The following is an 84,425-nucleotide window of genomic DNA, read 5'->3' as shown; positions in this document are numbered from 1 at the left end:
CACAGCCGGCACGACGTCAACGCCGACCAAGGCCGACGAAGACTGGTGGGGCTCGTTCCAGGCCTTCTTCAGGCCGGAGGAGGACCGGCACGGCTACGGCGAGGGCCTGCACCGCGGCGGCACGATGCTGAGCGCAGCGGTCGACGACGGGCACGTCCACGCCGCCGCCGATATCCTGGAGGAGCACGGTTCGGTCGATCGCGACGAGCGCGAGGCCGCCTGGCGCAAGGAAGGCTGGGACGGTCGTGCGACCGGTTCCACCACCGGCACCGCGCCGGTTGCCGCCGCAGCGCTCGGCGAGGGTGCGATGTCTTCCGACCACGCCGCCACGATCCGCGACACCGGCCTGCACGCCGCCGGATCGTCCGAGGCCGTCGCCGCCGGCGGTACAGCCACCGGGACCGACTACATTCCCGTGGTCGAGGAGCGCCTCAACGTCGGCAAGCGCATGGTCGATGCCGGCCGGGTCCGGGTTCGGTCCTACGCCGTCGAGAAGGACGTCAGCGAGAACGTCACCCTCCACGACGAGACCGTGAGCGTCGACCGTCGCGTCGTCGACCGCGCCGTCACCCCGGGCGACATGGCGCTGTTCAAGGACAAGGTCATCGAGGCGACCGAGATGCGCGAGCAGGCGGTCGTGTCGAAGGACGCCCGCGTCGTCGGCGAGGTCGGCATCCGCAAGGATGCGGCCCAGCGGGTGGAGACCGTGACCGACAAGGTCCGCCACACCGAGGTCGAGGTCGAGGACGGTCGCGGGACGGTCACCCGTACCGGCACCACCGGCACCACCACGGAAACCGCCCCGCGCAAGCCGCTCTGAGGCGATCACGTCCGGGACCGGTTCGAGCCGGTCCCGGCTCCGTACGATTCCATGTCCACCTTTCGCGAAAGCCCCGTCGCCGTGATCAAGCTTCGCCACCTCGTCGTACTCGCAGCCCTCGCAATGTCATGCGTCCCGCTCGGCGCGCAGGCACGGGACGAGACCGGCTCCAGGGCATCGCTGAAGCCGTTCTGCTCGGCCGACTACGTCCGTCTCTGCGACGGCCTCGACCTGAACGGACCCGAGGTCATCGCCTGCTTCCGCAGGAACGCCCGGGAGGTCTCGCCCAGATGCCGGGCTGCCATCGCGGAGCATGCCGAGACAACATCCGAACGGTCGGCCGCCTCGCGATAGCAGCTGGCTACCGCTTTCGCCCGCCACCGATCCCATCCCGAAGGAAACATCATGAAGATCCTCACCACCCTGACCGTCGCGACGGCGATGACGCTTCTTGGCGTTGGCCTCGCCTCGGCGAAGCCATGTGCGGTTGGAACGACCACGAACAGCACCGGCCAGAAGGGCTCAGCCGACGCCTCCTCGAAGGTCGACGGCGACACGACCGCGAAGGTCTCGCCGGGCGCCAAAGCCGAATCCCCCGGCACGGTCGGCGCGATGAACAACGTCGGCTCGAATGCGACGCCCTCCGCCAACGAGGCTAAGCCGCCCGAGGGCAAGGTGGTCAAGCCCGGCGACGACGATTGCTGATCGCCCCAACGACCGCTCATATCGGAACGGAGACATCCAATGAGTGACGGCTTTCCCTCGATGACGGCGCTGCTCGGCCTGTTGGCCGTGGCGGGCTTTCAGAACCGGGATAAGATCCAGGAGATGCTCGGCGGAGCCGGTCACGGTGGTCCCGCGACCGCAGGAGCGCCCGCCGGACAGGGTGGTCTCGGCGGCCTCCTCGGTAATCTCGGAGGCGCCCTCGGGGGTGCCGGTGCCGGTGGCCTGCTGAGCGGCGGCCTTGGCCAGCTCGTCGACCGCTTCCGCGAGAACGGCCACGGCGAGGCGGCCGACTCCTGGGTGAACCACGGGCCGAACGCCGAGATGAGGCCCGATCACCTGAGATCGGCCATCGGTCCCGACGTCCTCGATACGCTGTCGCGGCAGACCGGCCTGTCGCACGACGACCTTCTGTCCAGACTCTCGCGCGAGCTGCCCTCAGCGGTGGACCGTTACACCCCCGACGGCAGGCTGCCGTCCTCCGTCGCGGGCATGGCGGGTTGAGGAACCACCCGGTCGATCCCGCAAGTATCGAAGTCACGGAACCGACCGGTCACCACGTTCGCATTGGGGCACGTAAATCCCCGTCTCGGGAGGGACAGATGTTCGGAAGCGCACACGCCAAGGCCGCCGAACACCACGAGGCGGCGGCGAAGTCACACCGGAAGGCCGCTCGGCACCTCGACGACGGCAACGAGGAGAAGGCCGCCGAGCACGCCTCGAAGGCCGACGACCGGGCGAAGAAGGCAAACCAGAGCTCGATTAAGGCGAGACCCAAGAAGGCCCCCTCGAAGAAGTAGTCAACCTCATGGTGTCGGCTTAAAGCGCGCTCGACGCGGGCCGGCTCGACCTCGAACCGAACGGAGATTGATCATGGACGAGAACCGCATCACCGGCGCCGCCAAGGAACTCGGCGGCAAGGTCCAAGGTGCCGTCGGCGACGTCACCGGCGACCGCGAGACCCAGGCCAAGGGTACGGCCAACGAGGTCAAGGGCGCCGCCGAGAACCTCGTCGGCCAGGCCAAGGACGCCGTGCGCGACGTTGCCGGGCAGGCGAACGACCTCGCCGACAAGGCGATCAACAGGGGCCGGGATGCATTTCCCGAGACCGAGCGTGCCTACCGCCAGGGTGGCGATGCCGTCGCGCAGTATGCCAAGGAGTCTCCGCTGATGTTGGCGGCCATGGCCGGAGCCATCGGATACCTGCTCGCCATGGTGATCCACGGCCGTCGCTGAACGGTCGCCGTCCGGGGCCAGGCTTACGATGGGCGTTGTCACCGACCGGGGACGAGACGATGGGGACCCTCCGATGCCCCCCCCTGCGAACGCTGATCCATGACGGGTCGAACGACGACCGCTGGTACCTATGCTACGGTGACGACCCAACCGACGTGTACGTCTTCCACGAGCCGAACGGGCCATCCGGCGGCAGGCCGTCCCGCATCGAGCTCGCGGCCTTCCTCGCGGCCGCGAACGGATCCCCAGAGCACCGCGCCCTCCTCGGTATGATCGGTTCCCTTGTGGGGACTGATCGTGCCGATCTCGCATCCAGCACTCCCACCCCCGAGCCGGGGGCCGACGGTGCCGAACCGACCCCTGGCGAGGCTGCCTCGTCGATCTGATCCGTTCCCTCCAACGCCCGCGAGACCGTCATGGCCATCGACTACCGTTCCGAACTCCGCAGGCCCCTGCCGTTCAGCCTCGCCGTCGTGGCGGCGGTCCTCCTGGTCTGGCTCGTCGTCGCCTCCATCGCCGGGGGGCGGCAGAGGACGGCGCGGGACCACCGCATCCAGGAGCTGGAGACGCGGCAGGTTACGCTGCAATCGGACCTCGATCAGCAAAGGGCGGCCGCGGGTACCCTCGACGGGCTCAAGGCGAGGATCGCATCGGCCCAGCAGCAGGAGCGGGACATCACCCAGGCCGGGGAACAGGCCAGGGCGAGAGCTGCAAGCCTGGCGACGGAACAGCAGGCGGCCGAGCGCAGGGCCGGCGAGGCCAAGTCCACCGCCGAGGCCGAGGCCGCCAAGCTCACCGGGCTGCAGGCTCAGGTCAGCCAGGCGGAGCAGAAGCTCGCGCCGATGAAGGAGGCCACCACCGCGGCCGAGCAGGCCGCGACCGCCAGGACCAAGGAACTCGCCGACGTCGGCCGCCGGCTGGAGGAGACGCGCCAGCAGGAGGCGAAGCTTCGGGCCGACATCGCCGCCATGTCCCAGGAGGCGACCGCCAAGACCGCCGACCTCGCCAAGGCCGAGGAGAGCCAGCAGAAGGCACGCGAAGGCTCGGCCGCCGCGCAGAAGGATCTCGCCGAGGCTCGCACCGCCACCGAGCAGGTGACGAGGCAGAAGGCCGAGCTGGAGCAGGCCATCGCCGGCCTGACCGCCAACCGCGAAAAGCTGACGAGCGACGTCTCCCAGGCTAGCCAACAGGTACAGCAGGCCAAGGACGGGTTGGCGGCCACCCGGAAGGACCTGGCGACGGCGCAGTCCGAGAGGGACCGGGTCATCTCCGAGCGTGGCCAGGCCGAGCAGGCGCTCCAGAAGCTGACCGCCGACCGCGAGGGTGCGACCTCGGCGTTGGAGGCGCTGCAGAAGCGGCAGGCCGACGCCCAGGCTCAGTTGGCGACCCTCACCGAGACGCTGGCCAACCGAAACAAGGAGATGGCCGCCCTTGAGGACCGCCTCGGGACGACGCGGCAGGAGCTCGCAGCAGCCCAGGCCAAGCTCGCCGAGGCGCGTCAGCAGCTCTCGGACCAACCGCCGGCCATGACGGTGCATCCCAACCCGGCTCAGAAATAGGCGCCGACCGCCTTGCCGAGGACGGAATGAGGTGGCCCAGGTGCGGCCGCACCTGGGGGCTTTCCCTGATGGCATCAGGATTTCGGGATGCGGCTCGGGGTGTCAGGACGATCAGTCGTGCGCGGCGCGCAACGCACAGGATGCGGCAGGCTTCGGGCGGGGGAGCATGGCCATCCCGAGCGTCGGTTCGGCGTGGGGTCGCCTGATTGGCCGAGCGACCTGACGCCGCGTCGATATGGGGCGTGACACCTGGCCCCCTGTCAGCAACCGAGTCGTCAGTCGCAGGTTCTATCCAGGTCGGCGGGATCGACGATTGCATTCGTCCCGGATGGAGGGCCACCGCGTTCCCGTGGCCCCGGGAAATAGGGGTGCGGTGTCGTTGCGTGACGAGATTGGGCTGGGCGACATCGACCTGAGGCTGTTGAAGGCCGCCGTGGAGGCCACCGGCGAGGCCATCCTGATCACCTCCGCGGAGCTCGATGAGCCTGGGCCGCGCATCGAGTACGCGAACGGTGCCTTCCTGCGCCTCACCGGCTACCGATTGGAAGAGGTCATCGGCCGGAGCCCTCGTTTCCTGCAGGGGCCGAAGACCGAACGCGCCGAACTCGAACGTGCCCGGACATCGCTTGCGGCGGGCGAGGCATTCCACGGCGAGGCGCTGAACTACCGCAAGGATGGCTCGACCTACATGGTCGAATGGCTGATCACACCGGTCCGGGAGGCCGATGGCAGCATCACCCACTGGGTCTCGGCCCAACGAGACGTCACCGACCGCCGCGCCTTCGAGGACCGGCAGGCGATGATGGTCCGCGAGCTCCACCATCGCGTGAAGAACACGCTCGCGACAGTCCAAGCCGTCCTCAACGCGACCATGCGCTCGGCCGTCTCGCTGCCCGAATTCGGACGGGCCTTCACCGGCCGCATCGTCTCGCTCGCCCGGACCCATGCGCTCATAACCGAGGACCAGGCGCAGGTCGCCTCCTTCGAGGGCCTGCTGAGGGCTGAGCTCGATCCATACAACGAGGATCACCGCATCACGCTTCGGGGACCGGACCTGAGGCTTCCCTCCGAAGTCGCCGTACCGGTCGGCATGGCATTGCATGAGCTGACCTCCAACGCGCTCCGGCACGGGGCCCTGGCGCATCCCGGCGGCCGGCTCACGGTGACCTGGACGGTTGAGGATCGGACGAACACCGGATGGCTGGCCTGGGTCTGGAACGAGCACGACGGGCCACCGCCGGCCCTGCCGACCCGGGAGGGTTTCGGCATGCGCTTGATCAACAGGATCCTCGCCGCGCAGACGGGTGCCGAGGTGGATGTGGCGGCGGATGCCGACGGCCTTCGGATCAGCATCGGGATACCGCTCGTGCGCCGCTAATGGTCTTTCGTGCGGTCGTGGAGCTCTTCGGCGTAGGTCGGAGGAAGGGCGGGCATCTTGGTCATGAGCCCCCCGATGCGGGGTTGTCGGCGGAACGCGCCATGGTCGGGTCCGCCCTTGTGGATGGACGCGTGAATGTGATTTCCTGCCACGTCGGAATCCTCGGCAATCGGTGCGATTCAAGCCGCTTGAACCTCTTCTTTCCATGGATCGCCCAACGATGAGCGAGGGGGAGCTCGAACGCCTGCGTGCCCTCCACCGCTACAGGTTGCTGGACACGCCGCGAGAGCAGGGCTTCGACGAGATCGCCGAGGCGGCGGCCGAGCTCTGCGAAACGCCCATCGCGGTCGTGAACCTCGTCGGGGACGGGCGGCAGTTCTTCAAGGCCGAGGTCGGCCTGGGCGTGCGCGAGATGCCGCTGGAGAGCTCCTTTTGCCGGCAGGTACTCCTGCAGAGCGATTTCCTCTGCGTCCCTGACGCAAGCCGCGATCCGCGGTTCGAGGGCAACCCGCTCGTCGCCGGGGACCCCGGGCTGCGCTTCTATGCAGGCGCCCTGCTGAAGACATCCGACGGACATCCCATTGGCACGGTCTGCGTGCTCGACACCAAGCCTCACGAACTCTCCGAGCGGCAGCGCAAGGGGCTGCTCCGCCTCGCCCGCCAGGCCATGGACCAGATGGAGTTGCGCCTGTCCCTGCGGGAGCAGGCCGAGCAGCGCCTGCTGCACGAGCGCATCCTCGACAGCGCCACCGACTACGCCATCGTCGCGACCGACGCCGAGGGGAACGTCACCCGTTGGAATGCCGGTGCCGAGCGCATCCTTGGCTGGAGCGAGGCCGAGATGCTGGGCCGACCGGTCGCGGTGTTCTTCACGCCGGAGGACCGTGACATCGACCGGCCAAGGATCGAGATGGCGATTGCCCTCAGGGACGGCAGCGCCCCCGACGAGCGCCGGCACATCCGAAAGGATGGCAGCCGCTTCTGGGCCAGCGGCAGGATGATGCCGCTGACGTCCGACCAGGGGGCGGTCGTCGGCTTCGTCAAGATCCTGCGCGACCAGACCGGGCAGCGCGAGGCGGGCGCCGCCCTGGAGGCGAGCGAACTTCGCTATCGCTCCCTCGTCGAGGTGAGCCCGCAGGTGGTCTGGTTCGGCGACGCCGACGGCAACGTCACCTACTGCAACGCCTACTGGTACGACTACACCGGCCTGCCCGGCGGCGAGGTCGGCGAGGCCAGTTGGATGGCCGCCATCCACCCCGACCACCGGGAGGCGACGCGTCGGACGTGGCTCGCCGCGGCGCGATCCGAGGGACCCTACGAGGTCGAGTTCCCGCTGCGCCGGGCCGACGGCGAGTACCGTTGGTTCCTGTCCCGGGCCCGGCCCGTGCGGGACGCGGCAGGGACGCTGCGCAGCTGGATCGGCACCTCGCTCGACATCCACGAGCGCAAGGTGGCCGAGGAGCGCTTCCAGGCCCTGACCGAGCTCTCGCCGGCCATGGTCTGGTTCGGCAACCCCGACGGCAGCCTGAGCTACCTCAACGACCGCTGGTACGCCTACACCGGCCAGACCCCGGAGCAGGCGCTGCCGCTGGGCTGGGGCGATGTCATCCATCCCGACGACCTGCCTGGGCTCCTTCAGGCCTGGGAGACGGCTCGCGCGCGGGAGGCGGTCTACGACACGGAAGCCCGACTGCGGGGTGCGGACGGCGCCTATCGCTGGTTCCTGATCCGGGCCGAGCCCCGGCGCGACGGCGCGGGGACGGTCGTCGGCTGGCTCGGCAGCAACAGCGACATCCACGACCGCCGGCAGGCGGAGGAAGGCCTGCGCCGGGCGCGCGAGCAGTTGCGCCTCGCCGTCGAGGCCACCGGCACGGGCATCTTCGACTACGACCTCGTCTCGGACGTCCTGGAATGGGATGCCCGGACGCGGACCCTGTTCGGCCTCCCGCCGGACGCACCGGTGAGCTACGACGTCTTCCTCGCAGGGCTTCACCCGGAGGACCGCGCCTGGGTCGACGAGGCGGTGCGCGTCGCGCTCGACCCGACCGGAAGCGGCGCCTACGACATCGCCTACCGCACCATAGGCCTCGGGGACGGCGTCGAGCGTTGGGTCGCCGCCATGGGACAGGCCATCGTCGAGGGGGGACGGACCGTCCGCTTCATCGGCACGACCCGCGACGTCACCGAGAGCCGGCGGGCCGAGGCGGCATTGCGCGAGGCCGAGGAGCGCTACCGGTTGGCCGCCCGCGCGACCAACGACGCGATCTGGGACTGGGACTTCGCCACAAACCACGTGCTTTGGAACGATGCGCTCCACCACGCCCATGGCCATTCCCCCGACGCCGTCGAGCCGACCGGCGACTGGTGGATCGCCCACATCCATCCCGAGGACCGGACCCGCATCGACGCCTCGATCCACGCGGTCATCGACGGCACCGGTACCGCGTGGAGCGACGAGTACCGGTTCCTGCGTGCGGACGGGACCTACACCGACATCCTCGATCGGGGCTACGTCATCCGCGACGGGAACGGCCATGCCTCGCGCATGATCGGCGCCATGTTCGACATATCCGAGCGCAAGCGGGCGGAGGAGCACCAGCGCCTGCTCACGGGCGAGCTCCAGCACCGGGTCAAGAACACCCTCGCCCTCGTCCAGGCCATCGCCAGCCAGACGCTGCGCGGCGCGTCGAGCGTGGACGAGATGCGGGAATCGTTCTCCTCGCGCCTGGTCTCGCTGGGACGGGCGCACGACATCCTGACCGCCTCCAGTTGGACGGAGGCGCCGATAGCCGACGTGGTCGACGGGGCCCTGGCGGTGCATCGCGCCGGGACCGGCAGTCGCATCCGCGCGAGCGGGCCGGATGTGAACCTTGCCGCCAAGCCAGCCCTCGCACTGGCGCTGGCGCTGCACGAGCTCGCCACCAACGCGGCCAAGTACGGGGCGCTGTCGAACGAGGTCGGCACGGTCGACCTGCGCTGGCACGTGGTGCACGAGGGCGACGCGCCGCGCTTCCGCATGAACTGGTCCGAGCAGGGCGGCCCGCCGATCCTGGCGCAGCCCTCGCGAAGGGGCTTCGGGTCCCGTCTCATCGAGCGCAGCTTCGCGGCGGAGGTCGGCGGCGAGGTCCGGCTCACGTATGCCCCGACCGGCCTCGTATGCAGCCTTGAGGCGTCGCTCGCGTCCATGCAGGAGGCGGGCGACGCGGCGGCGGCCTGAGCGCTTGAGCCTCGTTGCCGGTCGGACGCCGGCGTCGATGGCCAAGCCGCGTTGTTCGCCGCCGGTTCCGGAGACCTCGCCAAAGGTGGCGTGAACGACAAGGACGAGGTCGAAGGATTCCATGGCGGCTATCGCCGATGGACCGGGGCCGCGATCCACCGAGGGACGACCGTGATAGGGACGACGAGGCCGTGCCGGTCACGCCTCGGGGTCGCAGGGTCATGTCAGGCTTTGACAGTCGACCCCGGCGATGACATCCCTGTGCATGGCCAAGGCCCCGACCTCGCTCAACGTCTCGCTGACCCCGGAACTCGCCGCGTTCATCGCGGTGCGCGTCGCCTCGGGTCGATACCTCAGCGCGAGCGAGGTCGTTCGGGCCGGCCTGCGTCTGCTGGAGCGCGACGAGGCCGGTTGGGCGAGCCTCGCGAACGGCATCCCACGCCCACAGGCACAGGTGACACATGGGTCGCGAGAGCACGGTGGCTGAACTCGCCGCCGCATCCTCCGTGCCGTCGCGCGTGATCGCGCTGGCGGAGGACGTGGCGACCCGCATCGCGGCCCCGATGGCCGAGACGACGGACAGGGATGCCGTCTGGCCGGGCGAAAGCCTCTGCGCACTCGGCGGCGCGGGGCTCCTCGGGCTTCATGTCCCGCGGCGCCTCGGCGGCCTCGGCGAGGGGCTGTCCTCGCTGGCCCGCGTCACGGAGATCCTCGGCCACGCCTGCAGCTCGACGGCGATGTGCTTCGGCATGCACTGCGTCGCGACCGCGGTCATCGCCGCGAAGGCGACGCCGGCCCAGGAGGAAGGCTACCTCCGTCCCATCGCGGCCGGCCGGCACGTCACCTCGCTGGCCCTGAGCGAGCCCGGCAGCGGGGCGCACTTCTTCCTGCCGCGGTCGACCTTCCGGCGAGACGCGGACGGCTTCGTCGTCGACGGGAAGAAGAGCTTCATCACCAGCGGCGCCTACGCCGATTCCTACGTGGTCTCGACGGTGGCCCCGGGCGCCGAGCACGATCCCGGCACCTTCACCTGCCTGCTCGTCGACAAGGGCTCGGCCGGCCTCGCCTGGGATCCGCCCTGGGCCGGCATCGGCATGCGCGGCAACCATTCGTCAGGGGCGCTGTTCGACGGCGTGCGCGTGCCGACGGAGAACCTTCTCGGCGCCGAGGGCGACCAGATCTGGTACGTGTTCGAGGTGGTCGCGCCCTACTTCCTGGTGGCCATGGCCGGGACCTACCTCGGGGTCGCCCAGGCCGCCTTCGACCTCGCGGTGGAGCACCTGCGGCAGCACCGCTACGAGCACACCTCCGAGCGCCTGGTCGAGAACGCAGCCCTGACCGAGCGGATCGCCGAGATGTGGACGGTGATCGAGCGCTCGCGCCAGCTTCTGGGCCACGCCGCACGGCTCGGCGACGCGGGCTCGCCCGACGCCTCGAAGGCGCTGTTCGCCGCCAAGGTCGACATCGCCGACACCGCGGTCTCCGTCACCAACACGGCGATGACGTTGCTCGGCGGTCGCGGCTACCGCGAGAACGGCAAGCTCGCCCGCCTCATGCGCGACGCCCAGGCCGCGCACGTGATGTCGCCGACCACCCACCTCCTCAAGGCCTGGCTCGGCCGCTCCGTGCTCGGCCTGCCCCTGCTCTGAGCCATGGCGGCCATGCAGGTGCTGGTTCTCGTCGGGCATGGCCCGGACGTCCCGTCGTGGCCACAGGCCGACGCCGTCGGCTGGTCCATGCTCGACCTGACCGTATCGATCTCGGCGGACGCGCCCTCGGCCGTCGAGGGCGACGCGGACATCCTGGTGATCGCGCCGACCGTCGCTGACCCCCTCGCGCGCGCGCACCTTCCGCCAACGCCGGCCGTCCGGCCAGATCCTGTTCGTGGTGCCGGACGAGCGCCTCGACCGGATGCGACGCCTGCTGCCGTTCTCCCCCGAGATCTCCGAGGCCTGGGTGCTCGGCGAGGACGTCGCCGTCCCCGAGCTCGAACGCCTGCTGCGGGATGCGGCCGCGGCGGTCGCGAGCCGGCGCGCGGTGAAGGGCCTGTACGGACGGATCAACGCCCACTTCGGAAAGGCCGTCCCGGCGGCGGATGCGACGGAGGAGCGCCGCACCCGCCACCTGGCGCTCGCCGACCGGTACCTTGCGGCCATCCTCGCCAACGCCCCGGACGCGCTCGTCGCGGTCGCCCTGGACGGCGCGGTGGTGAGCTGGAACGAGGCGGCCGCCCGGCTGTTCGGGGTGTCCTGGGACGCGGTGTCCGGACGCGCCTTCTGTGACCTGTTCCTGCCCCACGACCGAGCGGGCGCCGTGGCGCTTCTGAGCCAGGCCGGCATGGGCGAGAGCATCCGCTCGCGGGAGTTGCGCATCGCGGAGCGGGACGGCCGCGCCCTGACGCTCGAACTATCGGCGGGACCGGTCCTCGGCGGCGGCGGCTCCATCGAGGGGGTGACCCTGGTCGCGCGCGACGTCACCGCCCGCAAGCGCGACGAGGAATCCTTGCGCCTCCTCAACGAGGACCTAGAAGGCCGCATCGCGCGGGCCGTGGCCGAACGCGAGGTCACCGCCGCCGCCCTGCGGCAAGCCCAGAAGATGGAGGCCGTCGGGCAGTTGACCGGGGGCGTGGCCCACGACTTCAACAACCTGCTCACCGTGATCAAGAGCAGCGTCGAGATGCTGGCCCGGGACGATCTCGCGGACGAGCGCCGGAAACGCTACGTCGCGGCCATCTCCGACACCGTCGACCGCGCCGCCAAGCTCACCGGGCAATTGCTGGCCTTCGCGCGCCGGCAGCCGCTCAAGCCGGAGGAATTCGATGCCGCCGAACGCCTCAGGACGGTGACGGAGATGATGGCCACCATCGTCGGCGTCCGGATCTCCATCGATACGGACGTGTCCTGCGAGGACTGCTTCGTCCATGCCGACGCGAGCCAGTTCGAGACCGCGCTCGTCAACATGGCGGTGAACGCGCGCGATGCCATGGATGGCGAGGGCACGCTCACCCTTCGGTTGCGCGACGTCCGGGGCATCCCGCCGATCCGGGGACATGCGCCGGCCGCGGGGGACTTCGTCGCGGTCTCCGTGTCGGATACCGGAACCGGCATCCCGACGGAAAAGCTCGACCAGATCTTCGAACCGTTCTTCACGACGAAGGACGTCGGCAAGGGCACCGGGCTCGGCCTCAGCCAGGTGTTCGGCTTCGCCAAGCAGTCCGGAGGCGACATCGCCGTCGAGAGCGTACCCGGCGAGGGCACGACGTTCACGCTCTACCTGCCGCGCATCGCGTCCCCGGCGGTATCGACCTGCCCCCGGGAGACCTTGGCGACGCCGGGCCTGCCGGGTGGGTCGAAACGTATCCTGATGGTCGAGGACAACCTTGAGGTCGGTCGGTTCGCGACGCAGATCCTCGCGGACCTCGGGCACGCGGTGACCTGGGCCGTCAACGCCGCCGAGGCCCTGTCGCTCCTCGCGGAGGACAGCGCACGGTTCGACATCGTGTTCTCGGACGTGGTCATGCCCGGAATGAACGGGATCGAGCTCGGCCTTGCGATACGCAGGGGCTATCCGGGCCTCCCGGTCGTGCTGGCCAGCGGGTATAGCCACGTGCTGGCCGAGGAAGGCCGTCACGGCTTCGAGCTCGTCCAGAAGCCCTACGCCACCGGTGACATCTCCCGCGTGCTCGGGCGCATGGCCCGGTCCCGGCCCTCGGTGTCAAACGCCTGAGCCCTCGGACCGCCTCGTGCGGAAAAGACCGGGTGATGAGGTTGCCGAAGTGCCGGAAACGAGCCGGGAAGCGGCAAAAGCCGTCTTATGACGATTCCGAAAAACACAATCCCGGTATCCTTGGATCACCGCACGTAGCCCGGCCTTCGACAGGCTACGCAGGACCAGGTCATGACCCATGGTGTCGACCGGGGGCCGACCTCGAACGTGGTCCCGCTGCGGGCCGGCGGCGTCCCGTCATCCGAAGCGACGGACGCCAGGTATCGCCTCGATCTTCCAGCGGGCGAGGCCGAGGACAATCCCTACGATCCATGGAACGCCTGGAACCTCGGCCGCGAGCTCATCTGCGCGAGCCAGGACTGTGTCGAGGTGATCGATCAACTCGGACACCTGCGTCTTCGGAACCCGATGGCGCGCCGCATTCTCGGCGATGGCGACCTGGCCGATGCCGACCACGAGCCATGGTCGATGTCCTGGCCCCCGGCCATTCGGGAGACGGTCTCCGACGCACTGGCCGTGGCGGCCACGGTGGGCACGGCGCGCTTCGACGGATGCCGCCCCGCGGCCCAGGGCGGGACCGTGTACTGGGACGTCGTCCTGTCCCGGATCGTCAACGTCGACGGTCGGCTCGTGGGCGTGATGGCGGTCTCGCGGGACATGACCCAGTTGCGGCGGATCGAGGACGGCCACGACCTGCGCAGCCGCGAGTTGAGCCATCGCCTCAAGAACATGTTCGCCCTGGTCAACGGGCTCGTCACCCTCTCAGCCCGCAACCTTCCCGCCGTGCAATCCTATGCCGGGACCCTGCGCGACCGCTTCACCGCGATGAGCCGGGCCCTCGAATATCTCCAGGTCCCGCAGGTGGACGAGCGCTCGTCCCGTCCGCAACAGACCCTCCAGGGCCTGCTGGGCGCGCTGCTCCGGCCCTACGACGAGGCGGGCGGCGCCGAGCGGCGGTTCGTCCACGGCGCGATGGACGACGTCTTGGTCGGCGATGGATCGGTGACCGGCCTCGCCCTCGTCATCCACGAGCTGGCCACGAACGCGATCAAGCACGGTGCCCTCGCCGGTGACGGCGGCACCGTCACCGTCGATTGCCGACGCGTCGGCGCGGACATGCGCATCGCCTGGACCGAACGCGGCGGTCCCCGCATCGGGAACCCGCCCAGCAGCGAGGGCTTCGGATCGAAGCTTACCGAGCGAACCGTCCGTGGGCAGCTGTCCGGGAGCATCACGCACCACTGGGATGAGGCGGGGCTCAGGGTCGTCATCGGCCTCCCGTGGGCGAGCCTGGCGTCCTGAGCGCGGGCGCGGGCGAAAAGGCGCAAGACCCGCGTCGCCCGCCCCGGGAACCGGGTCCGCGCAGGGCGGGCGAGACGGACACCGTCGCATCGCCACTGGCGGATGGACCGTGGCGGAAACACGGGACCCGTCGCCGGTTGTCGGATCATATCGAGTGGCCGTCATGCGACGGAGTGCGTGCCCCCCGGTCGGAGCGGAATACCCTGCCTGGCTGATGGGGCCCATCGGATACCCTGGCCGATATCGAGAGGCGAGCGGGAACGATTGTCGCCTACGCCGGCGCAACCGAAACGGCCGAGCCAACTTAAGCATGACACCCCGCGACGTTGACGGTGGATGTTTGGAAACCGCTTTCGCCTATTTTCGACCGCTCCACCGGTTCTCGGTCGGCATCGGATGCCCGACTGAGTCGAGGCAAGACCGTTTCCAACGCGCATACTCGTGGAGTCCCGCCTTGGTGAGGGACATGTAAAGGGACTTGGGGTGCTGGACGGGTCACGTGCGACGCTGATGCCTGAGCCATCGAAGCCCGCGGATGGCTTCCTGCGCGGCGGCGGCGACATGGGTGCGCTGATGCGTGCGCTCGATTGGACCCATTCACCGCTCGGCGAGCCTGCCTCCTGGGGGCCTTCCCTCCGGATGAGCGTGAACCTGATGCTGGGTTCCGCCTTTCCGATGTTCCTGGCTTGGGGGCCGGACCTCGGGTTCCTGTACAACGACGCCTACGTCGAGATCCTCGGGACCAGGCACCCCGATGCCATGGGCCGCCCGTTCCGGGCCGTCTGGTCCGAGATCTGGAGCGACATCGAGCCGCTCGTCCGGAAAGCCCTGCAGGGGCAAGCCACCTTCCTTGAGGACCTACCGCTCGTCATGACCCGCAAGGGATATGACGAGGATGTCTGGTTCACCTTCTCCTACTCCCCGATCCACGAGGACGACGGCACCATCGCGGGCATGTTCTGCGCCTGCACGGAAACGACGCGCCAGGTCCAGGCGCGGCGCAGGCAGGCGTTCCGGGTCATTCTCGACGACGCCTTGCGCCCTCTGAGCCATCCGGCCGACATCAAGGCCGCCGCCTGCGCGACGCTCGGCCCCTACCTCGGCGTCGACTGCGTCGGGTACGCGGAGGCGGACGCGACGGGGGAGCGGACCTTCATCGAGCGCGATTGGACGGGCCCCGGCTTCGCCGGCGCCGCGGGCCACCACGTCCTCGACGCGTACGGCCCCGCCGTGGGCGCCGAGCTACGAGCCGGACGTACGGTGCGCATCCCGGACATCGATGCGGACCCCCTTACGCCCCCGGACGCGGCCGGCGCCTACGCCGCCATCGGGACGCGGGCCTTCCTGAACACGCCGCTCGTCAAGGACGGGAGGCTGGTCGCCCTGCTCTACGCCTTGAGCGGCAAGACCCGCAGATGGACGGAGGAAGAGGTCGGGATCCTTGGGGATGCGGCCGAACGCACCTGGGCGGCGGTGGAGCGGTCCCGGTCCGAGGACGCCCTCCGGGAGGAACGGCGGACGCTGGAGACCCTGAACCGGATCGGGACGGTGCTGGCCGCCGAGCTCGATCTCGGACGGGTGGTGCAGATGGTCACCGACGCCGGCGTCGACCTCACCGGCGCACAGTTCGGGGCGTTCTTCTACAACGTCCTCGACCCGAAGGGCGAAAGCTACATGCTTTACACGCTCTCGGGCGTCGACCGTTCCGAATTCGACAAGTTCCCGATGCCCCGCAACACCTCGGTCTTCGCACCGACCTTCGGCGGCGAGGGCGTGGTGCGATCCGACGACATCCTCACGGACGGTCGCTACGGCAGGAACACCCCGCACAAGGGCATGCCGAAGGGCCATCTGCCCGTGCGCAGCTACCTGGCGGTCCCGGTCGCGTCACGCTCGGGAGAAGTACTCGGCGGCCTCTTCTTCGGGCATCCCGAGACGGCACGGTTCCAGCCGCGCCACGAGACCCTCATGGTGGCCGTCGCCGCGCAGGCCGCCATCGCCATCGACAACGCGCGGCTGTTCGAGCGGGCGCAGCACGACCTGGCCGAACGACAGGCGGCGGAGGCTCGCCTGAAGGAATTGAACGGGAGCCTTGAGCAGCGCATCGCGCAGGCCACGGCCGAGCGGGCGGCGGTCGAGGATGCGCTCCGTCACTCCCAGAAGATGGAAGCCGTCGGCCAATTGACGGGGGGTGTCGCGCACGACTTCAACAACCTGCTCACGGTCATCAAGTCGTCGACCGACCTGCTGAAGCGGCCGAACCTCGCCGAGGACCGTCGCATGCGCTACGTCGGGGCGATCTCAGATACCGTGGATCGCGCCGCCAAGCTCACGTCGCAACTCCTCGCCTTCGCGCGACGGCAATCCCTCAAACCCGAGGTGTTCGATGCCTGCGAGAGCGTGCGGGCCATCGGCGGCATGATGGGAACCCTGACCGGCTCCCGGGTCAGGATCGTCACCCAACTTCCCGACGATCCCTGCTTCCTGAACGCCGATCCGAGCCAGTTCGACACGGCGTTGGTGAACATGGCCGTCAACGCCCGGGACGCGATGGACGGCGAGGGCCAACTCACCATCACCGTCCAGGCCGTCGATCAGATGCCGGCCGTGCGGGCCCACGCCGCCGTCCCGGGGGCGTTCGTGGCTGTGTCGATCACCGATACCGGCAGCGGCATCCCCGAGGACCGGCTCACGCAGATCTTCGAACCGTTCTTCACCACCAAGGGCGTCGGACAGGGAACGGGTCTTGGACTGTCGCAAGTGTTCGGGTTCGCCAAGCAGTCCGGGGGCGAAGTCACGGTGGCGACCAAGCTGGGCAAGGGAAGCACCTTCACGCTGTACCTGCCGCGCATGACCGGGGCCGTACGCCCCGTCGACGGCAGCGAGCCCGAACCCCTCATGGACGGACATGGTACCTGCGTGCTGGTGGTCGAGGACAATGCCGAGGTCGGGACGTTCGCGACCCAGACCCTGGCCGAACTCGGCTACGTCACCGTCTGGGCCGCCAACGCCGAGGAGGCGCTGGCCGAGCTCGCCAAGGACGCGGAACGCTTCGACGTGGTGTTCTCGGACGTGGTGATGCCCGGCATGAACGGCATCGACCTCGCACACCACATCCGCGAGACCCACCACGACCTCCCGGTGCTTCTCGCCTCCGGCTACAGCCACGTCCTGGCCCAGAACGGCACCTATGGATTCGAACTCCTGCACAAGCCGTACTCGGTCGAGCAGCTCTCTCGCCTCCTGAGGAAGGTGGCCACTTGGCAACGGCGCAAACGCATCATGGGCCGGTAACGCCTCGACGGTCTCCCGGCTTGTCGACGTCGGAGAGCCCTACCTCGAATCCGCGACGCCTCGATCATCGAACGGCTGCAAGTCGTCGTCCCGTCGATGGCGGCCCAGGTTCGGCCGGAAGACGCGACCGGCGTCGAGCGTTTGCCGGCCGCCCGTCCTACCAGGCAGCCGGTCCCAGGCCCAACCCTAAGCTTTCGTGACCAACCTCTCCTTTCGAGACGTCCGCATCGGCCGGGTAGATCAACCGATGCCATGCGAGGCGGCTTCCAGGAGGATGGAGCCTCGCCGACGTCCATGTCCTTTCCGGCATAGCGGCGACAATCAAGGTACCGCCGTCATCTCCTTGATGCGGGCAGCCAGTGCGTCCATCGGGAAGGGCTTGGTCAGAACCCGCATCCCCGGGGCGAGATGCCCATGTCCGACCGCGGCGTTCTCGGCGTACCCCGTGATGAAAAGCACCTTGAGATCCGGCCGGCTCGCCCGGGCGGCGTCGGCCATCTGCCTGCCGTTCATCCCGCCGGGCAGCCCAACATCCGTCACCAGCAGATCGATGCGCACGTCCGACATCAGCACCTTCAGGCCCGATGCGCTATCCGACGCCTCGATGGCGCCGTAGCCCATGTCCTCCAGGATCTCGGTCACCAGCATGCGCACGGTCGGTTCGTCGTCGACGATCAGCACCGTCTCGCCCCGTTCGGCGCGCGGATATTCGACGGCCGCGGTTGCGGCGGCGTCGACCTCGGCGTCTCCCTGGTGGCGCGGCAGGTAGAGGCACACGGTGGTGCCTTGGTCGATCTCGGAATAGATCCGGACCTGTCCTCCCGATTGACGCACGAAGCCGTGGATCATGGACAGGCCGAGGCCGGTGCCCTGTCCGGTCGGCTTGGTGGTGAAGAACGGCTCGAACGCCTTTTCGATCACCTCGCGCCGCATGCCGCTGCCGGTATCGGTGACGCAGAGCGAGAGGTACTGACCCGGCGCCAAATCACGTTCAGCGGCGGCGCGCTCGTCCATCCACTTGTTGGCGGTCTCGATGGTGATGCGGCCGCCATCCGGCATCGCGTCGCGGGCGTTGATGCATAGGTTGAGCAGCGCGTTCTCAAGCTGCGGCGGGTCGACCAGGGCCGGCCACAGGCCGGCCGTGCCGACCACCTCGATGGCGACGGACGGGCCGACCGTGCGCCGGACGAGATCCTCCATCCCGCCGACCAGTCGGTTCACGTCGGTCGGCTTGGGATCGAGGGTCTGCCGGCGCGAGAAGGCCAGGAGCCGGTGCGTCAGGGCGGCCGCGCGCCTGGCCGCGCCCTGGGCGGCGTTGATGTAGCGGTCGAGTTCCGTGAGCCGCCCCTGGCCCATCCGGGTCTGCATGAGTTCCAGGCTACCGGAGGTGCCGGCGAGCAGGTTGTTGAAATCGTGCGCGAGGCCTCCGGTCAGTTGCCCGACGGCCTCCATCTTCTGCGATTGCCGCAGGGCCTCCTCGATCTTCAGGCGCTCTGTGATTCCATCGGCGACGCGGGCTTCCAGCGTCGCGTTGAGGTCACGCAGGTCGGCGCTCGCCCGGTCGGCGGCCCTGCGCGCCTCCAGGATCTCGCTCTCATAGCGACGCCGTTTCGAGGCGTTGAACACCGTGATCCGGATGAACCGGACCTGGCCTTTCTCGTCCATGCGCGCGACGGCGTTGGCCAGCACCGGCAGGACGCCACCATCGGCGCGGCGCAGGTCGAAGGCGACCTCGTCGAAGTGCCCCTGCATCCGCAGCAAAGGCGCGAATTGGGTCTCGTAGAAGATCTTGCCGGGAACGGTCAGCAGGTCGAGGACGCGGCGGCCCACTAGGTACTCGGCGCCGTATCCGATCCAGGTCGAGAACGTACGGTTGACCCGGGTGATGCGGCCGCTCGATCCGATCGACAGATACCCGCAGGGCGCGTTCTCGAACAGGTCCTCCAGATCGTCGGTTTCGGGCAAGGCACCGGGGAGGCTCATCGAATGAAGGCTTCGATGGCCGCGACCGTCGCGTCCGGGGCGCTGAGGTTCGGGCAGTGACCCTCCGCATCGATCACGACCAACTCGCTTCCGGGAAGGGTTCGATGCAGGTATTCGCCCACGGCACGGGGTGCGATCACGTCCTCGCGGCACTGGAGGATCAGGCAGCGCGCCTCGATGCCGTCGAGGTCGCCACGGCTGTCGGTGAGGAAGGTGGTCCGGGCGAACGCCTTGGCGATCCCGGGGTCGGTACGGCAGAAGCTGTTGGCGAGTTCCTCGGCCAACTCCGGTCGGTCGGGGTTGGCCATGATCACCGGGGCCATCGTCTGCGACCAACCCATCGGGTTGCTGTCGAGGAAGTCCAGCAGCTCGTGGATCTCCTCCCGCTTGAAGCCGCCGACGTAATCGCCGTCGTCGATGTAGCAGGGCGACGGCGCCACCAGGACGAGGTCCGAAAAGAGTTCCGGGGCCGACTTCGACGCGAGCACGCCGACCATGGCGCTCACCGAGTGGCCGACGAACACGCCACCGGAGATATCGAGTTCGCGTCCGATCTCGACCAGGTCGGAGGCGTAGCCGTCGAGGGAAGCGTACTTGGCGGGGTCGTAGGCCGAGAGGTCCGATCCGCCGGCGCCGACATGGTCGAACAGGACGGTGCGGAACCGGTCCCGGAAGGCCGGCTCGACGAGGCGTCACATGTTCTGGTCGCAGCCGTAGCCATGGGCGAACACCATCGCGCGCGCGCCGACCCCCAGGCCGCGGGTCTGGACATTATTCCTTCCGAGAACCGACATCTTGACCTTGATCCATGATGGCACCGGTCGGGTGACGCTGCGGGAAGGAAATCCTCGGCAACGGAGCCTGCACGGATTGAGACCCAAAAAGTTTCGTGACCCGGAATCGAACGTATCGTCGAGGCAGACCCGAGGCTCGGGAAAGAAGTTTGTCAACGATGCGCCTGCGGCTGCGCTCTGCGGAAATCAGGCATCGACCGGTGTTCCCGGTCGCGCCTACTCCGCGGCCGCGCTGCGATGCCGGCGTTTCGAGGCCGCCCGACGCAGGATGCGGGACAAGGCCTCGACCGAGTAGGGCTTCCGAAGGAGCTCGAAGCCGTGGTCGCTTTCCTGGGCAAGGACGTGGCTGTAGCCGCTGGTCAGCACCAGCGGCAAGTCGGGATGCAGTCGCCGGATCTCCCGCCCGAGGTCGACGCCGTTCATGCCAGGCATGACAACGTCCGACAGCACCACGTCGTAGGCGTGCGGCTTCCCGGCGAGCGCCGCCAGGGCCTCGCTGGCGTTCGCAACCCAATGGGTACCGTAGCCGATCTCGCCCAGCGTCTGGGTGGCGAAGGCGCCGACGTCGAGGTTGTCCTCGACCACCAGCACGCAGGTCCCGTGCCCGTCGACGAGGGGCGTCGCTTCGACGACCGCCCCCTCGGACGTCACGCTTCCCGACGCCCGGGGCAGGTAGAGGGTGAAGGTCGTCCCGCGTCCGGGCTCGCTCTCCACGAGCACCTCGCCGCCGGATTGCTTGGCAAAGCCGAAGACCTGGCTCAGGCCGAGCCCGGTGCCCTGTCCGACCGCCTTCGTCGTGAAGAAGGGCTCGAAGATCCGGCCGATGTCGCCGGGGGCGATGCCCGAACCGGTGTCGGACACTGACACGGCGACGAAGTCCCCCGTCTCCGACGGATGGGAGCGGATCGCCGGCATACCCGATTCCTCACGGGCCGTGATGGTCAGCCGGCCTTCCCCGTCCATGGCGTCGCGCGCGTTGACCACCATGTTCACCAACGCCGTGTCGAACTGGCTCGGGTCGGCGTCCACGAGGCAGACGCCCTCCGGCATCACGACCTCGACCACGATGCGCGATCCGGTCAGCGTGCCCACCATGTCGCCGATGGCCGCCAGGGACCGGCCGGCGTCGAACACCTCGGGCTTGAGCGACTGCCGCCGCGAGAAGGCGAGCAACTGCCCCGTCAGCCTGGCGGCCCGGTCCGTCGTGTCCGAGATCGCCCCGACGTAGCGGAGCCGGCGCTCCTCCGACAGGTCCGGACGCTTCAGCAGGTCGCTCGACGACTTGATCACGGTCAGCAGGTTGTTGAAGTCATGTGCCACGCCCCCGGTCAGCTGGCCGATGGCCTCCATTTTCTGCGACTGGCGCAGGGCCTCCTCCGCACCGGCGAGCAGGGCGGCCTGCTCCTTCTCGGCCGTGACGTCCCGGACGACGCTGTAGATCAGGCCGTCGCGGGCCACGGCGTTCCAGGACAGCCAGCGGTAGTCGCCATCCTTGCGCCGGTACCGGTTCTCGAAGCCGGTGACGGCCTCGCCCCGCATCAGGCCGCCCATCGCGAGGTTGGTGCCCTCCCGGTCGTCGGGATGCACGAGCTCGATGAAGGCGACCGCCGTCAGTTCCTCGTCGGACCAGCCGAGCGTCTCCGTCCAGGCGGGGTTGAGGTTGACGAAGCGTCCGTCGAGGCCGGCGACGCAGAGCATGTCGCGCGAAAACCGCCAGACCTGGTCGAGGTCGCGGGTCCGGGCCTCGACGCTCCGTTCCAGGCTGCGGTTGGCGTCCAGCAGCAGGCGCTCGACCTGCTTGCGGTCGGTGACGTCGAGGACGAACACGTAGAAGCCGTCGGCCGTCCCGTCCGCCGCCCGCCTGGGGATGTAGCGGATGTCGGCGACCCGGTGCCGGCCGTCCGGGAACGTCCAATCCAGCTCGATCCGCGTCGGCTCGCCCGCGAGCACCGCCTCGAAGGCCGGACGCCGGGCCTCGAAGGCGGCGGCGTCGATGACGTCGCGCACGTTGCGCCCGATAACGCCCTCCGGGGCGACCGAGAACCACTCCTCGAAGGCGCGGTTCGCGAACCGGTAGACGAGGTTGGGGTCGATCCGGGCGACGAGCACGGGCAGCGCGTCCGTGACGAGGCGGAGCTCTTCCTCGCTCGCCCGCAGGTTCCGCTCACCGAGCATACGCTGCGTGCTCTCGTTGGTGACGCAGAACATGCCGCGGACCGCGCCGGTCTCGTCGCACAGCGGCGCGTACGAGAACGACCACCACGTCGACTCCTCCACGCCGAAGCGCGTCATCGTCAGGGGCATGTCGGCGAACCGGCTGGCCTCGCCGGCCAGCGCCTTCTCGACGAGGGGACGTATGTCCTGCCAGACGTCGGGCCAGATCTCCGGCATGGCCATGCCGAGCGCCCGCGGGTGGCGTAGGCCGAGCATCGGCCGGTAGCCGTCGTTGTACAGGAACGTGAGTTCGGGTCCCCAGACGAGGAACATGTTCTCGGGGGAGTTCAGGATCAGGTTCACCGCGACCTTGAGCGCGGTCGGCCAGCCGGCCGAGGGCCCGAGCGGGGTCAGTCGCCAATCATGGGCGCGCATCAGGGCGGCCATCTCGCCCTTTCCAGGAGGGAACGCGTTCGCGCCCGGCGCCTCGGGTCCGTGATCGGCCGTTTTCAATATGCGTTCCGGGGTCTGGCGGCGGGGGCGGGAGGATACAACGTGAACAGCCCCATGTGGACCTGGGCCGATGCGTCGCACCCAGCCTCCGGTGCCGGACGGAGCCCAGGGACCATTCGACCCGCGGGGGTCCCAGGCTTTGCCGTTCACGGTCGGTTCGGATAGGTTGCGCGCTCGTGGCAAGGTGGGCCGCGGGCCTTCGATCCTCGCTTCCCCAAGCCGCGCGACAGCGCGATCCGGAAAACCCTGAGAGCATGGAAGCAGACGAAGCCTGGCGCCTGACCGACCGCCTGCAGGCCGAGCATGGCAAGGGCGACCCGTTCGCCGCCGCCATCCGCGCGACCCGCATGGCGATGGTCATCACCGACCCCCGCCTCCCGGACAATCCCATCGTCTTCGTCAACGACGCGTTCCTGCGCATGACGGGGTACGACCGCACCGAGGTCATGGGGGTCAACTGCCGGTTCCTGCAGGGACCCGGCACCGACCGCGGCGATGTCCTGAGCATCCGCGAGGCCATCGAAGGACGGCGCGACATCGCCGTGGACCTGCTGAACTATCGCAAGGACGGCACGACCTTCTGGAACGCGCTCTACATGAGCCCGGTCGTCAACGAGGCCGGCGAGCTCCTGTACTTCTTCGCCTCGCAGCTCGACGTCACCGACCGCATCGACGCGGACCTTCGCATCCGCACCGAGAAGGCCGATGTCGAGCGCCAGGTCGCGGAGCGGACGCGGGAGCTCATGCAGGCGCTTGAGGCCCGGACCCTGCTCGGCCACGAGGTCGACCATCGGGTCAAGAACAACCTCCAGGTCATCGCCTCGCTCCTCGGCATGGAGGCGCGGGCCATGGAGGACCCGAGGGCGAGGCTGGCGCTGCGGACCATGCAGGAGCGGGTCGAGGCGCTCGGCACCGTGCACAAGCAACTCTACCAGACGGCCGACGCCACCCGCTTCGACGTGGCGGAATGCGCCAGGGCCATCGCCACGGACCTGGTGCAGGCGAGCGGGCGCGCCGACATCCACCTGAGCCTCGACACCGAGGCGGCGCTGTTCCCCGCCGCGAAGGCCCAACCGGTGGCGCTGATGCTGAACGAGGTCGTCCGGGAGGTGCTCCGGCCCGCCATCGCCGCGGAGGGCGAGGGAAGCCTCGGCCTGGTCACGCGCCCCGATGGCCGGGACGTGCGGGTCGAGGTGATGTACGACGGCACGGGAAGCGCCGAGGCGCCTTCGGGGTCCGGCCTGGTCGGGCGCCTGATCAAGAGCCTGTCGCGGCAGCTCGACGCCGATGTCGAGTGGCTGCCGATGGGGCGCGGCACCCGCGTTACCATCCGGTTGCCGCATGGACCGGCCGCGGAGGCGGCCTCGGCATGACCCCACCCCTGCGCATTATCGTCGTCGAGGACGAGACCCTCATCCTGATGCAGATCGAGATGCTCCTTGAGGAAGCCGGGCACGAGGTGGTCGGCACGGCCGTGACCCGGGACGAGGCCATCGCCCTCGCCGTCGAGACCCGGCCCGACATCGCCTTTGTCGACCTGCGCCTGAAGGACGGTTCCTCCGGACTGGAAGCCGCCCGGGGCATGCGCGGCGTCGCCGGCCTGACGGTGGTGTTCATGACGGCGAACGCGCGCGAGCTGCCGGACGACCTCGACGGCGCGGCCGCGGTCATTCCCAAGCCGTTCTCGGAGAGCGTGTTCGGGGCGGCGCTGCCGTTCCTTGAGGAATGCCTGAGGCGGCCACCGCCGGGATCACCCCCGCCGCAAGGCGTGCGGCTTGCTCCGTGGTACATCGAGCGTCACGGCCTCGTCCTCCCGGCAGGCGGCGCATGAGCGGGGACGCACCATCGAGGGTCGGCGCCCGGCCACCCGCGGGAATCGTCCGCATCGACGACGCCGGCATCGTGATCGAGGCCGATCCCGCCGCTGCGGATCTCCTTGGGCAATCCACCGTGACTTTGGCGGGGCGACGGCTGTTCGAGGACCTCGTGCCCGGCGCCGACGTCCCGCGCGGGCGGGGGCGGTTCCTGGCTGGCGTGCGCCGCGGCCACGTCGACGTCCGCGGGCGCTTCGGCCTCGACCGCGATACGGGGCCAATGTGCCTGGACCTGCACGTGGCTTCGATGGGGCAGTCGAACGGCTACCGGGTCGACATGGTCGCGGTCGCATCCGTCCCGGCCCACGCCGCCGCCGAGGTCGTCGTCGAACGCCGCGAGCGTGCGGAGCCGGTCGACGTCACCGCGTGCGAACGCGAGCCGATCCACATCCCCGGTTCGGTCCAGCCGGATGCAGTCCTCCTCGTCGCGGACCCCGGCGACCTGCGCATCGTCGCGCACTCGGCGAACGTCGGGGACGCCTTCCCGCATCGGAGCGCCACGCTCGTCGGCGGGACGCTGGATGGCATCCTCCCCTCCGGGTTCGTCGCGCGCGTCCGTCAGGCCCACGCGGCAAACGGCCTGGCCGAAGGGCGGACCGTTTGCGGGACGCTGTGCCTGGACTCGGCCGAGGGGGCCGCGTTCCTCGCGGTCGCGCATGCGCACGCCGACCGTGTCCTCGTCGAGCTGGAGGCCGTCCCGGACCGGCCGGGTGACTTCGGTCCGGCCCACCCGTACGACGCCGGCGTCTCCGTGGCGCGGCTGCGGGCCGCCCGCACCGTCGCCGAGGTCGCCGAGGCGACCGCGAACGAGGTCCGTGCGGTCACCGGTTTCGAGTGCGTCCTCGTCTATCGCTTCGACGCCGACTGGAACGGCGAGGCCATCGCGGAGGACAAGGTCGCGGATTGGTCCCGCTCCCTGCTCGGGCTGCACTTCCCGGCCTCCGACATCCCCGCCCAGGCCCGCGCCCTCTACCTGCGGTCGCGGAGCCGGTTCGTCACCGACCGCGACGCCGAGCCGGTTTCGCTCATCGGCGATGCGGACCTGGCCGGGCAGCCCATCGACCTCACCTTCGCCAAGCATCGCTCGCTCTCGCCGATCCACCTGGAGTACCAGCGCAACCTCGGCGTCAACGGCTCGATGTCGGCCTCCATCATCGTGGACGGCGCTCTCTGGGGACTGCTGATCGGACATCACCGGCGACCGCACTACGTGCCGCCGGAAGGGCGCACCGCGGCCGGCCTGCTGGCCGAGGCGTTGGCCATGCGGGTGCAGGAGATCGAGGGACGCCGCCTCTGGGAGGCCCAGCAGGCCCATCTCGCCGCCGAGGGACGCCTCGTGCGTCAGTTGACCCGGTCCGACGACTACGTCGCCGCGCTGACGACGGGGGAGACGACGATGCTCGACCTGTTCGAGGCCGGCGGGGCGGCCGTGGTCTCGGACGGGACGGTCGCCATCGTCGGGCTGGCGCCGGAACCGGACGCGGTCCTCGCCCTGCGAGACTGGCTGCTGGCGAACCGCCCTCCCGAGGAGACCGGATTCAGCACCCATACCATGGCCGTGGCCTACCCGCCGGCGGAGGCTTTCGCCGAGCGGGCCAGCGGCGTGGTTGCGGTCTTCGTCGACGAGGCGCGACGCAACCTGCTTCTATGGTTCCGGCCCGAGGTGCCCAGCACCGTCTCCTGGGGCGGCGCCCCGCGCAAGCCCTTGGCGGCCGGCAGCGGATCGGCCCCGGTCCTGCCGCGACGGTCGTTCGAGCGCTGGGTCGAGGAGCGGCGCGGGATGTCGAGGCCCTGGGCCGAATGGCAGGTGTCGTTCGCGACCTCGCTCGCCCAGGTCGTCGAGGGCATCGTAATGCGCCAGCGCCGAACCATCGACGAGTTGACCGGGCTGCTCGCCGACAAGGAGCGGGCCCTCGAGCAGAAGGACGTGCTCAGCCGGGAAATCGACCACCGGGTCAAGAACTCGCTGCAGATCGTCTCGGCCTTCCTGCAGATGCAGCAGCGCCAGACCAAGGACCCGGACGCCAAGCAGGCCTTCGCCGAGACGTCCGCGCGGGTGATGAGCGTCGCGCGCGTCCACGACAGCCTGTACCAGGCGGAGAACGTCGAGGACGTCGACCTCGGCCAGACCATCGAGGTCCTTTGCCGTGACCTCTCCGGGATGGCCGGCGACGGCCAGACCGTCGGCATCACCGCCGACGCCAAGGTGATGGTGCCTTACCGCAAGGCGGTGGCGCTCTCGCTCATCGCCACCGAGCTCGTGACCAACGCCTTCAAATACGCCTCCACCGATGCGGGGAAAGGCCACGTCGAGGTGAGCGTCCGCGACGAGGGCGACGGCCGGGTGCGGGTGCGGGTCTGCGACGACGGCGAGGGCCTGCCCGAGGGCTGGGCCGAGCGGAAGCCGAAGGGCACGGGGCTCGGGATGAAGCTCGTGCGCGCCATGCTCGACCAGATCGACGCCAGGCTGGAGGTGGCGAACACGCCCGGGGCGTGCTTCACCGTCCACGCCTGACGGCGGGGGCGTCTTGCGGCCCGTCACATCACCCCTCGCGCCGGAAGCGCCCGGCGGACACATCAGGGCGCCGGCGCCTCGGCGCATCGCCCGACAGGGCGGAGACAAGCGTCGGCTGCCGGGGGCTTGGATGGTGGAGGTGGTGCCCCGGCATGGCCACGAACCAATAAGCCAGGCCCCTGGGACTTCGCCTTGGTCCAGACGTTCCGACAGCGACCCTTGGCAAGCCTCGGAAAGTCCGCTTCGCGGCAGCTTGGCGGAGGATGAGCTACGACCGCGGCGGGTGGTTTTCAGCTGGTCCGCTTTGGGGCAGCGATGCGAGAAAGCGGGCACCGTCGCCGAGCCCACTCACGACCCCTTTCGGATATTCGGAACGTCCGCTTGTAGGCTAGTATGGAAGGCAAAGGTTTATGACCGGATGAGTGATTTCGGCCCGGCTGCTTCCGACCTAGATATCTGTAGAGCGGACGCTGTCGGCAGACGGGTCCGAGTGATTTGGATGCCATAGTTCAGACCAACGGCCTCCTCGGGCGTTGGTATTAGGCGAACGACTACGGTGCTGCATCTCACCACCGGCACCCGCCGGATTTGGACGTATTGCGTGAGGGGCCGTCGGTTTTGCTCAGCGGCGCAGGATGAACAGTGTATCAGGTCTATCAAATGATGATATTATTATTGTCTAGATAAGGTATTAACTCGGTTTCCCCGTCGTTTCGACGCCATGATTGAACAGACGTTCTCCATGTACGTTGCACCTGAACGCGCGTTTTGAGGACGTGAATTTTGAGCAGGATCAGATCGAAGGGCTTGCAGGAGCTCCTTCGCCAACAAACAACGCTCGCCCGATTTGGGGAGCTTGCTCTCCGATCTGATGACCTCGATGAGATTTTGACGGAGGCCTGCCGCTTGGCGGGGGAAGCTCTCGGGACCGATCTCGCCAAGGTCGTCGAGTTGCAGGAGGACGGAAAGACCCTTCGCGTGCGCGCGGGGGTTGGGTGGAGGCCGGGCGTCATCGGAAAAGCGACGATCACCGCCGAGCATGACACGTCGGAAGGGCACGCGCTGCGGACGGGTGAGCCCATGATCTCCCCCGACATCGCGACGGAGACGCGGTTTCGCTACTCGCAGTTCCTGATCGACAACGGTGTCAGGGCGGTGGCCAACGTTCTCATCATCGGCGGCCATGAGAGACCGCCGTTTGGTATCCTCCAGATCGACAGTCACGTTCCGCGCCAGTTCACCGAGAGCGATACGTTCTTCCTGCGCAGCTATGCCAACTTGATCGCGGGTGCCGTGGACCGCATCCGCGTCGTCGGCGAGGTGCGGGATCGGGAGGCGGGCTTACGGACCGTTCTCGAAGATCGCGTCGCCGAACGCACCCGCGAACTGACCGATGCCAACGCCAGACTTCACGCGGAGGCCGAGGAGCGCGGACGGATTGAGGAGGCACTACGCCAATCGCTCAAGATGGAAGCCGTCGGTCAGCTGACCGGGGGGCTCGCCCACGATTTCAACAATCTCCTCGCGGGCATCTCCGGCAGCCTCGAATTCATCCGGACACGCATCGCCCAGGACCGCGCGTCGGAGGCGGCGCGCTACATCGACATGGCGATGACCTCGGTCGACCGGGCCGCGGCGCTGACCCATCGGCTCCTCGCCTTCTCGCGACGTCAGACGCTCGATCCTAAGGCGACCGACGTGAACAGGCTGGTCGCCGGCATGGAGGATCTGTTCCGGCGGACCGTTGGGCCCGGGATCGCAGTCGAGACCAGGCTCGCGGCGGATCTCTGGCCGGTGCTGTGCGACCCGAACCAGCTTGAGAACGCGATGCTCAACCTCGTGATCAACGCACGCGACGCCATGCCCGATGGCGGTTTCCTCACGATCGAGAGCCGGAACAGCATCGTCCCGCATTCGCACGACGGTGCCGACACTGCACCGGGGAGCGTGCCGCCGGGCGAGTACATGGGCCTCTTCGTAACGGATGGAGGCACCGGCATGCCGCCCGAGGTGATCGCGCGGGTGTTCGAGCCGTTCTTCACGACCAAGCCCCTGGGCGAAGGCACCGGCCTCGGCTTGTCGATGATCTACGGCTTCGTCCAACAATCTGGTGGCCATGTCCTGTTGGGAAGCGAGTCCGGGGAAGGAACCGTGGTGTCGATCTACCTGCCGCGGCACCGCGGACCGGTGGACAGCATCGAGATGGCAAGCGCGGTATCCAGCCTACCGCTCGCTGAGGCGGGCACCGTCGTTCTTGTGGTCGAAGACGAGATCGCGCTGAGGATGCTGATCGTCGAGGCGCTATCCGAACTCGGCTACAGCGTGTTGGAAGCCGAGGATGGGAAGGCTGGCTTGCGGATCATCGAATCCCGCGCCTGCATCGATCTCCTTCTCACCGATGTCGGATTGCCCGGCGGCATGAACGGTCGCCAGCTCGCCGACGCGGCGCGCGTACACAGCCCCATGCTGAGGGTCCTGTTCCTGACAGGCTACACGGCGAGCGCAGCCGTTAGGAACGGCCGCATGGCGACGGGCATGGAGATTATGAACAAGCCGTTCGCCCTCGATGCGCTCGCGGCGAAAGTTCAGGCGATGGTCAGCGATACCGGACACCACTACGCGTGATGCGCTGAGCAGATCCGCCGTCGGGCCCTCGTCGCTTTGGTAGATGTCCTCCGGTGGGATCTGGGCCATCGAGTGGTCGTAGGCTTCCGGGTTGGTCAGGTCGCAGCCCGAGCCTCTGCAACTGCGAGAGGCCACTATGCCCCTCGTAATCTTCGCCTTGCTCTGAACATCGCCATCACCACGCTGCTCCGAGGGTTTCGGGACGTCACGCGATGTCGCGAGAAGCCTTCTCCACGGCCTCGGTAACGATGTCGAAGAAGGGCGGCCGCACGGTGTCGTAGTGCGTCTCGGTGGCGATGACCGCGAGGACCTCCAGGCGGTCGTTCGGGAGCCGGCGAATGAGCACGGGCGGCACCCGCGGCCGGAGATGGACTCAGGCGACGTTCGGCTGCCGCATGACCTCGGCGATGTAGCCCCGGGGCAGGTTCCCGAACCGGTCCCGCGGGGCGGCGGGCCCGGGCACCAGCGGGCCGAGGCGTGTCGTGCCGGGGTCCCCCGCGGTGCGGACGCCAGGGGTCACGAGCAGGTCCAGATACCCGGCTTGCAGGTCTGCGATGAAGACGATCGCGTCCATGCCAGATCCGCTGGATCGGGCCGGGATCACCTTCACGCCCTGGAGCGTGAAGGGCGCAGGCCGGTCGAGGCCGGAGCGCATCGCCTCCTGCACCGCGTCCCGGGCCGCCTCGGCGAGCCGGTTCAGGAATCCCGCGACCTGCAGCAGGACCGCCTCGCGGATCGCAAGGTCGACGTCCCGGTCATAGTTCGCCACGTCGAGGGTGAGGCCGATCTGGAGCATCCCGCGACGGTCGCGCCCCGCCGTGCAACGGGCAACCCCCGAACCCCGAGCATGTCTAGAACTGCGATTCTCTCGACGGAAGTAACGGTAGGGTATCCATCGTGGTCTGAACAGGTGGCCCGTCTCGATCTGGGCAGAAGTCCAATATCGACAGGGATAGGTGTCAGGGGTGGAAGGCTAGATAGGGCGCACGTCGGCCTTAAATGGGCGCCCAGGGCAAGGCACAACCCCGAAAGACATTGTTTACCGAAAAATGTGGACGGCCGATCCAAATTCTTGACGGGGAGTCCCGCCCAGGCGCGAAATGGTGGGGCGAGATCAGCCCGCTTGGAGAGATGCCATGACCCCCACCGCTCACATTATGGCCGACGTTGCCGGGCGCGGGGCTCAGGCTTTCGGCCTGGTCAACATGGCGATCCAGGATTTCACCGCGGCCCGGGCCGAGCAGCGCGCCACCGACCTGGAGGCAACCCACGACCTCGGCGTCGAGCTCGTCCGCACCCGCCGCGCCCTGGGAGCCGTACGGGCCGAGGTGGCGACGGCGCGTCAGGAATCCGCCGTGCTGGCGCACGAGCTGGCCGCAGCCAACGCGCGCGCAGACCGGGCCGAGGCTGCCCTGGCGGTGATCCTGCGGACCGTGCGCCGGGCATAAGAAAACCCGCCGGGGCTGCCCCCGGCGGGTCGGTCGTCTCGGCCCGGCTGAATTGTCAGCCGCGGTAGCGCAACCACGGCGTGTAGCCCAGCTCCGCGAGCACCTCGTCCAGCGAAGGCTCAACCCGCCCGGCAGTCCGGGCGGGGGCATCGTCGTTCGCCGGCAGGGCCGGTACATCCGGCTGCGGGACGACGAGGCCGAGCGAGCTCTTGAGCTGCCCGTCCGGACCGGCCGCGACGTGTCGCTCAAGCATCGCCGCCGGCGTCATGGTCACCAGCGCGAGCTGGCTCCGATCCATGCCTCCGAGCCACGCGGCGACGAGCGGAGGCAGGGGCGCCAGCGCCGGGGCGCCCGGCTGCGCGCCGTATCGGCGGCGGTCCGCCCACTGCCTGATCAGCTCGCCGAGCGGATGAGCCTCGGTCTCGTCATCGCCGTCCTCATCAAGCTCGGCATGCATCGCGGCCGCGGCGATCGTCGCCGGCGTCATCGGCTGGCCGCCGATCCCGAGCATCCGCAGGGGCGCCGTCGCGATCGACAGCAGGGCCCTCAGTAAGGCCAGCACAAAACGCATCGTGTCCTCCCGTCCCCGTGGGGCCGTCGGCCCCGATCTACGGATTCTATGCGTAGGCCTGAAAGTCACCATGGAACGGGTGAAGTCCCCTGCACGGATTTTGGAGTAATCCGTGCAGGGGACTTCATTGTGGATAAGGCTTGGGTGCAAATCGGATCACTTGGGCCGCGACAGAAAGGATTTTGACCCCTCTCTCCTAGGGCGGCGTACACGTTTCTTCACAAGTTGGACTTTGTGAAGAAACGTGTACGGCCGATTTCTCCTGCTAAAGCCGCCTCAAAGCCGACTCGCGGCCTTGCGAGCCAGCGAGTCTGGCTTTATCTCAACGTCACCGGCCCAGTGAGGCCGTCCACCCCCCGAATACTTGGAGGAGCAAGTGGCCTCTTCGAGCGCACCCGTTTGCGCGAGCGCTCCCGCTCGCGTTGTTACCGAGATCGATGTCGTCGCGCTCCTGCGCCGCGGCGTCGATGAGGCCGGGTCCCAGAGGGTTTTCGCCCTCCGGCACGGCCTGAACGCCAATAACCTTTCGAGCATCCTGTCGGGCCGCAAGGCGCTGGGCCGGTCCTTCCTCCGCGCCGTCGGCGTGCGCACCGCCCTCGTCATCGAGGGGGCGTCCGCATGAAGTGGACCCAAGAGAATATCGAGCGCTGCAAGGTGCTCTGGAAAGCCGGCAAGCATTCCAGCCGGGAGATCGCGGTGATCATCTCGCAGGAGTGGGACTGCGAGATCTCCCACAACGCCGTCATCTGCCGGATGAATCGCAGCGGCGAATCCTTCAACGGGCCGAACAGAAACAACGTTACACACGACCGCCGCGCGCCGCGCCTGCGCTCCGCGTTGAGCGCCGACGAGTTGGAGAGGGTCCGGGAGCGGGAGCGCGAGCGTGACCGCCGCTACAAAGCGCGGCGCCGCGAGCAGCGCGGGCTTCCCCCCGTCGCGCAGCAGGCCCGCCCCCGGCCGGCGGTGCCGCTCCCGTACCAAGCGCGCCGCCCTGCCGGTGTCCCGGCCCCCGTCGCGCGCCCTGCGGTGCAGCAGGTCACCGCGGATGTGCTGCCGTCCCTCGACGTGCCGTTGCTGGACGCCCGGCATGGGCAGTGTCGCTACATCTGCGGCGATCCGCGCGTGCTGCCCACGCTGTACTGCGGGAATCCTACCGCACCCGACAGTCCCTGGTGCCCCGGGCACCGTCTCGTTTGCGTGCAGGCGGTTCGGCCGCGCGTCTTTGTCCCCCACCAGAACCGGAGAGTAGCATGAGCGGCGGTATAGGTCTCGATATGTTTAGTCTCGGCACCGTCCGTTTGCAGACGCAGACGCGGCATTACGATGCCCAATTTGAATTAGGGCTCCGCGGGGTAATCGATCATCAGACCATTAATAATTGCGCTGACGATATCAATTGTTCGGCGATCGCTCTCTATGCTGGTGATAACTGGCTTAGCATGAAATCGATTGTTGAGCGCGAGCTCGCTGCGCGCACCGAACGGTTCAAGCCAAGAATTTATCGCTACCTGATCTCACATGTCACGCCATGGATCGATGCGGGCAGGGAAGTCAGGAAGTGGCTCCACTTACGCCTCGTCGTCGAGGAGCAGGGTCCCGATGGGGAGAGAGGGTGGCGCCTCCTGTCCCATGAGCAGCAGTACGCCGGAGAAGGCACCGGCCGGAACCGGCGCGTCATCCGGATTCGTGGACTGCCGCCCGAGCAGCAGGCGGCCCGGTACGCCCTGGAAGCCCGGCGGGCCAGGTGCGCCGCTACGGCGGACAGGAAGGCGCGCGAGCGCGCTGACAAGGCGATCGCGGTCTACGTGCGGTCGATCCTTGATTCGGATCCGGACTTCCTCATCCCCGCCTCTTGGGCTGCGAGCGGTCATATCGAGGGCGCCTACGTCGGGAAGCGCCTGGACAACGCCGCCGACATTGTTCGCGACGCGCATCACCGCCTGCAGCTCACCCGGGATCGGCTCACGATTTGGGGCCATGCCCTGAACTGCGGCTTGCACGACGCCACGGTGAATCGTCCCGCCATCATCCCTCTGCCCGGCGATGACGCCGACGCCCTCGGCACCCTGATCTGAGGAGCCCGCATCATGTCCCGCATGGCCGACACTCCCTTCATAGAGTGCAAGGACAGCACTCTTTTCCACGTCGAGGATCGGGACGGCACGCTGGTCTTGACGATGGCGTATCCTGACATCGCCATGGGCCCGGCCGGCCTCTTGGCGCACGTCCGGATCCCGATTGACGGCTCCACGGTCGAGGTCGTGGCGCCCCCCGTGCAGCACGTCCGCGATTTCGTCCGGCGCCATGGCGGCGTTGAGGCGGCCACCCCGGATGCGCTGGATACCCTCAAGGCGATGGCGGGTCGGGAGGGCCCGCCCCCGGCCCCTTTCGGAGTGTCGCCGCAGATAGCGCGGTCACACCCGGGGATTTTCTAGACTGCATCGCCGAGCGGATGGCCGTCCAGGCGGGCGGAGCGCAGCGACGGGCGGCCCAGCACTACCTGAACGTGTTCAGGGTCTACGATCGTTACGGCCATTTCGGGACCGAGCCCCGCCGCCTGCCGGAAGCGATCCAGCACGTCCGGCAGCAGGGATTCGGGGACGTCCGGTCCATCGAGGACCTGCGATGCGCCTGCCATGCGGTGCTCGCCCGGCCCGAGCTGGAGATCCCGCACATGCACCCTTTCCTGGTGGCGCAGCAGGCCCGCCGGGACGCGGACAACGAGCGATATAGAAAATTATATCAAACCGCTTGCAATCCGGTTAACGAGGTATAAATTCTTATACCAAGAGGCCGGGCGGATCCGGACCTCCCGCAGGAGACCCACCATGTCCGACTACGTCACCGGTCAGCGCGCCTACCGCCGCACCCTCGCCGCCGAGCACCTCAAGGCCGTCGCCGCCCTGGAGGTGGCCCGCAAAGATTACCGTGAGGCCAAGGCCGAGCGGATCGCCGCGGTCAACGGTGAGCTCGATGCGTGCCCCGGCATCTGCTGGACGAACGAGGAGCGTGCCGAGGCCCGCGTGGAAGAGGCTGAGGAGCACGAGAAGCAGATCCACGACCAGCTGTGGAGCCTCGATGCCGACATCTGGGATGCGGTGGCCTGCCAGCGGGCTGAGCAGGAGTCCTACGGCGACTGGCCGCGCGCGATGGATGGGCACGGCAACTACGCGGACTGACCCTTACGACGCCGGGGCGCGCGCCCCGGCCCTTCGCAGGTGCGCCAGCCGGGGCGCCCCTGCCGAGGGCCGGCCTCCCTCGATCGACGACCCCACCACACAGTCAGGAGCCACCCCGTGGATAGGCTAAGCAACGGACCGTTCGACGACCTTGCCGAGGAGGCAGGGTTCAAAGGCACCGAGCACTGCATCACCCCCGCGTCGACAATGTACGCGGTGCACGGCCCCTTGGGGCTGGACCGCCCGGAGCTCGGGTACCTCGACGACCTGAGGCAGCTCCTGCGTCTCTGCCAGAAGCAAAGCGTCATGGAGGCGCTGGTCGGGGATAGTGACGACGCTGCCGCCACTGACGAAATTGTCCACGGCGCCGAGGCCCTCTACCGCCACGTCGCGCAGCTTGTCGGCTACCGCAGCGATCTGCGCCCCTGGGAGGACCCGTCCCGGGACACCCGGCCGTTCGCCGAGCGGATGGCGAACCCCGACGACATCCCATTCTGAACCTTAACCGCCGGGGCACCAGCCCCGGCCCTTCGCGAGCCCCGCCAGCCGGGACGGTGCTCGCCGAGGGCCGGCCTCCCTCGATTTCGACCCCTCCACACAGAACGGAGCACACCCGTGGATAAGGCTACGCCCCCCGTCACGACCACCTTCAGCTCTTCTGTCGGCGGCTACACGCACTGCAAGGTTTGCAAGAGGCCGCTGTCGGATCACCTCTCCATGAAAGTCGGCATGGGTCCGATCTGCCGCGAGAACGCCGGCGCCCCGGCCGAAGATCTCTTCTCGATCCGGTCCGACTTCATGGTCGAGGTCGAGGACAGGATCGTTCTCGTCATGGATCTCGACCTGGGCGGCCGCTCGGTCACGAACGATGCAACCCACGTCGTCGACGATCTCGTCCGGGGCGGGATCCTCTCTGACGGCATGCGCCTGATCTACCGGGATTCGAATGGCGACTGGAGTGAAATGCTCCACCGCGGGGGGCAGTTCTCGACGTTCGCCTCCCTCGCCCCGCGGGACATCAAGGATCGCGACGAGGCCGTCGCCCTGGTGCGCGAGCGGTACCGACACCTGCTCGGCTGATCAGCGCCCCGGCCGGCGCGATCCTGCGCCGGCCGCCCCCTCGTCGGAGAACGGTCATGAAGTCCAATGTCCTCGGCGCATCCACCGCCATCACGCGGAAGCTGGTCCTGCTCATCATCGAGCGGAACGCGCACAGCCTGTCGGCTGCGAAGGAGGTCGTCAGCGCGGCCCGGCGCGAGCCCGGCGATTTCTCACACGTCGTGCTCAAGCGCGACGTCCCGGCCGCCTTCGAGCTGGCGGAGCAGATCCGCAAGATCCACAGCATGCGGCGGGGCCGGGTCGGGTTCCGGACGCACCAGTGGTACGGGGGCCGCCGGACGCAGCCACAGTCGGCCGCTGACCGCAACCGCCGGATGGATCGCGCCCGCCTCGCGGAGCGATTCCGGACGGAGCCCCTCCGGCATCGCCTCGCCGTGCAGCGCAGGATGGCCGTGCTGGAGGCAGCGCAGAGGGTCATGAAGTACGGCGCGTCAGGCGGTTCCAGGTGGGAAGTCGGATCCGGCGACGAGCCCGACTATCACGTCGAAGTCGTGAAGGACTGGGCGCGGGTCAACAAGGGCCGGGACACGTGGGCCTCGAACGTCGACCACCACCACATCACCGTCTCCCGTTCCTGGCTCGCGGTTCACAAGCGGATCGGCGACGGGACGGCCATCGTGGACGGTAGATTCCTGCTGGACGCCAAGCTGTTCCTGGACGCCGGTGACCGCAAGATCTGGGAGGCGTCGCTCGCCCGCTCTGGTCGCGGATTCCAGGCTGTCGTCGAGCAAGTCTGGGTCAGCGCCTACGGCCGGGACGTCACGGTCGACAAAGACCTGAAGCGGGCGCTCGCCGCGCCGCCGCCTGCAGGTTTCACCCCCGTCGACCCTGCGCTGCTCGACCAGGACGAGGCCTACCTCGCCGAGCTGGTCGCCTGAAACCTGCCGCCGGGGTTCGTGCCCGGCAGATCCTCGAATCGGACACGACACCATGAGCGACGACCAGAACACCGAACGGACGTACAGCCAGGAGTTCATGCGCCGAGCGGTGCTCACGGTCGGGCAGAACGGCTTCGGCAACAAGTGGCAGGTTCCGTTCGCCTCATGCCTCACCGGCATCATGGGACGGAACGTGTCCGTGGCACAGCTCACTCACTGGAAGAACCGGCACCGGCCCGTCCCGTTGGAAGTGTTCCGCGCGGTGCAACGACTCGCCCCGACCATCGTCGATACGATGCGGGGCAAGGCCGACGCGATCGAGGAAATCTTCGCCAACCCCGTGGATCCGCCACCGCCGGAGCCGGAGCCAACGCCGGATCCGTACGATGGCATCCCATTCTGACCACCAGGGGGGCCTCCTCAGATCTGAGGGGGCCCCTTTTCTATGCGGAGAAGGCCGGGATTCGAGCGCCGGATACAACGGCGCGAAGGGCGCCGCGTTGTATCCCCGTTGTATCCCTGGGTTTTGAGGCCCCATACGGCGACGCGAGGAACCTGCCTCAAGCGTCTGCTTGGTATAGGAAAAACAATGGAGCGGGCGATCGGGATCGAACCGACGACATTCAGCTTGGGAAGCTGACGTTCTACCACTGAACTACGCCCGCGGACACGGCCGGTGCGGTGGTCTCGGCTCCGACGACGCCGTGGCTTCGCCGGGGCCCCGTGCGCCCGTGTACGAAAGCGATCTAGCAGTCCCGCGGCGACGACGTCAAACGGGGTTTTTCGGTTTCGACCGGATCGCGCGGCGGCGGCGGATGTGTCCGCCACCACAGCGTGCAGGCTGGCGCGAGGCCGCTCAGGCGATCCGGGACACGTTGCCGGGCGAGGCGCCGTGCGGAGCGCGGGCGACGTCGTAGGCCCGGTTGCGCAAGGCCGTCTCGCTCGGGAGCTGCTCGATCACATCGCCGGAATGCGGATCGACCACCTGGAACACGATCGAGCTGGTGTCGAGATCCTGGATGTAGCGCGCCTTGTCGCCGGTCGGGGCGATGTCGAGCTTCACCGCCGGTTCCAGCGGTGCGGTCGCGGCCTGCGCCGGCGTGGTCTCCTGTGTGACGGCCGCCGTGGCGGACGCCGCGAGGGCGTCGAGACCCTGGGGTCCCGGCGCCGTCGCATTCAGCGGACGGATATCCATGGCTGATCTCCTGCAATCCTGTGATCGGAGGATTCAGCGGATCTGCGGCCTAAGCGTTCGTTAACGCCGGCCCGCGGCGAGCGGGACAGGCTCCGCGCGTCCGGAGTTGCAATGAAGATCGCGTTACCGGATCGGATCACATTTAAGGGCACGCCCCGTCCTGATAGGACGGGGCGTGCCGAACGCTCACTCGGCGGCGTCGACGTAGAGCTTGCCGCCCTCGGCCAGAAACTCCTGCGATTTGGCCCGCATGCCCGCCTCGGCCTCGGCCTTGGACATCGCGGGCGCGGCGCCCACGACCTCGCCGGCCTCCTCCATGGCCAGAACCTCGGCGCGCAGATCCTGCGTGATCTTCATCGAGCAGAATTTCGGGCCGCACATCGAGCAGAAATGCGCGACCTTGTGGGCGTCCTTGGGCAGGGTCTCGTCGTGGTAGCGGCGGGCGGTGTCCGGATCGAGCCCCAGGTTGAACTGGTCCTCCCAGCGGAAGTCGAACCGAGCGCGGCTGAGCGCGTCGTCGCGCAGCTGGGCGGCCGGGTGGCCCTTGGCGAGGTCGGCGGCATGGGCGGCGATCTTGTAGGTGATCACCCCGGTCTTCACGTCGTCGCGGTCCGGCAGCCCGAGATGCTCCTTCGGGGTGACGTAGCAGAGCATCGCGGTGCCGAACCAGCCGATCATGGCGGCGCCGATGCCCGAGGTGATGTGGTCGTAACCGGGTGCGATGTCGGTGGTCAGCGGGCCGAGGGTGTAGAACGGCGCCTCACCGCATTCCCGCAGCTGCTTCTCCATGTTGACCTTGATCTTGTGCATCGGCACGTGGCCGGGGCCCTCGATCATCACCTGGCAGCCCTTGTCCCAGGCGATCTTTGTGAGCTCGCCGAGCGTCTCCAGCTCGCCGAACTGGGCGGCGTCGTTGGCGTCGGCGATCGAGCCCGGGCGCAGGCCGTCCCCGAGGGAGAACGACACGTCGTAGGCCCGCATGATGTCGCAGATCTCGTCGAAATGCTCGTACAGGAACGATTCCCGGTGCCCGGCCAGGCACCACCGCGCCATGATCGAGCCGCCGCGCGAGACGATGCCGGTGACCCGCCGGGCGGTTAGCGGCACGTAGGCCAGCCGCACGCCGGCATGGATGGTGAAGTAGTCGATGCCCTGCTCGGCCTGCTCGATGAGCGTATCCTTGAACACTTCCCAGTCGAGCTTGAGCGGGTCGCCGCCGACCTTCTCGAGGGCCTGGTAGATCGGCACGGTTCCGATCGGCACCGGGCTGTTGCGGATGATCCACGAGCGGATGTTGTGGATGTTGCGGCCGGTGGACAGGTCCATGACCGTGTCGGCGCCCCAGCGGATCGACCAGACCAGCTTCTCGACTTCCAGTGCGGCCGACGACGTGACCGCCGAGTTGCCGATATTGGCGTTGATCTTGACCAGAAAATTCCGGCCGATCGCCATCGGCTCCAGTTCGGTGTGATTGATGTTGGCCGGGATGATCGCCCGGCCGCGGGCGATCTCGTCGCGCACGAATTCCGGCGTGATGAATGGCGGCACGGAGGCGCCGAAGCTCTGGCCGTCGGCGAGGGTGGCCTCGGCGCCCGCCAGCATCGCGTCGCGACACGCGTTCTCGCGATGGGCGACGTAGATCATCTCCTCGGTGATGATCCCGGCCCGGGCGAACTCGTACTGCGTCACCATCTGGCCGGGGCCGGCCTTGCGGATCGTGCGGGCGGCGGGGCAGGGGTCCACGAGCTTGTCGCCGGCGAAGCCGTTATCCTCGGGCTTGACCGCCCGGGGTTCGACAGCAGCGTAGCCGCGCGCCGCGATCCAGGGCTCGCGCACGCCGGGCAGGCCGGCGGTGAGATCGATGCGCGCGTCTGTCTCGGTGTAGGGGCCCGACGGATCATAGACCCGCACCGGTTCCTCTTTCGGATCGGACAAGACGATCTCGCGATAGGGCACTCGGATGTCCGACCGGCCGGCCGGGCTCGCGTAGACCTTGCGCGATCCGGTGACCGGACCCGTGGTCACGGTCTCGGGGCTGGCTTTCACGTCCTTGGGAAGAACGGGTGCGTTCATCGTGGGCCTCTCCTCGTGTTGGAGCGCTCCGGACCACGCGATGGCTGAGATGAGATCCGGCCGCACGCATGCAGCCGCAGGTTCCCGTCCCTCCGCCGGTATGAGCCGGATCAGGTTCAAGGGTCAGGGCAGCATGCCCAATCTCAGCCCCCTACAGGGCCCCCCTCGGAACGGTTCAAGACTCGGGCCCGGCAAAGGGTTTGTCAATGCCGTGGCGGGAGAGGGGGCTGACAGGATCCAGGAGTCGGTGTCGGGCCCGCCTCCTCCGAGAAGCGAAATGCCGCCATAATGGCCTCTCAGCCCAATCCCGAAACATGCGCATCCTGCTCCTGCTGTTGGCCATCGTGGCCCTGGTCTATCTGACCGCGCTCGTGGCCCTGGCCGTGTTCCAGCGGCGGTTGATCTATCCGGGCGCTGCCTGGGCGGGCGAGCAAGCACGCAACCGGCTGGCTCCTCCCGGGACCGAGGTCATCACCCTGACCACCGAGGATGGCGAGCGGCTGTTCGCCCTGTGGCGGCCGCCGCTTCCGGGCTGCGGGGTGGTGGTCAGCTTCCACGGCAACGGCTCCCGCCCCGCGCCGCATGCCGCCCGCTTCGCTGCGGATCCGTGGCGCGGGGCCGGGTGGGGCGTCCTGGCGCCGGCCTATCGCGGCTATCCCGGCTCGACAGGATCGCCGAGCGAAGACGGGCTGATCCGCGACGGGATGGCGGCGGTGGCGGCCGCAATGGCGCGCGCCCCGGGGGCGCCGATCCTGCTGCATGGGCATTCCCTGGGCGCCGCGGTGGCGGTCGCGATGGCCGGGCGCGTCGCGGCGATCGGGCTCTATCTCGAAGCACCGTTCGATTCGCTCACCCATGCCGTGTGGCTGCATGTCCCGCTGGCACCGTCCTGGCTCTTGCGCGACACCTACCGCTCGGACTTGCGCATTCGCGGCGGGACCGAGCCCGTCCTGATCGTCCAGGGCACCGACGACCCGGTGGTGCCGGCCAAGCTCGCCCGGGCACTGGCCGCGGCGGCGGGGCCTCGGGCGCGGTTCGCGTTGGTCCCGGGCGACCACGTCTCGATCTTCGGAATCCGGGATCGCGAGGCTGAGGCGGAGTTCCGCGGACTCGTCGGGCCGGCCTGCCGGGCGGTGGATCGCGCCGTGCCCTGATCGGGATTGGGGGGAATCGCTTGGTCGGACGCCGCTCCCGGCGCTGGAACGCCGACGACCCGGACATGCCGGGTGCCGTCCCCCGGGCGGATCCGGTCTGTCCGCTCTGCGGCCGGCCGATCCCGCCGCGCGCCCACTCCAGCCTCCACCACCTCACCCCGAAGCTGAAGGGCGGGACCCACCAGGGCACCGTGCGCCTGCACCAGATCTGCCATTCGGCGATCCATGCCCGCTACAGCGAGGCCGAGATCGCCAAGCGGCTCGCCGATGTCGAGGCGTTGCGGACCGATCCGGAGATCGCCCGCTTCCTGGTCTGGATCCGCGGCAAGCCCGACGATTTCCACACCGCTACCCGCATGACCCGCGACCGGCGCGCGGGCAAGCGCCGGGATTGAGCGGGGCGTTTACCCGGCGCTCAGCACGAAAGCAGGTTCCGCCGCCAGGCATGCATCCCCGTCAACCTTGCCGCTCCACACTCGCTTCGGTCGGGGAGTTGGACGATGGGCGGGGCAGGGGACGGCCGGCTGGCCTGGGTCGATACCGCCAAGGGGATCTGCATCCTCCTGGTGGTGATGATGCATTCGGTGATCGGCACCGGCGCGGCGATGGGCGGGGAGGGGTTCCTCCATCCGGTCGTGGCCTTTGCCAAGCCGTTCCGGATCCCGGATTTCTTCCTCCTGTCCGGCCTGTTCCTGGGCCGGGTGATCGACCGCGACTGGCGCCTGTTCGCCGACCGCCGGGTGGTGCATTTCGCGTATTTCTACGGCCTCTGGCTGGTGATCCAGTCGGCCGCCCGCTACGGCAGCATCGTCGGCGAAGCCGGGCCCGGGGCGTTCGCCGCCCATATCGCCCACGCGCTGGTCGAGCCGTATTCCAGCCTGTGGTTCGTCTACCTGCTAGCCGTCTTCTCGGTGGTGACCAAGGCCCTACGCCGTTGCCCCGCAGGAGTGCTGCTCGGCGGCGCCGCCCTGCTGCAGATCGCCGACATCCGCAGCGACGCGACCCTGATCGAGGAATTTTGCGGCCGCTACGTCTACTTCGTAGCGGGCTACCTGTTCGCGGGCCGGATCTTCGCCCTGGCCGACGCGGCACGCCGGCATGTCGGCCTGGCGCTCTGCGGTCTCGCCGCCTGGGCTCTCCTGGAAGGGGGGCTCGCCCTGACGCAGACCGGCAGCCCGATCTACCCGACCCTCGCCAGCCTGCCGCTGGTCAGCCTCGGCCTCGGGGCGGCGGGCGCCCTGGCGATCGTGGTCGCGGCAGCGCTGATCGAACGGGCGGGCGGCGTCCTGGCCGAGGCCCTGCGGCGCTGCGGCCAGCGCTCGATCGTGATCTATCTCGCCTTCTCGCTGCCGATGGCCGCGACCCGCGAAATTCTGGTCCGCACCGGCCTCGTAACGGATATCGGACTTGCCAGTCTGATCGTGATGGCTGCCGCCCTGTTGTTGCCGCTGGCGCTGGAACGGCTGGTGCGCGGCACGCCGCTCAAACTGCTGTTCGTCCGCCCGAAATGGTTCCGGCTGGCGGCCGGATCGCGCCCGCGTTCGACCCTGGCGACGACGTGAACGAGATGCCTCAGCCCTCGAAAGCGACGCCGATTCGGCGGCTCTTCCGCCACGCTACCGCGGCCGGCCGCGGGTCAGCGCCGTCGGTGAGGCGGATCGGGAAGCGGTCCGGCACCGCCTGATCGTTCTCGACCTCGATCTGGGCGCCTGTCTCGGTCGCGTCCCAGACCAGGCAGCCGACTTCACCGCAGGCGAGCAGCAGCGTGCCGAACGTGAAGGCATTCTTGCGGAATGCCCCGCGGCGATCCTCCGTCATCGCAACCTCCACCCGGCCCGCGAAGCCGCGGCTCGCAGACCGGACGATGCCGGAGGGCGGTTAACAGCCCCGATATGGCGGCGCGACTGATTTAAGGCGCAACACGATCAATACGCGTCCCGATCGTCCCGGTAGGGCCGCCGCGGCGGGGCGTCGTCATCGTCGTCGTAAGACCGGCGCGGCCGCGGACGGTCGTAGTCGCGGCCGTAGCGGTCGTCGTCGCGCCGGCGGTAATCGTCCCGGCGATGGCGGTCGTCGTCATCGTCGTCGCGGTCCCGGGGGGCGACACCGCCGCCGCGGGTCTCGCTCAGGCGCGGCGCGTACCAGCAGCTCTTCGGCTGGCCCGGGGCGGGATCGCCGAAGGTCTGGCTGTTGCACGGGACCATGCCGCCCTGCGGGAACGGGCGGCCGTTGGTCTTGCCGGGCACGCCGTAATAGACGTTGGTGGGGTAGGGCATCCGGCAGACCCCGCCATCCTGGGCGCAGGCGACCAAATTCACCGTGTCGAGATGCTCGACCCGCGCCGAAGCAGGCCCCACTGGAACCGAACCGAGCAAGAGGCCCCCCAGGGCCACGGCAATCCTGCAACGCACGTCGTCGATCCCTTTTTCCCCGATGGTCGCGGCCTCGATATCGCGGCGCGGTGGCTTTCGGCTAGAGCCCGGCACCGGTATGGCCAACCCACGACGGTCGGCACGCGGTCGCAGGCCGGGGCCGAAGCTTTTGTGACAGGGAGCGGGCGCGCACCGGGTTGTCCCCCGGAGATTGGCGCGCCGGGAGGACTCAATGCGGGATGCGTCGGCGCAGGAGCTCATGATCCTCAGCGCGCTGCAGGAATGCCGGATCCAGCTGGAGACCGCGCGCCGGGACGAGGCGAGCCGGGCCGCCGTGCGCGTCGAACTCGACGCGGCCCTGCAACGCGAAGCGGCGCTGAAGTCCGAGATCGTGGAGGAGCGCGAGCGGACCGAGGCGGTGCGGACCGTCCTGCTGGCGCTGACCGCCAGCATCGGCCGGTTCGGCCTGCGCCGGAAGCTGTTCACGGCGCGCATCGCCCGGCTCGGCCGCGAGACCCCGGATTCCGGCCCGCAATCGGTCCGGCATCCGGTTCTGCTCGCCGAGGCGCGGCGGGTGCTGGGCCAGAACCCGACGGCCGAGCGGTGAGGGCGATTCAAGTCCCGACATCCGAGCCGGATGCGGACGGCATCGCTAACGACCCCTTAACCCGCCGCAGTGAAGGTAACTCAGACAAATTAAGTCATTGCCACTGTTGTTGTTTTACAATTCTGTCGCAGTTTCAGAAATGCGGCGAAAACAAGAATGACACACTTTCTGATAAAGCTGGTGGTTTGAATCGTCAGTAATCTGCGGTCAAAGGGCTGCTTCCGATCCAACCCGGTCGCCCAAAGCGCCATGCGGCTCTTCCCGAGAGCGGTCATCCGTTGACCACTCGCCAACTTCGGCTCGGAGTGGAAAGCGGCTCTTGCTTACCCCGGAAAACGCTCGAACGCCGGTAGTTCGTGCACCGATGCCATCCACTTCACGCGTTCCGCCGTCTGCACCTGCATCTGCGGGAGGATCGCGTTGGGATCATCGAGCGCCGCGATCCTCACTTGCATCATCCCCATTTGAGCAAGGAGTGCGTTCGTAAAGAACAGACCCGTCCCACACGACCCACAGAATGATCGCTGCCCTCCTTCGGACGAGCTATAGACGTTCGGCTTACCGGTGATCGATACCGTAGCCTCGGGCACCATAGCCCATGCCACCATGGGTGCGCCTGACTGCTTCCGACAATCGTCGCAGTAGCATACAGAACTTGCGGCCGCCTGATCCGGCATCTCGAACTGGATCGAGTTGCAGTGGCAACGTCCATGGAGCATGTGTTCGGCCTTTCAGGCGGGAGGCCGACCCGTAGCAACGCCGGATCGCAATGTCTCCTGTGCGTCGTGCGCGGCCCCAAGGCTATGTCCGCTACACGCATCGGCGGTCCGGAAGTGGGCGGGCAGGAAACCACGCTGAGCCGCGATTCGGCTTCCGACCCGAGCTTGCCGTGCCGGACGGCATCGGAGCTTCCCCAGAGCAGTCATTCGTTCGCGGTCCGGCAACTTCGGTTTGGGGTGGCAAACGGACCTTGGCCTTTCTGACCGACGAGGACCTTCCGTCGCAGGCAACTTCTACGTGCCTTTTTTCAGCAGGCCCTTCAGTAAGTCTATTGCTTCTTCCTTAGGCAATTCTACATCTTTAGAAGTAACAATTCGACGTGCAATCTCTTTTCCCACATTTAGTAGAAGCATTTGGCTCAACGTCTTCATCATTTCCGTGCCATTCTTCTCGATAACAGCGTGGGCAGCTATGACTGCATCGGCGACTGCGTCCAGATCGGGGACATGATCCATAGATTTTGCATCCGGCATTGGAAACAACTAGACTGTAAATTTATTACATACCTCGTTCCTGGCACCAGTTTAGTAAAATTTTTCCGGTTACACAACCAGCTATGCAATGCTAAGGTGTACTTATTGGTCCGACAACTAGCTCCCTACTTCGAGGATATACATGGACATGGCAACGCCCAAGGGCCTCGATTCAGAACCGGATACCTTCAAAAGCGCAACGCTCGCTCGGTTAGCTAAGGCGCTCGGCTGCTCGCAGGATCGTTTCTCCGAAGAGGCTCCAGCAGCGACGGCAAAGGACACCTCGCAACTGATCCAAATGTGGCTTGCAATCAAAGCTCCAGAGGGCCGAGAGGCTGTGTTCGCTTTCGTGCGCGAGGTTCTCCGTTCCGAGGCGCAGAAAAGGTACGGTGGTGTCGGTATGTAATTGCCAACGACCACACTCGTTGAGCTGCTATATGCAGGCGACTGGGTAAGCGCTGTTGATCGACGCTCTCGTTCTGCTCACTTCTATTTCTGATTATGATCGACCCAGAAGCGGATCTTCGTGAATTTACCCCAAGCTGCCTTTCCGCATCCGGCCCAACTTGTTCCGTAGTGTACTCAGGTGCAAACGTTTTGATGGATCAAATCACGTGCTATCAACGAATCAAAAACTCAACTGCATCTCATCGATTTGTACAGATCGTTAAAATATAACGGGTGCTAATCGATAGCAAAATCGCGCTAAGATGCAGTTACTAAATTATTTTAGGAGACTAACGAAATCGGTGGGGTCGTTGAAATAGTTCCTGTAGGCGCTTCTCAGTTGTTTTGGATCGCCCGTAACATAAACAGTGTTTATGCTTTCGGCTGCATTTTCAAGCTCATTGGCTCTCGCGATTGCGAGCTGCGCATTCTTGAACATCTCGACATTCAATGAATAGCCGCCGTCTTCGGTGGAAACGATGTTCAGCACATTATGTTTGCCAAGTTTTTCGAAATCGCCGAATTGACGTAGCGCATCGAGCCTCTGCACAATTGCAAGTCGCTCTTCCAATTCCCAGAAAACATCATCCAACGCGTTGTCACTAAATTCAGTAAAGGCTCGCGTTATGCCTTCGTGTCGTCTGGCAATAATTTCACTGGCTATAGCGAAAAATCTACCCCTATCGTCCTCGCCATAGCCAAATTTAGTTCGTTCTCTGTCAAGAACATCGGAAATTTCTAATGCAGTTGCCCAAGCATGCTGTGGCCTAGTTCTATATTGTACCTCAACCATCAACCCATGCCATGGCAAAGAACTATCGTCCCCGCGCCTATGGGGCCTAGGGTTATGTATGAGAACGTCATGAACACCGCGATATCCAGTCGTTTTCGGATGTTCGATATAGTTGTATTTGTCTTTATCCTCATGTTTTAATTTATGATTTACGTTTCCAAGTACTTCGTTTGATAAAACATGGTTCCTGAACCTGTAAAGGTCGTCAATATTTTCAAATATCAGCCTACAACCAGCAAGATCTTGCATAGTTGTGATATCTCTTATTAGAGGAGTGCCGTCTGGTTTTTTGCGTTGCAATTTATCAATGACGGTATTTCCCCGCTTAAGTCTCTGCGCGAATTCCACAGTGACTTGACTTGCCGAAATCTTTCTTCTGAACCAAACATTGAAAGTGTTGATTACGTAGCCATGGGATGCTCGCCACTGCTCTACTTCCAAAAAATCGGCAGCGTCGCCGCGCCCTTCCGCAATTGCTTTGCCGGCAGTTCTGACTCTCGATTTTGGGGAAGGGGGTTCTGGAAAAGCCATAGATTGAGCTTACTGCTTTATCCGAGAGCTTCAATGACGGTCGAGGCGTTTTTCGGTCAACGCCATATGCCCGACCGACCATACTAACTGATTCGCCGGCCGCTCCTTAACCCGTTCGACACCGTGTTGCCGCAAGCTCATCGCAGGGTCGCCGTAGGTGGCTTTTATTGCTGTGCGCAACGGCGGTTGGATCGCGAATCGGGACATTGTCACTCCCGGCCTGCGGCCCTAAACCGCCGCATTTAGCGTGCGGTAACCGGGCTGCACCGCAATGCACGCGCGTCGGTGTCGGATCGTTCGAAGACGGGATGCATGGCCAAGGGTCGGGGCAGGATGGAGCCGAATTTCGACGTGCCGGAAGGGCGCGTCCGGGATCGCGGCGAACTCGACCTGCGCCTGTCCCGGGACGATCGGGCCGGGACAGGAGAGCGCGTGGGCAAGCGAGCGGACGAGACGGCGCGGGCCCCGGCCAAGACGGCGGCGCGCAGGACCCAAAAGAAGTCCGGCCGGCGTCGGCGCTCGTGGCTCGGCCGGATCGTCTACGGCACCGTGGTGCTCGGCTTGTGGGCGGTGATCGGCATCGCCGGGCTGATCGCCTACCACGCCTCGCAGCTGCCGCCGATCGACCAGCTCGCGGTGCCCAAGCGCCCGCCCAACATTGCCATCCTGGCCAGCGACGGCTCGCTGCTGGCCAATCGAGGCGAGACCGGCGGCCGGGTGGTCTCGATCAAGGAGCTGCCGCCCTACCTGCCGCGGGCCTTCGTGGCGATCGAGGACCGGCGCTTCTATCAGCATTTCGGCGTCGATCCGGTGGGCATCCTCCGGGCGATCGGCCAGAACCTGACCCGGCGCGGCGTCGCGCAGGGCGGCTCGACGCTGACCCAGCAGCTCGCCAAGAACCTGTTTCTGACGCCCGAGCGCTCGGCCTCGCGAAAGATCCAGGAGGCGATCCTCGCCCTCTGGCTGGAGCACAAGTACAGCAAGGACGAGATCCTCGAACTGTACCTGAACCGGGTCTATTTCGGCGCCGGCGCCTACGGCGTCGAGGCCGCGGCGCAGCGCTATTTCGGCAAACCCGCCAAGGAGGTGTCGCTGGCCCAGGCCGCGATGCTCGGCGGCCTCGTGCAGGCGCCCTCGCGTCTGGCGCCGAACCGCAACCTGCCCGCCGCCCAGGCCCGGGCCGCGCAGGTGCTCGCCGCCATGCAGGAGCTCGGCTTCGTGCCGGCCCAGGACGCCAAGGTGGCACTCGCCCAGCCGGCCAGGCCCGCCAACGCCCGCGGCGGCGGCTCGGCCAACTACGTCGCCGATCTCGTGATGGACGTGCTCGACGATTACGTCGGCAAGTTCGACACCGACATCACCGTCCAGACCACGGTCGATACCGGCCTGCAGGCCCTGGCCGAGAAGGCGCTCACCGACGAGCTGAATGCCAGGGGCGCGCGCTTCAATGTCGGCCAGGGCGCCCTGGTGTCGATGCGGCCCGACGGGGCGATCCGCGCGCTGATCGGCGGGCGCGACTACGCGCAGAGCCAGTTCAACCGGGCGACCACGGCCAAGCGTCAGCCCGGCTCCGCGTTCAAGCCGTTCGTCTACCTCGCCGCCGTGGAGCACGGGGCTACCCCCGAAACGGTGAAGGACGACGCGCCGATCCGGATCGGCAACTGGGCGCCGGAGAACTACTCCCACCGCTACGACGGCCCGGTCACCCTGCGCACCGCGCTGGCCCATTCGCTCAACACGGTGGCGGTGCGGCTCGGCCAGGAGGTCGGCCCGAAGACGGTGGTGCAGACCGCCCAGCGCCTCGGCATCACCTCGCCGCTCCAGGCGAACGGCTCGATCGCGCTCGGCACCTCCGAGGTGACCCTGCTGGAGATGGTCGGCGCCTACGGGGCCTTCGCCAACGGCGGCACCGGGGTGATCCCCTACGTGGTCACCTCGGTGAAGAGCGCCGCCGGCGCGATGCTGTACAAGCGCTCCGACAACGGGCTCGGCCGGGTCATCGACGCCAACGCCGACGGCATGATGAACGCCATGATGCACGAGACCTTCGTGTCCGGCACCGCCAAGAAGGCGGACATCCCGGGCTGGGATCTCGCGGGTAAGACCGGCACCACCCAGGATTTCCGCGACGCCTGGTTCATCGGCTATTCGGGCAGCCTCGTTACCGGGATCTGGCTCGGCAACGACGATGGCGAACTCACCAAGAAGGTCACCGGCGGCAACCTGCCGGCGGAGATCTGGAAGACCTACATGACCCAGGCTCTGAAGGGTCAGAACCCGGTGCCGCTGCCGGGTCTCAACCGCTGGCGCAAGCCGCCGCCCGAGACCACCGCCTCTGTGGCGAGCGCGGCGCCGAGTTCCCCGGCCGACCTCCTGGGCCAGATTTTTGGGGATCCGGCCGCCCAGGCGCCCCGCCAGCAGGCTCCCGCACGCCGGGCGCCCCAAAAGGACGACCGCAACTTCGTCGAGAAGCTGTTCGGGATCGGCGAATAGCCGGTCCCGGCTCAGCGCCGGATCAGGACGACGCCGCCGATCAGGAGCGCGACGCCCAGCGCGCGCGACAGGTCGATCGGCCGCTGCGCGAGGCCGAGCCAGCCGTAATGGTCGAAGATCACCGAGGCCAGCATCTGGCCGGTGACGAGGAGCGCCAGGAAGGTTCCGGCCCCCAACTGCGGGACGAGCACGATCCCGAGGCCGATGAAGATCGCCCCGAACATCCCGCCGCTCCACGCCCACCAGGGGATCCGCGCCAGCACGCCGGCGGACGGGATCGGGTCACGGGCCACGAGGGCGAAGACGACCATGCAGGCCACCCCGGCCGTGAAGCTCACGACTCCCGACAACGCGGACGAGTTGAGGGCCGTGCGCAGATTCGCGTTCAGCGCCTGCTGGATGACGATGCTGATACCGGCCGTGAGTGCGAGGGTCGAGGGGAGGAGCAGTTTCAGCATGAGGGGCGGATGCTTTCGGACGACGTCGGCGTGACGGCCGCGGTTTAGCGGCGGTACCGCGATTCCACGACCCTCGCCACACTTGTCACGCCATGCCGATTTCCTCCGCCTCTCACAGCATCGGCAGCATCCGCGGCCGCTTCCCCCGGGGGAAATGCGCGTCGATCATGGCGATCTCGGCCGGGCCGAGATGCAGGTCGGCCGCGCCGGCATTCTCGATCGCCCGCGCCGGGCGACCGGTCTTGGGGATCGTGAAGGTTCCGGGCAGGCGCGTCAGGAAGGCCAGGGCCACCGCGTAGGGAGTGGTGCCGTGGGCGCGGGCGATGCCGTCGAGGACGCGGCCGCCGGCACTGGCCGGGTCCGGGAACTCGCCGCTGCCGAAGGGCGAATAGCCGACCATCGCGACCCCGTGCGTCTCGCACCAGGGCAGCACTGCGTGCTCGATCGCCCGCTCGTTGAGGTGGTACAAAACCTGATTGCAGGCGATCCGGTCCGGCCCGGCGATGGCCAGCACCCGGTCGAGGTCGTCGACATCGAAGTTGCTCAGCCCCCAGGACAGGATCTTGCCCGCCCGGCGCAGGTCCTCGAACCCCGCGATCGTCTCCGCCAGGGGATGCTGGCCGGGCCAGTGCAGCAGGTAGCTGTCGAGCCGGTCGGTCTTCAGGCGCCGCAGGGAGGCCTCGCAGGCCCGCACGACCCCCCGGCGCGTGGCGTTACCCGGGACCACCTTGGAGACGAGAAAGACCTCCTCGCGGCAATCCGCGATGGCCTCAGACACGATCGCCTCGGCGTCGCCGTACATCTCGGCGGTGTCGATATGGGTCATGCCGGCATCGATGCCCGCCCGCAGGGCCCGCACGGCGTCGGCACGGTCCGAGCCGTCGATGTGCCACGTGCCCTGGCCGATCACCGCCACCGAGACGCGCGTCGCCCCGAAGCTCCTGGCGTACATGGCAGCGCTCCCTTCCCCGCCGCGATGGCTTTTGTTCTGTGTGTCCGCGCCCGACCGGCAGCGGCAAGACCGAAGGTCCGCCGTTCCCGGGTGCGAACCCGGCCGCGCCTTACTCGCGCCATCTTGGGGGGATGAGCAATGGGTCACCGCCGCTCCGGTGCTAAACTTTAGTCCAGTGTCTCACGCCGCGCTCATCGAGGCCGCCAGGGGGCCTGCCAAGCCCGAGCCGCGGCGGCCCGCGCTGGCCCTATGGGAGACGCGCTGATGCTGCCGGCCCATCGGGTTTTCTGGGGACTGATCCTGCTCGCCGCCGCCGGCGCGGGGCTGCTCTACAACATCATCTTTGCGGACGGCGCCACGCCGCTCGCCGGCTTCACCTACGGCCTGTGCACCGGCGCCACGGTTCTCGCCTTCGACCGCGGCCTGATCCTGGCGGGGCTGCAGGCGCGGATCCGGCGCCTGCCGGCTTGGCTCTACGTCATCGCGGCGGAACTCGCCTACGTTCTGATGATCGTGTCGGGCAACGCGCTGGGCGGCCTGATCGTCTGGACCTTCGGGCTGACCGGCGACGAACTCGCTGTGGCGACCCGGACGAACGCCCGGGTCCTCGCCTACGCCCTGGCGGTGGCCGGTCTGCTCGTCTTCGTCATCCGCATGCGCGATCTCGTCGGCGGCGAGATCTTCGTGAACTTCATGATCGGCCGCTACCACAAGCCGGTGGCCGAGGAGCGGATCTTCCTGTTCCTGGACGTGGTCGGCTCCACCGCCTTCGCGGAGACCCATGGCGACCTGCGCGCCCAGGAATATCTCAGCGCGGTGTTCGCGACCTTGGCCGAGCCGGTGCGGCGCAACGGCGGTTCGGTGGACGATTATATCGGCGACCTCGCCATGGTCACCTGGCCGATGAGCCGGGGCCTTAAAGATGCCCGCTGCGTCACCTGCGTGTTCGACGTGATCGACCGGATCGAGGCCGAGGAGGCCGCCTGGACCGCCCGGTTCGGCACGGTGCCGAAGCTGCGCGCCGCGCTCCATGGCGGCTCGGTGGTCACCGCGGAAGTGGGCGTCGACCGCCACAAGATCGCGTATTTCGGCGACGCCGTGAACGTCACCTCCCGGATCGAGGCCCTGTGCCGCCCGCTGGGCGTCGGTATCCTGATCTCGCAGGACCTGCTGAGCCGTCTGCCGCGGCTGCCCCCGGGCGTGCGGGCGCGCTCGCTCGGGGCGCATGCCCTGCGCGGCCGCGGCGCGCCGCTCGCGGTGGCGACCCTGGAGCGGGGCGCCGCCTCCGAGACGGCCCTCGCCGAGCAGCCCCAGCGTCGGCTCGCGGCGGCGCACTGATGAGCTCCACCGAAACCGGGCCCTCGACCGCCCTGGCCGTCGTGAAGCTGGCGTTGCGCTTCGGGCTGCCCCTGATCGGGCTGTTCGTGATCGGCCGCGCAGTCGTTCATTCGATCGGCGGCGATATCCAGCGCTGGCAATTCGCCCTCGGGGCGCTGCTGATCCTTGCGGGCTTCGTCTCGAAGCTGGTGCCCCGGCGATGAGCGCGGAGGAGACCCGGCCGCCGATCTACCTCGACGCCGATGCCTGCCCGGTGAAGGACGAGACCTATCGGGTCGCGGCCCGTTACGGCCTCACCGTCTACGTCGTCGCCAACAGCGTGCTGAACCTGCCGCGCGAGCCCTGGATCGTGCGCATCGTCGTCGGCGCGGCGCTGGACGCCGCCGACGATTGGATCGCCGAGCGGGCCGGACGCGGCAGCATCGTGCTCACCGCCGACGTGCCGCTGGCTGCCCGCTGCGTCAAATCCGGCGCCACCGTGCTCGCCTTCACCGGCAAGCCGTTCAGCGAGGCCTCGATCGGCATGACGCTCGCGACCCGCGACCTGATGCAATCCCTGCGCGAAGCCGGCACGATCACAGGCGGCCCACCGCCGTTCTCCCGCGCGGACCGGTCGTCGTTCCTCTCGTCCCTCGACCGGGCGGTGAACCGCATCCTGCGGGAGCGGCCAGGGGCTGGGTGAGGGATGGAGTGCGAAGGCGTAGGCGGAAACTCAGAACGGCCCGGGCTTTCACCCGGGCCGTTCTGAGCCGTTCAACAGGTCCGGAACGTCAGATCTTACCTTCGAGACCCATCGTATAATATTTGTGGACGATCTTGTCCTGGTTCTCCAACAGCCAGTCGATCGATGGCTCGTTGGTCATGGCCTTGCGGATCGCCTCGGTCATGCCCTTGCGCTGGATCTCGAACAGCGACTTGTGGTCGACCGTCTCGGCCTGGATCACGCCGGGGCTCAGCCAGACCGAGCAGATGATGCCGAGATCGTTGGCCTTTTCCTTCGGGATGTAGCCCGCCCGCACGGCGTCGAGGACGCCGTTGGCGATAGCGTACTGCACCGTGCCCATCAGGATCGAGGTGTACTTGCTCTCAGTCACGCTGACCTTGGAGACGCACAGCGTGACCGGGCGGACCATGATGTCGGTGTTGAGCAGCGCGAAGACGCGGCTGTGGCCGACGACCTGATCGCCCGTCAGCGTCGCCAGTGCGGTGCCGACCGGCCCGTCGAGCTCGCCGATGATGACCTCCGGCTCGGCCGCCGTATTGGGCGGACCGCCCGCCACCAGGGCTTCACCGGCTCGCAGGATGATGCGTTCGCTCATAGGGTCGGTTCCTTGGATCGCGCCGCCACAGCATCATCCCGTAAGTCTGCTTCGATCCGTCGGGATCAGGCTCGAAAGCGCCGTCGGGGGACGCAGATATCGGTTCGGTGAATGGAGCGCGCGGACCCGCGATGAACCCGGAGCCCTGCCCAGGCGCGTCGCGGTCCCTGGGCGTCGGCTCAGGCGTCCGTGGCGGGCACGAGTGCCTTCAAGGCCTCGTTGACGCGATCCTGCCAGCCCGGGCCGTCCTTCTGGAAGTGGGCCAGCACGGCGCTGTCGAGGCGCAAGGTGACCATCTCCCGGGCGCCCGGAACCGCCGTGGGGCGCGGGGCAGCCGGCGGCGGTGGAGCGGCGGCAGGCTTGGCGGTCGTGGCGGCCTTGAAGGCCGCCTCGGCTGCCGAACGCGGATCGGTAAATCGGCGGCGGTTGCGATCGTCGGCCATCGGCCCTCAGTCCTTCGCGGCAGCTTTCTTGGGTGCAGCCTTCTTGACGGCACCCTTGGCGGCGACTTTGGCAGTCTTGCCCGCGATCTTGGCAGCGGCCTTGGCTTCCTTCTCGGCCACCTTGGCCTGCGCGTCGGCCGCCTTGGTCTCGGCTTCGGCGGCCTCCTTGGCCAGACGCAGGGAGCGCAGCTTCAGTGTCCGCTCGTCGATCGCCTTGATCGACGCGTGATGCTCGGCCATCGCCTGCGCGCCCTCGCGCGCCATGCGCTCGGCGCGCTCCGCACGCTCGGCGCGGTTGTCGGCCCGTGTCTTGGCTTCCGCTTCCGCGTCGCGGATATCCTCGGCCTCGTCGAGGTCGGTCTCAGTCTCGTCGCTCATCCTGTGCCTTTCGCCCCGGTCCAGCGGCACAGCATCCTGCGCGCAGGGTCAGTGTCTGGAACGGGTCCGGCCTGTTCGAGGGGGGGAGGGGCAAGGCCGGACGATCCGCCCCGCCGCGTCGTTCTGCAACGACTGTTCGAGGCCGTGATCGCAACGGCATTAGCACGCCCGTACGGCCCATGGCGAATCCGGCGATCCGATCGGGCAGGACAGGGCAGCGTATTCGTCTCAGGACCCACCACGCTTGTTCAATCGAGTCAGGCTTTTCTGCCTGACCGCACGTCGCCTATTCGCGCTCAGCGCACGCGATAGTTGAGCGGGATGGTCACCGAAAGGCTCGGTTGCGTTACGCCGGCGGGCGCCGGCGGCATGCCGCCACGCACCGCCGCCAACGCCGCGCTGTCGATCTGACCGACGCCGCTGGACCGGGCGAGACCTGCACCGGTGACCGCACCCGAGCGCATCACGGTGAACCGGACCATTGCGGTGCCCCCGGCGGTCCCGGCGGCGACGCCCGGATTCATCCGGCCGTGGATCGCCGCGCTGATCGCGCCGGTCCATTGGCGCAACGCACTTGGATCGCTGCCCGCGGCGGCTCGGCCGGCCGCATTCTGACGTGAGGCCGACGCGGAATTGCGCGCCTCCGCGCCCTGTTGCGCTTTCGCTTGCTTCGCCTTGGCTTCGCGGGCTGCTTTCAGCTTCGCGTCGCGGATCTCCTCCAGGCGCTCCTCGCGCTTCTGCTCGCGCAGCTTCTCTTCGCGGATCTTGCGAAGCTTCGCCTCGCGCTCGGCCTTGATCTTCGCGGGATCGGGCGTCGGCTTGGGCGGCTCCTCGGTCTTGGCGACCTCCGTCGGCGGTGGCGCCAGCGGCTCGGCGGCCTCGGAGGCCGAGGTAATCACTTCGCTCTGGGCCTCCACCGGCACGGCCTCCTGCGGCGGCTCGATGACGGCCTGTGTCTCGTCGGGCTTGACCTCGGTCATCTCCGGGGGCGGGGGCTGCACGGCCTCGTCGGGGGGCAACTCAACGGGTTTGGTCTCCGGGGGCGCCGCTTGGCTCATCTGCTGCTCAGACGGCGCCTCGGTCGCGGCGTCGGTCATCACCGGCGCCAGATCGATCGAGATCTGCTGCTCGCCGGGGGGCGCCGGCGGCGTGAGCCGATAGAACATCACCGCCACCAGCACGAGCGCGTGCAGCGCGAACGCGACCAGGAAGGCGACGAGCAGCCCGGAGGGGCCGCGCTCGCCGGGCCGGGCCGACAGATCCGTCGAAGTCAGCGTGCTCATGGATGTCAGCGGGCGGTCTCTGAGGGGGCTGCTGGCGCGGCGGCGGGGCCACCCGGCGACTGCGCGATCAGCGACACCTTCGTGAAGCCGGCTTGGCCGACGAGACCCATCACCTGCATGATCTTGCCGTAGGGGACGTCACGGTCGCCGCGCACCAGGATCACCTGATCCTTGTCGGCGCTCGCCATCTCGCGCAGGCGCGGCACGAGGCTGTCCATGGTGAACACCTCCTTGGCAATCGACGGGTTGCCGTCCTTGTCGACCGTGACCTCCTGGGGCTTCTTCGACTGCGCCACCTTGGCGGCCGCGGTCTTGGGCAGCTGCACCGGGACCCCGGTGGTCATCAGCGGGGCCGCGACCATGAAGATGATCAGCAGGACGAGCATCACGTCGACCATCGGGGTCACGTTGATGTCCGACATCGGCAGGTCGTCGTTGTCGTCATCGTCGCTTGCGCGGGGCGATGCCATCGCCATGGCGGCGTCTCCGGTTGAGTGCGGTCGGCCCGGTGCGGGCCATGGTTCGAGGCGCTTTCGGCGGCAGCACATGCCGGACCGGCCTGGACGCGCCTCGGATCAAGGATGGTGGCCGGGCCAGTTCGCTACGCGGCAGGCGCCGGCGAGACGCCTACTCGGCAGCTGCGCGGTGCTGCCCGGCACCCGTCCGTTCGCGGGCCAGGCGGTCGCCCAGGAGTGAGATGTAGGACGTGAAGGAACTCTGGATGCCGCCGATATCCCCGGCGAGCTTGTTGTAGGCCATCACGGCCGGGATCGCGACGACGAGGCCGATGGCGGTGGCGAACAGCGCCTCCGCGATGCCCGGCGCGACGACGGCGAGCGAGGTGTCCTGGCTCCGCGCGATCGACGAGAACGAGTTCATGATGCCCCAGACCGTGCCGAACAGGCCGACGAACGGGGCGGTGGAACCGGAGGTCGCCAGCAGCGACAGGCCGGTGCGCAGGCGCTTCACCTCGAGGCCCAGCGCGCCGCGCATGGCCCGCTCGATCCGCTCGCGCCGCTCGGCCCGGGTCTCGGTGGGGTCCTGATCGCGCCAGGCGTCGATGGCGGCCTTTACGACGTGACCGGTCAGGCCCTTGTGCTGGCCGTCGAGGCTGCCACCGGAGCGCACTAGGGTCTCGAACGCCTTCGCCTGGCGCCGTGCGGCCGAGAGCCGGATGATCTTCTCGAACACCACCGTCCAGCACGCGATCGAGGCGATGACCAGCAGGATCATCACGCCTTTCACGATCGGGTCGGCCTGAAGGAACAGGCCGAGGAACGAGAAGTCGTGGGCGACCTCGGTCGGGGCTTGTGTCGGGTCCATCGCGGGCTCCTGGTGTCATGCGGCCCGGGGCCGCCATCTCGTCGAGGTGCGGCGAAAGCCGCTGACCGCCCGGCGGCTTTCGCTGCCGGGCGGCGTCGTCGCAGGGTCCTTGAGGCCGCCTCAGCGGTCGAAGGCGGGTCCGGCCTTGGTTTCGGTCTCGGTCCGCTCCAGGCAGGCCTCCCGAGCGGCCTCGCCGCCGTCGCAGGCCAAGACGTCGTTCAGCAGGACCCGGCCGACCTTGCCGCAGGCGATGCCCGGGAAATCGAAGATCTTCACGGTCGTCTTCCGCGCCGGCAGGGGGCCGAGCTCCACGGCCACGCGCTTCTGGGCGACCCCCTCCGGATCGAAGGCGAACAGATCGACCTTATAGGATTTGAGGCTGGTGCCCTTGGAGTTGTCGACCACCAGGGTCACCCGGCAGGCCTCGCCCGCGGTCTCGAGCTTGTTCAACTGCAGCTTGATCGGCGCCTTCTCAGCGGAGGCATCCTGCGCCAGCGCCGAGACGACCAGGAGCGCCGAAAGCGCCAGGCAAGCCGCGGTGTCGAGGGCGATCCGCCCGATCCGCCGGCGGTACAGAGGGACGCTCAAGGCAAGCACCAAACCGATTTCCTCTTTTCTCGGACGCGGCCGGAGCCGCATCAGGCCACCGCAGCAGCCGACTTAGTGAAGCACGACCCGATTTGGGCACATGACCGGCGCCAAGCGTTCGGCCGCCGTATCCAGGGTTGAGACGGCGGCGCGAACCGCTGCGACGAGGCGAGGCGCAGCCTCACGCCCGGTGAGCTCGGCCGCAGCCGCTTCCAGATCGGCCCACAGCCGACGCCGGCCCCGGCCGATCAGCGCGACGAGGGCGCATTCGTGGCCGGTCACCCGACAGCAGCTCGCCGGCATGAAGGACCAATCATCCTCGCGCTCCGCCCGAAGCGCACGGACGATCGCGACCACGCTGGCGACGAACCGGCATCCCTCCGCTGGGCCGAGCAGCTGCTCCGCACCGTCGAACGCGGCATTCCAGCAGGCGACGTCGCTCGTCATGTACCCGGCGGCGACGAATCGGGCCACCGACAACGCCAGGATGTCGGCCTCATCGCCGCACACGTCGGCGACGCGCTGCATCGCCGCATGACTTGCCGGGATCGAAGGCGCGCTCATCGGGACTCCGCTGCATCCCGCCTGGGTCGGGAATAGATTGGTGAGAACCCATCTAGAGCCGGGGGATCACCCGTCGCGGCAGTAGCCACGACAGCTCCCGCAATCAAGGCCTGGCGAGAAAATCAGAGCAGTTCCAAACTGTTAGTCGAGAGCGTGGCCGTTCCAGGGCTTGCTGAAACATCCCGATACATACTGCCGAAAGCTCCCAAGCTGTGCGTGTTTTCGCAGAGCAAATATTGATCATGGGACGAAATTAACCCCGTCCCTTGATGGGGTTGGGGGCCTTGGCCATATCTCCGGGTTACCGGCGGTGTTCCGACCGGTGGAGCGCTGTTTTGTGCGGGCTCCATGGCGTCGAGGTGCTCGGAGATCCGGGGCTGCGGCAAGTCCCAGGGTCGGAGGCCTCGCTGTGAGGATGACGGCCGCAATGACTCGACCCTCGCCCTTCGGGCATCCGTTCCTGCTCGGCTTCGATGAGATCGAGCAGGCCCTCGATCGAGTCGCGAAGGGTGCCAACGACGGTTATCCTCCCTACAACATCGAACGGCTGCCCCGCACCGAACGTGAGCCCGAGCGCCTGCGGATCACCTTGGCGGTGGCGGGCTTCACGCAGGAACAGCTCGACGTGATGCTGGAGGACAGCCAACTCGTCGTTCGGGGCCGGCAGGTCGAGGAGCGTGAGCGACATTTCCTGCACCGCGGCATCGCGGCACGGCAGTTTCAGCGAACCTTCCTGCTGGCCGACGGCATGGAGGTGCTGGGCGCCGACCTCGCCAACGGCCTGCTCTCGATCGATCTCGTTCGGCCTGAGCCGGATCGGATCGTACGCAAGATCGATATCGGCGCCCGAGGCTAGGGGCGCGCGATTTCAAGGCCGGTCTGGACCCTGCGCGACGATGCCATAGGTCAATTGATTGGGCGCCGGACATCCCCACATCCGTGTGGAGCCGCCGGTGCCTCCGGGACCGGAGGTGGACGCTCTGCCACCCCAGGAGGGCAACACATGACGAACTTGAACGCATCTCCCCTGACCCCCGCCGATCTCGATCCGGCCGAGTTCAATCCGGCGGATCTAGCCGCTTTGGGCGAGGGCCATATCGCCTACGTTCGCCCGATCCGGTCCGACGAGGTGCGCCGCCTGTTCCCGCAGGCGCCGGAACTGATGCCTGGCCTCGACCTGTTCGCCCTGCTTTCGGCGAGCGGCGAGCCGATCATGCTGGCGGATTCCAAAGACGTGGTGCTGGCCAATGCCGTCGCCCAGGATCTCCACGCCGTCAGCCTGCACTGACCCCGGACCAACCGTGCCGGTCAGGCGATTCCCGCCACCGCCGCCACGAGCCGTGCGATATCCTGCGGCCGTGACAGGCGGTGGTCGCCATCGGCGATCAGGGTCAGCACGGTCCCCTCGGCCGGCAGTCGGCCGACGGTCTTGAGCGCGTGTTGGTAGGGCACATCCGGATCGCGCATGCCTTGCAGGATGTGGACCGGGCAGGCCGGATCGAAGGGGCGCTCGAGCAATCTGTTCCGGCGGCCATCCTCGATCAGCGCGAGGGTGATCGGATCGGGCTCGGGCGCATAGTCGCTTGGCCTTTGAAGAACTCCGTGACGCAACAGAGCGGCGCGGGCACCCTCATCCAGCTGCGACCAGATCAGGTCTTCGGTGAAATCCAGCGCCGGCGCGACCAGGACCAAGCCCGCTGTCTTTTGGCCGCCGACGGCACGGGCTCGCGCCGCGAGGCAGGCGATCCACCCGCCCATTGACGAGCCGACCAGGATCGGCGGCTCCGTGACGTACCGCGCCAGGACCGCCTGTGCGTCTTCGAGCCAGGACGAAATGGTGCACGCGGCGAACGTGCCGCCGGAAGCGCCGTGGCCGGCGTAATCGAACCGCACCAGGGTGCGCTTCTTCTCTGCAGCCCAGGCATCCAGGGCGGCGGCCTTGGTGGCCGTCATGTCCGAACGGAATCCACCGAGCCAGATCACCGGCGGCCCGGCGCCCTCGCGCACCCGTACGGCGATCCGCCGCGCGGCCGCTCCTTCGCCGACGCTGATGAAATCCGGCCCTGTATCGGTCATCGATCTCTCCGGTAGGCCTCTATCGCGCTTGAAGAAGTCCTTCCCTGACCGGGTCGGCTTCAACCTCCGTTTACCAGACCGTAAAGCGCGACCGCGATGCTGGGGCAATGGGTACGAGCATGTTGCAGATGCCGGCGGGAGGCTTACGTCTTCACGCCGACCGAGCGCCGATGGGTGATGTGACGCGCAGCCTGTCGAGCTTTCCCGCAGACATCGATGTTCTCGCGGGCGCCCGCGTGCTGCAGATCATCCCGGAACTCGATGCCGGCGGTGCCGAGCGGACCACGGTCGACGTGGCCGGCGCCCTGGCGGCGGTCGGCGCCAGGGCTCTGGTCGCCACCGAGGGCGGGCGTCTCATCGGCGAGCTGCAGGCCAAGGGCGGCCAATGGCTGCGCTTCCCGGCCGCGTCGAAGAACCCGGCCCGCATGGCGCTCAACGTCGCGCGGTTGATGGCGCTGTGCCGGCGCGAGGGCGTGCAGATCGTCCACGCCCGGTCGCGGGCGCCCGCCTGGGTGGCGCTCGGCGCCGCCCGCCGCCTCGGCCTGCCGTTCGTGACGACCTATCACGGCAGCTATTCCGGCCGCACCGGTGTGAAGGTGCTGTACAATTCGGTGATGGCCCGGGGCGACGTGGTGATCGCCAACTCGCGCTACACCGCGGACCTGATCCATCGGCTGCATTCAGAGCAGGCCGGCGACCGTGTGCGGGTGATCCACCGCGGCACGGATCTGGCGGTCTTCAATCCGGTCTCAGTCGGTGCGGGACGGGTCGAGACGCTGCGCCGGGCCTGGAACGTGGCTCCGCACGAGCGGGTAATCCTGCTGGCCGCCCGGCTCACCGCCTGGAAGGGGCACCGCGTTCTGATCGACGCCGCCGCGCAGATGCGTGACCGGGGCGTTCCGGACCTCGCCGTGGTGCTCGCCGGCGACCCGCAGGGGCGTGCGTCCTACGAGCGTGAACTCGATGCCTTGATCGCCGCCCGCGGCCTCGGCGGCATCGTCCGCCGCGTCGGCCATTGCACCGACATGCCGGCGGCGTTCCGGGCGGCTTCCGTGGTTGCCGTTCCCTCCGTGGAGCCCGAGGCGTTCGGCCGCTCGGCCGTGGAGGCCCAGGCCCTCGGGACGCCCGTTGTGGTCTCCGACCTCGGCGCCGTCCCGGAGACGGTTCTGGCGCCGCCGGACGCCTCGGCCAGCCAGCGCACCGGCTGGCGTGTTCCGCCCGGAGATGCGGGTGCGCTCGCGTCAGCCCTGACCGAAGCCCTGTCGCTCGGCGCCAGCGCCCGGGACGCCCTGGTCCGGCGCGGCCGCGCCCATGTCGAGGCCAACTTTTCTCTGGAGCGCATGACCGGCGACACGCTGGCGGTCTACGCCCAGCTTCTCGGCCGGCACGCCTAATGGGTGTGCGATCGGCAGCCGGCTGGCGCTGAGAAGGTAAGCTGGGGTTTCAACGCGGTGCCGATTATTTCGCACCCCGCGCCGACACCCCGTTGACTCTGGCCGGGCTTCCCCCAACGTAGTATGTCCGGGAGAGACCGGAGCGGCTGGCGGTCAGGAGATCCACGAGATGGGTCGTCCGATCCGCCGTTTCGTCGTTGCAGCAGGAGACCGAAGCCATTCGTAGACCGATGAGAGCCATGCCGGCCCCGCAGAAGGACGGGCCGCGCGCCAACCGCGATATTCGCGGGGTGCGGGAAGTGCAGCTGATCGACGATACCGGGCAGAACCGCGGCGTCGTTCCCTTCTTCGACGCGCTGACCCTCGCTGAGGAAGCCGGCCTGGATCTCGTCGAGATCGCGCCGAACTCGGTGCCCCCTGTCTGCAAGCTGCTCGATTACGGGCGTTTCCGCTTCAACGAGCAGAAGAAGCAGAACGAGGCGCGCAAGCGGCAGAAGACCGTCGAGGTCAAGGAGATCAAGCTCCGCCCCGGCATCGACAAGCACGACTACGACACCAAGATGAAGTCGGTGCACCGCTTCTTCGAGGAGGGCGACAAGGTCAAGGTGACCCTGCGCTTCCGTGGTCGTGAGATGGCTCACCAGGATATCGGCCTGCGCCTCTTGGAGCGCGTGAAGACCGAGACCGCCGAGATCGCCAAGGTGGAGAGCGAGCCGATGCTCGAAGGCCGCCAGATGATCATGATTCTCGCGCCGCGCTGACTCCATCGCGAATTGCCGTTCACGCCGCCTCCTGACCGGGGCGGCGTTCGCGTGTGTGGTGCTTCCGTCGCGGCCCGTGGGCGACTATCTGCTGCCTATGGCTATGGCTCCCGACGAGATCGAACGCTACGCCCGCCACCTCGTCCTGGCCGAGGTCGGCGGACCCGGGCAGGCGCGCCTCAAGGCGGCCCGGGTGCTGGTCATCGGGGCAGGGGGCCTCGGCGCGCCGCTGATCCAGTATCTCGCGGCGGCCGGTATCGGCACGATCGGCATCGTCGACGACGACACCGTTTCGCTCTCGAACCTTCAGCGCCAGGTGATCCACGGCACGCCGGATCTCGGCCGGCCCAAGGTCGAGAGCGCGGCCGATGCGGTTACGCGGCTCAACCCGCACGTGACGGTGGTCCCGCACCCGTTCCGCATCACGCCGGACAACGCCGTCGACCTGATCGCGGGCTACGACCTCGTCGCCGACGGCTCGGACAACTTCGCCACACGCTACGCTGTCTCGGATGCCTGCTTCCACGCAAGGCGCCCGCTGGTGACGGCGGCGCTCGGCCGATTCGACGGCACGCTCACCACCATCCGGGCCCACGAGACCGGTCCCGACGGCAAGCCGAACCCGACCTATCGCTGCCTGTTCCCGAACCCGCCGCCGCCGGGCAGCGTGCCCGCCTGCGCCGAGGCCGGAGTGCTCGGGGCGCTGGCCGGGGTCATGGGCTCGCTGATGGCCATGGAGGTGATCCGCGCCGTGGCGGATTTCGGCGAGCCGCTGGTCGGGCGCCTGCTGATGGTCGATGCCCGCGCGATGCGGTTCGAGACCCTGAGCTACGGCTGGGACCCGGACAACCCGCTGAGCGGCGCCTCAGCCGAGTAGGGCGCCCGGCGGCATCCAGGGACCGTCCGCCTCCGCCTTGCCGAGGCAGCACTTCTTGAATTTTTTCCCCGAGCCGCACGGGCAGGGATCGTTGCGCCCGACATCCTTGAACGGGTTGCGCTGCGGCTCGCCCGCCCCCTCCGCGGTCCAGTCGAGGGCTTCGACCGGATCGTCGAGATAGCCGTACTGGTAGGGGCCGAGCCGGTCCCGGTCGTCCGGCTTGGTCTCGGCCTTGCGCAGGGCCTCCTTGAACCAGCCGGCGTCGCTGATCTCGTCGGTGATCCGCCCGTCGGCTCGGGCCGCCGCGGCCCGGGGCGCGAGGTCGCGGAAGCCGAGATGCGCGATCGCCTCCTCCCAGCCGACCCAGGCCGGTCCCTCCTCGACGGCCGCCTTCGCGTCGTCGAACCGGACCAGCAGCGCGTGCATCGCGTCGCGGTCGATCCGGCCCTCCAGGGTCAGGAAGGTGCAGGCCGACAGCAGCGCCATGCGGGTGAGGTCATCGACGGTGCTGTCGAGGATCAGCCGGAACAGGGGCTGGTGATCGCCGTCGAACAGGCTCGCCACGACCTTGGACAGGGTCGCCGTCACCGCGTCGCCCAGGATCGCGTCGAGGGTCTCTTCGTCCTGCCGCAGCAGCTTGAGGAGCGGCGCCAGGGCACGTGTGTCCCGGGCCTGCGCCATGACGTGCAGGCCCCAGAACAGGAGGTTTTCCTGCTCCGGGGTGAGCTCACCCCCCGCGGCGGCGGCCTCCAGCAGCGGTAGCGTCGCCTCGGCGATCTCGGCCGGATGCGCCAGCGCCTCGCGCAGGGCCATGGTCGGCCGGTACTCGGACGCGGACAGGTCTTCGATGAGGGCTGCGATTCGGCTCATGCAATCCTCCTCAGGCCCGCAGGGTCGCACCGGTGCGGCGCGAGACCTCGGCGACGATCTTGGCGCTCACCGCCTCGATCTCGGCATCGGTCAGGGTGCGCTCCACCGGCTGCAGACGGACCGCGACGGCGACCGATTTCGAGCCCTCCGGCACGCCGGTCCCCTCGTAGAGATCGAATACCTCGACGCCGGTGACGAGCTTGCGCTCGGCCCCCTGCGCCGCCTTGACGATGTCGCCCGCCGGCACGTCGCGCCCGACCAGGAAGGCGAAGTCGCGGGACAAGGGCTGGAACTCCGACAGAGCCAGCGCCGGCTTGGCCTTGGTCGGCTTGTGCTTGGGCAGCGGCAGCGCGTCGAGCACAATCTCGAACGCCACCAGGCTGCCCTTGAGGTCGAGGGCCTGCAGGGTCCGCGGATGGACCTCGCCGAACCAGCCGATCTCGGATTTCGGTCCGAAGCGCAGGGTTCCCGAGCGGCCCGGATGCAGCCAGGACGGGCCGCCCGCGGTCACCTGGAGGCCGCCGGTCGGCACGCCGAGGGCGCCCAGCAGGGCCAGGGCATCGGCCTTGGCGTCGAAGACATCCACACTCTTGGTCGATCCGTCCCAGTGGCGCCCGGCACCCGTCAGGGTGGCGCTGCCCCGCCGCACCGCCGCCGCGCGGATGCTCTGGCCTTCGGGCTGGTCCGTGGCGAAGCACTGGCCGACCTCGAACAGGGCCGCGTCCGGATAGCCGCGGTCGGCGTTGCGCTGGGCCGCCCGGAGCAGCCCGGGCACGAGGCTCGGGCGCATGTCCGAAAGTTCCGAGGCGATCGGGTTGGCCAGCACCAGATCGGCACCGCCGCCGCCGAACAGCTCGGCATCCGCGTGCGGGACGAACGACCACGTCACCGCCTCCATCAGGCCGCGGCTCGCCAGGGCGCGCTTGGCGATGCGGGTGCGCTTCTGCATCACGGTGAGCAGCGGCCGGCCGATCCCGGCGAGCCGCGGCAGCGGCTTCGGCTCGACCCGGTCGAGGCCGGCGATGCGGATGACCTCCTCGACGAGATCGGCCTTACCCTCGACATCCGGCCGCCAGGACGGCGTCAGCACCTTCACCCGGTCGCCGGTACCCGAGATGTGGAAGCCCAGCGTCTCCAGGATCAGCTTGATCTCGATCCGCGGCAGCTCGATGCCGGCGAGCCGGCGCACCTCGGTCCACGGGAAGTCGATGATCCGCTCGGATTCTAGCGGCTCGCCGGCGATCGTCGCCTGCGTCGGCGTACCGCCGCACAGCTCGGTCACGAGGCGGGTTGCCAGATCGAGCCCCGGCAGCGTGAAGGCCGGATCGACGCCGCGCTCGAACCGGTAGCGGGCATCGGTGATGATGCCGAGACGCCGCCCGGACTGGGCGATGTTGGCCGGATCCCACAGGGCCGATTCGATCAGCACGTCCGTGGTGGTCTCGTCGCAGCCGGAGGCCTGGCCGCCCATGATGCCGGCGATCGATTCGACGCCGGCCTGATCGGCGATCACGACGGTGTCGTCGGTCAGCGTGTACGTGCGCCCGTCCAGCGCCAGCAGGCTCTCGCCCTCCTGCGCCCGTCGAACCGTCAGGTTGCCCGAGACCTTGGCCGCGTCGAAGACGTGCAGCGGCCGGCCGCGGTCGAACGTGACGTAGTTGGTGATGTCCACCAGCGCGTTGATCGGGCGCAGGCCGATCGCCCGCAGCCGCGCCTGCATCCAGGCGGGCGACGGGCCGTTCTTCACGCCGCGCACCAGCCGGAGGCCGAAGAGCGGGCAGAGCGGCCGGTCTTCCGGCGCGAAGGACAGCTCGATCTCGACGGGGCAGGGGCCTTCGCCGCGCACCCCCGGCAGCGCCTCGTGCTTGAGCGTGCCGATCCCGGTCGCCGCAAGGTCGCGGGCGATGCCGTGCACCGAGGTGCAGTCCGGCCGGTTCGGCGTCAGGTTGATCTCGATGACCGGATCGTCGAGCCCGGCATAGAGCGCGTAGCCCTGGCCGACCGGCGCCTCGGGCGGAAGTTCGAGGATCCCGTCATGGTCCTCGCCGAGCCCGAGTTCCGCGCCCGAGCACAGCATGCCGCGGCTCTCGACGCCGCGGATCGTGCCGACCGAGAGCGTGATCGCCTTGCCGGGCACGTAGGTGCCGGGGGGCGCGAACACCGTGACCAGGCCGGCCCGCGCGTTCGGCGCGCCGCAGACCACCTGCACCGGCTCGCCGGCGCCGGTCTCGACGGTGCAGACCCGGAGCCGGTCGGCGTTGGGGTGCTGCTCGGCCGTCAGGATCCGGGCGACGACGTAAGGCTTGAGGGCGGCCGCCTTGTCCTCGACGCCTTCGACCTCAAGGCCGATCCGCGTCAGCGTCTCGGCGATGGTGTCGAGGGACGCCTCGGTGTCGAGGTGATCCTTGAGCCAGGAGAGGGTGAATTTCATGGGAACCGTGTGTGCAGATGCGTTAACGCGTCTTCGTGATCAGAAGAATCGCTAATTTCAGTCGGTCGTCTGGCGAGAGACCTTCAATCAGCTCAACAATTCGCCGTGCATCGGCGATCTGGCTGAGAGCCCAGTCCTGACTTACCGGCATGGCGGAAGTTTTGTAGTCGGCGCCGTGTCGCGCTTCCTGAAGATCCTTGAAGAGTGTGCCGATCTGCAGAACTTCCGGACAGATCGCTGCCGCATCCTTGCTGACGAGGCGGCTTCGGGCAATCCCATGGTCGAGCAGGCGATAGACGGGTTCGAGCAGATCGTTTGCCTTCGACCACATGCCCAACTGATCCGCGCAGAGATAGCAAAGCTCGTGAAATACCGCGTAGTAGGCGCTGCTCACGGCCCGACGCATCGCTGCCTTCCGCAGGTTCTGCCTACCCTTTTGGGCAGTCAGGATGTCGGCGACTTCGAGCAGATCTGCCACCAGGGTGTTTTTCGAAGGTGCCATCAGGACGATACCGGTTCGTCGTCCCCGAGAATCTCATCGCCCGCAAAATGTTTGCGTAGGTAGGGAAAGCGCTCCTCGTCGAGGTCGAGGAGGCGCCGCCTGAGATCCGCGTGTGCTTTCGAGACGTCTGCGACATCGCGGGGGTCGACCCCCGGCCGAAAGTACAAAGCCACGAAGAACGACGGATCACCGTAATGGTCGGACCCTATGTCGACGTCGAGGTGATCAAGACGATCGGGCCCGAGCGCGCGCGCGAAAATCTCGCTCGCTACGGCGCGGACTTCGGTACTTTTCAGCATTGTAGGTCTCCTGAGCCGGAGAGATCGCCTCGCGCCTTACCCCGTCAAACCGCCGATCAGGCTCGGCACGTCGAGCGGCCGGAAGCCGTAATGGTCGAGCCAACGGACATCCGCCTCGAAGAACGGGCGCAAATCCGGCATGCCGTATTTCAGCATGGCGATGCGGTCGAGGCCGACCCCGAAGGCGAAGCCCTGCACCGCGTCCGGATCGAGGCCGCAATTGCGCAGCACGTTCGGGTGCACCATCCCGCAGCCCAGGATCTCGAGCCAGTCGGTGCCCTCGCCGAAGCGGATCTCGCCGCCCTTGCGCGAGCACTGGATGTCGACCTCGGCCGACGGCTCGGTGAACGGGAAGAACGACGGGCGGAAGCGCATCGTCACGCCGTCGACCTCGAAGAACGCCTTGCAGAACTCCTCCAGCACCCATTTCAGGTTGGCGATGTTGGCGGCCGTGTCGATCACCAGCCCCTCGACCTGATGGAACATCGGCGTGTGGGTCTGGTCGGAATCGTGCCGGTAGGTCCGGCCCGGGATGATCACCCGGATCGGCGGCGTCTGCGATCGCATCGTGCGGATCTGGACCGGGGACGTGTGGGTGCGCAGCACCTTGCGCTTCCCGGTATGGTCCGGCGCCAGGAAGAACGTGTCGTGCATCTCCCGGGCCGGGTGGCCCGGCGGGAAGTTGAGCGCGGTGAAGTTCAGCTCGTCGGTCTCGATATCCGGGCCCTCGGCGACGGCGAAGCCCATATCGGCGAAGATCGCGGTGATCTCGTCGATCACCTGGGTGATCGGGTGGATCCGGCCGCGCACCTCCGGCGCCTCGCGCAGGGGCAGCGTGACGTCCACCCGCTCGGAGGCGAGACGGGCCTCCAGAGCGGCCTCGGCCAGGGCGGTCTTGCGCGCCGTCACGGCGCCCTGGACCCGGTCGCGCAGACCGTTGATCAGTGGCCCCCGCTCCTTGCGCTCGTCCGGCGTCATGGAGCCCAGCGTCTTGAGCAGGTCCGAGACGCTGCCCTTCTTGCCCAGCGCGGCCACGCGCACCGCGTCGAGGGTGGCCTCGTCGGACGCAGCCGTCACCTGGGCCAGGAGATCGCGTTCGAGGGTATCGAGATCGGTCATCGTTTTTTTCGAACTGGGTTGGCGGTCCGCGATCGCCGCATGCTTTTGCGCGCCGTTTGCATTCGCGCAAGTCAGGGCATCCGCGCAAACGGAGACAGGTCCGCTCCGCGGCAGCTCGGAAACGACGAAGGCGCAGCTCCCAAAGGAGAGCCGCGCCTTCCGTCCGCCTGCGCGGGAGATTGAGCCTCAGGCTGCCTTGGCCGTCGAAGCCGGCAGGGCGGCTTTGGCCTTCTCGACCACGGCGGCAAAGCTCGCCGGCTCGTGGATCGCCAGTTCCGACAGCGCCTTGCGGTCGACGACGATGCCGGACTTCGCGAGACCGTTGATGAAGCGCGAATAGGTCAGGCCGTGCTCGCGCACCGCCGCGTTGAGGCGCTGGATCCACAGGGCGCGGAACGTGCGCTTCTTATTCTTGCGGTCGCGATAGGCATACTGCATGCCCTTCTCGACCGCCTGCTTGGCGATGCGGATGGTATTCTTGCGCCGGCCGTAATAGCCCTTGGCGGCCTTCAGAACTTTTTTGTGCTTCGCGTGACTGGTCACGCCGCGTTTGACGCGGGCCATCGGTTATCTCCTGGTTTCGACGAAAGACAGTGGCAACGGGTGTCGAAGACTTACCGCGCGTTCGGCAGGAAGTACTTCTTCACGTTGGCGGCATCGCCCTCGAACAGGGTCGTGGTGCCGCGCAGGTTGCGGATCTGCTTGGTCGTCCGCTTGATCATCCCGTGGCGCTTGCCGGCCTGGGCGTACATCACCTTGCCGGTGCCGGTGATCTTGAATCGCTTCTTGGCGCCTGATTTGGTCTTCAGCTTGGGCATTTGGCTCTCCGTTGCGCGAAAATCCCACGGGGCCGACCCGTGAGGGTCGGATGAGGTGTGCGCGATGATGCTTCTGGTGGAGCAGCACGAGCCGCCACGGCAGCCCTATCGGCCGGGCGGTTCGACGCGGGGCGGCTTATGACAGAAACCCGCAGCGACGGCAACGGCTTCCGCCGCCGGCCGGTAGCGCCCTGGCACGGCCGGAAAGGCCGCGCGCATCGGGGAATGCGGGGATAGCTCCTGCACTGCACAAAACGCGCAGCGACACCCCCCGGCGCAGGAACCATAACCTTGGCTGTCGGTTTCATTCATGTCCCGCTCAGGCCGGCAGGGTTAGACCCCCCGTCAAATACGGCCATCTAGGAGACACTTCGTGCGCATTGCCCAGATCGCTCCGTTGTCGGAGGCCGTCCCTCCGAAGTTCTACGGCGGCACCGAGCGCGTCGTCAGCTGGATCACAGAGGAACTGGTCCGTCAGGGCCACGATGTCACCCTGTTCGCCAGCGGCGATTCGGAGACGTCGGCCAAGCTGGCAGCCTGCACGCCCGAAGGCCTGCGCCTGCTCGGCTACCGGGATCACACCGCGAGCCACCTGGCCATGCTGCACCAAGTGCATCGCCGGGCGCACGAGTTCGACATCCTCCACTTCCACATCGACCTGCTTCAGTATCCGATGTTCGAGGATCTGAACCACAAGTGCATCACCACGATGCACGGTCGCCTCGACGTGCCGGATTTCATGCCGGTCTACCGGACCTTCACCGGCATGCCGCTCGTGTCGATCTCCGACAACCAGCGTGAGCCGATGCCGCCGAACGTCAACTGGCTGGCGACGATCCATCACGGCCTGCCGTCCCAGAATTGCCCGTATACCCCCGACGCCAAGGGTGGTTACCTGGCGTTCCTCGGCCGCATCTCCCCGGAGAAGCGCCCCGACCGCGCCATCGAGATGGCGATCCGCTCAGGGACCCCGCTCAAGATCGCCGCCAAGGTCGATAAGGCCGACCAGGATTACTGGGACGAGGTCATCGAACCGATGACCCATCATCCGCTGGTGGAATACATTGGCGAGATCAACGAAGAGCAGAAGAAGGCCTTCCTGGGCAATGCCCTGGCGCTCGCCTTCCCGATCGACTGGCCGGAGCCCTTCGGCCTGGTCATGATCGAGGCGATGTCGGCCGGCACCCCGGTGATCGCGTTCCGCAACGGCTCCGTCCCGGAAGTGATCAAGGACGGCGTCAGCGGCGTGCTCTGCGAGACCATGGACGATGCGGTCGAGGCCGTGGCCAAGGTCAAGACCATGAGCCGCGAGGGCGTGCGCCGCCACTTCGAGGGTCAGTTCACCGCCGAGTGCATGGTCAAGAAATACGTCGCGGCCTACGAGGAACTCCTTGCCCGCGGCGCCGACGTGATCCAGCTGCCGAAATCCGGCTTCAAGCCGCATTACGGCGACGTCAACGGCTCGGCGCGGCCGGCGATCTCCGTCGCGGCGATGCCGGCCTGAGATCCGGCATCGGGCTTGCGAGATACGGCCGGCCCGGCCTAGCATCGTAAAGGCGCCTCATCCGAATGGTCACGAGGGCCGCCGCATCAGCGTTGATGCGGCGGCCCTCTCGATTCGTACCCCTCACACGCACTCGGAGACGTTCTGCATGGCGGCGGAGAATACGGCGGCCCACAATGCGACCGCCCGGACACAGGCCAGCACCGTCACGGTGGCGCCCGGCTTCCAGGACGCCGACGATGTGCTGCCGACCTACCACATCGAGGCCCATACCTCGCTGGTCGAGCGGCCCCTGCGCGCGCTGAAGTTCGGCGAGGCCTTCGGGGTTCTGGATTCCTACGGCGATATCGGCGTGCAGCCCGGCCCGGAGGGCCTGTACTTCCAGGACACCCGCTACCTGTCCCGCCTCGAACTGACGGTGGAGGGGCAGCGCCCGCTGATGCTGTCCTCCGTGATGCAGGACGACAACGGCGCGCTCAGCGTCGACATGACGACGCCCGACATCCGGCTCGAGGCTCACGACGAGACCTCGATCCCGCGCGAGACCATCGCGATCGAGCGCACCAAGTTCCTGTTCCGGGGCGCCTGCTATGACCGGATCGGCCTGCGCTCCTTCGATTCGAAGCTTCGCCGCCTGCGCATCGCCGTCACCTTCGATGCCGATTACCGCGACCTGTTCGAGGTGCGCGGCACCGACCGCAAGGAGCGCGGCAAGCGCGGCGTCCTGGTCGCGAGCGACCGGGAGGTGCAGTTCCGCTACGTCGGGCTCGATGAGATCGTGCGCACCACGTCGCTGCATTTCGGCCCGAAACCGGACCAGATCGAGCCGGGCCGCGTCGTCTTCGACGTCTCGCTGCCGCCCGAAGGCCGCGCCTCGCTGTTCATTCGCGTATCCTTCGAAGCGCACCGGGCCTTCACCAAACCGCCGAGCGGCGAGATGGTCGGTGAGGACGCGGCCGCGAAGCTGACCCTCGCGGCCAATGTCGGCGGCGCGCGGCGCGAGGCGAAGGATCTCGCCGAGGGTACGATCTTCGCGCGCGCCTACCGTGATTCGCGCCGCGACCTGCGCGAGATGACGGCCGGGATCACCACGATCATCTCGTCGAACGACCAGTTCAACGAGGGGCTGTGCCGGGCCACCGCCGACCTCTACATGCTGGCGAGCCGGACGCCGGAGGGGATCTACCCCTTCGCCGGCATTCCCTGGTATTCCACCGTGTTCGGCCGCGACGGCATCATCACCGCCCTGATGGCGCTGTGGATCGATCCGAAGTTCGGCCGCGGCGTCCTGCGCTACCTCGCTGCGACCCAGGCCAAGGCGGTCGATCCCGCAGCGGATGCTCAGCCCGGCAAGGTGCTGCACGAGACCCGCCGGGGCGAGATGGCGATGCTCGGCGAGGTGCCGTTCCGCCATTACTACGGCACGATCGACGGCACGCCCCTCTTCGTGATGCTGGCCTGGGAATACTACGCCGTCACCGGCGATCTGGAGACGATCCGGGCGATCTGGCCGTCGCTGGAGCTCGCGCTGGAATGGATGGACCGCTACGGCGACCGGGACGGCGACGGCTTCGTCGAATACGCCCGCGACACCGACAAGGGCCTCGAGAACCAGGGCTGGAAGGACAGCCACGATTCGATCTTCCACACCGACGGCCAGCTCGCCAAGGGTCCGATCGCGCTCTGCGAGGTCCAGGGCTACGTCTACGCCGCCAAGAACGGCATGGCCAAGCTGGCGGCGCTGCTCGGGCACGATCCGATGGCCGAGCGCCTGTCTCAGGAAGCGGTCGCCCTGCGCGAACGGTTCGACGCCGCCTTCTGGAACGAGGAGATCGGCACCTACGCGCTGGCGCTGGACGGCGCCAAGAAGCAATGTGCGGTGCGCTCGTCGAATGCCGGGCACGCGCTGTTCACCGGCATCGCCAAGCCGGAGCGGGCGGCCCGGGTCGCCGAGACCCTTCTGGGCAAGGACGGCTTCAACGGCTGGGGCGTTCGCACCATCGCCAAGGGCGAGGCGCGCTACAACCCGATGTCCTACCACAACGGCTCGATCTGGCCGCACGACAACGCCCTGATCGCGATGGGGCTGGCCCGGTACGACCGCAAGCACGAGGCGGCGCGCATCTTTCAGGGGATGTTCGACACCTCGCTCTACCAGGACCAGAAGCGCCTGCCGGAGCTGTTCTGCGGCTTCATGCGTCGGCGCCAGCGCGGTCCCGTGGCCTACCCGGTCGCCTGCAGCCCGCAGGCCTGGGCGGCGGCGGCGCCGTTCGCGTTCCTGGCCGCCTGCCTCGGCCTGGAACTCGACCATGACCGCAACAGCGTCCGGCTCAAGAACCCGATCCTGCCGGGCTTCCTCGACGGCGTGACGCTCTACAACGTCAAGCTGGGATCCTCGCGCCTGGATATCCGGTTCCAGCGCTACGACGACGACGTCACGGTCTCGGTGCTGCGTCGCCACGGCGACGCCCACCTTGTCGTGACGAAGTAATCGCGCGTCGCACGCCTGCCGCGGCAGGCGTGCGCCCTTCACGCCTCGTCGGTTGGCGGGAGGTCGAGGACGATGCCGGCTGCGTCGGCGCGCTGCCAGACCCGGCGGACGGGATAGCTCGTGTTGTGGCCGGGCACCGAGAGGGTGAAGGTGAGCGGCAGGCGGTGCCGGCGCGAGACCGACAGCATGGCGCCGCTCGACGACATGTCCCGCAGGATGCAGGAAATCGATTCGCCGTCGGGAAACTGGATCGTTGCCGGAATCAGAACCTCGCGTCGCCCTTCGTCGCGCCTGTCGGCTGCCGCCTCGACGGGGAAGCCGCCCTCCCTGCTCTTCATCGACCCCATCCCATCGTGCACTGTTCAATCGCGCACGATATCGCGGGCAGGACTGAGAAAGTCTGACTGGGTCGCCGATCGGATCTGACTTCACGCACTCGTGCGAGGATTCAGCACGTGGCGGCTCGAATTTGCGGCGCCGAACCGGTCGTCCGAGGCGGACTCGTGTGCTGCGATCGGACCACGTGCCGTCCTCGGATCCCTTCGACTTGGTGTAAGGGGCACCGCCAGACCCTCCGTTCCGGGACACGCCCCATGCCGGCCGAACACTCCGCCCTTTCGCTCGCGCAAGCGCTGATCCGCTGTCCCTCGGTGACTCCCGCGGATCGCGGCGCCCTCGACGTGGTGGCGCAGGCCCTGGCCGAGGCGGGTTTTTCGGTCGAGCGGCCGGTCTTCTCCGAGCCGGGCTATCCCGATACGCCGAACCTCTACGCCCGGATCGGCGGGCGCGGGCCCTGCCTCGTCTTTGCCGGGCATACCGACGTGGTGCCGGAAGGTGACGGCGCCTGGCGTCACGGCCCGTTCGACGGGGCGGTGGCGGACGGAATGCTCTACGGGCGCGGCGCCGCCGACATGAAGGGCGGGATCGCCTGCATGCTGGCCGCGACCCTGGCCTTCATCGCGCACCGAGGCAGCGCGTTTCCCGGTTCGATCGCGTTCCTGATCACCGGCGACGAGGAGGGGCCGGCGGTCAACGGCACGGTCAAGCTGCTCGACTGGGCCCGCGCCCGGGGCGAGCATTTCGATCATTGCCTGCTCGGCGAGCCGACCAATCCGGGGCGGCTGGGCGAGATGATCAAGATCGGCCGCCGCGGCTCGCTCACCGGCAAGCTGACGGTGCTGGGGCGCCAGGGCCACGTCGCCTATCCGCACAAGGCCGAGAACCCGATCCCCGGTCTGCTGCGGCTCGCCTCGGCGCTGGTCGCGGAACCGCTCGACCGCGGCACCGCGCATTTCGACGCCTCGAACCTCGAATTCACGACGATCGATGTCGGCAACCCCGCCACCAACGTGATCCCGGCCACTGCCCGGGCCACCTTCAATGTCCGCTTCAACGACGACTGGACCGCGGCCAGCCTCGGCGCCGAACTCCAGCGCCGGCTGGAGCAGGCGGCCGGCAACGCCGTGCGCTTCACCCTCGACCTGCAGCCGTCGAACGCCCCGGCCTTCCTGACGCAGCCGGATGCCTTCGTGGATCTCGTCTCCCGGGCGATCCAGGCCGAGACCGGCCTGACGCCGATCCTGTCCACCACCGGCGGCACCTCGGATGCCCGGTTCATCAAGGGTGCCTGCCCGGTGATCGAGTTCGGCCTGGTCGGCGAGACGATGCACCAGATCGACGAATGCGTGGCCGTGGCGGATCTGGAGCGGCTGACCGCGATCTACGGGCGGGTGCTGGACGCGTATTTTTCGGAGCGGAGCTGACCGCGCTGGTCCCTCAGGCGTAATCCACCCCGACGAACGTCAACCCACAGGCCGGCGCCAACGGCCCGCAACGGCGCTTCTCCCCTGAGGCCAGAATGTCGGCGACCTCGTCGGCCGAGAGCCGTCCGCAGCCGGCCAGCATCAGCGTCCCGACCATGGCCCGCACCTGATGGTGCAGGAACGAGCGCGCGCAGGTCGTCACCACGATCTCCTCGTGCAGGGCCATGGTCGTGCGCGCCACGTCGAGCCGTTCCAGCGTCCGCATCGGGCTGTTCGCCTGGCACTCGGCGGCGCGAAACGCCGAGAAATCATGATGGCCGACGAGGCGCTGGGCAGCGTGGTGCATCGCCTCCGGGTCGAGCGGCCAGTGCACGTGCCAGACCTGGCCGCGGGTCAGCGCGACCGGGCTGCGGCGGTTCAGGATGCGGTAGCAGTAATGCCGGCGGATCGCCGAGCGGCGCGCGTCGAAACTGTCCGGGACGATCTCCGCGGCGAGCACGGCGACCGGAAGCGGGCGCAGATGCGCGTTCACCGCGTCCCGCACGGTGTCGCTCCGCCAGTCCTTGGCGAGGTCGAGATGGGCGACCTGATGGATGGCATGAACCCCGGCATCGGTCCGGCCGGCGCAGGTGAGCCGGGCATCCTCGCCGGAGAAGCGCGTCACCGCCGCCTCGATCGCACCCTGGACCGTGGCTTCGTCGGTCTGGCGCTGCCAGCCGCAGAACGGCGTACCGTCGTATTCGATGACGAGCTTGTAACGGGGCATCAGCCGAGCTGGCTGCCGGGTGCGAGGCGCGCGCCGCGGATGAACTCGGCCCCGCTGGCACTGCCGCTCTTGCCGGCCCGGCGCAGTTCGAGCAGCCGGATCGCGCCGTCACCGCAGGCGACGAGGCCCTCGGCGTCCAACAAAGTACCCGGCGCGGCCGCGCCGTCACCGCGCGAAGCCCGGAGGACTTTCACCCGCTCCGGCCCCTTGCCGAGATCGACCGCGAAGAACGCGCCGGGGAACGGCGACAGGCCGTTGATCCGGTTCGCCACCTCGGCGGCCGGGCGCGACCAGTCGATCCGGGCCTCGTCGTTGCCGATCTTGTGGGCGTAGACGACGCCTTCGGCAGATTGCGGGGTAAAGGTCAGGTCGCCGCGGCCCAGGCGTTCGAGCGCCTCGGACATCAACGCAGCGCCCACCGGCATCAGCGCATCGTGCAACTCACCGGCGGTCATGCCGGGCCGGATTAGGACCTTGCCTTCCAGAGCGACCGGCCCGGTATCGAGCCCGGCCTCCATCTGCATAACGCCGACGCCGCTCTCGGCATCGCCGGCCATCACGGCGCGCTGGATCGGGGCGGCTCCGCGCCAGCGCGGCAGCAGCGATCCGTGCAGGTTGAGGCAGCCGTGCTGCGGTGCATCGAGGATGGCTTGGGGCAGCAACATCCCGTAGGCGACCACCACGGCCACGTCGGCCCAGTGCCCGGCAAAAGTCTCGACGGCCTCCGGCGTGCGCAGGCTCGCCGGGGTCAGGACCGGGATCCCGAGGGTGTCGGCCTGGGCGTGGACTGGGGACGGCCGTAGGCTCATCCCACGGCCGGCCTTGGCCGGAGCACGGGTATAGACGGCGGCGATGTCGTGGCCGTCCCGCGCGAGCCGCGCGAGGGTCGGCACTGCGAAATCCGGCGTGCCCATGAAGACGACGCGCATCGGAATCAGGCCGCGTCGCGCTTGGCCGCCTTGGTGAAGCGCTTGATCACCCGGTCGCGCTTCAGCTTCGAGATGTGATCGATGAACAGCACGCCGTTGAGGTGGTCGATCTCGTGCTGGATGCAGGTCGCCAGCAGGCCGTCGGCCTCGATCTCCTGCTCCTGGCCTTCGATGTCGCGGAACTTCACCCGGACCCGGTCCGGCCGCTCGACCTCGGCGTAATATTCCGGGATCGACAGGCAGCCCTCGTCGTAGACCCGCTTCTCGTCGGAGGCCCAGGTGATCTCCGGATCGATGAACACGCGCGAATCGCGCACGCCCTCTTCCTTCGAGGTGTCGATGGTCACAACCCGCTTGGCCACGCCGACCTGGATCGCCGCCAGCCCGACGCCGGGCGCGTCGTACATCGTCTCGAACATGTCGGCCACGAGGGTGCGGATCTCGGGCGTGATCGGCCCGACCGGATCGGAGACCCGGCGCAGGACGGCGTCGGGGAGGATGACGAGCGGGCGGATGGTCATGGCGCAAACCGGCAGGGGGAGCGCCGCATTCGCGGACCCCAGGGATTTTCAGGCAATATGGCGTGGGTCGAGGCCGGTCAAATACGGTCTCGGCCGTGGCGTCGCGCTCCGGATGACGGGCGCGCTCAGAAGGCTGTTCGGCTGCGGATCGCCGCGGTGAGCGTCCCCTCGTCGAGATAGTCCAGCTCGCCGCCGACAGGAACGCCGTGGGCGAGGCGCGTCACCTTGAGGTCGAGGTGCCGGATCGATTCGGTGAGGTAGTGGGCGGTGGTCTGGCCGTCGACGGTGGCGTTCAGCGCCAGGATGATTTCCTTCACCGCGGGATCGGCCGCGCGCTCCACGAGGCTGGCGAGGTTGAGGTGCTCGGGCCGGACGCCGTCCAGCGCCGAGAGGACGCCGCCGAGCACGTGGTAGCGCGCCTTCACGGCGCCGGACCGCTCCAGCGCCCAGAGGTCCGACACGTCCTCTACCACCACCAGGGTCGTGGGATCGCGCTCGGCGTCGCGGCAGATCGTACACGGCTCGGAGGTGTCGACGTTGCCGCAACTGGTGCACACCACGATGCGCTCGGCCGCCACCCGCATGGCATCGGCCAACGGCCCGAGCAGCGTCTCGCGCTTCTTGATAAGCTGGAGCGCGGCCCGCCGCGCCGAGCGCGGTCCCAGGCCCGGCATCCGGGACAGAAGCTGGATCAGGCGCTCGATTTCGGGGCCGGCGACGGCTTGGGGCATCGTGCCTCTTGGGCGAGGGTCTGGGGAACGTCCGCCAGGGCATAGCGGCCGGCGGGCGTCACGCAAGGGCGCATCTCCGCCCACCGCCGAGATGGGTATTTCCAGCACGCTTTGCGGCGGCCGGAATTAAGAATACCCAGTTCCAACTGGTTACAGCTACGGCTGGCTGCGACTTTCACTGTGGTCAAATCCGCTCAGCCGCGTTGCAGGCGCCCGGCAGGACCCAGTAAGACGGCAACGCTTGGCCGCCTATCCAGTATGGTGCGGAAGAGCGACCGGGGAACGGAGATCCAGCGTGCGGCGGACCTGTACGACCGCACGGACGTCCCCCGGTGCAATCCCGGATGCCGAAGGCGTCCGGTCATGTCGCGTCGACGGCACGAACAGGGGCCCCGGGAGATACGGTCTTGACCAACATCGGTGATCACAACGCGGCCCATACGGCCGACGCCGCCGGCTTCCGCGGGCTGACGGCCGTCCACTGGAACCTGGAGGCGCCGCGCCTCTACGAGGAGTCCCTGTCCCGCAAGGAGGGCCAACTCGCCCGCGGCGGCGCCCTGGTGGCGACCACCGGCAGCCATACCGGCCGCTCGCCGAAGGACAAGTTCGTGGTGCGCGATGCCAGCACTGAAAACGAGATCTGGTGGGACAACAACGGCGCGATCACGCCCGAGCAGTTCGCGGTGCTGCACCAGGATTTCCTGAAGCACGCCGAGGGCAAGGAGCTGTTCGCCCAGGACCTCTTCGGCGGCGCCGATCCGGCCCACCGGGTGAAGGCCCGGGTGTTCACCGAGTTCGCCTGGCACTCGCTGTTCATCCGCAATCTGCTGATCCGGCCGGACCGCTCCGAGCTCACGGCCTACGTGCCCGACCTGACGATCATCGACCTGCCGAGCTTCCAAGCGGATCCGGCCCGGCACGGCTGCCGCTCCAAGACCGTGATCGCCATCGATTTCTCGAAGAAGCTCGTGCTGATCGGTGGCTCGGCCTACGCGGGCGAGATGAAGAAGTCGGTCTTCACCTACCTGAACTACATCCTGCCCGGCCAGCACGTGATGCCGATGCACTGCTCGGCCAATGCGGCGCTCGATGCCGAGGGCGGCTCGGCGATTTTCTTCGGCCTTTCGGGCACCGGCAAGACCACCCTGTCGAACGATTCCTCGCGCCAGCTGCTGGGCGATGACGAGCACGGCTGGTCGGACGCGGGCATCTTCAACTTCGAGGGCGGCTGCTACGCCAAGACGATTCGTCTCTCGCGCAACGCCGAGCCCGAGATTTATGCCACCACCGAGCGGTTCGGCACCGTGATGGAGAACGTGGTGATCGATCCGGTCACCCGCGTACCGGATTTCGACGACGCCTCGCTCACCGAGAACACCCGCTGCGCCTACCCGCTCGACTTCATCGCCAACGCGAGCGCCACCGGCCGGGCCGGGCATCCGAAGAACATCGTGATGCTGACCTGCGACGCCTTCGGGGTGATGCCGCCGATCGCCAAGCTGACCGGCGCCGAAGCGATGTACCACTTCCTGTCGGGCTACACCGCCAAGGTGGCCGGCACCGAGCGCGGCCTGACCGGGCCGGAGGCGACCTTCTCGACCTGCTTCGGCGCCCCGTTCATGCCCCGGCACCCGAGCGTCTACGGCAACCTGCTCCGTGACCTGATCGCCGAGCACGCGGTCGATTGCTGGCTGGTCAACACCGGCTGGACCGGCGGCGGCGTCGGGACCGGACAGCGCATGCCGATCCGCGTCACTCGCCGCCTGCTGACCGCGGCCCTCGACGGCTCGCTCGCCCAGGCCGAGTTCCGTCGCGATCCGTATTTCGGCTTCGCGGTGCCGGTCTCGGTCCCGGGTGTCGAGGCGGACATCCTCACCCCGGTCAAGACCTGGGGCAACAAGGGCGCCTTTGTCGAGACCGCGGCGCGGCTGGTGAAGATGTTCGACGACAACTTCAAGCGCTTCGAGGCGCACGTGGATTCCGACGTGCGCGCCGCCGGCCCGACCGCGCAGGCCATCGCCGCGTAAAAGCGAGACAGGGGCGGCGGCCTGGATGGCTGCCGCCCGCTGATCGTATGGCGTCGTGCGAGGACTTGAAGTTCGTTCCAATGCAATCGAGCCGAGATTTTCGCATCACTTGCGAAAAGTGACAGCCAGGTTTCAGGCAAGGGCGATAGCAATCAAGGCAACGCCGCAATAATGATCCGCGCGCGGGCATAAAAACTCGAATTTTTTTAGGGTTCGAAGCCCCAAAAATCCTTGCTACTCTGCTCCCGGCCATGATGTCGGGAGCATTTTGTCTTGCTGAGCCGCATTGTTTATCTGATTGCGATTTTGATCTGTTCGCTATCTGCGCAGGCAGACACTGGAAATCATTCCGAAAATGGCGGCCTGCCGCCGCCGGCTAAGCGGATGATACTTGATCTGGCCGGCGATCCGCTGCGTCCTGTCCGGCTCAAGGTCGGTCTGGTCCTGCCTCCGGGGCCCGGCCCATTCCCGCTCGTGATCTGGAATCACGGCAGCAATCGGAGAGACGGCAGCAAAGACAAACGTGCTCTCGTCGACGAGACGAATATCGATCGAAATATGGGCGTGTACTACTTCCTCTCGCGAGGTTACGCTGTCGCGCTGCCGGTGATGCGTGGGTTCGGCCACTCTGGCGGTTCGATCCAGGCAACAGGGTGCCGTCTCGATGACATGGGGCGCAACAGTGCCGCCGATATCCAGGCGGTCCTCAATCAAATCGGGACGCGGCCCGAGATCGATTCTCGGCGTGTCGTCGTAGGGGGCTCGAGTATCGGGGGGTGGAATTCCCTCGCTGTCGGCACGCTCCAAGACGCGCGGGTGGTGGCGATTGTCAATTTCTATGGCGGTATCCATTCCTCCGCCTGTTCAAACGACAACGAGGCACTCGTCCAAAGCACCCGCCGGATCGCTGCCATCAGTCGCGTCCCGTCGCTCTGGCTGTATGGCGACAACGATCAGGTCTTTCCGAAGCCCCTCTGGCAAGCCATGCATCGCGGATACGTCGAGCAAGGCGGAAAAGCCGAGATGATCGCGTTTGGACCTTATAAATCCGACTCCCATCATCTTCTGAGTGATCCGTATGGTGTTTTCATATATTCTCAATCTCTCGACAGCTTTCTAGAGAGATTGGGTTTGCCAAGCCAGAAAAAGTTTCCGGACTACGTACCGATGTCGCCGCCTGCGCCGACCCATTACTCTGTAATTGACGATGTCGAGTCTGTTCCGTTCCTGAATGCTTCAAATCGAGAGACATACCGAAAATTCCTCACCTCCTCGCATCCGCGCGCGTTCCTGATCGCACCGAACAAGGCGGTGATTTTAAACACGGGGGGCTTTGATCCCCTGGCCGGCGGGTTTGCAGCGTGTGAGCGGCACGGCATCGAATGTTGGCCCTATGCCTTCAACGACGATGTCGTATGGGCGCATCCGACACCCGCACCGCCGCCGACGCAGTTCGCCAAACTCGAAGATACCACCGCCATACCCTACGTGAATGACGCCGGCCGTGATGCATACAAGCAGTTCTTGACCCGCTCGCGCCCCCGCGCCTTCGTCATCGCGCCGGATGGCCGTTGGTCGATGTCGACAGGCAATCCGGATCCGGTTGCAGCTGCACTGGCCGCCTGCGGCGACCGCGGCCCCCCGGATTGCCATGCCTATGCCGTCGACGGGGCGGTCGTCTGGTCCGAAGCGGCGGCCGCCTCTCACTGAAGCGAGCGGCGCCGGACGAACCGATTACCCAAGCCCGTTGAGCAGCTTCGCCAGCAGCGCGTTCAAAATGCGCTGCTCCTCATCCGTGAGCGGTGCCAGGATGCCGCGCTCGGTCGCGACATGGGCCGGCAGCATGGCGTCGATCAGCGTCTTGCCCGGGTCGGTCAGCGCGACGAGGGTCCCGCGCCGGTCGGTCGGGTGCGTCTGCCGCTCGATCAGGCCGGCCTTTTCCAGGCGGTCGATCCGCGCGGTCATCCCGCCCGATGAGATCATCGTCGCGTCGCAGAGCGCCGTCGGGGTCAGCGCGTAGGGCGCGCCCGACCGCCGCAAGGTCGCGAGCACGTCGAACTCGCCCTGCTGGAGGCCGAAGCCCGCGAAGGCCGGATGGAGCCGGTCGCGCAGGATGCCCTGCGCCAACTCGGTCAGGCGGCCCACAACCTCCATGGGAAACGGATCGATGTCGGGCCGCTCACGGCGCCATTGCGCGACGGCACGGGAAGCCCGGTCCTCGAAGGGCGCCATCTCACGTTCCTTGATATCTTGACATCAAGATACTTTGCATCGAGATTTTAGGTGCAGAGGGGCCTGCAGGCAATTGCGCCGGTCTCCTTGCCGGACGTGGAGAAACGCGATGGGGGCAACGGGTCAAACCATCACGCCTCCGGTCGCGTCGAAGGCTTACGGTCTGCTGCTATCGACCGGGTTCCTGCTAGGGCTGACCACCGTCATGGCCGGCCTCGCCAGCGGTCTCGGCTGGCATCCGATCAGCTTTCTGTTCTGGTCTGCGTTGGGCGGCGGGCTGGTCCTGGCGGCCTCCGCGGGCTTGGCCGGCGAGAGGCTGAAGCCGTCCTCGACCCTCCTTCGCTACGGGCTGCAGGCCGGACTGCTGAGCTTCGCCTTGCCGAACATCCTGTCCTTCGTGGCGATCCCGCATGTCGGGGCCGGCTTCGTCGCGCTTTGCCTCGCCTTCCCGCCGCTCCTGACCTACGGCCTGGCGCTGATCCTCGGGATGGATCGGGTCTCGGTTCAAGGCGTGGTCGGGATGGCACTCGGGCTCGGCGGCGCAGTGCTGTTCGCGGCCTCGCGCCTCACCGGTGCGGAGGGTGGAGGGCTCTGGGCCGGCCTCGCGCTCGCGGCGCCGGTCAGCGTGGCCGCCGGCAACATCTATCGCACGGTCGCGTGGCCCGAAGATACGTCGCCCCGCCTGCTCGCGCCGGTGATGGTGCTGACCGCAACCGTGATGATCGGCGCCTACGCCATCCTGGCCGCCGTGCCGCTCGTCCCGGTGCCCCCGACCTGGGCCTTCGCGGTGCTGCCGGTTCAGGCGGCGATCATCGCCGCCACCTACGGCCTGTTCTTCTTCCTTCAGAAAGTGAGCGGCCCGGTCGGGCTCAGCCAGATCGGCTGGATCGGCGCGATCACCGGAAAGGGGCTGGCGGTCGCGCTTCTCGGCGAGACGTTCCCGCCTGTCTTGGCTCTCGCGATCCCGCTGATCCTCACCGGAATCGTCCTGGTCAGCCGGCGGCCGCGTTGACGAAGACGCGGCTCGCGATTGCTGGACCCACCTTTACAATCCTCGCCCTCATCCTTCGAGGCCGAGCGATCTTCGATCACCCGGCATCTCGGGATGAGGAGAGCGATCCGGAGATCCGTGGCTCCGCGCCCGTATTCCGGGGCCGCCCCTAGAACGGCAGCTTCATGCCGGGGGGCAGGGGCAGGCCCTTGGTCAGCTCGGCCATGCGCTCCTGCATGGTCGCCTCCGCCTTGCCGCGGGCGTCGTTGCAGGCGGCGACGATCAGGTCCTCGAGGATCTCGCGCTCGTCGGCGACCATCAGAGACGGATCGATCGTGACGCCCTTCATCTGGCCCTTGGCGCTCATTGTGACGCGCACGGAGCCGCCCCCGGAGGCGCCGGTCACCTCGATCTCGTCGAGCTCGGCCTGCAGGGAGCCCATCTTCTCCTGCATGGCCTGAGCCTGCTTCATGATGCCCATCAGGTCGCGCATGCAGCTTTCTCTCGTCGCGTATCGGTGAGTCTATCTGGGGACGACATGGCCGGGCTGCCACGTGCGCTCGACCGGGGGGCGCCTCAGAAGTCGTCGTCCGGGGCTTCGTCCGCCGGGACCGTATCGCCGTCCGCCGAACTCTCCGGCTCGGCCGTGGGAGGAGGGGCGGTCTCGCGCACGTCCACGATCTCGGCGCCGGGGAAGCGCGTCAGCACCTCGCGGACGAACGGGTCGGCGGCCGCGTTCTCGCGGCGGGTCTCCGTCGCGGCTTTCACGGCGGCGTCGAGGGTCGGCGCACCCGCTTCCCTGGACACGGACACGACCCAGCGCTGGCCGGTCCAGCGCAGGAGCGCGGCCG

At 67.9% G+C, this 84,425-nt stretch carries 87 protein-coding genes, 1 tRNA gene, 2 pseudogenes and 1 riboswitch (1 of these 91 cut by a window edge); of the genes and pseudogenes, 50 read left to right on the top strand and 40 right to left on the bottom strand.

Annotated elements, in window-relative coordinates; genetic code table 11:
* From MKL09_RS29375 to MKL09_RS29305, 15 genes and pseudogenes are all read left to right on the top strand, one after another.
* Positions 1–820 (top strand): YsnF/AvaK domain-containing protein (locus tag MKL09_RS29375; protein WP_244025472.1); only part of this gene is annotated, 820 nt, incomplete at its 5' end.
* Between the two features lie 51 nt (positions 821–871).
* Positions 872–1,174: a hypothetical protein gene (locus MKL09_RS29370; RefSeq protein WP_244025471.1), complete on the top strand. Its 303-nt coding sequence runs from the start codon at positions 872–874 to the stop codon at positions 1,172–1,174.
* Between the two features lie 51 nt (positions 1,175–1,225).
* Positions 1,226–1,525: a hypothetical protein gene (locus MKL09_RS29365; protein WP_244025470.1), complete on the top strand. Its 300-nt coding sequence runs from the start codon at positions 1,226–1,228 to the stop codon at positions 1,523–1,525.
* A 39-nt stretch (positions 1,526–1,564) separates the two neighbouring features.
* Positions 1,565–2,047 carry a YidB family protein gene (locus MKL09_RS29360; RefSeq protein ID WP_244025469.1) on the top strand — a complete coding sequence of 161 codons (483 nt, stop codon included), beginning with the start codon at positions 1,565–1,567 and terminating at the stop codon, positions 2,045–2,047.
* A gap of 98 nt (positions 2,048–2,145) precedes the next feature.
* Complete coding sequence (locus tag MKL09_RS29355) at positions 2,146–2,343, top strand: hypothetical protein (RefSeq protein WP_244025468.1); 198 nt, start codon at positions 2,146–2,148, stop codon at positions 2,341–2,343.
* Positions 2,344–2,416: 73 nt separating this feature from the next.
* Positions 2,417–2,779, top strand: a complete 363-nt coding sequence (locus MKL09_RS29350) for a CsbD family protein (RefSeq protein WP_244025467.1) — start codon at positions 2,417–2,419, stop codon at positions 2,777–2,779.
* Positions 2,780–3,195: 416 nt separating this feature from the next.
* Positions 3,196–4,338: a chromosome partitioning protein ParA gene (locus MKL09_RS29345; protein WP_244025466.1), complete on the top strand. Its 1,143-nt coding sequence runs from the start codon at positions 3,196–3,198 to the stop codon at positions 4,336–4,338.
* A gap of 379 nt (positions 4,339–4,717) precedes the next feature.
* Entirely contained in the window at positions 4,718–5,716 is a 999-nt protein-coding gene (locus MKL09_RS29340; protein ID WP_244025465.1) for an HWE histidine kinase domain-containing protein, read from the top strand.
* Positions 5,717–5,936: 220 nt separating this feature from the next.
* Positions 5,937–8,933, top strand: a complete 2,997-nt coding sequence (locus MKL09_RS29335) for a PAS domain S-box protein (RefSeq protein ID WP_244025464.1) — start codon at positions 5,937–5,939, stop codon at positions 8,931–8,933.
* Positions 8,934–9,183: 250 nt separating this feature from the next.
* Positions 9,184–9,420, top strand: a complete 237-nt coding sequence (locus MKL09_RS29330) for a type II toxin-antitoxin system ParD family antitoxin (RefSeq protein ID WP_244025463.1) — start codon at positions 9,184–9,186, stop codon at positions 9,418–9,420.
* Entirely contained in the window at positions 9,413–10,582 is a 1,170-nt protein-coding gene (locus MKL09_RS29325) for an acyl-CoA dehydrogenase family protein (RefSeq protein WP_244025462.1), read from the top strand. The genes MKL09_RS29330 and MKL09_RS29325 overlap by 8 nt, the downstream gene beginning before the upstream one ends.
* Positions 10,583–10,817: 235 nt before the next feature.
* Entirely contained in the window at positions 10,818–12,659 is a 1,842-nt protein-coding gene (locus MKL09_RS29320; protein WP_313901215.1) for an ATP-binding protein, read from the top strand.
* Positions 12,660–12,830: 171 nt separating this feature from the next.
* Positions 12,831–13,961 (top strand): HWE histidine kinase domain-containing protein, encoded by a 1,131-nt coding sequence (locus MKL09_RS29315; protein WP_244025461.1) that lies wholly within the window; start codon positions 12,831–12,833, stop codon positions 13,959–13,961.
* A 510-nt stretch (positions 13,962–14,471) separates the two neighbouring features.
* Positions 14,472–14,939 (top strand): annotated as a pseudogene (locus tag MKL09_RS32440) (PAS domain-containing protein); the annotation flags it as partial.
* Entirely contained in the window at positions 14,916–17,255 is a 2,340-nt protein-coding gene (locus MKL09_RS29305; protein ID WP_409567007.1) for a GAF domain-containing protein, read from the top strand. The pseudogene MKL09_RS32440 and the gene MKL09_RS29305, both read left to right, overlap by 24 nt.
* Before the next feature lie 321 nt (positions 17,256–17,576).
* On the opposite strand, the gene MKL09_RS29300 is transcribed toward MKL09_RS29305, so the two are convergent.
* The 3 genes and pseudogenes from MKL09_RS29300 to MKL09_RS29285 form a co-directional block, all read right to left on the bottom strand.
* Positions 17,577–19,238 (bottom strand): ATP-binding protein, encoded by a 1,662-nt coding sequence (locus MKL09_RS29300; protein ID WP_409567005.1) that lies wholly within the window; start codon positions 19,236–19,238, stop codon positions 17,577–17,579.
* Positions 19,235–20,032, bottom strand: a pseudogene (locus MKL09_RS29290) (alpha/beta fold hydrolase). The gene MKL09_RS29300 and the pseudogene MKL09_RS29290 overlap by 4 nt, the downstream one beginning before the upstream one ends.
* A 216-nt stretch (positions 20,033–20,248) precedes the next feature.
* The gene (locus tag MKL09_RS29285) at positions 20,249–22,633 is read right to left on the bottom strand and encodes a PAS domain-containing protein (RefSeq protein WP_244025460.1); all 2,385 of its coding nucleotides are present in this window, start codon (positions 22,631–22,633) and stop codon (positions 20,249–20,251) included.
* A 320-nt stretch (positions 22,634–22,953) separates the two neighbouring features.
* Between MKL09_RS29285 and MKL09_RS29280 the strand changes: the two genes are divergently transcribed.
* The 4 genes from MKL09_RS29280 to MKL09_RS29260 all read left to right on the top strand — a co-directional run bounded on the left by MKL09_RS29280 (position 22,954) and on the right by MKL09_RS29260 (position 29,713).
* On the top strand, positions 22,954–24,072 hold the full coding sequence (locus MKL09_RS29280; protein WP_244025459.1) for a histidine kinase dimerization/phosphoacceptor domain -containing protein: 1,119 nt from the start codon (positions 22,954–22,956) through the stop codon (positions 24,070–24,072).
* The gene (locus MKL09_RS29275) at positions 24,069–24,530 is read left to right on the top strand and encodes a response regulator (protein WP_244025458.1); all 462 of its coding nucleotides are present in this window, start codon (positions 24,069–24,071) and stop codon (positions 24,528–24,530) included. The genes MKL09_RS29280 and MKL09_RS29275 overlap by 4 nt, the downstream gene beginning before the upstream one ends.
* Complete coding sequence (locus tag MKL09_RS29270) at positions 24,527–27,088, top strand: histidine kinase dimerization/phosphoacceptor domain -containing protein (RefSeq protein ID WP_244025457.1); 2,562 nt, start codon at positions 24,527–24,529, stop codon at positions 27,086–27,088. The genes MKL09_RS29275 and MKL09_RS29270 overlap by 4 nt, the downstream gene beginning before the upstream one ends.
* 807 nt (positions 27,089–27,895) lie before the next feature.
* On the top strand, positions 27,896–29,713 hold the full coding sequence (locus MKL09_RS29260; protein WP_313901214.1) for a response regulator: 1,818 nt from the start codon (positions 27,896–27,898) through the stop codon (positions 29,711–29,713).
* Between the two features lie 205 nt (positions 29,714–29,918).
* Here MKL09_RS29260 and MKL09_RS29255 read toward each other — a convergent pair whose 3' ends face one another.
* Positions 29,919–30,059, bottom strand: coding sequence for a hypothetical protein (locus MKL09_RS29255; RefSeq protein WP_244025456.1), 141 nt, complete (start codon positions 30,057–30,059; stop codon positions 29,919–29,921).
* A 27-nt stretch (positions 30,060–30,086) separates the two neighbouring features.
* Positions 30,087–30,509 carry a hypothetical protein gene (locus tag MKL09_RS29250; RefSeq protein WP_244025455.1) on the bottom strand — a complete coding sequence of 141 codons (423 nt, stop codon included), beginning with the start codon at positions 30,507–30,509 and terminating at the stop codon, positions 30,087–30,089.
* Positions 30,510–30,849: 340 nt separating this feature from the next.
* On the opposite strand from MKL09_RS29250, the gene MKL09_RS29245 reads away from it, so the two are divergent.
* Positions 30,850–31,161 carry a hypothetical protein gene (locus MKL09_RS29245; protein WP_244025454.1) on the top strand — a complete coding sequence of 104 codons (312 nt, stop codon included), beginning with the start codon at positions 30,850–30,852 and terminating at the stop codon, positions 31,159–31,161.
* Positions 31,162–31,216: 55 nt separating this feature from the next.
* Here the strand turns inward: MKL09_RS29245 and MKL09_RS29240 are convergent, their stop codons facing one another.
* Positions 31,217–31,732 (bottom strand): hypothetical protein, encoded by a 516-nt coding sequence (locus MKL09_RS29240; protein ID WP_244025453.1) that lies wholly within the window; start codon positions 31,730–31,732, stop codon positions 31,217–31,219.
* A gap of 376 nt (positions 31,733–32,108) precedes the next feature.
* Between MKL09_RS29240 and MKL09_RS29235 the strand changes: the two genes are divergently transcribed.
* From MKL09_RS29235 to MKL09_RS29190, 10 genes are all read left to right on the top strand, one after another.
* Positions 32,109–32,354 carry a hypothetical protein gene (locus MKL09_RS29235; protein ID WP_244025452.1) on the top strand — a complete coding sequence of 82 codons (246 nt, stop codon included), beginning with the start codon at positions 32,109–32,111 and terminating at the stop codon, positions 32,352–32,354.
* A complete protein-coding gene (locus MKL09_RS29230) occupies positions 32,351–32,986 on the top strand; it encodes a GcrA family cell cycle regulator (protein ID WP_244025451.1) in 636 nt (211 codons plus the stop codon). The genes MKL09_RS29235 and MKL09_RS29230 overlap by 4 nt, the downstream gene beginning before the upstream one ends.
* Positions 32,983–33,807 carry a hypothetical protein gene (locus MKL09_RS29225; RefSeq protein ID WP_244025450.1) on the top strand — a complete coding sequence of 275 codons (825 nt, stop codon included), beginning with the start codon at positions 32,983–32,985 and terminating at the stop codon, positions 33,805–33,807. The genes MKL09_RS29230 and MKL09_RS29225 overlap by 4 nt, the downstream gene beginning before the upstream one ends.
* Before the next feature lie 12 nt (positions 33,808–33,819).
* On the top strand, positions 33,820–34,167 hold the full coding sequence (locus MKL09_RS29220) for a hypothetical protein (RefSeq protein WP_244025449.1): 348 nt from the start codon (positions 33,820–33,822) through the stop codon (positions 34,165–34,167).
* Between the two features lie 17 nt (positions 34,168–34,184).
* Positions 34,185–34,508: a hypothetical protein gene (locus MKL09_RS29215; protein ID WP_244025448.1), complete on the top strand. Its 324-nt coding sequence runs from the start codon at positions 34,185–34,187 to the stop codon at positions 34,506–34,508.
* A gap of 52 nt (positions 34,509–34,560) precedes the next feature.
* Positions 34,561–34,911 (top strand): hypothetical protein, encoded by a 351-nt coding sequence (locus MKL09_RS29210; RefSeq protein WP_244025447.1) that lies wholly within the window; start codon positions 34,561–34,563, stop codon positions 34,909–34,911.
* Between the two features lie 117 nt (positions 34,912–35,028).
* A complete protein-coding gene (locus tag MKL09_RS29205) occupies positions 35,029–35,409 on the top strand; it encodes a hypothetical protein (RefSeq protein ID WP_244025446.1) in 381 nt (126 codons plus the stop codon).
* Positions 35,410–35,526: 117 nt separating this feature from the next.
* Positions 35,527–35,991 (top strand): DUF6011 domain-containing protein, encoded by a 465-nt coding sequence (locus MKL09_RS29200; RefSeq protein WP_313901213.1) that lies wholly within the window; start codon positions 35,527–35,529, stop codon positions 35,989–35,991.
* Between the two features lie 56 nt (positions 35,992–36,047).
* Positions 36,048–36,908 carry a hypothetical protein gene (locus MKL09_RS29195; RefSeq protein ID WP_244025444.1) on the top strand — a complete coding sequence of 287 codons (861 nt, stop codon included), beginning with the start codon at positions 36,048–36,050 and terminating at the stop codon, positions 36,906–36,908.
* Positions 36,909–36,960: 52 nt separating this feature from the next.
* A complete protein-coding gene (locus tag MKL09_RS29190) occupies positions 36,961–37,311 on the top strand; it encodes a hypothetical protein (RefSeq protein ID WP_244025443.1) in 351 nt (116 codons plus the stop codon).
* Between the two features lie 187 nt (positions 37,312–37,498).
* Here MKL09_RS29190 and MKL09_RS29185 read toward each other — a convergent pair.
* The 3 genes from MKL09_RS29185 to thiC form a co-directional block, all read right to left on the bottom strand.
* A tRNA-Gly gene (locus MKL09_RS29185) sits at positions 37,499–37,573 on the bottom strand.
* 191 nt (positions 37,574–37,764) lie between these two features.
* Positions 37,765–38,103 carry a flagellar protein FlaG gene (locus MKL09_RS29180; protein WP_244025442.1) on the bottom strand — a complete coding sequence of 113 codons (339 nt, stop codon included), beginning with the start codon at positions 38,101–38,103 and terminating at the stop codon, positions 37,765–37,767.
* A 186-nt stretch (positions 38,104–38,289) separates the two neighbouring features.
* A complete protein-coding gene (gene thiC, locus MKL09_RS29175) occupies positions 38,290–40,176 on the bottom strand; it encodes a phosphomethylpyrimidine synthase ThiC (RefSeq protein WP_244025441.1) in 1,887 nt (628 codons plus the stop codon).
* A 70-nt stretch (positions 40,177–40,246) separates the two neighbouring features.
* Positions 40,247–40,352: riboswitch (TPP riboswitch) on the bottom strand.
* Between the two features lie 138 nt (positions 40,353–40,490).
* Between thiC and MKL09_RS29170 the strand changes: the two genes are divergently transcribed.
* The 3 genes from MKL09_RS29170 to MKL09_RS29160 all read left to right on the top strand — a co-directional run bounded on the left by MKL09_RS29170 (position 40,491) and on the right by MKL09_RS29160 (position 42,892).
* Entirely contained in the window at positions 40,491–41,330 is an 840-nt protein-coding gene (locus tag MKL09_RS29170) for an alpha/beta hydrolase (RefSeq protein ID WP_244025440.1), read from the top strand.
* A 20-nt stretch (positions 41,331–41,350) separates the two neighbouring features.
* Positions 41,351–41,725 (top strand): HNH endonuclease, encoded by a 375-nt coding sequence (locus MKL09_RS29165; protein WP_244025439.1) that lies wholly within the window; start codon positions 41,351–41,353, stop codon positions 41,723–41,725.
* A 105-nt stretch (positions 41,726–41,830) separates the two neighbouring features.
* Positions 41,831–42,892, top strand: coding sequence for an acyltransferase family protein (locus MKL09_RS29160; protein ID WP_244025438.1), 1,062 nt, complete (start codon positions 41,831–41,833; stop codon positions 42,890–42,892).
* A 10-nt stretch (positions 42,893–42,902) separates the two neighbouring features.
* On the opposite strand, the gene MKL09_RS29155 is transcribed toward MKL09_RS29160, so the two are convergent.
* Both MKL09_RS29155 and MKL09_RS29150 read right to left on the bottom strand, forming a co-directional pair.
* Positions 42,903–43,148, bottom strand: coding sequence for a pilus assembly protein PilZ (locus MKL09_RS29155; RefSeq protein WP_244025437.1), 246 nt, complete (start codon positions 43,146–43,148; stop codon positions 42,903–42,905).
* A 107-nt stretch (positions 43,149–43,255) separates the two neighbouring features.
* Positions 43,256–43,741, bottom strand: coding sequence for a hypothetical protein (locus tag MKL09_RS29150; protein ID WP_244025436.1), 486 nt, complete (start codon positions 43,739–43,741; stop codon positions 43,256–43,258).
* A 193-nt stretch (positions 43,742–43,934) separates the two neighbouring features.
* Between MKL09_RS29150 and MKL09_RS29145 the strand changes: the two genes are divergently transcribed.
* Positions 43,935–44,309, top strand: coding sequence for an ATP-dependent helicase (locus MKL09_RS29145; protein ID WP_244025435.1), 375 nt, complete (start codon positions 43,935–43,937; stop codon positions 44,307–44,309).
* Positions 44,310–44,632: 323 nt separating this feature from the next.
* Here the strand turns inward: MKL09_RS29145 and MKL09_RS32155 are convergent, their stop codons facing one another.
* Positions 44,633–44,986: a GFA family protein gene (locus MKL09_RS32155; RefSeq protein ID WP_279606184.1), complete on the bottom strand. Its 354-nt coding sequence runs from the start codon at positions 44,984–44,986 to the stop codon at positions 44,633–44,635.
* 336 nt (positions 44,987–45,322) lie between these two features.
* Positions 45,323–45,544 (bottom strand): hypothetical protein, encoded by a 222-nt coding sequence (locus tag MKL09_RS29135; protein ID WP_244025434.1) that lies wholly within the window; start codon positions 45,542–45,544, stop codon positions 45,323–45,325.
* A gap of 166 nt (positions 45,545–45,710) precedes the next feature.
* On the opposite strand from MKL09_RS29135, the gene MKL09_RS29130 reads away from it, so the two are divergent.
* On the top strand, positions 45,711–45,968 hold the full coding sequence (locus MKL09_RS29130; protein ID WP_244025433.1) for a hypothetical protein: 258 nt from the start codon (positions 45,711–45,713) through the stop codon (positions 45,966–45,968).
* Positions 45,969–46,286: 318 nt separating this feature from the next.
* Here the strand turns inward: MKL09_RS29130 and MKL09_RS29125 are convergent, their stop codons facing one another.
* Positions 46,287–47,333, bottom strand: a complete 1,047-nt coding sequence (locus MKL09_RS29125; protein WP_244025432.1) for a RelA/SpoT domain-containing protein — start codon at positions 47,331–47,333, stop codon at positions 46,287–46,289.
* A gap of 312 nt (positions 47,334–47,645) precedes the next feature.
* Here MKL09_RS29125 and MKL09_RS29120 point away from each other — a divergent pair, with 312 nt between their 5' ends.
* Positions 47,646–49,826 (top strand): transglycosylase domain-containing protein, encoded by a 2,181-nt coding sequence (locus tag MKL09_RS29120; RefSeq protein WP_244025431.1) that lies wholly within the window; start codon positions 47,646–47,648, stop codon positions 49,824–49,826.
* An 11-nt stretch (positions 49,827–49,837) separates the two neighbouring features.
* On the opposite strand, the gene MKL09_RS29115 is transcribed toward MKL09_RS29120, so the two are convergent.
* Both MKL09_RS29115 and MKL09_RS29110 read right to left on the bottom strand, forming a co-directional pair.
* Entirely contained in the window at positions 49,838–50,284 is a 447-nt protein-coding gene (locus MKL09_RS29115; RefSeq protein WP_244025430.1) for a DMT family transporter, read from the bottom strand.
* A gap of 112 nt (positions 50,285–50,396) precedes the next feature.
* On the bottom strand, positions 50,397–51,236 hold the full coding sequence (locus MKL09_RS29110; protein ID WP_244025429.1) for an aldo/keto reductase: 840 nt from the start codon (positions 51,234–51,236) through the stop codon (positions 50,397–50,399).
* Positions 51,237–51,500: 264 nt separating this feature from the next.
* Between MKL09_RS29110 and MKL09_RS29105 the strand changes: the two genes are divergently transcribed.
* The 3 genes from MKL09_RS29105 to MKL09_RS29095 are packed head-to-tail and all read left to right on the top strand — an operon-like array spanning position 51,501 to position 53,256.
* Positions 51,501–52,574, top strand: a complete 1,074-nt coding sequence (locus tag MKL09_RS29105) for an adenylate/guanylate cyclase domain-containing protein (RefSeq protein WP_244025428.1) — start codon at positions 51,501–51,503, stop codon at positions 52,572–52,574.
* Complete coding sequence (locus MKL09_RS29100; protein ID WP_244025427.1) at positions 52,574–52,777, top strand: hypothetical protein; 204 nt, start codon at positions 52,574–52,576, stop codon at positions 52,775–52,777. Before MKL09_RS29105 ends, MKL09_RS29100 begins: the two co-directional genes overlap by 1 nt.
* Positions 52,774–53,256, top strand: a complete 483-nt coding sequence (locus tag MKL09_RS29095; protein ID WP_244025426.1) for a YaiI/YqxD family protein — start codon at positions 52,774–52,776, stop codon at positions 53,254–53,256. The genes MKL09_RS29100 and MKL09_RS29095 overlap by 4 nt, the downstream gene beginning before the upstream one ends.
* Positions 53,257–53,344: 88 nt before the next feature.
* Here the strand turns inward: MKL09_RS29095 and MKL09_RS29090 are convergent, their stop codons facing one another.
* From MKL09_RS29090 to MKL09_RS29055, 8 genes are all read right to left on the bottom strand, one after another.
* The gene (locus tag MKL09_RS29090; protein ID WP_244025425.1) at positions 53,345–53,893 is read right to left on the bottom strand and encodes a formaldehyde-activating enzyme; all 549 of its coding nucleotides are present in this window, start codon (positions 53,891–53,893) and stop codon (positions 53,345–53,347) included.
* A gap of 179 nt (positions 53,894–54,072) precedes the next feature.
* Positions 54,073–54,336, bottom strand: a complete 264-nt coding sequence (locus tag MKL09_RS29085; protein WP_244025424.1) for a BrnA antitoxin family protein — start codon at positions 54,334–54,336, stop codon at positions 54,073–54,075.
* 6 nt (positions 54,337–54,342) lie between these two features.
* On the bottom strand, positions 54,343–54,714 hold the full coding sequence (locus MKL09_RS29080) for a hypothetical protein (protein WP_244025423.1): 372 nt from the start codon (positions 54,712–54,714) through the stop codon (positions 54,343–54,345).
* Positions 54,715–55,010: 296 nt separating this feature from the next.
* The gene (locus MKL09_RS29075; RefSeq protein WP_244025422.1) at positions 55,011–55,997 is read right to left on the bottom strand and encodes an energy transducer TonB; all 987 of its coding nucleotides are present in this window, start codon (positions 55,995–55,997) and stop codon (positions 55,011–55,013) included.
* Positions 55,998–56,002: 5 nt separating this feature from the next.
* A complete protein-coding gene (locus MKL09_RS29070) occupies positions 56,003–56,473 on the bottom strand; it encodes an ExbD/TolR family protein (RefSeq protein ID WP_244025421.1) in 471 nt (156 codons plus the stop codon).
* A 151-nt stretch (positions 56,474–56,624) separates the two neighbouring features.
* A complete protein-coding gene (locus tag MKL09_RS29065) occupies positions 56,625–57,320 on the bottom strand; it encodes a MotA/TolQ/ExbB proton channel family protein (protein ID WP_244025420.1) in 696 nt (231 codons plus the stop codon).
* Positions 57,321–57,440: 120 nt separating this feature from the next.
* Positions 57,441–57,917, bottom strand: coding sequence for a Tat pathway signal protein (locus tag MKL09_RS29060; protein WP_244025419.1), 477 nt, complete (start codon positions 57,915–57,917; stop codon positions 57,441–57,443).
* Between the two features lie 63 nt (positions 57,918–57,980).
* Positions 57,981–58,436, bottom strand: coding sequence for a hypothetical protein (locus tag MKL09_RS29055; protein ID WP_244025418.1), 456 nt, complete (start codon positions 58,434–58,436; stop codon positions 57,981–57,983).
* Positions 58,437–58,899: 463 nt separating this feature from the next.
* Between MKL09_RS29055 and MKL09_RS29050 the strand changes: the two genes are divergently transcribed.
* Positions 58,900–59,328 carry an Hsp20 family protein gene (locus MKL09_RS29050; protein ID WP_243965853.1) on the top strand — a complete coding sequence of 143 codons (429 nt, stop codon included), beginning with the start codon at positions 58,900–58,902 and terminating at the stop codon, positions 59,326–59,328.
* Positions 59,329–59,475: 147 nt separating this feature from the next.
* The gene (locus tag MKL09_RS29045; protein WP_243944916.1) at positions 59,476–59,760 is read left to right on the top strand and encodes a DUF1150 family protein; all 285 of its coding nucleotides are present in this window, start codon (positions 59,476–59,478) and stop codon (positions 59,758–59,760) included.
* 20 nt (positions 59,761–59,780) lie between these two features.
* Here MKL09_RS29045 and MKL09_RS29040 read toward each other — a convergent pair whose 3' ends face one another.
* Positions 59,781–60,548 carry an alpha/beta fold hydrolase gene (locus tag MKL09_RS29040; RefSeq protein ID WP_244025490.1) on the bottom strand — a complete coding sequence of 256 codons (768 nt, stop codon included), beginning with the start codon at positions 60,546–60,548 and terminating at the stop codon, positions 59,781–59,783.
* A 170-nt stretch (positions 60,549–60,718) separates the two neighbouring features.
* On the opposite strand from MKL09_RS29040, the gene MKL09_RS29035 reads away from it, so the two are divergent.
* The 3 genes from MKL09_RS29035 (at position 60,719) to MKL09_RS29025 (ending at position 63,580) form a co-directional block, all read left to right on the top strand.
* Complete coding sequence (locus MKL09_RS29035; RefSeq protein WP_244025417.1) at positions 60,719–61,942, top strand: glycosyltransferase family 4 protein; 1,224 nt, start codon at positions 60,719–60,721, stop codon at positions 61,940–61,942.
* Between the two features lie 239 nt (positions 61,943–62,181).
* Entirely contained in the window at positions 62,182–62,703 is a 522-nt protein-coding gene (gene infC / locus MKL09_RS29030) for a translation initiation factor IF-3 (protein ID WP_243944922.1), read from the top strand.
* Positions 62,704–62,800: 97 nt separating this feature from the next.
* Complete coding sequence (locus MKL09_RS29025; protein ID WP_244025416.1) at positions 62,801–63,580, top strand: HesA/MoeB/ThiF family protein; 780 nt, start codon at positions 62,801–62,803, stop codon at positions 63,578–63,580.
* Here the strand turns inward: MKL09_RS29025 and MKL09_RS29020 are convergent.
* The 7 genes from MKL09_RS29020 to rpmI all read right to left on the bottom strand — a co-directional run bounded on the left by MKL09_RS29020 (position 63,569) and on the right by rpmI (position 69,619).
* A complete protein-coding gene (locus MKL09_RS29020; protein WP_244025415.1) occupies positions 63,569–64,450 on the bottom strand; it encodes a DUF1186 domain-containing protein in 882 nt (293 codons plus the stop codon). The two genes, MKL09_RS29025 and MKL09_RS29020, sit on opposite strands and share 12 nt — an antisense overlap.
* A 10-nt stretch (positions 64,451–64,460) precedes the next feature.
* Complete coding sequence (gene pheT / locus MKL09_RS29015) at positions 64,461–66,881, bottom strand: phenylalanine--tRNA ligase subunit beta (RefSeq protein WP_244025414.1); 2,421 nt, start codon at positions 66,879–66,881, stop codon at positions 64,461–64,463.
* Positions 66,882–66,903: 22 nt separating this feature from the next.
* A complete protein-coding gene (locus MKL09_RS29010; RefSeq protein ID WP_244025413.1) occupies positions 66,904–67,359 on the bottom strand; it encodes a HEPN domain-containing protein in 456 nt (151 codons plus the stop codon).
* 23 nt (positions 67,360–67,382) lie between these two features.
* Positions 67,383–67,682, bottom strand: coding sequence for a hypothetical protein (locus MKL09_RS29005; RefSeq protein ID WP_244025412.1), 300 nt, complete (start codon positions 67,680–67,682; stop codon positions 67,383–67,385).
* Between the two features lie 36 nt (positions 67,683–67,718).
* Entirely contained in the window at positions 67,719–68,801 is a 1,083-nt protein-coding gene (gene pheS / locus MKL09_RS29000; protein ID WP_244025411.1) for a phenylalanine--tRNA ligase subunit alpha, read from the bottom strand.
* Positions 68,802–68,987: 186 nt separating this feature from the next.
* Positions 68,988–69,365, bottom strand: a complete 378-nt coding sequence (gene rplT / locus MKL09_RS28995) for a 50S ribosomal protein L20 (RefSeq protein WP_244025410.1) — start codon at positions 69,363–69,365, stop codon at positions 68,988–68,990.
* Between the two features lie 50 nt (positions 69,366–69,415).
* Positions 69,416–69,619 carry a 50S ribosomal protein L35 gene (gene rpmI / locus MKL09_RS28990; RefSeq protein ID WP_007561407.1) on the bottom strand — a complete coding sequence of 68 codons (204 nt, stop codon included), beginning with the start codon at positions 69,617–69,619 and terminating at the stop codon, positions 69,416–69,418.
* Between the two features lie 373 nt (positions 69,620–69,992).
* Between rpmI and MKL09_RS28985 the strand changes: the two genes are divergently transcribed.
* Both MKL09_RS28985 and MKL09_RS28980 read left to right on the top strand, forming a co-directional pair.
* Entirely contained in the window at positions 69,993–71,123 is a 1,131-nt protein-coding gene (locus MKL09_RS28985) for a glycosyltransferase family 4 protein (protein ID WP_244025409.1), read from the top strand.
* Between the two features lie 148 nt (positions 71,124–71,271).
* Positions 71,272–73,614 carry an amylo-alpha-1,6-glucosidase gene (locus MKL09_RS28980; RefSeq protein WP_244025408.1) on the top strand — a complete coding sequence of 781 codons (2,343 nt, stop codon included), beginning with the start codon at positions 71,272–71,274 and terminating at the stop codon, positions 73,612–73,614.
* Between the two features lie 38 nt (positions 73,615–73,652).
* Here the strand turns inward: MKL09_RS28980 and MKL09_RS28975 are convergent, their stop codons facing one another.
* A complete protein-coding gene (locus MKL09_RS28975) occupies positions 73,653–73,952 on the bottom strand; it encodes a PilZ domain-containing protein (protein ID WP_244025407.1) in 300 nt (99 codons plus the stop codon).
* A 255-nt stretch (positions 73,953–74,207) separates the two neighbouring features.
* On the opposite strand from MKL09_RS28975, the gene dapE reads away from it, so the two are divergent.
* On the top strand, positions 74,208–75,377 hold the full coding sequence (gene dapE / locus MKL09_RS28970; protein WP_244025406.1) for a succinyl-diaminopimelate desuccinylase: 1,170 nt from the start codon (positions 74,208–74,210) through the stop codon (positions 75,375–75,377).
* A gap of 13 nt (positions 75,378–75,390) precedes the next feature.
* Here dapE and truA read toward each other — a convergent pair whose 3' ends face one another.
* The 4 genes from truA to recR all read right to left on the bottom strand — a co-directional run bounded on the left by truA (position 75,391) and on the right by recR (position 78,324).
* On the bottom strand, positions 75,391–76,143 hold the full coding sequence (gene truA, locus MKL09_RS28965) for a tRNA pseudouridine(38-40) synthase TruA (RefSeq protein ID WP_244025405.1): 753 nt from the start codon (positions 76,141–76,143) through the stop codon (positions 75,391–75,393).
* Entirely contained in the window at positions 76,143–77,078 is a 936-nt protein-coding gene (fmt, locus tag MKL09_RS28960; RefSeq protein WP_244025489.1) for a methionyl-tRNA formyltransferase, read from the bottom strand. The genes truA and fmt overlap by 1 nt, the downstream gene beginning before the upstream one ends.
* On the bottom strand, positions 77,078–77,593 hold the full coding sequence (gene def / locus MKL09_RS28955; protein ID WP_244025404.1) for a peptide deformylase: 516 nt from the start codon (positions 77,591–77,593) through the stop codon (positions 77,078–77,080). Before def ends, fmt begins: the two co-directional genes overlap by 1 nt.
* Before the next feature lie 125 nt (positions 77,594–77,718).
* Complete coding sequence (gene recR / locus MKL09_RS28950) at positions 77,719–78,324, bottom strand: recombination mediator RecR (protein WP_244025403.1); 606 nt, start codon at positions 78,322–78,324, stop codon at positions 77,719–77,721.
* Positions 78,325–78,731: 407 nt separating this feature from the next.
* On the opposite strand from recR, the gene MKL09_RS28945 reads away from it, so the two are divergent.
* Together MKL09_RS28945 and MKL09_RS28940 are read left to right on the top strand one after the other, a co-directional pair.
* Complete coding sequence (locus tag MKL09_RS28945; protein ID WP_244025402.1) at positions 78,732–80,351, top strand: phosphoenolpyruvate carboxykinase; 1,620 nt, start codon at positions 78,732–78,734, stop codon at positions 80,349–80,351.
* Between the two features lie 273 nt (positions 80,352–80,624).
* Positions 80,625–82,061 (top strand): dienelactone hydrolase family protein, encoded by a 1,437-nt coding sequence (locus MKL09_RS28940; protein ID WP_244025401.1) that lies wholly within the window; start codon positions 80,625–80,627, stop codon positions 82,059–82,061.
* Between the two features lie 24 nt (positions 82,062–82,085).
* Here the strand turns inward: MKL09_RS28940 and MKL09_RS28935 are convergent, their stop codons facing one another.
* A complete protein-coding gene (locus tag MKL09_RS28935) occupies positions 82,086–82,583 on the bottom strand; it encodes a MarR family winged helix-turn-helix transcriptional regulator (RefSeq protein ID WP_244025400.1) in 498 nt (165 codons plus the stop codon).
* 109 nt (positions 82,584–82,692) lie between these two features.
* Between MKL09_RS28935 and MKL09_RS28930 the strand changes: the two genes are divergently transcribed.
* Positions 82,693–83,595: a DMT family transporter gene (locus tag MKL09_RS28930; protein WP_244025399.1), complete on the top strand. Its 903-nt coding sequence runs from the start codon at positions 82,693–82,695 to the stop codon at positions 83,593–83,595.
* 148 nt (positions 83,596–83,743) lie between these two features.
* Here the strand turns inward: MKL09_RS28930 and MKL09_RS28925 are convergent, their stop codons facing one another.
* The gene (locus MKL09_RS28925) at positions 83,744–84,067 is read right to left on the bottom strand and encodes a YbaB/EbfC family nucleoid-associated protein (RefSeq protein WP_243944965.1); all 324 of its coding nucleotides are present in this window, start codon (positions 84,065–84,067) and stop codon (positions 83,744–83,746) included.
* Positions 84,068–84,150: 83 nt separating this feature from the next.
* A protein-coding gene (locus MKL09_RS28920; protein WP_244025398.1) for a DNA polymerase III subunit gamma/tau crosses the window boundary here: on the bottom strand, positions 84,151–84,425 show its 3' end. It continues 1,618 nt past the right edge of the window; the window shows 275 of its 1,893 coding nt (coding positions 1,619–1,893); the start codon falls outside the window, past its right edge; its stop codon occupies positions 84,151–84,153.

Origin of the sequence: Methylobacterium sp. J-048 (assembly GCF_022829515.1) — a bacterium.
Taxonomy (GTDB): domain Bacteria; phylum Pseudomonadota; class Alphaproteobacteria; order Rhizobiales; family Beijerinckiaceae; genus Methylobacterium.
Note: the sequence above shows the minus strand (reverse complement) of the source record. Positions and strands in the feature narration are given on the sequence as shown.

Bases quoted from the DNA above. Each gene is read 5' to 3' on its own strand.
- MKL09_RS29040 (WP_244025490.1), bottom strand. From the start codon at position 60,548: ATGACCGATACAGGGCCGGATTTCATCAGCGTCGGCGAAGGAGCGGCC.
- recR (WP_244025403.1), bottom strand. From the start codon at position 78,324: ATGCCCCAAGCCGTCGCCGGCCCCGAAATCGAGCGCCTGATCCAGCTT.
- MKL09_RS28925 (WP_243944965.1), bottom strand. From the start codon at position 84,067: ATGCGCGACCTGATGGGCATCATGAAGCAGGCTCAGGCCATGCAGGAG.
- MKL09_RS29210 (WP_244025447.1), top strand. From the start codon at position 34,561: ATGTCCGACTACGTCACCGGTCAGCGCGCCTACCGCCGCACCCTCGCC.
- MKL09_RS29135 (WP_244025434.1), bottom strand. From the start codon at position 45,544: ATGGATCATGTCCCCGATCTGGACGCAGTCGCCGATGCAGTCATAGCT.
- MKL09_RS29275 (WP_244025458.1), top strand. From the start codon at position 24,069: ATGACCCCACCCCTGCGCATTATCGTCGTCGAGGACGAGACCCTCATC.
- MKL09_RS29070 (WP_244025421.1), bottom strand. From the start codon at position 56,473: ATGGCGATGGCATCGCCCCGCGCAAGCGACGATGACGACAACGACGAC.
- MKL09_RS29195 (WP_244025444.1), top strand. From the start codon at position 36,048: ATGAAGTCCAATGTCCTCGGCGCATCCACCGCCATCACGCGGAAGCTG.
- MKL09_RS29090 (WP_244025425.1), bottom strand. From the start codon at position 53,893: ATGAGCGAACGCATCATCCTGCGAGCCGGTGAAGCCCTGGTGGCGGGC.
- MKL09_RS29245 (WP_244025454.1), top strand. From the start codon at position 30,850: ATGACCCCCACCGCTCACATTATGGCCGACGTTGCCGGGCGCGGGGCT.
- MKL09_RS29350 (WP_244025467.1), top strand. From the start codon at position 2,417: ATGGACGAGAACCGCATCACCGGCGCCGCCAAGGAACTCGGCGGCAAG.
- MKL09_RS29155 (WP_244025437.1), bottom strand. From the start codon at position 43,148: ATGACGGAGGATCGCCGCGGGGCATTCCGCAAGAATGCCTTCACGTTC.
- MKL09_RS29095 (WP_244025426.1), top strand. From the start codon at position 52,774: ATGAGCGCGGAGGAGACCCGGCCGCCGATCTACCTCGACGCCGATGCC.
- rplT (WP_244025410.1), bottom strand. From the start codon at position 69,365: ATGGCCCGCGTCAAACGCGGCGTGACCAGTCACGCGAAGCACAAAAAA.
- MKL09_RS29100 (WP_244025427.1), top strand. From the start codon at position 52,574: ATGAGCTCCACCGAAACCGGGCCCTCGACCGCCCTGGCCGTCGTGAAG.
- MKL09_RS29125 (WP_244025432.1), bottom strand. From the start codon at position 47,333: ATGGCTTTTCCAGAACCCCCTTCCCCAAAATCGAGAGTCAGAACTGCC.
- infC (WP_243944922.1), top strand. From the start codon at position 62,182: ATGCCGGCCCCGCAGAAGGACGGGCCGCGCGCCAACCGCGATATTCGC.
- MKL09_RS29065 (WP_244025420.1), bottom strand. From the start codon at position 57,320: ATGGACCCGACACAAGCCCCGACCGAGGTCGCCCACGACTTCTCGTTC.
- thiC (WP_244025441.1), bottom strand. From the start codon at position 40,176: ATGAACGCACCCGTTCTTCCCAAGGACGTGAAAGCCAGCCCCGAGACC.
- MKL09_RS29170 (WP_244025440.1), top strand. From the start codon at position 40,491: ATGCGCATCCTGCTCCTGCTGTTGGCCATCGTGGCCCTGGTCTATCTG.
- MKL09_RS29285 (WP_244025460.1), bottom strand. From the start codon at position 22,633: ATGGCCGCCCTGATGCGCGCCCATGATTGGCGACTGACCCCGCTCGGG.
- rpmI (WP_007561407.1), bottom strand. From the start codon at position 69,619: ATGCCCAAGCTGAAGACCAAATCAGGCGCCAAGAAGCGATTCAAGATC.
- MKL09_RS29080 (WP_244025423.1), bottom strand. From the start codon at position 54,714: ATGAGCGACGAGACTGAGACCGACCTCGACGAGGCCGAGGATATCCGC.
- pheS (WP_244025411.1), bottom strand. From the start codon at position 68,801: ATGACCGATCTCGATACCCTCGAACGCGATCTCCTGGCCCAGGTGACG.
- MKL09_RS29045 (WP_243944916.1), top strand. From the start codon at position 59,476: ATGACGAACTTGAACGCATCTCCCCTGACCCCCGCCGATCTCGATCCG.
- MKL09_RS29130 (WP_244025433.1), top strand. From the start codon at position 45,711: ATGGCAACGCCCAAGGGCCTCGATTCAGAACCGGATACCTTCAAAAGC.
- MKL09_RS29035 (WP_244025417.1), top strand. From the start codon at position 60,719: ATGGGTGATGTGACGCGCAGCCTGTCGAGCTTTCCCGCAGACATCGAT.
- MKL09_RS28975 (WP_244025407.1), bottom strand. From the start codon at position 73,952: ATGAAGAGCAGGGAGGGCGGCTTCCCCGTCGAGGCGGCAGCCGACAGG.
- MKL09_RS28935 (WP_244025400.1), bottom strand. From the start codon at position 82,583: ATGGCGCCCTTCGAGGACCGGGCTTCCCGTGCCGTCGCGCAATGGCGC.
- truA (WP_244025405.1), bottom strand. From the start codon at position 76,143: ATGCCCCGTTACAAGCTCGTCATCGAATACGACGGTACGCCGTTCTGC.
- MKL09_RS29075 (WP_244025422.1), bottom strand. From the start codon at position 55,997: ATGAGCACGCTGACTTCGACGGATCTGTCGGCCCGGCCCGGCGAGCGC.
- MKL09_RS29120 (WP_244025431.1), top strand. From the start codon at position 47,646: ATGGCCAAGGGTCGGGGCAGGATGGAGCCGAATTTCGACGTGCCGGAA.
- pheT (WP_244025414.1), bottom strand. From the start codon at position 66,881: ATGAAATTCACCCTCTCCTGGCTCAAGGATCACCTCGACACCGAGGCG.
- def (WP_244025404.1), bottom strand. From the start codon at position 77,593: ATGACCATCCGCCCGCTCGTCATCCTCCCCGACGCCGTCCTGCGCCGG.
- MKL09_RS29220 (WP_244025449.1), top strand. From the start codon at position 33,820: ATGTCCCGCATGGCCGACACTCCCTTCATAGAGTGCAAGGACAGCACT.
- MKL09_RS29020 (WP_244025415.1), bottom strand. From the start codon at position 64,450: ATGAGCCGAATCGCAGCCCTCATCGAAGACCTGTCCGCGTCCGAGTAC.
- MKL09_RS29355 (WP_244025468.1), top strand. From the start codon at position 2,146: ATGTTCGGAAGCGCACACGCCAAGGCCGCCGAACACCACGAGGCGGCG.
- MKL09_RS29180 (WP_244025442.1), bottom strand. From the start codon at position 38,103: ATGGATATCCGTCCGCTGAATGCGACGGCGCCGGGACCCCAGGGTCTC.
- MKL09_RS29315 (WP_244025461.1), top strand. From the start codon at position 12,831: ATGACCCATGGTGTCGACCGGGGGCCGACCTCGAACGTGGTCCCGCTG.
- MKL09_RS29215 (WP_244025448.1), top strand. From the start codon at position 34,185: ATGGCCGTCCAGGCGGGCGGAGCGCAGCGACGGGCGGCCCAGCACTAC.
- MKL09_RS29105 (WP_244025428.1), top strand. From the start codon at position 51,501: ATGCTGCCGGCCCATCGGGTTTTCTGGGGACTGATCCTGCTCGCCGCC.
- MKL09_RS28980 (WP_244025408.1), top strand. From the start codon at position 71,272: ATGGCGGCGGAGAATACGGCGGCCCACAATGCGACCGCCCGGACACAG.
- dapE (WP_244025406.1), top strand. From the start codon at position 74,208: ATGCCGGCCGAACACTCCGCCCTTTCGCTCGCGCAAGCGCTGATCCGC.
- MKL09_RS29365 (WP_244025470.1), top strand. From the start codon at position 1,226: ATGAAGATCCTCACCACCCTGACCGTCGCGACGGCGATGACGCTTCTT.
- MKL09_RS29240 (WP_244025453.1), bottom strand. From the start codon at position 31,732: ATGCGTTTTGTGCTGGCCTTACTGAGGGCCCTGCTGTCGATCGCGACG.
- MKL09_RS29370 (WP_244025471.1), top strand. From the start codon at position 872: ATGTCCACCTTTCGCGAAAGCCCCGTCGCCGTGATCAAGCTTCGCCAC.
- MKL09_RS29085 (WP_244025424.1), bottom strand. From the start codon at position 54,336: ATGGCCGACGATCGCAACCGCCGCCGATTTACCGATCCGCGTTCGGCA.
- MKL09_RS29360 (WP_244025469.1), top strand. From the start codon at position 1,565: ATGAGTGACGGCTTTCCCTCGATGACGGCGCTGCTCGGCCTGTTGGCC.
- MKL09_RS29115 (WP_244025430.1), bottom strand. From the start codon at position 50,284: ATGCTGAAACTGCTCCTCCCCTCGACCCTCGCACTCACGGCCGGTATC.
- MKL09_RS29230 (WP_244025451.1), top strand. From the start codon at position 32,351: ATGAAGTGGACCCAAGAGAATATCGAGCGCTGCAAGGTGCTCTGGAAA.
- MKL09_RS29005 (WP_244025412.1), bottom strand. From the start codon at position 67,682: ATGCTGAAAAGTACCGAAGTCCGCGCCGTAGCGAGCGAGATTTTCGCG.
- MKL09_RS29055 (WP_244025418.1), bottom strand. From the start codon at position 58,436: ATGCAGCGCGTCGCCGACGTGTGCGGCGATGAGGCCGACATCCTGGCG.
- MKL09_RS29330 (WP_244025463.1), top strand. From the start codon at position 9,184: ATGACATCCCTGTGCATGGCCAAGGCCCCGACCTCGCTCAACGTCTCG.
- MKL09_RS29345 (WP_244025466.1), top strand. From the start codon at position 3,196: ATGGCCATCGACTACCGTTCCGAACTCCGCAGGCCCCTGCCGTTCAGC.
- MKL09_RS29270 (WP_244025457.1), top strand. From the start codon at position 24,527: ATGAGCGGGGACGCACCATCGAGGGTCGGCGCCCGGCCACCCGCGGGA.
- MKL09_RS29190 (WP_244025443.1), top strand. From the start codon at position 36,961: ATGAGCGACGACCAGAACACCGAACGGACGTACAGCCAGGAGTTCATG.
- MKL09_RS29145 (WP_244025435.1), top strand. From the start codon at position 43,935: ATGCGGGATGCGTCGGCGCAGGAGCTCATGATCCTCAGCGCGCTGCAG.
- MKL09_RS28930 (WP_244025399.1), top strand. From the start codon at position 82,693: ATGGGGGCAACGGGTCAAACCATCACGCCTCCGGTCGCGTCGAAGGCT.
- MKL09_RS29050 (WP_243965853.1), top strand. From the start codon at position 58,900: ATGACTCGACCCTCGCCCTTCGGGCATCCGTTCCTGCTCGGCTTCGAT.
- MKL09_RS32155 (WP_279606184.1), bottom strand. From the start codon at position 44,986: ATGCCGGATCAGGCGGCCGCAAGTTCTGTATGCTACTGCGACGATTGT.
- MKL09_RS29335 (WP_244025464.1), top strand. From the start codon at position 5,937: ATGAGCGAGGGGGAGCTCGAACGCCTGCGTGCCCTCCACCGCTACAGG.
- MKL09_RS29160 (WP_244025438.1), top strand. From the start codon at position 41,831: ATGGGCGGGGCAGGGGACGGCCGGCTGGCCTGGGTCGATACCGCCAAG.
- MKL09_RS29250 (WP_244025455.1), bottom strand. From the start codon at position 30,509: ATGCTCCAGATCGGCCTCACCCTCGACGTGGCGAACTATGACCGGGAC.
- MKL09_RS29025 (WP_244025416.1), top strand. From the start codon at position 62,801: ATGGCTATGGCTCCCGACGAGATCGAACGCTACGCCCGCCACCTCGTC.
- MKL09_RS29300 (WP_409567005.1), bottom strand. From the start codon at position 19,238: ATGAGCCTCCCCGGTGCCTTGCCCGAAACCGACGATCTGGAGGACCTG.
- MKL09_RS29225 (WP_244025450.1), top strand. From the start codon at position 32,983: ATGAGCGGCGGTATAGGTCTCGATATGTTTAGTCTCGGCACCGTCCGT.
- MKL09_RS29110 (WP_244025429.1), bottom strand. From the start codon at position 51,236: ATGTACGCCAGGAGCTTCGGGGCGACGCGCGTCTCGGTGGCGGTGATC.
- MKL09_RS29280 (WP_244025459.1), top strand. From the start codon at position 22,954: ATGGAAGCAGACGAAGCCTGGCGCCTGACCGACCGCCTGCAGGCCGAG.
- MKL09_RS29305 (WP_409567007.1), top strand. From the start codon at position 14,916: ATGTTCTGCGCCTGCACGGAAACGACGCGCCAGGTCCAGGCGCGGCGC.